This window comes from Roseateles sp. FW305-36, from assembly GCF_058787015.1.
This window is the reverse complement of sequence record NZ_JBYSZK010000003.1, coordinates 333,608-427,448: the sequence shown is the minus strand read 5'-3', so window position 1 is coordinate 427,448 and position 93,841 is coordinate 333,608. Positions and strand designations below refer to the sequence as shown.

The window sequence follows — 93,841 nt, the reverse complement described above, 5'->3', positions numbered from 1 at the left end:
TCCGCATCACGGCATTGACCTCAAGCCGCCCATGTCACGTCTCTCGCTATCTCGAAAGAACGTGTTGACTCTTCACATCTAGTCCTGCATGTCGGGGGACGCGAAAGGGAACTTTCGCGCACCGGCCAGCCACGTCGCAGCCGCCTGCTGCTGCCCAACGTCGAACAGATGGCCGCCGGCGGTCACGCGGGTTTGCAAACCATCGGCGCGCCCCCAGGCCAGCTCCAACCGTCGCCACGCCTGCTGCACCGCATCCCAGGGAAACAGCTTGTCCTGCGGCGACCCGAACAGCAGCAGCGGCCGTGGCGCGATCAGTGCCGCCACGTCCGGGTGGTCCAGCTCCGCGGCCAGTCCCGGGTGGGCCATGCTGAAGGCGGACTGCCCCACCAGCGTGTGCTCGCCCGGTCGCAGCAGGCCGTCGCGCGTGCACATCCAGTGCGCGGCCACGCAGGCCGACACCTCGTCGCAGACGGCCGCGAGCTGCCAGGCGCGAAAGGCGCCCATGGAAAAGCCGAGCACCGCCACGCGGCTGGGATCGACTTCGGGCCGTTCGCGCAGCCAACGGTGGGATCTGAGGTCGTCGCTGGCAATGACCCCGGCCCAGCTGTGGCCGAGCTGCAGCAGGTGGTTGGCCAGGGCCTGCTGGTCGTCCCTGGCAAAGCCCGGCCGGCTGCGCTCGCCCCAACCCAGGGCATCGATGGCCAGCACGGCGAAACCGGCCTCCACCAGCGTGTCGCCGACGAACCGGCCGCCGAAATAGCGCTGTGCCCAGGCCTCGGCCGCCGGGTTGGGGGCCAGCGGCCGGATCAGCTTTTCCTTGCCGATGTCGAAGCGCGCGCCGTGGTCGTGCAGCAGCAAGACAGCGGGATGAGGCCCGGTGCCCTTGGGCTGCAGATACAGGGCCGGCACGCGGTCGCCAAGGGCGCCGCGCAGCGTCAGCGACAGCACCACATGGTTGCCGCGATCGGCTTCGGCGACCCTTTCGGTGGCCAGGCTGCTGCCGTCGTCGCCGGGCAGCAGGATGAGTCGGCGCGCCATGGCCAGGGCCTCGTGGCGCCATGCGGTGTCGGGCCGCCAGGCCAGGCGGGGGCGCCAGGACCGCTGCAGCCGAGCCAGGGTGTCGTCCAGGCTGGCGGCTTGGCCGAGCCAGGGCCACAGGGCCAGGCCGGCGAGGAGGCGGCGACTGACGGCGGCTCTCATGGTCTGACTGGAGTTCCGCGGCGTCGGGGCTGTGCCAGAGTCGGAAGGCGCCATTGCCCGGCGCAAGAACCATGTTGCGCCGCCGTCATGCCTTTCTGCTGCCCCTGGCCCTGCCGGGTGCGATGGCCTGGGCCGAGGACAGCAGGCCGCCGCTGCGCATAGGCTGGAGCGACTACCCCCCCTTCCAGCGCTCCGGGCCCGGTGGCAGCCCGCAGGGGCTGGACGTGGAGCTGCTGGAATTGCTGGCGACCGCTGCGGGCGAGCGACTGCAGTGGCTGCGCCGACCCTGGGCGCGGCAGATGGCGGACGCGGCCCAGGGCGAACTGGATCTCATTCCCTCGGCCACGCCGACGCCGGAGCGCCTGGGCTTTGCCGAGTTCACCCAGGCCTATCGCAATGAACGCGTGGCCCTGTTCGGCCTGGCGGGAACGGCGCCGCTGCACCGACTGGCCGAGCTGAAGGGGCGGGCGGTCAGGATCGGCTTCATCCGTGGCGTGGCCTTCCCGGTGGCGGTGCGGCGCGAACTCGAAGACCCCGAGCTGCAGCGCCTGCTGCAACCGCTCTATGCCAACGACCTGACGCTGTCGGCCCTGCGCGGACGCCGCGTGGACTACGTCATCGACGACCCGGCGACGCTGCTCTACCGCGCCGTTCGCGAGCCGGGCGAGGCGCCGGAGATGGTGCTGGAACTGGCCGTGGCGCCGGTGCATCTGCTGGTATCGCGGCATGCCCTCGAGCAGCGGCCCGACCTGCTGACCCGGCTCAACCAGGGCCTGCAGCGGGCGCGCCAGCAGCCCGAATGGGCGCAGGCCCTGGCTCGCTACCCGGGCCTTTAGGACCCCATCCATGTCGGCAACGCCATCGACAGCGCCGGGATGTAGGTGGCCGCCAGCAGCGTGACCAGCAGGGCGCCGTAGAAGGGCGCGATGGAGCGCATGACCTGGCCGACGCTGACGCCGCCGATCGCGCAACCGACGAACTGCGTGCTGCCCACCGGCGGGGTGTTCAGGCCCAGGGCGCAGTTCAGCAGCATGATGACGCCGAACTGCGTCGGGTCCATGCCGGCCTTCATGCAGATGGGCAGGAAGATGGGCGTGCAGATCAGGATGGTGGCCGCCATGTCCAGGAAGGTGCCCAGCACGAAGAGCAGCACGTTGACCCACAGGAAGATCAACCAGGGCTGGTTGCCGCTCATCTGCTCCAGCCAGTCGCCGGTCTTCTGCGGCACCTCGTACAGGGCCATGAAATAGCCGAAGGCGGCCGAGATGCCGATCAGCAGCAGCACCACGCCGGTGGTCTTGCAGGCCTTGGCGCAGGCTTCCAGAAAACCGCGCCAGCTCAGCGACCTGTAGGCGATGGCGGTGACGACGAGCGCCCAGCACACCGCCGTGGCGGCCGACTCGGTGGCCGTGAACACGCCGCTCAGGATGCCGCCCAGGATGATGACGATGACCAGCAGGCCGGGCAGGGCGGCGACGAAGGCCGAGAACACCGCCGCCCAGCCGGGGAAGGCACCATGCGTGGGATAGCCGCGCTTGCGGGCGACGGCATAGGCCGCGACGAGGTTGGACAGGGTCAGCAGCACCGCCGGGATCAGGCAGGCCAGGATGAGGTTGAAGACGCTGACCGCCGCGATGCCGGCCGTGGCCAGCACATAGATGATGAGGTTGTGCGAGGTCGGCATCAGCGCGCCGACCAGGGCCGCGTGCGTCGTCACGTTGACCGCGTAGTCGGCGTCGTAGCCCTCTCGCTTCATCAGCGGGATCATCACCGAACCCATGGCCGACACATCGGCCAGCGGCGAGCCGGCCACGCCGCCGAACAGCGTGCAGCCCAGCACATTGCTCATGCCTAAGCCGCCGCGCACATGGCCCACCAGGCGGTTGGCGAAGTTGACGATGCGCTCGGCGATGCCGCCGTGCAGCATCAGCTCGCCGGCGAAGATGAAGAAGGGAATGGCCAGGAAGGAGAAGACCTGCATGCCGCCCACCGTCTTCTGGAAGACGATGGCCATGGGCAGGTCGGCGGCCATGGCGGTGGCGATGGACGACAGCCCGATGGCGAAGGCCACCGGCACGCCCAGCAGCAGCAGCAGCACGAAGCTGCCGCACATGATCCAGAGTTCCATGCCTTCCATCTCAGACTCCCGCCTCTTCGACGGACTGGCCCTGCCATAGCGCGATCAGATGCTCGATGCAGAACAGCACGATGAGGACGCCGGAGATGATCAGCGGCAGATAGTCCATCCCCTCGGGCACGCCCAGCATGGGTTTGGGCTCGTCCCATTTCAGCGTCAGCCATTCCCATCCGGCCACGGCCATCAGCACGGCGAAGGCGATCACGCAGACATGGATCAGGGCTTCGGCCACGCGCTGCGCCGCCTTGGGCAGCAGCACGACGATGGATTCCATCCCGAGGTGGCCCGCGTCGCGCACGCCGACGGCAACGGCCAGGGCCGTGATGTAGAGCACCAGCAGCAGGGCGAAAGGTTCGGTCCAGGTCGGCGAGTCGTTCAGCAGATAGCGCCCCAGCACCTGCCATTGCACGCAGACGATGAGGACGACGAGGCCGAGCACGGCAGCGCGCAGCGACCAGCGCGACAACCCCGCGCAGAGTTGGGTGTAGGCCCTCATTTCGTGTCTTGAATCGTCTTGACCAGGGCCTGCAGCGCCGGTGTGTTGACGAATTTGGCGATGACGGGCTGCACTGCCTGGCGGAAGGCCTCGCGGTCGGGTTCGACGATCTGGCTGCCCGCGGTCCTGACGGTCGCCAGGGCCTTGGCTTCCTGCGCGTCCCAGCGTTCGCGCTCGACGGTGACCGAGGCCTTGGCGGCCTCGCGCAACTGCTTCTGCTGGTCGGGCGTCAGCTTGTCCCAGATGCGCTTGCTGATGAACAGCCCCTCGGGTGTCATCGAATGCTCGGTGCGGCTGTAGACCTTGGCGGCCTCGAAATGGCGGAAGCCCTCGTAGCTGGGGATGTTGTTCTCGGCCGCGTCGATGAGGCCGGTCTTGAGCCCCGTGTAGACCTCGCCGATGGGCATGGGCGAGGGGTTGGCGCCCAGGGCCGTCATGGCGGCCACCCAGAGGTCGGTCTGCTGCACGCGGATCTTCAGGCCCTTCATGTCGGCCAGCGTCTTGACGGGCTTGCGGGCATAGATGGAGCGGGCGCCGGAGTCGTACAGCGCCAGGCCCACCATGCCCTGATGCTCGCAGGCTTTCAGGATCTCCTCGCCGGCCGGGCCGTCGAAGGCTTTGCGCATATGGGCCGTGTCGCGGAACAGGAAGGGCAGGGAGGGCACCAGGGTCTTGGGGCACATGGCCGCCAGCGGCGCGAGGTTGACGCGCGTCATCGCGAGGGCCCCGAGTTTGACCTGGTCGATGGTCTCCTTCTCGCTGCCGAGAGCCCCCTTGTTGAAGACCTTGACGGTCAGCGCGCCGCCGCTGCTCTTGGCCAGCAGCTGGCCGAGATGCTTGACGGCGACGACCGTGGGGTAGTCGTCGCTGTTGTGCACATCGGCGGATTTCAGCTCAAGGGCCCAGGTGGCGGGGCTGAGCAGCAGGGCCGCCAGCAAGGCAAGGTGCTTCTTCTTCATTTCGAGACCTGCGTGAACAGCGAAGCCCAGCCCGCCTTGGGGCTCATGTCGGCGAGGTTCCAGTCTGCTTCGACGAAGGCCCGCTGCGTCGGCTTGCGTTGGGGCAGGCCTGCGGGGTTGTTCTGGGTCTCGTCGTCGATGAGCATGCCGCGGTCTTCGGCGATGTCGGACAGCTGCTTGAAGTCCAGCGGGTCGCGCGCCCAGGGCCGCGAGCCGACATACAGGGGCAGCAGCTTCTCCAGTTCGCGTGGCGGCAGCCAGCTCAGGCCCGGCGGCAGATAAGGCTGGCGCACCGGGATGATCTCCGCGCTGGTCGTGTAGCGGCCCGTCATCGGCAGCGGCTGTCCCTGGCGGTCGACGGCGAGGTTGTCCTGTTCGTAGAGCTGCACGTCGCCCACGCCGCCGAGCGTGAAAAGCGGCAGGTTGCGTTCGGTGCCGGGACCGGCGCGGTAGACGTTGCCGGCCAGCGTGATCTTGCCGATCTGGTAGGGCCGGCCCACCCATTCGTGGGCGACGAGGTTGTAGTGCACCGCGCGCCAGCCGGGGTTGTAGATCAGGTTGTTGACCATGGCGCCCCACACGCCGCCCTTGAACAGCGCGTTGCGCTCGCGGTTGGAGGCGTAGACATTGCCCAGCAGCAGGATCTGCGTGACGTTGTCGTGGATCAGCGAGCCCTTGCTGTGCTCGCCCTTGATGTGCACGGCCTCGCCCAGGCCCTCGTAGATGAGGTTGTGGCTGTAGGTGAGGGCGTGCGAGGTGTGGGCGCGCCAGTCGTCGGGCGTGGCGCCTTCGAAGCGGTGGCCGCTGGCCGAGAGGTTCTCGTCGGTGGCCCAGGAGAAGCTGCAGTGGTCGACGATGACGCGCTCGGCGCCGTCGGAGGTGGACAGCCCGTCGTGGTCGTTGCCGCTGCGCTTTGGCCGCCCATAGGCACCGGGGCGGATGCTGATGTGCTGCAGGATGACGTCCTTGGCGAACACCTCCAGCTCGCCCTTGACCAGGGTGATGCCCGGATCGGGCGCCGTCTGCCCGGCGATGGTGATCCTGCCCTCTCGCAGCTTCCAGCTCTTGCCGCCCAGGTCGATGACGCCACCGACCTCGAAGACGACGATGCGCGGGCCGGGTGTGTCCAGGGCCGCCTTCAGGCTGCCGGGGCCGTCGCTGGCCAGCGTCGTCACGCGGATGATCTTGCCGCCCTGGCCGCCCGTCGTCTGGGCCCAGCCGGCATGGACGTAAGTGGCGGGATGCAGGGGCGCGGTGTTGGTCTGCGCATGGCAGAGGCCCGTCGTCGTGGCAAGGGCCAGGGTCCAGAGTGCTCGCATCAGCTTCCCATCAGGTCTTGCATGGCTTCGCGCGGGATCAGCGCGCCGGGGTGTTGGATGACGCGGGCCGCCAGCCGGTTGCCGAAGGCCGCGCCCTGTTCCGGCGTGGCGCCGCGCAGCCGCTGGCTGAGATAACCGGCGGCGAAGGAGTCGCCGGCAGCCGTCGTGTCGACGACGCGCGGCACGGCCTCGGTGGCCACGTCCTGCCAGGCCTGGTTGAGGCCGACGCGGGTCGACAGCGCGCCGCGCTTGATGGCGATCTCGGTCACCGGCAAGCCCTGGGCCGAAGCGACGGCGGCATCGAGGTCGACCAGACCGTGCAGTGCCTGGTGGTCATCGGCGGTGATGAGGGCGACGCTGGCCGCGGCGAAGGCGCGGCCATACCAGTAGCGCGCGTCGGCCACCGAGTCCCACAGCCGCGGGCGGTAGTTGTTGTCGAAGGCGACGAGCTTGCCGGCTGCCCGCATGCGCGTCATCAGCGCCAGCGCGCGCTCGCGGCCGGCCGGCGGCAGGATGGCCAGGCTGATGCCCGACAGATAGAGGGCGTCCAGCGCATCGGCCTGTTCTTCCAGCGCCGTGGCTGCGGTGTCGAAATAGGCCCGTGCCGCCGCCTGGCCGCGCCAGTAATGGAAGCGCCGCTCGCCGCCCGCGTCCAGCTCGATCAGGTAGAGGCCTGGCAAGCGGCCGGGCAGGCGCTGCACCAGGCCGGTCTGCACGCCTTCCTCTACCCAGCGCTGCAGCAGGCCCGCGCTCAGCGAGTCGTCGCCCAGGGCCGTCGCGTAGTGCACCCTGAGGCCGGCGCCGCCGCAGCGGGCCAGGTAGACGGCGGTGTTCAGCGTGTCGCCGCCAAAGTGCTGGCGCAGCTGGCCGAAGGCCTGGCCCTGCAGTTCCAGCATGCATTCGCCCAGGGCGGCGATGGACACCGGCCGCGCTGCGGAGGGAGAAAAGGTGTTCAAGATGAAAAATGAAACAACGGTTCAATAAAGATATCTGACTCGGTTCATTTTCATCACATGGTTTACCCCGGCCGCTCAACGACGTGAGCGTTCCGGGACCCCCAGCGCGGCCTGAACCGCGGCGTTGCCTGGCTGGAGCGTCAAGGCAAAACTAGGCCGCGATGCCCCGCCAGGCCGCCTCGGCCAGCAGCCCGGCATAGGCCGTCGGCTTGGCCTTGCGCCGCCCGGCCAGCCAGGCCCGGCAGTAGGACTCGGCGCCGCCCAGCACCAGGGCTGGAATCAGTTCGGCGGGCAGCTCGGTGATGAGGCCGGCGCGCACGCCCTCGGCCAGCCGGACATCGATGGGGCCGTAGCGCGCCTCCAGCCTCTCGTCCAGCTCGTCGCCGTAGGGGCCCTGGGCGACGGTCTCGCGCGCCATGAACAGGAAGGCCGCCAGTTCGGGCAGCTCGGTCACCCAGGCCGCATAGGCCGCCACCAGTTCGACCACCACGCCGTGGGCGTCGGGGGCAGCCGCGGTGCGCTCGGCGATGGTGCGGCTCTGGTCGTCGAAACCGGCGAAGAACAGGGCCGCGGCCACGCCCTCCTTGTTGCGGAAGTGGTGGTAGATGGTGCCCACGCTCTGGCCGCTGCGCTGGCGCAGGTCCTCGATGGTGGCGGCCTCGATGCCGCGGGCGTTGAAGCAGGGCAGGGCATGGGCGAGCACGGCACGCCGGCTGGCGCCACGCTCGCCCGGCGACGCGTGCTCGAGAACCTGATCCAGGCGGCTGGTGGAACCACGTGGCTTGCTCATTAGAACAACATTCTAGAATCGTCCGGCGACAACGCGAAGAGGTGGAGGCGATGCGACTGCCGAATCTGCTGGCATCCCGCAAGGGGCGCATTGCGGCGTTCTTCCTGATGTATCTGACCGAGGGCCTGCCCATCGGCTTCGCGTCGACGGCGGTCGCGACGCAACTGCGCCGCCAGGGCGCAGGCACGGTCGAGATCGGCGCCTTCCTGGGCCTGGTGCTGCTGCCCTGGGCCTTCAAATGGGCCTATGGGCCCTTCATCGACCTGATCGGCTCGCGCCGCCTGGGGCCACGTCGCGGCTGGATCCTGGGTGCCCAGCTGATGATGATGCTGACCCTGCTGGCCCTGCCGGCGCTGGAGCTGCCCGCCCAGCTCGGCCTGTTCACGGCCATCCTGATCGTGCACAACCTGTTCGGCGCGGTGCAGGACGTGGCCGTCGATGCGATGGCCGTCACGACCCTGCACGCGGACGAGCGGGCCTTCGCCAGCGGCATGATGTTCGGCGGCCAGTCCCTCGGTGTGCTGATGGGCGGCGGCGGGGCCCTGCTGCTGTCGGGGCGCATTGGCTTCGGGCCGAGCATCGTTGCGCTGGCCTTGGTGGTGCTGGCGGTCGTGCTGTTCGTCGTGCTGCCGATGCGCGAGGACGCGTCGGCGACACCCGAGCCCCAGCGAGCCGCGCTGTCGGCCGTCGGCCGCGAGGTGCTGGGCTTTCTGCGCACCGCCGTGGGGGCGCTGCTCGGCTCGCGTCAGGCGTTGGCGAGCCTGGCCTTCGGCATCCTGCCCATCGCCGCCATGGCCCTGTCGCTGGCTTTGCAGGCCAATCTGGCCGTCGACCTCGGCTTCGGCAACGACGAGATCGGCTGGCTGGCGGCGGCCTCGCAGGCGACCACCGCCGTGACCTGCATCCTTGGCGGCTGGCTGTCCGACCGCATCGACCGCCGCAAGGCGCTGGCCGTCTATGTGCTGCTGCTGAGCCTGCCGGGCCTGTACCTGATGACGGAGCTGCGGCGCCATGGCTGGGCGCCGGGCCACGCGGCGCCGGTGGAACTGGTCAGGAGTTTCTGGATCGCCGCCGTCGCCTACCACCTGCTGTTCGGCTTCATCTACGGCGCGCGCTGCGCCATCTTCATCGACCTCACCCAGCCTGCCGTCGCCGCCACCCAGTTTGCGGCCTATATGGCGCTGACCAATCTGTCCATCTCCTACAGCGCCGTCTGGCAAGGCTATGCCGCCCATCATTGGGGCTATGCCACGACGCTGGGCGTGGATTCCCTCGTCGGCCTGGCCGGCCTTCTTCTGCTGCCGCTGTTGCGACCCAAGTCCAAATGAACCTCGTCATCAATGCCCTGGGCGTCCTCGACAACCCCAACATCGCCATCGAACCCAGCGGCGGCGACCGCAGCGCCATGGCCTACACCAGCACGGGCCAGAACGTCGACAGCCGCTCGCTGGCCGATGCCCGCGCGGCCGGGCTCAACGCCGTCAACATCACCCTGGGCCATGTAGCCGGCAGCGCCGAGCCCTTCGAGGCCACGGTGGCCGACATCGCCGGCTGGGACGCGTTCATCCGTGCCCGCCCGACGCTGCTGCGCAAGGTACACGAGGCGGCCGACATCGACGCGGCCCGCCAGGCCGGCCAGATCGGTGTCATCTACGGCTTCCAGAACACCGAGATGCTGGGCGGCAAGGCCGATCGCGTCGCGCTGTTCTCCGACCTGGGCGTGCGCATCATTCAGCTGACCTACAACGGCCGCAACGCCGTCGGCTGCGGCGCGACGGTGCCCGACGACACCGGCCTGACGGACTTTGGCGCCGAGGTCGTCGAGCGGCTGCAGGCTTCAGCACTGCTGGTCGACCTCAGCCACAGCAGCGAGAAGACCTGCCTGGACACGCTGCGCCTGGCACGCCGGCCGCTGGCCATCACCCACACCGGTTGCCGCGCCGTGGCCGACCACCCGCGCAACAAGGGCGATGCCGAGCTGCGCCTCCTGGCCGACCAGGGCGGCGTCGTCGGCCTCTACTTCATGCCCTATCTGCGTCTGTCCGGCCAGCCCCTGGCCGCCGACCTCATCGCCCACCTGGAACACGCCCTCGACGTCTGCGGCGAAGACCATGTGGGCCTGGGCACCGACGGCGGCACGACGGCCATCGACGACATGGCCGCCTACCGTGCCATGCTGGCCGCCGAGACCGAACTCAGGCGCAGCATGGGCATAGGCGCGCCGGGCGAGACGCCCGACGTCAGCCTCTTCCTGCCCGATCTTTGCGGGCCGACGCAGTTCGCTGGACTGGCCGACCAACTGGCCGCGCGCGGCCACCCGGCTTCGCGTATTGACAAGATACTCGGGGGCAATTTCCGCCGCTTGATGGGGGAGGCCTGGCAATGAAGCATCTCGTTCTGATGCTGGCCCTGGCGGTGGGCATCGCGCAGGCCCGCGACGACCAGGTCCAGATCCACGGCAACGCCGCCGGCACGCAGACGCTGTCGACGCCCGAGCCCGGCGTGACGGCGGCCGACTACCGCTTCAACGACCGCGGCCGCGGCGACGTCGTCCAGGCGCGCTGGCGGCTCGATGCGCGCGGCCTGCCCGTCAGCTACGAGGCCCAGGGCAACGACTACTGGAAGGCCGAGTTCAGCGAGAGCTTCAGTCGCGATGCTTCCGGCCTGGCGCGCTGGAAGAACCGCATCGAGAGCGGCGAGACCCGCGCAACCGGCTTCTACCTGCCGGCCAACCCGCCGCCGGAGTTCATGGGCGTGCTGGCCCGCGCGCTGCTGAAGGCGCCGGGACGGCGGCTCGCGTTGCTGCCCGCCGGCGAGGCCTGGCTGGACAGCGGGGCCGACGTCGACGCGGCCGGCCGCAAGCTGACGCTGTACCGCATCAGCGGCATCGAGTTCACGCCGGTGCCTGTCTGGCTGGATGACCGCAGCGAGACGGCCGGCGTCATCGACGACTGGTTCGAGGTGCTGGAGGCGCCGCTGCTGCCGGCTTTGGCTGAATTGCAGCGCGCCCAGCAGGCCGCCGACCAGGCCTGGCACGCCAGGCTGGCGCAGCAGCACACCCACCGACCCAAGGGCGCGCTGCTGATCCGCAACGCCCGGCTGTTCGATCCCGTCTCGCTGGCCACGCGCCCGGGCACCAGCGTGCTGATCCGCGGCGAGCGCATCGTGCGGGTCGCGCCGGACGCCGATGTCGACGCGCCGGCCGATGCCGAGGTGATGGACGCCGCCGGGCGCTTCCTGATGCCGGGCCTGTGGGATGTGCACCAGCATTTCGCCGACGTGTACGGCGTTTTCGACCTGATCGCCGGCGTGACCAGTGCGCGCGACATGGCCAACGACAACCTGCCCATGCTGGCCCGCGTGAAGCGCTTCGACGCCGGCAGCGAACTGGGCCCGCGCGTGACGCTGGCCGGCATCATCGAAGGCATAGGTCCTCTGGCCGGCCCGACCGACGTGAAGGTCGACACGGCCGAGAAGGCTCGCGCGGCGGTGGACTGGTATGCCGACCGCGGCTATGCCCAGGTCAAGATCTATTCCTCCTTCAGCCCGGCCCTGGTGGCCACCGTGGCCGACCGGGCCCACGAGCGCGGCCTGCGCGTCAGCGGCCATGTGCCGGCCTTCACCTATGCACGCGCCTTCGTCGAGGCCGGGGCCGACGAGATCCAGCACCTCAACTTCATCCTGCTGAATTTCTTCCCCGACGTGAAGGACACGCGCACGCGCGACCGCTACACCGTGCTGGCCGACCGGCTGGCGCAATTCGACTTCAGCGATGGGCGCTTCGCAGACTTTGTCACCTTCCTGCGTGAACACCAGACGGTACTGGACCCGACCCTGGTGGTGATGGAAGGCCTGTTCTCCGGCGAGCCCGCTCGCGCCGCGCCGGCGTTGCGGCCGGTGGTGCAGCGCTTGCCCGTCGTGGTGAAGCGCCGCCTGTTGTCAGGCGCCGTCGCCGTGCCTACGGGCAAGGAGGCCGTCTATGCCCAGGCCTTGCCCGGCCTGATGCGCATGCTCAAGCGCCTGCACGAGGGCGGCGTGACGATCATGCCGGGCAGCGATGGTTTCTCCGGCTACAGCCTGCACCGCGAGCTGGAGCTGTATGCCCAGGCCGGCATTCCCAAGGCCGAGGTGCTGCGCATGGCCACCCTCACGCCGGCCCGCGTGCTCGGCGTCGAGAAGGACCGCGGCAACATCGCGCCGGGCAAGCTGGCCGACATGATCCTGGTCGACGGTGACCCGCTGAAGGACATGAGCGACATCCGCCGCGTCTGGCGCACCCTCAAGGGCGGCCAGGTCTATGACCCCGCCGCCCTGGAGCAAGCGCTGGGAATGACAGCGCGATGAAGATCGAACGATTCAACAGCGGCCAGGTCGTGCCGCCCACCGTGCCCTTTCCCGAAGGCGTGCGCTTCGGCCACGTGCTCTACCTGTCCGGCCAGCTCGGCAATGTGCCGGGCCAGCTCAAGCTCGTCGAAGGCGGCCTGCGCGCCGAGGCCCGCCAGACGCTCGAGAACATCCGCACCGTGCTGCGCGGCCAGGGCCTGGACCTCCAGCACCTGGTGCGCTGCACCGTGATGCTGGCCGACATGGCCGACTGGCCGGCCTTCAACGAGGTCTATCGCGAGTTCTTCGGCGCCACGCCGCTGCCGGCGCGCAGCGCCCTCGGTTGCAATGGCCTGGCCCTGGGCGCTCGCGTCGAGATCGAGTGCATTGCTGCGGTCGAGGGGTGACGAGCTAGGGACTCGTCCTCAAGTTTGGTGTTGGAAGACGGCGCCGTCAGGTCCATGCTGGCGTGATCGTCACGCCACCTGGAGGCCTCCCATGGCAAGCACCTCGAAGAAGCAGAAGCAGCCCGCCGCCCGCCCTGGCCCCAAGCCGCTGTGCAGCACGCCGCCGCGCATCAAGCCCAGCCTGCCGGCCGTCGTCGCCAACGACCCGCGCCGCGCCCGTGCCATATTGAACACCCAGGGCAAGTGGCTGAACGGCACGGTGCTGCACTATTGCTTCTTCAAGGCCGGCCATTTCGCCGTGGCCAAGAAGCAGGCCGACGCCATCCGTGCCGCCTTCGCCGAATGGAAGGCCGTGGGCATCGGCCTGGTGTTCCAGGAGGTCACGCAGATGAGCGAGGCCGAGGTGCGCATCGGCTATTCCGAGCCCGACGGCAGCTCGGCCTCCGCCGTGGGCCGCGATGTGCTGCATGTGCCCACAACCGAGCCCACCACCGTCTATGGCTGGGACCTGACGACGCCCTATGGCCGCGGCACGGCCCTGCACGAGCTGGGCCATGTGCTGGGCATGGAGCACGAGCACCAGAATCCCTTCGCCGGCATCAAATGGCATGAGGAGGCCGTCTACACCTCGCTGGGCAAGCCGCCCAACAGCTGGACGCGCGAGACCACCTTCCACAACATCCTCGAGAAGCTCGACCCCAGCCAGGTGCAGGGTTCGAGCTGGGACCCCGACTCCATCATGGAGTACGAGTTCGAGCCCGGCCTCATCGACGAGCCCGAGCAGTACGACGTCGACGGCCTCACGCCGCCCGGCAAGCTGTCCAAGGCCGACAAGGATTGGGTGTTGAAGTGGTACCCGGCCCTGGCGGCGCAGCCGCCGGTGCTGGAGGCGCGCAAGGCGGTGTCGGTCGCCCTGGCCGCCGGCCAGCAGATGGACTACCTCTTCAAGCCGACCGAATCGCGCAAGTACACGGTCGCGACGACGGGCGCCACCGACACCCTGCTGGGCCTGTTCGAGGAGGTCGACGGCGTGGCCCGCCACCTGGCGGCCGACGACGACAGCGGCGAGGACCGCAACGCCAGCATCACCTACAAGCTGTTTGCCGGTCGGCGCTACCACGTGCGCCTGCGCCTCTACAACCCGGGGCAGACGGGCATCACGTCGCTGATGGTCAGCTGAGGCCCTCGCGCACCGCCGCTGCCTCGAACTGCTGCGTCAGCTGCTCCAGTTCGCCGCTGTCGCGCATGCGGCGGATGACGTCGGCCAGGCGCGGCGCGACGTCCTTGTGGCGCATGCTCAGGTAGTGGTGCAGCTCGAAGCGGGCGAGGTCGGGCGAAGCGTCCAGCTCCTTGATGCCCGTGCCGATGGCGGCCATGGCGGCCTGGGCTGCCAGCGTCGTGCACAGGGCGAGATCCAGCCGGCCCGCCAGCAGCATGCGGAAGAGCTGTTGCGGGTTCTGCGTCAGCGTCAGCGCCGGGTGGTTCTCGGTCAGGTCCTGCACATAGGCCATGCCGCGTATCGAGCCGAGCGAATAGTGTTTGCGGTCGTCGCGCGACTGCACACTGGCGCTGCGCGAGGGCAGGGAATAGGCGCGCACGCTGATGCGGTAGAAGGCCGGGTCCAGGCGCAGCAGCTGGGGGTAGCTCTGGCCATAGCTGGCGATGCGGACCAGCTCGCCGTCGGCCTTGTCGCTCAGGGCCACCAGGCTGGCGCGCGAGGCTGGCAGCCGTCGACCTGCAGGTTGAGGCCGGCGCGGCGGTAGATCTCGGCCAGCAGCCTGGCGGCCACGCCACTGCCGCCGCTGCGGCTGACGGCGGTGACGACGAGGGTATCCAGCGCCAGCGCGTCACGTGAAGCGGCCAGGCCAAGCAAGGCAGCGGCCGCCAGCAGGCGTCGCCGGGTGACGCAGTCGTGAACATCTGTACGAGCCGAAGCCATGCCTCACCTGGGTGGCGCGATTGCGCTCTGTCGCGAAGGTAGCGCATACCGTGCTGACGGCGCAACAAGACGGTGTTGCGTAGTGTCAGCTCGCTGAACCGTCGTCCCTTTGTGGCGTGTCCAGGCGCCAGGGGGCGCTCCAGCGGCTGGGAGCGGCCGGCTGGTCGGCCGAGGCCACCGGCGTATCCAGCGCCCGCAGCGCCAGTTCCAGCCCGGGCCAGAACTGCGGGCCGCAGGCGAGCCGGGTGCCGTTGTCCAGCAGCAGCGTCGCGCCGTGCTTGTCGTGAGGCAGTGCCTCCAGCACATGAGCCGGCGCCACCGCGACGCGGTTCTGGCAGCGCAGCATGCTGCCGGGCGGCAGGTCGTCCAGCAGCCCGCCGAGGCGGCGATGCAGCACATGCTGCTCGCCGAAGGCATGCAAAAGCAGCGGGGCGGGGTGGCGGGCATCGGGCAGTTCCAGCCACAGGATGTCGGCCAGGTCCACCGTCGTGAAGCGTCCATGCGCCAGCACGATGAGCTGGCGCACTTCCACGCCCAGGCGACGCCGCGGCAGGCGCTTCAGCAGGGCGTTGACGCGCAGCGGGCCCTCGACGGCCAGGCAGCGCCTCACCACGTCATGGGTGAGCCAGACGATCTGCGGCGCGGGGTCGTGCAGCGAGGCCGTCAGCTCGGCCGCACCTACCGGCTTGAGGCCCGGGTCCAGCAGCATCAGCTCGGGCTGCAGGGCCAGCGCCATCGCCAGCGCCTCGGTGGCCGTGTGGGCATGGTCCAGCACCGTCAGCGCGGCGCTGTCGATGAGGCGCCGGGCCATGGTGCAGGCGGGGCTGTCCGAGCGAGCGACGACCAGCGTGCGCATGGCGGTCAGCGGCGCCGCCTGCAGTCGGCGTGGCGCAAGGCAGAGGGGGCTTGCATGGCCCGAGATCATGGGCTCGGAGCCCGCCTCTGCCGTTGGTCATGAGAGCCCCCTTGCCGGCCTTCGTGGCGCAAGGTATCAACGTTGACAGGCGCCGGAGGCCGCGCCCTGCGGCGGATCAGGTTTCCAGCTCGACCGCCAGGCAGCGCACATAGGCCAGATCGCGCGAGATCGTGCCGGGGTGGGCGATGAAGAGCGGCCCCCAGGCGGCATTGGCATCGTGCATGGTCTTCAGCACGGCGATGGTGCGGCGGAACAGATTGCCGACCGTGCCGGCGCCGGCCAGGGCGGCCGTCGACGCCGCAGCGACGACATGCGCGGCGAAGACGCCGCTGGCCCGGTCCGGCCGGATGGGCGTCGTGGTCAGCAGCGAGGTCTGCAGCTCCCGGCAGATCGCCTCGTCTTCGTCACGCCAGTTCTGCATCTCGATCAGGGCATGGCCGTCGAGGGCGTCCATGGGGGTGGCGGCGATGATCTTGGCGACGATGTCGCAGGAGCGCCTGGCGCGGTCCAGCGAGATGGGCACGCCGGCGATGCGGATCTGGGTGACGTCCTTCATCGTCTCGGCCTCGATGGCTTGCGCCCAGGCCGTGGCTCCCTGAAAGCTCAGCTGTCGCACGGTCGCTGCGGCCAGGAAGCCGCGCAGGATGTCCAGGGGGTGAGGGTCGCTGCCCGAGTCCTCGTTGCGCAGCGTGGCCGTGTTGCTGAAGGCGGCATTCAGCCCGCGGAAATAGACCACCAGGCCGATGCCTGCCGACGGCCCCATGTTCAGGATGCCCATGACGTCGGACGAGGTCTCGTCGATGCGCTGGGACCAGTAGGTGGCGAGGCTGGCCGTGCTGCTGTCGGCAAGAAGGGCCGCGCGCACGCGCTGCGCCATCTCGGCCTGCAGGCCGGGGATGGCGCGCAGGATGTCGTGGCCGGCTGTCTCGTGGCCCAGGGTGGTCCACGCGAACAGGCCGCCGCGGGCATTGGCGGGCGGCAGGCTGACGACGGCCGCCGCGCATTTGAAGGCCCGCGTCGCGTCGATGGGCCAGGTGTAGGGGCCGGAGTCCGGGTTGCCCCATTTGACGAGGGGGGCGAGCACCGTGTCGTCGGGGACCTTCAGGCCGGTCAGGCCTTCGGCACCCAGAAAGCCGTCATAGAGGTCGCTGACGACTTCCTCGAAGGCGTCGGTGGCGACGCTCTCGAAGCCTTCACCGTTCTGCAGGATGGCGTGCGCGGTGTCGAGCATCAGGCCGGCCAGGCGTTCCCGGCGCGGGTCCTTGACCAGGATCTGTGTGAAGCCCTGTGGGCCGATGCGCAGCAGCTCGGCCTTGAACGGCAGCGCGAAGCGCTCGCGATACAGCGGCGGCAGCTTCGGCGTCGCGGCCTCCAGGCGCTGCAGCAGGTCGGCGAAATCCAGCGGGTCCGCCGGCCCGGTCGCCGAGTCCAGCCCGGCGTCACGGGCATCGATGACGCAGGCGGCAAGGTTGGAAAGATTGGGCCCGTCGAGCAAGGTGGACTTGCCGGCGGCGAGCTTGGCCGCGTCGTCCAGCGACCGCCGCGTCGTCAGGCCCGCCTGGCGGGCGGTGCGGCGCTCGTTGCCGTCGTCACCGACGTAGACACAGCTGGCGAGGTTGGCGGCCGCGCCGGCCTTCTCGGCGGCAAGCAGGAAGATCTTGGTCGTCGACTTGTCGAGATTGACCTCGCCCGACAGCAGCACGAGCTTGGCGTCGAAGAGCTCCAGCAGCCCGAGCTCCGTCAGTGCCTTGCGCACCGCCGCGGGCGGGATGTCGCCCGTGTTCGAGATGACTCCCAGTCGGCACTTGGCGGCCAACGCCGTCAGCGGCTTGTGGATGCCGGCCATCTCGGTGAAGCCGAGGAACTTGCCCTGGGGGCTGAACTTGGGATCGACCAGGGTGCCGCCCAGGTCGAGGAAGACGGCGTTGACGGGTTTGGCTGTGGCCATTTCGAGCACCTCCGCAATGGAAGGTGCCGAGCCTAGGCAGGCAGGGGCTGGCGCCCAACCTCAGAATTGATGGGTCCTGCGCGTTCGGTCCATGTCATGCGGGCAAGGCGACGATGAGGGGCGCCTTGCCGCTGGCGCCGCGCGGCAGCTCGGCCACCCAGCGCAGGTCCAGGCGCTGCGGGGCGGCGCCACGGCTCTTCAGCAACTCGTAGAGGCCCTGTCGCAGCGCGCCGGCGTCGCGGTCACTGGGCGTCCCCGTCAGCAGCACCGCCAGGGCCCCGGTCGACTCCTGGCGCAGTTGCCAGCCCGTGGCGGGCACGCGTTCCAGCAGCTGGTGCACGAGGTTGGGATGGATGGCGATGGCGGCGCCGCCGTCGGCCGCCGGCAGATGCAGGGCCTCCTCAACACGGCCTTCGATGCGCGCCAACCGCCTGAACGGCCGGCCGCAGCGGCAGGCACCCGGCAGCTCGCGCAGGCCGTCGCTGATCTCGTAGCGGATCAGCGGCTGGGTGCGGCGGTCCAGCACCGTGACGAGCAGGCGCGCGCCCGATTCGCCCGGCGGCACGGCGCGGCCGTCGGCGTCGACGATCTCGAAGACGGCGCGGTCTTCCAGCAGGTGCAGGCTGCCCTCGCGGCATTCGGTCGCGATGGGGGCGTATTCGGTGGCGCCATAGGTGTTGAAGACGGGAATGCCCCAGGCCGCGCGCACTTGCTCACGCGTCGCGTCCGGCAGCAGTTCGGCGCTGGTTCCGACATGGCGCAGCGGGATATTGAGCCGCCCGGCAAGCTGCTCGCCGGCCAGCTGTCGCAGGATGGACGGGTAGACCGCCATCGACACCGGCTGCCAGTCGTTCAGGCGCGCCACCAGCTCCGTCAAAGGCAGGCCGGCGTCCAGCTTCAGCCCGCGCAGCAGCGGTGTGGACAGCGAGGCGCCGACGCGGGCCGAGTAGTGCCAGGCTGCGCCCGAGGCAATCAGCGCCGTGCGCGGGCGCGCCAGCGGCGACGGGGCGCCCGACCACATCAGCGGCCGCATGATGGCCGCCAGGCTTGCCCGCCATTCGTCGCGGTCGAACAGGAAGACGCCGCGTCGGCCCGTCGAGCCCGAGGTCGACAGTGCGGTGTAGCGGCCCAGATAGGGCCGGCCCGGATCGGGCGAAGCCAGGTGCGCTTCGACATCGGCCAGGCGGATCGCCGGGTCAATCACGACGCGGTCGAACTCAGCCATCAGCGTGGCCTTGTCGAGGATGGGCAGGGCCTGCAGCGGTGCCTCGTCCAGCCCATGGTGAAAGCGCCGGTAAAAGGGCGAGCGTTCGCGCGCATGGCGGCGCAGCGTGGCCAGGCACTGCTGCTGCTGGCTTTGGAGGTGTTGGGCGGTCCAGCGCGAGCTGGCGTCCTGGCGGGCGCGTTGCAGGCCGACGCGCAGCAGCTGACCGAGTTGACTCATGCCCTTGCTACGCGGGCCGCCGTCGCCTGGATTCAGTTCAGCGACAGGCCGAAGTCGTCAGCCAGATGGCGAGTTGCGGCGTCCACTCGTCCACCGCCTGGGCCAGGGCTCGCACGGCGCCGGGGGCGTCGGGGGCCGCTGCACGTTCGATGCGCCAGTGCTGCTGCAATGGACTGCCAGCGCCGGCTGCCGGCCATAGCGTGGCGTGCAGTCGCAGCACGGCCTGGCTGTTGCCGGGACTGGAGAACACCTGCTCGAACTCGTCCAGATTGACGGTCAGCAGCGCAGCGGGCTGGCCGTTGCAGCCGGGTGCGCCGGCCAGCTGCTCGCGCAGCCTTTGCGTCAGCAGGGCGGCGGGCGGCGCGGCCCAGAGGCTGTCGCGGTAATGCTCCAGGCGCTGGGCCTGCTGGAAGGCCAGGCGGTAGGCGATGCCCTCGCTTGAGAGCTGGGGCGGGGCGGTCACGTCGGCGATGCGCCAGGCCAGGGCGCCGCCGGCCGAGGTGGCGGTGGACGACGGACCGAGGTCGTAGACAGCCTTGGGCGGCACCGTCGGGGCCAGGGAGCAGGCGCTGAGGGTCAGCGCTGCGGCAAACAAGATGAACGTGGTCTTCATTTTTTGAGACGTTCAGTGAAACCGGCCTCGCCGGGGCCGGGCGGCTGGGCGCCGCGGCCGAAGATCAGGCTTTGCGGCTGATCGCCCAGGGCGTCGGCGGCGCGTTCGACGCTGCGGCTGGCGGCCGAGACGTCGGCCAGCACGGGGCGGGTGCGCGGCGAGGTCTCGCCCACCAGGGCGAGTTCGAGATTGCGGCTGGTGGCCTGCACCTGCACGGCGGCGGCCTGCAAGTCGTCCAGGGCCTTGGCGCGTGCCTTGAGGTCCAGGGCCAGCGACTGGCCGTCGACGGCCAGGGCCTCGATGCGGGTCAGGGCGGCCTGGGCCCGGCGGGCGGTCGCGTCGGCGTCCTTCAGCAGCACGGGCAGTTCGCGCGCGCCGGGCTGCAGGGCCGCCATCAGCTTGCCGGTGTCATTGGCGGCCTGCTGCAGTTCGGCCAGGGTCTTGCTGAGCTGGGCGCGGTTGTCGTCGCTGAGCAAGGCATTCAGGCGTACGGCCGTCTCGGCAAAGCCGGCGACGAGGCCGGGGCCGCTTTCGGCCAGGCGGTCCAGCAGGGTCGGGCGCAAGGCCAGCCGGGCGCCGGGCTGAGCGCGTAGCAGTGCGCCTTGGCTGTTGGCTTCCTCCAGACCGACGAAGGACAGGCCGGTGACACCCTGCAGGCCAAGCTGGGCATAGGTCTGGGTGGACACCGGTGCGGCAGCGTCGACGGCGATGCCGACGAGGATCTGGCGCGGGTCTTCGGGGTCGAAGCGGATGGTCTCGACAAAGCCGACCTCGACGCCGCGCAGCTTGACCGGCGCCTTCAGGTTCAGGCCCGGCACGCCCGTGCGCGCGACGACGGTGTAGTGGACGCGCTCGGTGCGGTCACCCTGGAACCAGGAGACGCTGGCGGCCAGGGCGAGGCCGAGCAGCAGCAGAAAGAGGCCTGCGGCCAGGGCGTGGGCTTTGTTTTCCATAGGTCCTATACGTTGGAGTCTTCGCGCAGCAGGGCCGGTACACCGCCCTCGTCGCTGGTGTCGTCCAGGCTGAGGCGAAAGCGCTTCACATCCTCCTCGGCACAGCGCTCCACATGGCCGAGGAAGAAGTTGCGTACGAAATGGTGGGGCAGGCGCGCCACCTCCGACAGCGGGCCGCTGGCGATGATGTGCTGGTCGGCCAGCACGGCGACGCGGTCGACGACGGCGAACAGGGTGTCGACGTCGTGGGTGACCATGACGACGGTCAGGCCCAGTTCCTGGCGCAGCCGGCGCAGCAGCTTGACGAACTGCTTGGCGCTGTCGGGGTCCAGGCCGGCCGTGGGCTCGTCCAGGAACAGCAATTGCGGGTCGAGGATGAGGGCCCGCGCCAGCGACACGCGCTTGACCATGCCGCCCGACAGCTCCGCCGGCCGCTTCAGCGCGTCCTCGGGCTTGAGCCCCACCTGGGCCAGCTTGAGCATGACGAGAGGCTTGACCAGGTCGGGCGGCACGCTCTTGAGCTCGCGCAGCGGCAGGGCGATGTTGTCGTAGACGTTCAGGGCCGAGAACAGCGCACCGGCCTGGAAGAGCACGCCCCAGCGGTAGCGCACGCGCTCCAGGTCGCGCACCGCGCAGGCACCCAGCGGGTGGCCGAAGATCTTCACCGTGCCGGCCTTGGGCACTTCCAGGCCGAGCAGCAGGCGCAGCAGCGTCGTCTTGCCCGAGCCCGAGCCGCCGATCAGCGCGACCACCTCGCCGCGGTGCACGGTCAGATTGAGGTTGCGATGGATGACGTGGCCGCCATAGGCCGTCGTCACGTTGTCGACTTCGATGATGGCTTCGGTGTCGGCCACTCAGACTCCGATGTTCGAGAAGAGGACAGCGAAGATCGCGTCCACCACGATGACCAAGGTGATCGCGGTGACAACCGACTGCGTGACGCTCTGGCCCAGGCTCTCGGTGTTGGGCTTGACGCGCAGCCCGAAATGGCAGGCCAGCAGGGCGATGAGGCCGCCGAACAGCACCGACTTGGCCCAGCCCAGCCACAGGTTGACCGGCTCGACGACGCTGGGCAGGGTGTGGAAGAACTGCATGGGGTCGAGCTTGAGCTGGGCGCTGGCCGCGGCCATGCCGCCCAGCAGCATCATCCCGCTGGTCCACAGCGCCACCAGCGGCAGCGAGACGGCCAGGGCCACGACCTTGGGAGCCACCAGGCGCACCGTGTGCGAGATGCCCATGACGGACAGCGCATCCAGCTCCTGGGTCACGCGCATGACGCCGATCTGGGCCGTCATGGCCGAGCCCGAGCGGCCGGCCACGATGATGGCGGCCAGCAGCGGGCCCAGTTCGCGCAGCACCGCGAGGCCGAGGATGTTGATGACGAAGATATCGGCGCCGTACGTCTTGAGCTGCTTGGAGATCAGATAGGACAGGGTCAGCCCCACGAGGAAGCCGACCAGGGCCGTGATGGGCAGGGCCTGGGCCCCGGTGCGGTAGACATTGGCCGAGATCTCGCGCCAGCCGATCAGCGAGGGCTGGCGCAGCATCTGCACGCTGTCCAGCAGCAGGCGGCCGACCAGGGCGACCAGGTCGACGGCGTGATGGGTGAAGTTCAGCAGCCTGAGATTGGCCAGCTCCAGCCCGGGCTTGAGGCTGCGCTTGCGCCGCGGCAGGGCGCCGGGCTGCATGAACTGCGAGAACAGCGTCACATGCTCGGGCAGCCACAGCAGCCGCGGCGGCGGCTTCAGGCCCCAGCCCTGCCACAGCGTCAGCGCACCGGCCGTGTCCAGCCGGCCCAGGGCCCGCAGGTCCCACAGGGCGTCGGGCGTTTCCTTCATGGCGGTGGCCACGCGCAGGCGGAACTCCTCGTAGCGTTCGCGCAGGGCCAGCACCGTCCAGTCGCCGCTGACATGCCACTCGCGCGTATGGCCCACCGCACCGCCGCCGGACTGCAGCCGCGGTTCGGCGTCGGTGGCCTCACGGGCCCAGACTTCGGTCGGGTTGTCCAGGGGCAGGGCGCCGGCTTCGCTCATGGCGCAACGATAGCGCCTCCCGGCGCTTGATGATGCGGTGTGTTCTGGGGCTTGATAGCGTCCTGCCGCCCGCGCCCACGCTTTCCGGAGACTCCATGGGCCGTTTCATCCGCCGCGCCGCCCCCCCCAACCCTCAGCGTGCGCGACCTGCTGGAGGCGCGCGACCGGTAGCACGTCCACATCGCCAACCTGCCCACCGTCATCGGCACGGCCATCGGCCGCTATCGCATCCGGCTCAGCGACCCAACTACGCCGACGAACAGCCAGTCTGTCCTGAGGGACTCTGCCCCGTTTCGGGGCGCTCGCTACCATCGCTTTGAACCTCCGGGCGCCGAGCCGGGACTCAAGTGCATTGGAAACCCGCAGGCAAGCATGTTGAAGTGGCCCAGCATCAGGAAGAAACGTGACGACGCCGCCGTGGCGCCCGCCCGTGGGCCCGCCGCGGAGGCGCTGGAACTGGCCCTGCTGGAGGGTGTCAAGCGCGGCAGGCGGGCTGATTTCGACACCCTCTACCGCCTCTACCATCCCCGGCTGTGGCGTTTCCTGTCGCATCTGATGCGCCAGGCCGACGCCATCGAGGAGGCGCTGAACGACACCATGATGGTGGTCTGGCAGCGCGCCGAGGGCTTCGACGGGCGCAGCAAGCTTTCCACCTGGATCTTCGGCATCGCCTACCGCAAGGCGCTCAAGGCCCTGAGCCGCCAGGACCTGCCGGTGGACGGCGACGAGATGGAAGAAGCTTCCGACCCGGGGCCGGGGCCGGAGCAGCAGCTGGGCCTCGCCCAGCTGCGGGGACGGCTGCGCGGCGCCATGGCCGAGCTGTCGCCCGAGCACCGCGCCGTCGTCGAGCTGTGCTATTTCCATGACATGGCCTATGCCGAGATTGCCGAGGTGGTCGGCTGTCCCGCCGAGACCGTCAAGACGCGGATGTTTTACGCGCGGCGCCGGCTGAGGCTCCTGCTCGACGATCTCGCCGGGCTGGAGCAAGGAGAACAACGATGAGTGTGGTGATTCCCATGGACCATGACGAGCATGCCGCCATGCAGGCCTTGCTGCCCTGGTATGCCCGTGGCCAGCTGGACGAGGGCGAAAGGCAGCAGGTGCAGCAGCATCTGCTGGGCTGCCTGGCCTGTCGCAACGAGCTGGCGGCCGAGCAGCCCATGCAGACCCTGCTGAGCGTGGCCGGGGCCTCGGTGGCGGGCGGCGATGTCGAAGCCGGCCTCGCGAAGATGCATGCCTTGATGCAGCCGGTTCGCCCCAAGGCGGCCGCCCCGCGCTGGATGCCCTGGGCACTGGGCCTGCAGGGCGTGGCCTGCGCGCTGCTGCTGGGCCTGTGGCTGCACGACCGCCAGGCCGAACCAGTCTACGAAGGCCTGTCGGCCGCCGGCACGGCGCCGGTGGTGGCCGACGCCCTGGTCATGTTCAAGCCCGGCACCAGCGAGCAGGCGGTGCGCGAGCTGCTGCAGGCCCACGGTGCCGGTGTCGTCGCCGGGCCGACCGAGACGGGTGCCTGGCTGCTGCACGTCGATGCCCGCGGCCTGGCCGAGTTGCGCACGGCGCCCATCGTCGCGGTGGCGGAGTCCCTGCAGCCGGGGCCGGCGCGATGAAACTCTGGCTGAGCCTGTTCGCGCTGCTGCTGAGCTGCTTCGCCAGCCCGGCTCAGGCCCAGGCCGAGGAGGCCCAGCGCCAGGTCCTCGTCATGCTGCAACTGCCCAAGGCCCATTACCGGCCCGACGGCAGCTATGCCGGCACCTATGGCGAAGGCGTGGGGCGGCAGTCGCGCCAGCAGGTGGCCCAGGCCCTGGCCCAGGCGCATGGCCTGGAGATGCGCAGCGAATGGGCCATGCCGCTGGCCGGCGTCGACTGCTTCGTCATGCGCCTGCCCGAGGGCGACACGCGCAGCCCTGCCAAGGTCGCCGAGGCGGTGGCCGAGGACAGGCGTGTCGCCTGGGCCCAGCCGGTCAGCCTCTACCGGGCCCAGGGCAGCGAGCAGGAGCCGCTCTACCAGGCCCAGCCCGCGGCGCGCCAATGGCATCTGGCCGAGCTTCACCAGCTCGCCACCGGCAAGGGCGTGCGGGTGGCCGTGGTGGACAGCGGCGTGGAGGCCGGCCATCCCGACCTCGTCGGCCAGCTGGCCCTCAACGAAAACTTCGTCGACGACAAGGCACCGCCGGCCGAGGGCCATGGCACGGCCATCGCCGGCATCATCGCGGCGCGCAACGACAACGGCGTGGGCATTGCCGGCATCGCGCCTCAGGCCCGGCTGCTGGCCCTGCGCGCCTGCTGGCAGGCGGCCGGCACCCAGACCCTGTGCACCAGCCTCGGCCTGGCCAAGGCCTTGTATTCGGCCATCCAGCAGGGCGCCGACATCATCAACATGAGCCTGGGCGGGCCGGACGACCGCCTGCTGGCCCTGCTGATCGACCAGGCCCAGGCGCGCGGCGCCACGGTGGTGGCCGCCATGCCGGGCGAGAACGGGCCCTTTCCGGCCAACCATCCCGGCGTCCTCGTCGTCGGCAGCGCGCCGCCGTTGCCGGCCGGCGTCGTCATTGCACCGGGGCGGGACGTGCCGAGCACGGCAGTCGGTGGCGGCTGGTCGCTGGTGTCGGGCTCCTCCTTCGCCGCCGCCCATGCCGCCGGCCTGCTGGCCCTGGTGCGCGAACTCGACGGGCCGCACACCGCTCTGGCCGTGAAGACTGCATTCGTCACGGTGGACCAAGGCCGTATCGACAGCTGCGCGACGCTGGCCCGCCATGCGGGCGCGCGCGGCCCCACCTGCAAGACGATGCAAGGGCAAACTCCGAACTGATGCCCCCCGCGCACCCGGCCCGACTGACGACGCTGGTCGCCGCGCTGCTGGCCTGCGCGGGCGGAGCCTGGGCGGACATCGGCGGCACGCTGTCGCTGCAGACAGACGCGCGTGACCGGGGCATGTCCTACAGCCGCAACCGACCCAGCGCCCAGCTCGGCCTGGCCTGGGACGGCCGCGACGGCTGGTATGCGGGCGCCCAGCTCGCGCAGGCCCGCTTCTCGCAAAGACGCGGCGCCGCCCTGCAGCTCTATGGCGGCCGCGTCTTCGACCTCGCGCCGGGCCTGGACGGCGAGGCGGGCATCGCCGCCCACGCCTACGAGAACGTCTCCAATTACGACTACCAGGAGGTCTATGTCGGTCTGCTGGGCGAGCGCTGGAGCCTGCGCGCCTATGCCTCGCCCGACTACTACGGCATCGGCCAGCGCACGGTCTACACCGAGTTCAACTGGCGTTGGCCCTTGGCGCCGGGCGTCGCTGCGCTGGGACATGTCGGCCTGCTGCATGGCTTCGGGGGTCAGAGCTTGCCCTATCTGGAGTCGCGCAGCGCCACGCGGGCCGATCTGCGCCTGGGCGCGTCCTGGCAGCTGGGCGCCAGCAGCGAGTTGCAGCTGGCCTGGATGGCCGCCGGCCGTGGCGGGCCCTACACCTGGACCGATGCGACACGCCGCCGCACGGCGGTGCTCAGCCTGACGACGGCTTTCTGATTGACCGGGCCGCGCGGCTGGCATGGAATCACCGGCCCTGGGGAGCAAGACATGGCGCACATCGAACGCGACGGCTATCGCATCGCCTATGAAGTTCACGGCAGCGGCCGGCCCGTGCTGCTGTTGCATGGCGTGACGGTCAGTTTCGCCGGCAACTATGGCGCCTGGGGCTGGGTGGAGCGGCTGACGCGCGCCGGCTGCCAGGTCATCGGCATGGACTTCCGCGGCCACGGCCGCAGCGACAAGCCTCACGACCCCGCGGCCTATGGCACCGAGGCCCTGATGGGTGATGCGCTGGCCTTGCTCGATCATCTGGGTCACCACCGCGCCTCGGTCATCGGCTATTCGCTGGGCAGCCATATCGCCCTCGAACTGCTGCGCCGTGCGCCTGAACGTTGGGATCCCAGCGTGTTGATCGCGACGGGCGACGGGCTCATCGGCCTGCCGCCCTACACCCTTGAAGCCGTCGGCGGGCAGATCCACGAGGCGCTGGCGCGCGAGAGCTTCCCGGCCGACCTGCCGGTGCACGTGTCCACCTACTGGACCTTTGCCGTCAAGGTCGGTGGCGACCGCCTCGCGGCCCTGGCGGCGCTGCAAGGGGTGTATCCGCCTTGCCCGCCCGAGGCGCTGCGGGCGGTCGACGTGCCCGTGCTGGTCGTCAGCGGCGAAGTCGACCCCGTGCTGGGCCGCGGTCCGCGCCTCGCGCAGGCGCTGCCGGCGGGGCGTTATGTCGAGATCCCGGGCGCCAACCACTTCGAGCTTTGCAACCACCCGGCTGCCCTGGCCAAGATCGAGAACTTCCTGCGATCTCCCTAGCTTCATCGTCGCTTGAACCCGCGCCGAGCGGGCTGGCACTCACGGCGCAGTGAGTACCAGGAGAGATCGACGATGAGGATGTCAAGAATGCTTGGGGCCGCGCTGTGCGCCACGGTCGCGTTCATCGCGGGCTGCGGCGGCGGCAGCGGCGCGGGGCTCGATGCCAACGGCCGCCCGCTCGGCGAAGGCGATGACCCGGGCGGGCCGATGACGGCGACCTACAGCTCCATCCAGTCCCATGTCTTCACGCCCATCTGCACGGCCTGCCATGCCGGCGGCGCGGCACCGCAGGGCCTGAGGCTGGATGCGGCCAACAGCTTCACGATGCTGGTGGGTGCGTCGAGCGCCGAGGTGCCCGCGCTGAAGCGCGTGGCCCCCGGAGATTCGGCCAACAGCTACATCATCCACAAGCTCGAAGGCCACCAGGCCGTCGGCGCGCGCATGCCTTTCGGCGGGCCCTACCTCGACGCCAACACCATTGGGCTCATTCGGCAATGGATCGACAACGGAGCCCAGAAATGAAGGCCGTGCGCATCGTTCTCGGCCTGGCTTTGCTGGCCCTGATGTCGTTGGCCAAAGCGGAGCCTTACATCGCCATCCGTAGCGGCTTGAAATGCGTGGCCTGCCATGTGAACCCCACGGGCGGCGGGCTGCGCAATGCGGTGGGCAACACATTCGCGCAGAACGTCATCCCGAGCAACGGCCTGCCCGAGGTCCTGCAGGGCTGGAACGGCGCCCTCTTCGACGACCGCCTGCGCCTGGGCGGCGACCTGCGCACCGCGACGACGCGCACCTCGGTTTCGGGCCAGCCCACCCGCAGCGTCGGCGGCACCGAGCAGACGCGCCTCTATGCCGATGTGCAGCTGATCAAGGACTATCTCGGCGCCTACCTCGACCAGCAGGTCGCGCCCGGCAAGTCCGAGCGACAGGAGGCCTATGTGCGCCTGTCGACGCCGGGCCTCTCCTGGTATGCCAAGGCCGGTCAGTTCTATCTGCCCTTCGGCTGGCGGCTGCAGGACAGCCTGGCCTTTGTGCGCCAGTTGAGCGGCGTCAGCATGACGGTGCCCGACAAGGGCCTGGAGCTGGGCCGCGAGAGCGATGAATGGTCCATCCAGCTCGTGCGCAGCAACGGCCCCGGCAACAAGGGCGGCACGACCGGCCACCAGACCACGGCCCAGGCCATCTGGATGCAGCCCTGGGGCCGCGTCGGTGCGGCGACGGCCCAGGTCAAGTCGTCGGCCGGTGATCGCCAGGCCTATGGTCTCTTCGCCGGCACGACGACGGGGCCGGTGGCCTGGCTGGCCGAGTTCGACATGGTCAGCGACGCCGGCTACCCCGAGGGCAAGCGCAGGCAGGTCGCGACGCTGCTGGAGGCCAACTGGCTGGTGCAGCAGGGCCACAACCTGAAGCTCACCAGCGAAGTCCTCGACCCCGACCGGCGCGTGGCCCATGACAACAAGGTGCGCTACAGCCTGGTCTACGAGTACACGCCCATCGCCTTCGTGCAGTTGCGCGCGGGCTGGCGCAAGTTCGGCGGCATTCCGCAGAACGCCATCGACAACCGGCGGCAGAGCTTTGTCGAGCTGCATGGACTGTTCTAGCGTCATCGTCGAGCGGCCCCGCGCGCTGGCAGCGCCTGTCACGCGCCTGCCGCTGGCGACCCTCTACCTGACCGAGCGCTGCAACTCGCGCTGCATCAGCTGCGACTACTGGCGCCATGGCCGGCGCGACATCGACGTCGAGACCGTGAAGTCTCTGCTGCCGGGTCTGCGCGAGCTTGGCACGCAGACCGTGCTCGTCTCCGGTGGCGAGCCGCTGTTGCATCCGCAATGGGCCGAGATCGCGACCCTGCTGCGCAGCGAGGGCCACAAGCTCTGGCTGCTGACGGCGGGTCTGGCCCTGGACAAGCAGGCGGCCGAAGTGGCGCGGCTGTTCGAGCAGGTGACGGTGTCGCTGGATGGCAGCACCGCCGCCAGCTATGCGGCCATCCGCGGGCTGGATGCTTTCGAGCCCGTCTGCGCCGGCATCCGCGCGGCGGTGCGGCAGGGCATGGAAGTCGGCCTGCGCGTCACCGTGCAGCGCGGCAATGCGGGCGAACTGGCCGCGTTGGTGGCGCTCGCCCACAGGCTGGGCGTGGCAAGCATCTCCTTCCTCGCGGCCGACGTCAGCCACGCCGAGGCCTTTGGCCGTCATGGCGAGCCGATCGACGGCATTGCGCTGCGGGCCGAGGATCTGCCGGTGCTTGCCCGCAGCCTGGATGCGCTCGATCCGGCGGACTTCACCAGCGGCTTCATCGTCGAGTCCTTGCCCAAGCTGCGCCGCATCGAAGCCCACTACCGTGCCCGCCTCGGCCTGGGCGAGGCGCCGCCGGTGCGCTGCAATGCGCCCGAGCACTCGGCCGTCATCGAGGCCGACGGCAGCGTGCGGCCCTGCTTCTTCATCGCGGGCACCGGTCGGCTGGACGAAGCAGGCCTGGTCGACGTACTGAACTCGACGCCGCAGCGCCGCCTGCGCGCCAGCATCCGCGCCGGTGAGCGGCCCGAGTGCGCGCATTGCGTCTGCTCGAAGTGGTTTGCGTCATGAGACCCGCACGGCCGCCCGAAGGGTCTCAGCTCCCGCTTGGCGGGACAGCGCGAGGCGCGAAGGGTGCACCATTGCGCCAGTGGGCCAACGAAGCCGCCTACGACCTCTGGGCCGAGGCCTATCCACCGCTGCCCCACAACCCGCTGATGCGTGCCGAGCAGGCCGCCGTGCTGGCCCTGCTGCCCGATGTGGCCGGCCGGTGCGCGCTGGACCTGGCCTGCGGCAGCGGGCGCTATGGCCTGCTGTTGCAGGAGCAGGGTGCGGGTCTCGTTGTCGGCAGCGACCTGTCCGCCGGCATGCTGGCCCGTGCGCCGCTGGCTCATCGCGTGCGGGCCGACATGTCCTGCCTGCCGTTTGCGACGGCCAGCTTCGATCTCGTCGTCAGCGGCCTCGCTGTCGGCCACGCGCCCGGCCTCGATGCCTGGATGGCCGAGGTCGCCCGCGTGCTCGCGCCGGGCGGCGTGCTGGTCTATTCCGACTTCCATCCAGACGCCGCGCGCGCGGGCATGACGCGCAGCTTCACGGATGCCAGCGGCCAGCGCCATGAACTGCTGCATGCGCTGCATGACCCGGATGCGCATCTCGCAGCCGCCTGGCGCGCGGGCCTGGTGCTGGAGGCACAACGCGAGGTGCGTGTCGGCCAGGAACTGAGAGAAGCCTTCACGGGCTCCGAGGCTTTCTATGCGCGCTGGAACGGCCTGGCCGTCGTGCTGGCGCTGAGGCTGGTCAAGCCATGAGTTCTCTCTGTTTCTTCAACGCGGCAGGTGGCGTGAGCTTGAGCACCGAGGGCGATCGCATCGTCGCCGGCTCCGGCGGCCAGCGTATCGACCTGCGCGGCGCCCGGCTGCTGCCCGGGCTCATCAATGGCCACGACCACCTCCAGCTCAACGGCGCACTGCCGCGCTTGAAGTTTCGTGATGAGGGCTATCGCAATGCCGGCGAGTGGATCGCCGACATCACGCCCAGGCTGTCGAAGGATGCGGACCTGCTGGCGCATCGTGCTCAGCCGCGGGCGCAGCGCCTGCTGGCGGGTGGCCTGAAGAATCTGCTGAGCGGCGTGACGACGGTGCTGCATCACGATCCGCGCGACCCCGTGTTGGACGAGGCGGACTTCCCCGTCGATGTGCCCGAGCCCGGCGGCTGGTCCCACTCTCTGGCGCTGGATGGCGAAGAGCAAGTGCGTGCCTCGCGTCAGGCGACACCGGCGGGTCAGCCATGGATCATCCACGCGGCTGAAGGGACGGACAACGCGGCGGCGCTGGAGTTCGACCGCCTCGAAGCCCTGGGCTGCATGGCGCCGGGCACGCTGCTCGTCCATGGCCTGGGCCTGAGCGCCGCGCAGCAGCGGCGCCTCGTCGATGCCGGTGCCGGCGTCGTCTGGTGCCCGGCCTCCAACCTCCATCTCTTCGGCCGCACGCTGGACTCCGGCTGGCTGTTCGATCAAGGCCGCCTGGTCCTGGGCAGCGACTCCCGCATCAGCGGCAGCCGCGACTTGCTTGCCGAACTGGCGCTGGTACGAGAACTGACCGGCTGGTGCGACGAGCGTCTGGAGACCTGGGTCACGGAGGGCGCCGCCCGAATACTTGGACTGACGGACCGGGGTGGACTGGCCCCGGGCCTGCGCGCCGACCTGATTGCGCTGCCACCCGGGCTGCCGCTGCCCCGCGCGACACGTGCCGACTTGCGCCTGGTCGTCGTCGCCGGCCGACCTCTATATGCCGACGCCGATCTCGGCGAAGCGCTGGGTCTGGTGCCGGTGCGCATCGATGGCCGGGTCAAGGCCATCGCGCCGCACCTGGTCATTGCCGAGCCGGGTCTGGAAGCCATTTCTGAAGAGGCCCTGGCATGAACCGCGTGCTGCTGATCAACCCGCGCATCACCTCCAACGCGCGCTTCCCGCTGGCCGTCATGCATCTGGCCGCGGCGCTCGAGGGCCGTTACGAGACGCGCATCCTCGACGGCAATCTGGATCGGCATCTGCCCGAGACGGCAGCGGCCGCGGTGAAGGAGGGCGGCTACACGGCTGTCGGCCTGTCCGTCATGGGCGGCCCGCAGCTGCCGGCCGCGCTGGCCGTGTCGCGCGCCATCCGTGCCGTGGCGCCCGGGCTGCCCATTGTCTGGGGCGGCTATTTCCCGACGCTGTGCACGGACGCAGCCCTGAACAGTGATTGCGTGGACTACGCGCTGCGAGGGCAGGGCGAGCAGGGCTTCACGGAGCTGCTGGACGCGCTGGCCGGCGACAAGCCGCTGGCCGACGTTGCCGGCCTGTCCTGGCGCCGTGAGGGTCGGGAAGTCGTCCACAACGCCGACCGCGCCTTCTCGACCGCCCCGCTGCAGATGAACGTCACTTACGAAGAGGTCGACGATCCCCAGCGCTACCTCGGCCCCACTTATCTCGGCCGCCGCACCACCGGCTACCAGGCGGCCCTGGGCTGCCGCTACCGCTGCAGCTTCTGCGGCGTGGCCGCCATGTTCCGCGGCAAGACGGCCCTGCCTGACGCCGAGCGGCTGGAGCGCGACCTGCGCGGCCTGCAGACCCGCTTCGGTGCGGACTCGGTGCAGTTCTACGACCACAATTTTTTCGACCGCGAGGTCGACATGCAGCCCCTGCTCGAGGTGCTGGCGCGGCTGCAGATGCCCTGGTGGTGCTATGCCCGCGCCGATGCGCTGCTCGGCCTGTCGGATGCGTCCTGGAAGCTGGTGCGTCGCAGCCGGCTGCGCATGGCCTACATCGGCGCCGAGTCGCCCAACGACAGCCTGCTGCGCGACATGCGCAAGGGCACGCGCTCCGACCAGACCCTGGCCGTCGTCGAGGCCTGTCGCGCCAACGGTGTCGTGCCCGAGCTGTCCTTCATGCTCGCGCCACCGCAGGACCCCGAGGGGGAGACGGAGCGCACCTTCGACTTCATCCGCCAGGTCAAGCGCCTGCATCCCGGCGCCGAGATCATGCTGCACATCCACACGCCGCTGCCGCCGCGGCGCCTCGGGGGTTCGGGGGAAGGCCGCTGGACGCCGCGCGATCCGGCCCTGCCCAAGGGCTTCGTCTTCCCCGACAGTGCCGATGCCTGGGCGCAGCAGGAATGGGTGGACTACTGGTGCCACAAGGATGCGCCCTGGCTCAGCCCGGCCCTGCGCCAGCGCATCCACGACTTCCGCACCGTGCTGGGTTGCCGCTTCCCGACGCTGACCGACATCCGCGCGCCGGGCTGGCAGAAAGCCGCCCTGCGCGCCGCCTCCGCCTGGCGCTATCGGCTGGCCCGCTATGACCAGCCGCGCGAGCTGCGCTGGCTGGAGCGCGCCGTGAAGCTCTGGGACCCGCAGCTGAATGCACTCTGAGCCATGCTCCGCATCGCCCAGATCAATCCCTTCCTCGACCCGCTGGGCCGACCACCCGAGCAGTTGCTGAGCGACTGGCCGACGCTGGGGCAATGTGCCCGCGCGGCTGCACAAGCGGGTGCGCGGGTCGATGTCCTGCAGTGCAGTGCGACGGAAGGCTTCATCCGACGGGACGGCGTGAATTACCACTTCCTGCCCTTCGATGCTGGCGGTGGTCAGCCTTCCGCGCGGCTGGAAAAGTTGTTGGGTCGACTGCAGCCGGAGCTGATGCACCTGCAGGGCCTGGGCTTTGCGCGCGAGGTCCGCTGGCTGACGATGCTCGCACCCAACGCGCCGCTGTTGCTGCAGGACCATGCCGACCAGCCACCGCGCCGGCCCCTGGCCTGGCTGCGCTGGCGGCGCGCCTTTGGCCGGGCGCGCGGTTTGATGTTCCACGCCCGCGAGCAGGCCTTGCCCTTTGTGCGGCGCGGGCTCGTCACCGCCCGTACGCGCATCTACGAGGTGCCCGAGTCGAGCTGCGACTTCCAGCCGCGCGACCGCGACGAGGCGCGGCGGGAGACGGGACTGTCGGGTGATCCCTGCCTGCTGTGGGTCGCGCATCTGGACGCCAACAAGGACCCGCTGACGGTGCTCGACGGTGTCGCGCTCGCCGTGTCGCGACTGCCGGGCCTCAAGCTCTGGATGTGCTTTGGCAAGGCACCGCTCTACGACGCCGTGCGCGAGCGCCTGCGCGACCCGCTGCTGGCGGGCCGGGTCGAGCTGCTCGGGGCCGTGCCCCATGCGCAGGTCGAGATGCTGATGGCGGCCGCCGATGTCTTCGTGCAGGGCAGCCACCGCGAGGGCTCGGGCTACAGCGCCATCGAGGCCCTGGCCTGTGGCCTCAGCCCGGCCGTGACCGACATCGCGTCTTACCGCAGCCTGCTGGGACCCTTGCCCGCGGCACGGTTGTGGCCGACGGGCGACGCGGCAGCGCTGGCCGATGCGCTGGTGGCCCTGGCTGGCACGACCGCGGCCGAGCGCCGCGCCGTCGTGCGGGCCCGCTTCGACGCGCATTGCTCACCTGCGGCGTTCAGCCGCAGTCTCGCGGCCGCCTATGCGGACGCGCTGGCCGCATGACCACGTTGCCGCTGCCCCTGGCGCACACCGATGTCCGGCGCGCCTTCCTCGGCAACCTGGCCGCGTCCAGCGGCGAGACGGCGCTGCGCTTCCTGCTCGGCCTGGCGCTGGCGCGGCTGCTGCAGCCGGCCGACCTCGGCCTGTTCGCGATGGCGACGGCCGTGTTCGGCATCATCCAGCTGCTGCGCGACTTCGGCGTTTCGGCCTATCTGCAGCGCGAGCCGAGGCTGACGCCGCAGCGTTTCTCGGCCTGCCTGGGCCTGCTCATCTGCACGACGCTGGCGGCGCTGCTGGCCCTGCTGCTGCTGGTCGAGCCCTTGTCCGAACTGCTGGGTCAGCCGGGCCTGGCGCCGCTGCTGCGCGTACTGGCCCTGGGCCTGCCGGTCTCGGCCTTCGGCAGCGTGATGGCGGCGCTGCAGTTGCGCGAGCTGGCGGCGGCGCGCATCGCCAAGGTGTCGTGGCTGGGCGTGGCCAGCCAGGCCATCGTGGCCCTGACCCTGTCTGCCGAAGGTGCCGGTGCCCTGGGCCTGGCCTGGGCCCAGGTCGCCGCGGCTCTCGCCTGCGGGTTGGCCTATGCCGGCTGGCGTCCGGCCCATCTGCGCTGGCGGCCGGCGTGGCAGGGTTGGGGCGAGGTGCTGCGCTTTGGCGGCGCGTCACTGTTCGCCGGGGGCCTGGCTGGGTTGCATGCCGCCGTGCCGGACCTGCTGCTGGGGCGACTGTCCGCGCCTCACCAGCTCGGCCTGCTGGGCCGCGCGCAGGCGACGGTCAATCTGCTGCAGGTCGTTGCGGGTCAGGCCCTGAACTTCGGCGCGCTGCCGCTGCTGTCCAGTCGTCACGCGCGCGGCGACGCGCTGGCTCCCGTGTTGCGCCGCGCGACGGCCCTGCTCACCGGCCTGGGCTGGCCGCTGTTGGCGCTGACGGTCGTGTATCGAGAACCGCTGGTGCGTCTGCTCTACGGTCCGGCCTGGCTCGATTGCCTGCCGGCGGTGTTGCCGCTGGCCCTGGTCGCGGCGCTGGCCCTGGCCTTCACGCAATTCGGCGCCGCATTGGCGGCCGTCGGCCGGCCTGAGCTGGCAGCCTGGCCGACGGCCGTGAGCCTGATGGCGCGCATCGGCTTTGGCTGGCTGCTGTTCGACGGCAGCCTGGCGTCTTTCGCCTGGGCGCTTTGCGCGGCAGCCGTGGTGACCTTGCCGGTGCAGCTCGGCATCGCCGCGCGGTATCTTGGCCAGCCGCCGCGGGAGCTGCTGGCCGCGGTCGGCGGCAGCGCCCTCGCGGCCCTGGTCGTCCTGGCGGTGCCCTGGACGCTGGCGCCGCTGGCCTGGGTGGCAGCCCTGCGTTGGAGCCACCATCCGCTGCTGGACGAAATCCTTCAGCTGCTGGCGCGGCGGCGCATGACGAGCAGGAAATGATCGCCCAGCCGATTGATCAGCGGCCAGCCGGCCACGCGCCGGTCCAGGGCCCACAGGCGCTCATGCCAGCGCGGATGGCGTTCGGCCAGCCAGGTCAGATAGGGCGGCGGCACGAAGACGCAGAGGCCGCGCTGCACCTCCAGCTCGAAGTGCTCGGCGAAAGGCGAAAAGAATTCCGTGGGCGTGTAGTAGCGCGTCCAGATGGTGCGGCCGTTCATGCCGACGGCGACGGTGCCCTTCGCGAAGCGGATGCCGGCGCGGGCCCAGCGGCGCTGCCGCACATAGTGGGCCAGCTCCCAGGGGCAGTAGCGGCCGATGACGGTGAAGACCAGGCGGCCGCCGGGCTTGATGAGGCGGGCGCATTCGGAGGCGACGGCGCCGAGGTCGGGCACGCAGTTCAGCGGGCCGAGATTGGAGTAGGCGCCGTCGAAGGCGGCGTCGCCCTCGAGGCGCTGCAACTCGTGGGCGCCGACGGCGCGGGCGTCCACTTCGAGGCCGGCGTCGCGGGCGCGGTCGCGGGTGCGCTCGACCATGCGCTCGGACCAGTCCGTCGCCGTCACGTGATGGCCCTGGCCGGCCAGGTGCACGGCATCCAGCCCCGTGCCGCAGCCCAGGTCGATCAGCCGGCTGGCGGGCGCGAAGCTCTTGTCCAGCCAGCGCCACATCTCGTCGCGCATGTCCTGGATGGCGATGTTGTTGCCGCGCGGGCCGTCGTAGTCGGCGGCGACGCTGTCGAAGGCTTGCTGGGTGTCGAGCAGACGGGTGTCGGTGTTCATGCGGAGGTCGTGGTTTGATGAAGATCGCGGTCGTCGTGCCCGGCGGCGTGGACCGTTCGGGCGAGGTGAAGGTGGTGCCGGCCCTGCTGGCCCTGCTCAAGCGCCTGGCCGCGCGGCATGAGGTGCATGTGTTCGCGCTGCGGCAGGAGACCGAGCCTGGCGAGTGGTGGCTGTGCGGGGCGCGCGTGCACAACATCGGCGGCCGTGCGACCGTGCCACGCGCCGTGCGCGCCATCGTGCGCGAGCATGGCCGCGGTCGCTTCGACCTGATTCAGTCCATCTGGTCGGGCGGCTGCGGCGTGGTGGCCGTGGCGGCGGCGAAGTGGCTGGGCCTGCGCAGTGCTGTGCATGTGGCGGGGGGCGAACTGGTGGCCCTGCACGACATCGGCTATGGCGGCCGACAGGGCTGGCGTGGGCGTTTGCGTGAAGGCCTGGTATTGCGCGGCGCCGATGCGCTGACGGCGGCCAGCCGTCCCGTGCTCGATCAACTGGCCGCGCTGGGCTGCGCGGGGCAGCGCCTGCCGCTGGGTGTCGACCTTCAGGCCTGGCCGGCGCGCGAGCCGTGCCGCCGCGAGTCGAATGAGCCGCTGCGTCTCATCCAGGTTGCCAGCCTCAACCGCGTCAAGGACCAGGCCTGTTTGTTGGAAGCTCTTGCACGGGTTGCGACGGCCGAACTCGATCTCGTCGGCGAGGACACGCTGCATGGCGCAGTGCAGGCCCTGGCCGAACGGCTGGGTGTCGGCGAGCGCGTGCGCTTCCACGGGTTCAAGACCCAGACCGAGCTGCAGCCCCTGCTGGCCCGCGCTCATCTGCATGTCATCACCTCGCGCCATGAGGCCGGCCCGCTGGCCGTACTGGAGGCGGCCGTGCTGGGCGTGCCCAGCGTCGGCACGGCGGTCGGGCATCTGACCGAGTGGGCACCGCGCGCGGCCCTGGTTGTCCAGCCCGGCGATGCCGCGGGTCTGGCGAACCTGATCGCCCGGCTGGAAGGCGACGAGGCGCTGCGGCTGCAAATGGCGCGCGAGGGCCAGCGTCTCGCCCTGGCCGAGGACGCGGATTTCAGTTGTGCGCAGTTCGAGCAGCTTCATGCCGAACTCGTCGGACGGTAGGCGAGGGCGCGATGCAAGGAATACAGCGTCTGCGCCCGCGGTGGCGCACCCAGCAGAAAGCTCAATGCCTTGAGCCAGGGCGAGCGGCGCGTCCAGGCCGAGCTGGCCAACGAGTGCTGACGCTGGACGATCTGGGCGGTGACGGCCTGCTCCTCGGGGTGCAGGCGCTGCCAGGCCAGGCCCAGCATTTCGGCGGGGCCGCGTGTCCAGGCGATGCCGGGCAGCAGCGGAATGCCGAGATGGGACAGCGACAGATCGGCCAAGCCCTGGCTGGCACTGGCGCGGCTCAGCTTGCGTGGGCAGGCAGCCAGCACTGCGGCCGGGATGGCGGGGAGTTGACCGGGGAAGAGTCGCTGCGCCAGCCGCAGCGGCGGCACGGCCCACCAGGCGGGGTGACCATCGGAGGCGGGCGCAAGAGCCTGCGCCCAGTCGGTCGCGCTCAGTCGCGAACCCAGGGCCACGATGTCATGCAGCTGGATCAGCCTGACGCTGCGGCTGCAGAGATTGCCGGCCGTGTGCAGCAGCAGGTGGCGCATCAGCGCGGCCGGGCTGGCATAGGGAGTCAGGCCCGGGCCGGCATCAGCCGCCATCAGGCCGGCCGTGATGTCGATCTGGCGCAGCGGCAGCGGTTCGGCAATGGCCTGGTGCAGCTCGATCTTGATCGGGTTGTCTTCGTGCTCGCCAAAGGCGCGGTCGGCGGGCTGCTGCAGAGGCTCGTAGGCGATATGGCGGTGCTTGGATGTGCCCGGCCCGTAGCCCAGGCTGGTGATGAGCTTGTCGGCCGCCTCCATGTCCTCGGCACGAGCCAGCAGGTCGATGTCGCTCATCGGCCGCCCGCCCGGCGCATAGACGTCGAGGGCCAGCAGCGCCGAGCCCTTGAGGCCCAGCAAGGGCATGCCGGCCGCGCCATGCAGACGCTGCAGCAATTCGCGCACCCGGGCCTCGCGCCGGCGACCTTGCTCGGCCTGCTCGGCCAGGAAGGCCTGCCAGTGCGGCGGCCCGGCCCAGAGCAGTCGACGGGCAAGCAGGCCGCTGATGCCGTGCATGACGGACACGGCCATGGCGGCTCGCCATTCGAACTCGTTCCAGGCCGGTGCGATGGGCAAGGGACTGGCCAGCTCGGCGGCCAGCCGGTCCGTCGTCGACCTCAGTGCAGCTTGCAACACTGCGGCCTTGGGCAGGGCCGTCTCACTCACTTGAACAGGCTTTCATGACCACCACGACCTGGCAGGCCGATCCCCGGCAGATCGCTGACCCCTTTGGCGAGCGCGCGCCGCTGGCGCTGAGCCGCAACCACAGCCTGCTGGGCACTCGTGTCGAGTTCCGTAGCGACAGCGAAGCACTGCTGGCGCTGGCCGACGAGGCCTATCTGGGCCTGCCTCAAACGGATGGTCCGGCGCTGCGCATCGAGCTGGGGCTGGTGGACGGCGACGGCAGCTTCGGTGAAGAGCCCCCCGTGGCACGCATGCTGGGCGGCGCCGGCCTGCTCGGCGCGGCCATGGATGCGGACAACCTCGCCCTCGTGAACGTCGAGGCCGGTCGCGCACTCGTGCAGGTCTCGCGCGTATTGCTGCGCTTTCCCTACCACCTGCGCTACGAGCTCATCGAGTTCGCGGCCTACACCCTGGCCTGCCGCACCCGTCGCCTGGTGCCTCTGCATGCGGGCTGTGTCGGCAGCCGGGGCATGGGCGCCTTGCTGGTGGGCGCGAGCGGCGCCGGCAAGTCGACGCTGGCCCTGCATGCGATGGCACAGGGGCTGGATTTCCTGACCGAGGACGCCAGCTTTGTCGACCCGCTGACGCTGCAAGCCACCGGCGTCGCCAACTATCTGCATCTGCGCTTCGACGCGCTGCGCTGGATAGCCGACGCGACGCTGCGGGAGCGCATCGCCAGGGCGCCCGTGATCCGCCGCCGCAGTGGTGTCGAGAAGCACGAGCTCGATTTGCGTGGCGGCTGGGCGCCCTTGGCGACCGAGCCGCTGCGTCTCGAACATCTCGTCTTCGCCTCTTCGGAGACTGCATCCGATGAAGAACTGCTGCGCCCCCTGAATGCGGACGAGCTGATCGAACGCCTGCACGTCAGCCAGCCCTATGCCGCCGGCCAGCCAGGCTGGTCGACTTTCATCGAAGCCTGCGGCGCGCTTCATGGCTGGGAGCTGCGCCGCGGCAGCCACCCGACGGTCGGCGCGCTGGCGCTGAAGGGCTTGTTCATGACGTGAGGGCGGGAGCGGGGCTCAGGTTGGCGATGAGCTGGGTCCAGCGCTGCTTCAGCTCGTCGCCGGCGCGGCGGCGCGCGCTTGTGTCGAGGCGGCCGAGATCGACCTGGGCGTGCAGCAGGTCGCGCACGGCGCGGTAGACCTCGCTGCCGAAAGTGCCGCGGAACATCATGGCCAGGTCGCCGCTGTCGTCCCAATGCGTCTTGGCGCCGAGCTGGGCCTTGACCTGCTCGTGGAAGCGCGTGCCCGGCAGCGGGTAGGAGACGCTGACACCGATGTCGTCGGGCCGGGCCTCCTCGATGAGCCGGCGGGTCTGCAGCAGGTCGTCCAGGCCTTCACCGAGATAGCCGAGCTGGATGAAGAAGCCCACGCGCACGCCGACGGCCTGCAGGCGCTCTCGGGCCTGGTGGATTTCCTCGACCGTCGTGCCCTTGTTCATGGCGTCCAGCACCTGCTGGCTGCCGCTCTCGGCGCCGATCCAGGCCTCGCGGCAGCCGGCATCGGCGAGGGCCCGGGCCATGGCCTCGCTGACGAGGTCGGCGCGGGTCTGGATGGTGAAGGGCAGGCCGCCGCCGCGGGCGTCGAGTTCGGCGGCGAAGCGCTGTACCCAGTCGGCGCGAAAGCCGAAGATGTCGTCGGCGAACCAGACATGGTCGGGCGCGAAGCGGGCCTTGAGCTCGGCCATCTCGGCCGCCACGGCCGCGGCGCCGCGCTGCTGGTAGCGCTGACCCCAGATGGGCTTGGCGCACCAGGCGCAGCGGAAGGAGCAGCCTTTGGACGCCGCCATATTGAGGCTGAAGTAGCCGTGGGCGGCGGTCCACATCGAGCGGTAGCGTTCGGTGTCGACGAGATCCCAGGCGGCGGGGGCCTCCAGCTCGGCGTGATCACCGCGCGGCTGCAGCGTGACGGGCTGGTCCAGGCCGGCGAGGAGTTCATTGCCGGGCAAGCCGGGCTGGGCTTCGAGGCGGCGCAGCAGCGCGGGCAGCGCGTCCAGGCCTTCGCCGCGCAGGGCCACATCGGCGCCGGCGCGCAGATAGATGTCCGGTGCGTCGCTGGCATCCGAGCCTGCCACGATGACCCGAGCACCAGAACGCCGTGCGCTGGCGATCATGGCGCAGGCGGCCTCGCGCATCTTGGCCAGGCACATCTTGCTGAGGTAGTTGTAGTTGTCCTCGTAAAGCAGCACGACGCGCGGCTGCACGGCGGCGAGCTGGCGGTCGAAGTCCTGGGTGCCGGCCGCCAGCATGGCGTCGAAGAGGGCGACCTGATGGCCCTGGCGGCGCAGCAGTTCGGCGACCTGCAGGGTCGCGAGTGGGGGATAGGGCTTGGCGCGGTCGAACTGTTTGGCGTCGAAGCGCAGAAAGAAGCTGTGGCCGACCAGGATGGAGAGCACGCCTTCTCCTCGAGTTGGAGTTCAGCGTGGGTGCCGGCTCGAGGCCGGCAGGTTCAAGGACTATCCCTAGGAACGTTCCAGCGCCGCGGCCAGCTTCTGCACGCCGCCGCGGATGCTGACCTCGGAGAAGGCCGCGAAGCCGAAGCGCAGGCCGGCCGGCGACGGATGCTGCAGGCGGTAAGCTGTCAGCGGCGCCACCGTCACACCAGCGGCCGCGGCACGGCCGGCCATGTCGGCATCGCGCACCGAGACGGGCAGCCAGGCGGTCAGGTTCAGGCCGCGACGCGCGGGAGCGAGCTGCAGCCAGCGACCGAAATGCTTGTCCAGCCCATGGCGCAGGGCATCGGCGCGGGCGCCATAGACGCTGCGCAGCGCGCGCAGATGCCGGGCCCAGTGGCCATCGGCAATGAAGTCGTGCAGCACCGCCTGGTCCAGCAGCGCGGGCTGGGACTGGGTCAGGGCCAGGGTCGTGCAGACCGGCTCGACGAGGCGGCGCGGCAGCACCAGATAGGCCAGGCGCAGGCAGGGCGCCAGGCTGAAGGCCAGGCTGCCGAGGTGGATGACGCAGTCGCCTTCGTCGTCAGCCTTCAGCGCGCTGACACTGCTGCCGTCGAACACGAAGTCGCCGTCGCGGTCATCGTCGATGACATAGGCGCAGCTGGCGCGCGCCCAGGCGAGCAGGGCCTGGCGGCGCGCGGTCGACATGGGGTGGCCCAGCGGCATCTGGGCGGCGGCCGTGGCGTAGGTCAGGCGCGCGCGCGGCGCGGTGCGCAGCGCGGCGTCGACGTCGAGACCTTCTTCATCTACCGGGACAGGAACCACACGCGCGCCGGCCGCCGTCAGCAGGGCCTGCACGGCGGGCGAGCCGGGGTCTTCCACCCAGGCTTCCTCGCCAGGGTTGAGCAGTAGGCGGGCCAGCAGGTCCAGGGCCAGGCGGGTGCCGGGCACGATGACGATCTGGTCGGCGTCGCAGCGGATGCCGCGGGTCAGCAGCAGTTGCTGGGCCAGCAGCTCGCGCAGCGGGGCCAGGCCTTGCCATTCGACGCCCTGGAGGATGCGGCCCTCGTACCAGCGCACGCGCTTGGCCGCAAGCTTGGACCAGACGGCGGCGGGGAAGAGGGTGGCATCGACGCGGTCGGCCTCGAAGGTGCGGGGCAGGGGGCCGTTGCGGCTCATCACGCCAGCGCCCGCCTCGCTCATCTGGCGGCCGCGGCGTGACAACGCTGGCGCAAGGCTGGGGCCCGCTTCTGGTGCAGACGCCGTGGGACTTTGCGGCGCGACAAAGCTGCCGCGCCCCACATGGGCTGAGATGTAACCGTCAGCAAGAAGTCGCTCAAAGACGGCGGTGACGGTGGACCGCGAGAGGCCGTGGTCGCGGGCCAGGCTGCGGCTGGTGGGCAGGCGGCTGCCCGGTGCCAGGCGGCCGTCGCGTATCGCTTCACAAAGGGCGGCATGCAGCCATTGCTGCAGCGTGACGCCGACCGGGCGAGGGCCGAGGACCAGGGAATGTTCAGCGGCGCGACGCAAGCGGACTCGAATTGGTTTGGTGTGTGACAGCTGAATTGGCCCGCGACCGCTCACGGCCGGCTGGGCAGCATGCGCGCCATTCACGGACCGTTCGGCCGGCGATGACGTCGATGTCATCTTAGGCGGGTCATCTCACGCACGATGAAGAGGGATCAATGAAGCCACAAGGTTTACGCAATCTTTCAAGCCTCGGCCTGCCGTTCGCGGTCAGCCTGCTGGTCTCGGCCTGCGGCGGCGGTTCCGGTGGCTCGGGCGACATGGCCCAGCCCGCGGCGCAGAACAGCGAAGCAGCCGGCCCGACGGCGCGCGCGCTTGCTGCAAGCGCGGGTGAGAGCGAAGCCGCGCTGACGCCGGTCAATGCGACAGCCAGCGCCTCCGAGCGCGCCGACCTCGGCCCGGCCAAGGCCATCGACCATGACGACAACTCGCGCTGGAGCAGCGGTTTCAGCGACGACCAGTTCCTGGTGCTGGACTACGGCCGCACGGTGACCATCAACCGCGTGCACATCGACTGGGAGCGCGCCCACGCCAACCAGTACGAGCTGCAGGTGTCCAGCGACGGCAGCAACTGGACGACGATCAAGTCCGTGCCCAACAGCCAGGGCGGCAGCGAGGACTGGACCGGCCTGTCGGCCCAAGGCCGCTATCTGCGCATGAAGGGCATCCAGCGTTCTTCGGGCTATGGCTATTCCATCTTCGAGATCCAGGCCTTCTCGGGCGTCGCGCCCGCGCCGGCACCGTCGCCGGCTCCCGCACCGGCGCCTGCTCCCAGCCCGGCGCCAGCACCGGCCCCCGCGCCGAATCCGGGTCAGCCGGGTGTCGCCGTCAAGCCGGTGACGGCCACGTCGTCCGCTGTCGAAAACCAGGGCAACAACGCCCTGCAGGCCATCGACGGCAAGCCCGGCACGCGCTGGGCCAGCACCTTCGAGGACGGCGCCTGGATCCAGTTCGACTTCGGCGCCAAGACGCCGGTCGGCTACATGAAGCTGGTCTGGGAGAACGCCTACGGCAAGGCCTATTCGCTGCGTGTCTCCGACGACGGCCAGAACTGGACCGAACTGCGCAACGTCAGCAACGGCCGTGGCGGCACCGAGGAGTTCTTCAACCTGAATGCCAATGCGCGCTACATCCGCCTGCAGGGCGTCGCGCGCGCAACGCAATACGGCTACTCGCTGTTCGAGGTCGAGTTCAAGTCGCCGGGCAGTGACAACACCATCGCCGACGTCGCCACCTCGGCCATCAAGTTCCCGGCCAGCGGCACCGGCATGGTGCCGCTGCCGACCAGCGCCGAGCCGCTGGAGTCGCTGCAGTTCACGCTGCCCGACGGCACCCTGGTCACGCGCTTCGGCGTGCGCGGCCTGGCCCGCCATGGCCGCGAGCGTGGCGAGGATTGGAACGAGATCGGCTACGGCCCCAACGACACCGTCGACGCCCTGGGCAATCCGGTCGACAAGGGCCCGGGCAACTTCCTCACCTTCGTACCCCAGTACTTCAAGAACCGCACCTGGGGGTTCGAGATCGTCGACAACAGCCGCGTGGCCGGCGTGACCAAGCCGACGCTGCGCGTCAACCAATACTTCACCCAGCAGCAACTGCCCGGCGGTGTGGCCTGGTTCCGTGCCTTCGACCGACCCGGCGTCACCGGCTATGGCTGGATGAACCCCGGCCAATTGGCCGACCAGAACATCACCATCTGCCCGCCGGTGGCCTACCCGCCCAACGGCAGGCTGCTTAATCCCACCACTGTGCTGAACAACGGCTGCAGCCTGACGGTGAAGGAGTACCCGGGCCACGGCGACCTCGGCGCCGACGGCTTCCCCAACGGCAAGGACGTGCCCGCGCGGCCGCTGCTGGTGGGCGACGTCATCGAGGTCTCGCCATCCTTCTTCTCGACGACCCAGGTCATGCAGGCCATCGGCGACAACGGCGGCATCCGCTACTACGCCGGCGAGTGGACCTATGTGGTCGGCGTGGGCCTGCGCCCGTCCTATGGCGTGCAGCCGCGGCTGATGAACGCGCCGCTGCCGGTGGCGACGCTGTCGGGGGGTGACGGCTCGGTGTCGTACAACTACTCCGACAACGGCCTCTTCATGTTCCAGCAGCCGCACAACCACGCCGGCATGCAGAACATCCAGCGCTTCGTCGAAGGCCGCCGCCTTGTGCACACCAACTTCACCACGGGTGACCACAACGAGCCCGGCAACGACCGCTACTTGGGCGCAGTGGGTCTGCAGGGTACGCGCTTCAATCAGTCGGCCTGTATCGCCTGCCACACCAACAATGGCCGCAGCCCGGCACCGATGGCCGTGAACCAGCGGCTTGACATGATGTCGGTGCGCGCCGCCATGCTGGACGCCAATGGCCAGCAGGTGCCGCACTCGCGCTACGGTGCTGCCATCCAGATGAATGCGCAGTCGCCCACCGGCGCGCCGCAGGACTGGGGCAATGGCGTGCGCGTGGCCGGCTTCGAGACCCGCAGCGTGAAGCTGGCCGACGGCACGACGGTGGAACTGCGCAAGCCGCAGCTCGCCTTCGATGGCCCGGTGCCGGCTATCTTCTCGCTGCGCGCCGCCCAACCCATGATCGGCACCGGCCTGCTCGAAGCCGTGCCCGAGGCCGACATCCTGGCCCTGGCGCGTGCCACGCCCGATGCCGACGGCGTCAAGGGTGTGCCCAACTATGTCTTCGACCCCGAGACCGGCGCCGTGCGCCTGGGCCGCTTCGGCTGGAAGGCGTCCAAGGTCTCGCTGCGCCACCAGGCCGCCGCCGCCCTGCTGCAGGACATGGCCGTCACCTCGCCGGTCTACCCGAGCCGTGCGTGCAACAACGGCCCGGCCGCCTGCGCTTCAGGCACGGCGCAACCCGGCATCTCCGAGGCCGATCTGCAGCAGGTGTCGCGCTATCTGGCCCTGCTGGCCGTGCCGGCCCAGCGCAGCCTGGCCAGCGGCTTCCCCAAGGGTGTGGCGCCGCTGGACGAGCATCGTGTGGACACGCTGCAGGTGGCCAATGGCAACCGCCTGTTCGACCAGGCCCGCTGCACGGCCTGCCACACGACGACGCTGAAGACCGGCCCGGGCCATCTGCTGGCTGAACTGCGCAACCAGACCATCAAGCCCTACAGCGACCTGCTGTTGCACGACATGGGCACGGGCCTGGCCGACAACTATGTCGAAGGCCAGGCCAAGGGCGGCCTGTGGCGCACCGCGCCGCTCTGGGGCATCGGCTACACCGACAAGGTCATGGGCAACAGTGCCAAGGTCGGCTATCTGCACGACGGCCGCGCCCGCAACCTGACCGAGGCCATCATGTGGCACGCCGGGGAAGGGGAGAAGTCGCGGCAGCGGTTCGAGGCGATGAACAAGGCGGATCGGGATGCGGTGCTGGCGTTCCTGAAGTCGCTCTGACGCTCGGCGCCTGAACTCGAAATGCCTGGCCATGCCCGGCGTCCTCGTTGGGGGGAATGACAGCGCACTTCCAGTTTCTAGGGATGCTTCCCGCTTCTGAAGCCGTTATGGTTGGCATCCGGCGGCCGTCAGGGGACTACCGCTGACTGATCCAGGGGGCTGAAGAATGACAAGGCGACTTGCTTGGTGCCTGCTGGCACTGCTGACGGCATGCGGTGGTGGCGGCTCCTCGGGAGGCGGCGAGCCGCCGGTCGAGTCCCCCAGCTATTCGCTCATCGGCAAGGCACAGAAGGGTCCGTTCGCGATCGGCTCCCAGGTGCAGGCGAACGAGTTGAACGCCAATCTGAGCGCCACCGGAAAGTCCTACCAGGCCCAGACCTCCGACAGCCTGGGCAACTTCAGCTTCTCGTCCAAGCTGGGCACCAAGCTGGTCGACATCCAGGCCAATGGCTACTACGTGGACGAGATCACCGGCCGCCTGTCGACCTCGGTGATCAATCTGCAGGCGACGGTCGACCTCAGCGTCATGGCGACGCCCACGGTCAACGTGCTGACGTCGCTGCAGGCGCCCAGGCTCAAGACGCTGATGAACCAGGGCGCCAGCTTCAGCGCGGCCTACACCCAGTCCCAGAACGAGGTGCTGTCGGCCTTTGGCATCGATGCTTCGAAGGTCACTGGCCTGACGACGCTGGACGCCATGCGCATCGATGGCAACAAGGATGCCGATTCGGTGTTGCTGGCGGTTTCCGCCACGCTGGCCCAGATGGCCGCGGACACCGCGAGGACCAACGGCAGCACCCAGGCCGCGGAACTGTCCAATCTCGTCAACACCCTGGCGGCGCAGATCGGCAGCGGCGGCTCCGTCACCAGCCCGGCCCTCGTGGCGGCACGCAAGCTGGCCCAGACGGAAATCAATGTCGCGTCGGTGCGCTCCAACCTGGAGACCTACTACGCGAGCCAGTCCACAACGATCGTGGCGCCGAAGTTCGAGGAATGGATAGACGCCAGCGGCTCGGGCGTGCTGCCGCAGCGGCTGTCGCCCGTGACCGGCCTGGTGTTCACCGACGTGGCCGGCACGGCGCCTGGCGCGATCGTGACGAGCAATGCCATCACCGTTGCCGGCCTGGGCGCCGGCACCTCGGCCGCGGCTGCCGTCGACGCCGACTCGATCCTCATCAAGAACAACGCCGTCGTCGACGGCAAGCGCACCATCGTCCAGAACGGCGACACCCTCGCCATCCGCGTCACGGCCCTCGGGTTTGGCCTCACGCATACGTCGACGCTGTCCGTGGGCTCTTCCACGGCCACCTGGCACGTGGCCAGCAAGGCGCTGGGCGGCACGGTCAACGGCTTGCAAGGCAGCGGACTGGTGCTGCAACTCAATTCGTCCGAGACCCTCGCGGTGGCCGCGGGTGGCAGCAGCTTCTCCTTCGCCTCCACCCTGGCCAACGGCGCGGCGTTCACCATCGTCGTGCAGACCCAGCCTGCCGGGCAGATTTGCGCGGTCACCAACGGGACGGGCACCGTGGGCCTGTCCTCGGGTGCGGTGTCGATCGCCTGCTATGCGGCCGGTGCAGCCGCCATCACCAAAGTCAGTGGCGATCAGCAGAACGTCGTTCAGCACCAGGCCTTGCCGGTCATCCCCAAGGTCTTGGTCACCGACAGGCTCAACCAGCCGGTGGTCAACGCCGTGGTGACGTTCCAGGCTTCAAGCGGCTATTACGCGGCCAACCCGATCGCTGTCAGCACCATGGCCGACGGCACTGCACAGGTCTACGTCCCGGTCACGGGCGACCCTGCAACGCCGTATGAGATCTACTTCCATGCCACGGGACCGCAATACGTCACGGCCACATTGCCTGACGGGACCTCGGTGAAATTTGACGTGACCGTCGGTGCATCGACCCATGCCTACGACGGCAAGTACATCTGCACCGATATTCCCGCCGGCTACTTCAACATCGCCGACGGTCAGATCCTGCGGCCGGGGCTGCTGTCCTTCGGGACGCTGAACGAAACCACGGGCGTTCTGGAGATCCTCATCGGCTCCAACTACAAGGCCCACTGGTACGGCCTGATCGCGATCGATGCCGCCGCGCGCGCCACGCTGACCGGGACGTATACGGCCTCCACCTTCGCGGGCCAATCCACCGACCCGATCGGCAACTGGTCCTGCTACCGGCTGTAGCGGGAGCCGGCCTCAGGCCCATGGCGGGTTCGGCTGAGAGCCGGTGATGGAGCGTCGGCCGGTGTGGCCGGCGCTCAGGCCTTCTTCACGAACTCCGACTTCAGCCCCATCGCGCCGATGCCATCGATCTTGCAGTCGATGTCGTGGTCGCCGTCGGTCAGGCGAATGTTCTTGACCTTGGTGCCGACCTTGACGACCAGCGACGAGCCCTTGATCTTCAGATCCTTGATGACGGTGACCGTGTCGCCGTCCTGCAGCACGTTGCCGACGGCGTCCTTGATCACGCGCGTCTCCTCGGAGGCCGGCGCCGTGGCTTGGGCCGACCATTCGTGCCCGCACTCGGGGCAGACGAACTGGGCACCGTCTTCGTAGGTGTAGCTGGACTGGCAGTTGGGGCAGGCGGGCATGGTGCTCATCGATGGGCCTCGGCTGGACAAGAAAAAAGCCCCGCTGCATGCGCAACGAGGCTTTTGATTTGGCTCCCCGACCTGGGCTCGAACCAGGGACCTACGGATTAACAGTCCGGCGCTCTACCGACTGAGCTATCGAGGAATGGATTTGTATGTCGGCACGTCAAGCGGTTGCGACGTGCGTCTTGTCGTCTTTCGACGAGGGTTCTGTGGCTCCCCGACCTGGGCTCGAACCAGGGACCTACGGATTAACAGTCCGGCGCTCTACCGACTGAGCTATCGAGGAACAGAGCCCGTGACTATAGCAGTTTTTTCAAGGGCTTCAGAGTCGGACCTCGAGACTCGTGCGGAAAGTCCGCGGCGCGAGGGGGTAGAGATAGCTGTGTTCGAACTGCCAGGGGGCCTCGCGCCAGGCACGGCGGTTGGTCAGGTTGTCGATGCCGGCGCGCCAGATCCAGGTCTGGTTGCCCACGCCCTGCAGATAGCGCAGGCCGACGTCGGCGACGGTCCAAGCCGGCACCGGGACGCTGTTGTCCGGCGTGGCGAAGCGGCTGCCCTCATGCAGCAGGCCGAGCTGGGCCTGCAGGCCGGGCAGCAGATCCTGGCGCAGCTGGGCCTTGAGCGTTGTCTGCGGCACATTGGGCGGCACGAGGCCATTGAGGCTGACGTCGCTGCTGCCCTCACGACGGGCGCGGAGTTTCGTCGCGCTGGCGAACAGGCCGCCGCCGCTCCACTTCAGGTCGGCGCTGGCCTCGATGCCGCGGTGGCGGGCATAGCCGTCGGCGCGGTGTTCGCAGCTGAGGTCGACATCGCAGCTGCCGATGTCACGCCACAGCGGACGGCGGATGTCGAAGGCGGTCAGCGAGCCCTCGACCCGCTGGCTGCCCGTCTTCAGGCCGATCTCGGTCTGGCGGCTCTTCAGCGCGGGCAGGGCCTGGCCGGCATTGACATAGCGCGGCCGGTTGGGCGTGACTTCGCTTTCGACGCCCTGGCCCCAGCTGGCATAGGCCAGCCAGTCGCTCGTGATGGCATGGCTGAGGGCCAGCCACGGCGTGGTGACAGCCTGGCTGTAGTCGGTGGCGCGCGAGCCGTCGGTGCGCACGCTCTCGCGGTGCAGGCGGGTGTGGCGCAGGCCCAGCCAGGCGCTGGTGTCGGCACCCAGGGCGACGCGATCACGCAGATAGAGCTCGTTGCTGCGCTCGTCGCGGTTGGTGTTCTCGTCGGTCAGGTCGGGGGCTGCGGCCGTGACGGCGCTCCCATCGATGTTGCCGATGCCGGCCCAGTTGTAGGCCTGGCGCTGGAAGCGGCTCTTGAACTGGCTCGTCAGTCCACCGACGGTGAGGTCATGGCGCATGCCGGCCAGTTGCACGGGGCCGCTGGCCGAGACGTCCAGGGACGTCGTGTCGCGGTGCTCGTTCTCGCTGCGGTAGTCGTAGAGGTCGAAGCTGCCGTCCGAGCAATAGCTGGCGTAGTTGTTCTCGGCGGAGCAGCCGAAGCCGAAGGCATTGCGATCGTCGGTGCGCAGGCGCTGGATGCCCAGATGCGCCTGGGCGCGCCATTCGCCGGCCAGCTTCTGCTGCACGCGCAGCGAGGCGTGCGTGTTGTCGAAGACGACGGGCAGGGTCCAGGGCTGGTTGTTGAGGTTGATGTTGGGATCGATGCGCTTCGCGTCGGGCAGGGTGTTGCCGAGCAGGCTGAAGCCGTCCTGGCTGGGCTGGCTCTGGTGGTTGAACTCGACCTCGGCCTCGACGAGGGTGTCGGGGCTCAGGCGCCAGTCGGCGGCCAGCGCGGCGGTGCGCGAGTTGCCCTTGCTGTTGCGCAGCGTCGGGTCCAGGCGGGCCGCGGCGACATTGATGCGCAGGCCGAATTCGCGATTGGTGCCGAAACGTTGCGAGTGATCGACGCTGGCCTCCACGGTGCCGCGCTCGATGGCGCCCAGCACCAGCGTCGTCGCGTCTTCCGCCAGCGGGCGCTTGACGACCATGTTGACGAGGCCGGCCGGTGCGCTGGTGCCGGCCTGCATGCCGGAGCTGCCCTTCAGCACCTCGACGCTCGCCTTGTTGGCCAGGGACAGCGAGGTCTCGCCGTTGACGGGCAGGCCGTCGCGGCGCAGGTTGAAGCGGTTGTCGAGGTCGAAGCCGCGCACCTTGAGCTGCGACCAGTAGCCGACGGCGTTGTAGCTGTCGGAGACGGAGGCGTCGAGCTTGGTGAGGCCGGAGAGCTGGCTGATGCCGCTGTCGGCCAGGCGCTCGGCCGACAGGCTGATGGCCTGCATGGGCAGCCTGGCCGGCGGGTCGCTGAAGCCGGACAGTCCGGGCGCGGCCTCGGTGGCCTTGCCGGTCACGCTGACCTGGGGCAGGGTCTGAGCCGAAGCGAAATGGGCAGCGAGCAGCGCCGAGGCGGCCGCAATGGAGGAGAGGGAAAGGTTTGCCATCGAAATGCAAAGCGATGGCAGGTCGGCATGCGAGAACGCAACGGGCGCTGGAGACGAGAGAAAGAAGGCCCGGCTGATCGGCTGCTTCCCTGCGCGAGGATTACCTCAATCAGGTTCAAAGGGACTGTCTCAGTCGATGGCGCCAAGCCATCAACACCCCTAGCGAAGACGCGCCACACGGGGTGGCGCGTGACGGGATTCTAGGCGATGTGCTTCTCTCTGCTGGAGCCGGCGGTGGCGTTGATGTGCAAGTCATGGCTTGCAAATCGACGGATTTTGAAGAAAATGCAAGCCATGGCTGGCAATATTCGACTCCCTGCTGAGCTTGGCGATCTGCTGCGGCAGCGGCGCGAAGATCTGGGTCTGAGCAAGAAAGCGGCGGCTGAACGGGCGGGGCGGGTGCGCGAGGTGATCTATCGGCTGGAGAACGGCGAAGAGGCTTCCGTGTCGTCGCTGTTCGACCTGCTGCGCGCCCTGAACCTGGTCATGCGACTGGAGCCCGCTGGCCTGCCGACCATGGAAGAGGTGGCCGCCGCCTTCAACAAGGACGATGACGATGCTGCCTGAGCGCATCGCGCAACTCGACGTGTCCATAGGCCCGCGCCTGGGTGCGGGCCAGTTGCTCAAGGCTTCGACCTACGAGTTCCGCTACCTGGAGGCTTCGCCCGATCAGGCTTCGGTGGCGCTGCTGATGCCCGCGGCGGCCCGGCTCACGTGGGCCGACGGCGACCTGTTTCCGCCCATGGATCAGAACCTGCCCGAGGGCGATCTGTTCATGCGCATCCGGGCGCTCTTCCCCAAGCAGCAGACGACGGCCATGCACATGCTCGCCCTTGTCGGCGACAACGGCATCGGGCGGCTGGGCTACCGCATCCCCGGTGCGGACATGCCGCCGGTGGCGGTCCCACTGAGCAAGGAAAGCCTGCTTGGCACGAACTACTCGCCCCAAGTCTTCGACGACCTGGTGGCGGCCTATCTGAGCACGGGCGCAGGCATCGCCGGCATGCAGCCCAAGATCATGGTGCCGGAGGTGCGAATTGCCGTTCCCATTCCGACGCTCATCGTCAAGGCTGCAAGCGAGGCCTATCCCGGCTTGGCCGCCAATGAATTCCTGTGCCTGCGGGCGGCGAACCTCGCAGGCATCCAGACGCCGGTGTTCGATCTGTCGCATGACGGCCAGATGCTGGTGCTGGAGCGCTTCGACACGGTTGCCCAGGCAGACGGGACGGTCGAGCGCCTCGGCTTTGAAGACATCGCCGCGCTGTCTGGTCAGCGCGTGCGCGACACCCTCTCCGACCGCAAATACCACGGCAGCTACGAGCGCATCGCCGGGCTGCTGAAGCAACTGCAGCTGCCTCAGTCCAACCTCGACCGCTTCTTCGAGCAGGTCGCCTTTTCCGTCATGGTGCGCAACGGCGATGCGCACCTGAAGAACTTCGGCCTGCTTTACCGGTCGCCCGGCGACATCTGGTTGGCGCCCATGTTCGACGTCGTGACGACGGCCATCTATCGCTACACGCAGTACGCCGGTGGCCCGGAACTGGAGGACCGCACGCTGGCGCTGAAGCTCTTCGCCGGCAGGCACACGAGCAAGGCCTACCCGACGACGCAGGAGCTGCTCGCGTTCGGCACCAAGGTGTGCAATGTGAAGGCGCCGGCTGCCGTGCTCCACCGCCTGGCCCAGGGCATGCAGCAGGCGCTGAAGGAGGCGGAGTCCGACGACCGCATGCCGCGCGAGTTGCTGTCGCGCATGCGGGAGGTCTGGCAGTCGGGTCTGGCCTACGGCCAGTGAAGGCCGCTCGCCTCAGTCGAACACCGGCGACTCCACGCCGAGCACCTTGTGCAGCTTGGGGCTGGTCGTCGTGTACTGCAGGTGGATGCGCTTGTCCGGGAAGACGTAGGGCGCCGCGCCGAAGGCCGCCAGCGCCGTCTCGTGGAAGCCGGAGAGGATGAGCTTCTTCTTGCCCGGGTAGGTGTTCACATCGCCGACGGCAAAAATGCCCGGCACGCTGGTCTCGAACTTCTCGGTGTCGACGACGATCTGCTTGCGCTCCAGGGCCAGTCCCCATTCGGCGATGGGGCCGAGCTTGGGGCTGAGGCCGAAGAAGGCCAGCACTTCGTCGCAGGGCACGACGCGGGTGATGCCGTCGTTGCCGGTGATCTTGACGCCGGTGAGCCGGCCATCCTGCTCATCGATGCCGGTGGCCTGGCCGACGATGAACTGCATCTCCATGGCGTCGCAGAGCTCGCGCATCTTGGCCACGCTTGCGGGAGCCGCCCTGAACCCATCGCGGCGGTGAACGACGATGACGCTCTCGGCCTTGTGCAGGTTGCCATCGGCATTGCCGGCGCAGAAATTCAGCGCCCAGTCCAGGGCCGAATCGCCACCGCCCATGATGAGGAGGTTCTTGCCGGCGAACTGGGCCGGGCTCCTGACGCGGTAGTGGACCTGGCTGCCCTCGTACTTCTCGACGCCCTCGACCTTCAGCGTGCGCGGCTGGAAGCTGCCGACGCCGCCAGCGATGAAGACCGTGCGGGTGAGGAACTGCGTGCCCTTGCTGGTCTCGACCAGGAAGCGACCATCCTCGAGCTTCTGCACCCCGGTGACTTCCTGGCCCAGGTGGAAGGTCGCGCCGAAGGGCTCGATCTGCTTGAGCAGGTTGTCGGTCAGTTCCTTGCCGGTGCACATGGGCACGGCCGGGATGTCGTAGATGGGCTTGTCGGGATACAGCTCGATGCACTGGCCGCCGGGATAGGCCAGACTGTCGATGATGTGGGCCTTGATCTCGAGCAGACCGAGTTCGAAGACCTGGAAGAGGCCGACCGGGCCGGCGCCGACGATGACGGCGTCGGTCTCGATGGCGTCAGCGCGCGGGGAGGCTTGTTCTTGCATGCGAGGCGGCGCTGGCGCGCCGGGTTCAGCGGATCAACTCAGACAGCTTGCCCGTCTTGTCCTTCCACTCTTCGGCGTCAGGCAGCGCAGGCTTGCGCTTGGTGATACTGGGCCACTTCTTGGCCAGGTCGGCATTGATCTTGATCATGTGGACCTGATCGCCGGGCACATCCTCTTCCGGCAGGATGGCGTTGACCGGGCATTCGGGAATGCAGACGGCGCAGTCGATGCACTCGTCGGGGTCGATGGTCAGGAAGTTCGGGCCTTCGCGGAAGCAGTCGACCGGACAGACATCGACGCAGTCGGTGTACTTGCAGCGGATGCAGGATTCGGTGACGACGTGGGTCATGTTCAGCTCTTGGCAGTGAGGGGCGCCTTCGTCACGGGGATTTCGGGCGAAACAGCGATTTTATTGGAGACCGATCCCACCTGATCCTGATCTCCGACAAGACTTGCGCCTGTCCCCACGGTGACGACGGTGGGGCGGCCGCGATGCAGCAGGGCGGCACGGGCCAGGTCGGCCAGGGCGTGCTCGCTGGTGAGGGCGTCCGCACAGCCGGCACGGCTGACGACCAGGGCGGGGGTTTCCGGCGCCCAGCCGGCGGCCAGCAACTGGCGGCCGAGGGCGGCGAGCTGGCGGCCGGCCATGTAGAAGACTTCGGTGTCGGCCGAGCGCGCGGCGCGCAGTTCCCCGGCTTCGGTCATCGCCGTCGTTAGGCTGACGCTGCGGCCACGGCCTCGGCGGGTCAGCGGGCGCTGGGCCTGGGCAGCGGCAGCGAGGGCGGCGGTGACGCCGGGGACGACTTCGCTGGCGATGCCGGCCTCGGCCAGGGCGATCAGCTCTTCTTCCAGGCGGCCGAAGACGCTGGCGTCACCGCCCTTGAGGCGCACGACGAGGGCGTTTTCCTGGGCCGCCTTGACCAGCAGCGCGTTGATTTCGGTCTGCTTGGACGAATGCTCGAAGCCGCGCTTGCCGACCGAGATCCAGCGGGCATTTGGTGCCAGCTCGCGCAGAGCCGGGTCGGCCAGCGCGTCGGCGAGCACGACGTCGGCCTGCGACAGCGCACGCGCGCCACGCAGCGTGATCAGGTCGGCGGCGCCCGGGCCGGCGCTGACGAAGATCACATAGCCGGCCATTACCAGGCCTCTTCCGCCGGCGCGGCGGCTTGCACGTCCACCAGCAGCGCGCCGCTGGTGCGGTGGCTGGCCGGGTCGACAACGATCAGCGCGCCGCCGACGCGGTTGTCCTTGAAGGGCTCGACCGGCAGCTCGTGCTGCACTTCCATCTGCACGCGGCCTATTGCGTTGACGGGCAGTTCGTGGGCTTCGCGGGGCTGCAGTGTGTTGATGTCCAGCACCGAGTCGATGGCCGAGATGCGCGCCTGCACCCAGCGGTTGCCATGGCGCACCCAGTATTTCCGGCCCGGCTTGGCGGCTTCGGTGTCCAGCCAGGCGAGGGTCGCGGGGAAAGTCTTGGTCTGCGACGCCGAGCCCGGCGTGACGATCCAGTCGCCGCGGCTCACGTCCAACTGACGGTCCAGCACCAGGCCGGCCGAGTCGCCAGCTTCGGCGCTGGCAACGGTCTCGCCGGCCATGCGCACCTCAGAAACGATGGCGGTCTGCTTCGATGGCAGCACCTCGATGGTGTCGCCGGCCTTCACGGCGCCGTGGGCGATGCGGCCCCACAGCACGCGCGGCTGGAAGCCCGTGCCTTCGGACTGGTGGGCGTTCTTCTGCACGTATTGCACCGGCAGGCTCAGCGGCGCGTCGGCGCGCTCGCTCAGCGTGGGCAGGCGCTCCAGCACCTGCAGCAGGCTCTCGCCGTTCCACCAGGGCGCGTCCAGCGGCTGGGTGACGTTGTCGCCACGCAGGGCGCTGACGGGCACGGTGGCGGCCACATTGAGGCCAGCGGCGGCGGCGAACTTGTCCAGCGCCGTCTTGACCTTGGCGAAGCCGGCACCTGCGTCGTCCAGCGCATCGATCTTGTTGATGGCGAAGACGATGCTGGGCACGCGCAGCAACTGGGCCAGCAGCGAGTGGCGGCGGGTCTGCGGCAGCAGCACCACTTCGTCTTGCGTCAGGTCCAGCTTGGTGATGTCCACCAGCACGACGGCGGCATCGGAGCCGGCGGCGGCCGTGACCATGTTGCGGGTGTACTGCTCATGGCCCGGCGCGTCGGCAATGATGAACTTGCGCGTCTTGGTGGCGAAGTAGCGGTAGGCCACGTCGATGGTGATGCCCTGTTCGCGCTCGGCTTCCAGGCCGTCGGTCAACAGGCTCAGGTCGATGGGGCGGCCGGCGGCGCGGCGCTCCAGCGTGTCGAGCTGGTCGGCGAGGATGGCCTGGCCGTCGAACAGCAGGCGGCCGATCAGCGTGGACTTGCCGTCGTCAACGGAGCCCGCCGTGAGGAATCGCAGCGCCTTCATCAGAAATACCCTTCCTTCTTGCGCTTCTCCATGGAAGCTTCACTGGTGCGGTCGTCCATGCGAGTGGCGCCGCGTTCGCTGACGGTGACGGTCAGCGTCTCGGCCACGACCTCGCTGGCGTTGGCGGCAGGGCTCTCGACCGGGCAGGTGCAGGTCATGTCGCCGACGGTGCGAAAACGCACGGTGGCGGTCTCGACGGTCTCGCCTGCTTCAGGCGGCGTCACGTCGGTCAGTGGCACCAGCAGGCCCTTGCGGCGGATGACCTGGCGCTCATGCGCGTAGTACATCTGCGGCAGCGGGATGTTCTCGCGGGCGATGTAGAGCCAGACGTCCAGCTCGGTCCAGTTGCTGATGGGGAAGCAGCGGAAATGTTCGCCCGGACGGATGCGGGTGTTGAACAGCGTCCACAGCTCGGGGCGCTGCTCCTTGGGCTGCCATTGGCCGAAGCTGTCGCGGTGGCTGAAGATGCGCTCCTTGGCGCGCGCCTTCTCCTCGTCGCGGCGGGCGCCGCCGATGAGCGCGTCGAACTTGTGCTCCTCGATGGTCTCCAGCAGCGTCACCGTCTGGTGGCCGTTGCGGCTTTCCAGCGGGTGGCTCAGGCGGATGGTGCCCTTGGCCATGCTGTCTTCCAGATGGCCGACGACGAGGCGCTCGCCCATGTCGGCCACGCGCTGGTCGCGAAAGGTGATGACCTCGGGGAAGTTGTGGCCGGTGTCGATGTGCACCAGGGGGAAGGGCAGCTGGCCCGAGTAGCCACTCGGGTGGGCCGCGTTCTTCATCTTGAAGGCCTTCTCGGCCAGGCGCAGCACGACGCAGCTGTCCTTGCCGCCGGAGAACAGCAGGGCGGGGCGCTCGAAGCTGGCCGCAACCTCGCGCAGGATGAAGATGGCTTCTTCCTCCAGGGCGTCCAGGTGGGCGTGGTCCACGTCAGCGATCAGGTGTTCAGGTTTCACAGCAGCATTCATGATTTGGCGTGCAGTCCGCATTCCTTGGTGGAGTCTTCCCACCACCAGCGGCCGGCTCTGAAGTCTTCACCCACCGCGATGGCACGCGTGCAGGGCGCGCAGCCGATCGAGGGCATGAACTGGTCATGCAGCGGGTTGTACGGAACCTCGTATTTTTCTACATAGGCCCAGACCTCGGCCCAGGTCCAGTCGGCGATGGGGCTGATCTTGCGGCGGTTGTTGCCGTCGTCTTGATCAAACGCAACATCGCCCCGCGCGCCAGACTGCTCGCGGCGCAGGCCGGTGATCCAGGCCGAGCGGCCCTTCAGCATGCGGCCCAGCGGCTCCATCTTGCGCAGGCCGCAGCAGGCCTTGCGCAGCTCGATGCTCTTGTACATCGCCTCCTCGCCCTCCTTGCGGACGAACTGGATGACGGCGTCGGCGACCGGCTTGAAGACCTCGACCTCGAAGCCATAGCGGGCCTTGATCTGCGGGATCAGGCCCAGGGTCTCGGGGTGGAGCTTGCCGGTGTCCAGCGTCGAGAGGGCGATGGGCAGTTGGGTGCGGGCGATCAGGTCGGTGATGACCATGTCTTCCACGCCCAGGCTGCTGCTCTGCACCAGGCCGTCGCCATGCTCGATGCTGGCGTCGCGCAGGCGCTGCAGGGCGGCTTCGATCTTGGCGTCCAGGGCCGGCGTCCACTTGGCGTAGAGGCCAATCGCATTGCCAGCCGCAGGCGCAGCGGCCCAGGGCAGGCTGCTGACTTCCTCGCTCATGCGGCGCTCCTGAGGAACCACGGCCGCGTCTCGGCCACGTCGCCCTGGTAGAAGCCGACCGGTTCGAACAGATCCAGTGCCTTCAGGGCGAAGGCGGGCGACTGGTCGCCGCGCAGGATGACTTCGTCGAAGCCGGTGCGGGCCAGCAGTTGCATCATGTCCACCAGCACTTCGCCGCGGGCGCGGATGGCGCCCTGGAACTTCAGACGGACGCGCAGCAGGTGGGCCTGGCTGTAGGCGCGGCCGTCGGTCCACTTCGGGAACTCGAGCACGACCAGGGCGATGCGGTGCAGGTCGGGCGCCAGCTCGCGGATGTCGACGTCGTTGGGGAACTCGATGGCGACCTTCAGGTCTTGCGGCCAGTGGTCCTTGACGGCATGCCATTGCTCCAGCGTCAGCAGGCGGTTGGGCGCCGGATCGGGATCGGGCTTGGGGCCGTCTTCGCCGACGGCGTGATGCCAGGTGCAGGTGGTGGCGTTGATGAACTTCATGCCGGAGCCTTTGCGGTGGACACGCGGACGGCATTGGCCGCGGTCTTGAACGGGTCGAGGCCGAGACGGCGCACGGCGTCGACGAAGTGCTCCCCGGCCTGACGCTCGCGCTTGAAGGTCTCGATGACGGCGTCGATAGCGTCAGCGATCTCGTCAGCGGCGAAGCTGGGGCCGATGACCTTGCCGGCCACCGTCGTGCCGGACAGCACCGTGCCGTCGCTGCCGCCCAGCGTCAACTGGTACCACTCGGCGCCGTCCTTGTCGACGCCGAGGATGCCGATGTGGCCGCTGTGGTGGTGGCCGCAGGAGTTGATGCAGCCGCTGATGTGCAGGTCGATCTCGCCGAGCTCTTCCAGCTCGTCCTGGTCCTGGTAGCGCTCGGCGATCTCGGCCGCCAGTGGCAGCGAGCGGGCATTGGCCAGGGCGCAGAAGTCGCCGCCGGGGCAGGCGATCTGGTCGGTCAGCAGGCGGGCGTTGGGCGTGGCGAAGCCGGCGGCGCGGGCGGCCTGGAAGAGCTCGGGCAGGTCCGAAGCCTTGACCCAGGGCAGCACCAGGTTTTGGCGGTGGGAGACGCGCAGCTCGCCATGGCTGAACTGATCGGCGAGAGCCGCGGCCGTGTCCATCACGTCGGCGCTGGTGTCGCCAGGGGCGATGCCGACGCGCTTGAGGCTGAGCGTGACAGCGCGGTAGCCGGCGACGCGGTGGCCGTCGACGTTGCGCTGCATCCATCGGGCGAAGGCCGGATCGCTGCTGTCGAGCGCGGGCTCGGCAACGGGCGTGACACCGTCCGGGTCGACAAAGCTCGCCGCCACGCGGTCTAGCTCGGCCTGGGGAATGATCTGCTCGTGGCCGGCCGGGTCGTCGGCCAGGATGCGGGCGAACTCCTCGTTGACGGCGTCGAAGAACTTCTGGCCCTCGGCCTTGACGAGGATCTTGATGCGGGCCTTATAGAGGTTGTCGCGGCGGCCGGCGAGGTTGTAGCAGCGCACGATGGCCTCGATGTAGACGAGGATCTGCTGCCAGGGCACGAAGGCGTTGATCTCGACGCCCGGGATGGGCGTGCGGCCCATGCCGCCACCGACGAAGACCTGGAAGCCGACGTCGCCGGCCGCGTTCTTCTTCAGCTGCAGGCCGATGTCATGCCAGCCGATGGCCGCGCGGTCTTCCTTGGCCCCTGAAACGGCGATCTTGAACTTGCGCGGTAGGTGGGCGAACTCGGGGTGCAGGGTGCTCCACTGGCGCAGGATCTCGGCATAGGGGCGCGCATCGACGACCTCATCCGGCGCGATGCCGACGAAGGCGTCGCTGGTGATGTTGCGGATGCAGTTGCCGCTGGTCTGGATGCCGTGCATGTCGACCTCGGCCAGCAGCTCCATGACCGTGGCACTGTCCTTCAGCGGGATCCAGTTGTATTGCAGGTTCTGGCGCGTCGTGAAGTGGCCATAGCCGCCCTGGCCGGCAAAGGGGCCGTCGGGCTGGCGGTCGTACTCGCGGGCGATCTTGGCCAGCTGGCGCAGCTGGCGGCTGGACAGCTCGCCATACGGCACGGCCACGCGCAGCATGGGCGCATGGCGCTGGATGTACCAGCCGTTCTGCAGGCGCAGGGCGCGGAAGTCGTCGGTGCTGAGCTGGCCGGCCAGGTGGCGTTCGAGCTGGTCGCGGTACTGGGCGGCGCGGGCGTGGACGAAGCGGCGGTCGAAGTCGGTGTAGCGATACATGGTTAGTGGATGACCTTCCAGCCGGCCATCAGAAGAGAGACGCAGAGCAGGCTGCGCACGACGCCGTCCGGCAGGCGGCGGGTCAATTGGGCGCCCAGCCAGATGCCGGGTAAAGAGCCGATGAGCAGGGACACGAGCAGTTCCCAGTTCACGTTGCCGAGGCTGGCGTGGCCGATGCCGGCCACCAGCGTCAACGGAACCGCATGGGCAATGTCGGTGCCCACGATGTCGCGGGCCTTCATGCGGGGATAGATCAGCAGGATCAGCGTCGCGCCGATGGCGCCGGCGCCGATGGACGACAGCGACACCAGCACGCCCAGCAGCAGGCCCAGGGCCACCATCAGCATGGGCTTGCGCGACTCGGGAATCCAGCGCTCCAGCTTCAGGCCCAGGGGCTGCCAGCTCTGCTTGAAGGCGACCACGACGGCCGTCAGCAGCAGGGCGATGCCCAGGGAGAAGGTCAGCGCCGAGGCCCAGCCCTTGGTGACGCCGGTCTGGTGCATCAGCGCGATGGTGGCGATGGAGGCCGGGATGGAGCCCATCAGCATGCGGCGCACGATGGCCCAGTTCACGTGGCCGTGGCGGGCATGGGCCACCGAGCCGCTCATCTTGGTCAGGGAGGCAAACCACAGGTCGGTGCCAATGGCGACCGCCGGGCTCAGCCTGAAGACGGACAGCAGCAGCGGCGTCATCAGCGAGCCGCCGCCCACGCCGGTAATCCCGACGATGAGGCCGACGCCCAATCCGCTCGCAATCGCAATTCCGTCCAGCACACGCACTCCAGGAGCGGCCCCATGCCACCCGAGGGCGCGACTCTAGGGAATGTTGCAGTGCCGCAGAACTATTTAATTCTTAGCGCTATATGCCTGAGGCGAATAAGCAACCTCAGTTTGTGGCCAGAAGCCGCAGGGCGGCGACCTGTTCGGTGATGCGAGGAGGCACCGTTTCGGTGCCATCCAGCATGGCGCGGATCAGGGCGGCGTTCTCGGCCGGCGCGCAGGCGGGCGACAGCGGCCAGTCCAGGTCGGCAGTGTCGGCCGGGTGCAACGGCGCGGCCTGGCCGTCCTGGAAGCCGATCAGATGGGCCTTGCGGCGCAGATGGGCATAGGCCTCGCCCTCGCTGGCGCGCATCAGCAGGGCCCGGCCGCCGCCCGACGTGAGGCCCGGCAGGGCTTGGCCCATGCTGTCCAGGTATTCCGGGTGGGTCACCGCCACCACCCGCACGCCGCGGCCGGCGGGGAAGGGGTCGAGCAGCTTGGCCAGGCTGTGGGCGCTGTTGCGCACGCCCAGGCGGGGGCGCAGGGCCATCAGCGCGTTCAAGCCAGGGTTGAGCATCTGCAAAGGCAGGACGGCGAGTCTGTCGCTTGCCAGCCGCGCTTCGGCATCGGCCAAGGAGGGGCTGGCGGACAGGCCGAGGGCGTCCAGCAGCTCGAAGGGGCTGTGACGGCTGTCGAAGTCGTGCCGCCCAAAGATCAGCACCGGCACACCCTCGCGGGCCAGCAACTGGGCAACGAGCGGCATCAGGTTGGCCTGTTTGCGGGCCCCGTTGAAGCTGGGCAGCAGCACGGTGCGTGGACCGGCGGGCGCGGCCAGGGAGGCGGTACGCGCCTGCATGGCGGCCAGGAAGCCGGCCACTTCGTCGGCGCTCTCGCCCTTCACGCGCAGGGCGATCAGCATGGCGCCCAGCTCCATGTCGGGCACCTGGCCGTCTAGCATCTCGCCGAAGAGTTGTTCGGCCTGCTCGCGGCTCAGGTCGCGCGCTCCCCGGGCGCCGCGGCCCAGTTCCTTGATCAGCGGGGCGTAGTTCATGCCGCGAGTGTAGGAAGGGCCGCCCACGGCGGCCCTCCTCGTTGCGGCAAGGCGGGGTCAGAAGGCCATGCGGGCGCCCAGCGACACCATGCGCACGTTGTGGCGCTCGCCCAGGTAGTGGGCGCGCGTCGTGTCCACGCCTAGCTCGACGCGTGTCGAGGGGTTCAGCGCGTAGTTGACGCCGACGCCGACGATGGGTTGAGTCTTGCTCTCGCTGTCCGAGGCGCCGCCGAGCGTGCCGGCGTCGGCATCGAGCCGGGTGCGTACGCGTGCCACACCCACGCGGCCGACCACACCCCAGTCCGGCGTCAAGTTCGCCGAGTAGGCGCCGCCAAAGTGCAGGGCGTCGGGCCTGGCGCTCAGGCCCAGCGCGCCCCGGGACGCGCGGAACTTGCCGAAGTTGGTGTAGCCGCCTTCCAGCGACAGGCCATTGCCGAAGGCGTAGCCGAACACGGCCTTGCCACCCAGGGCGTTGCGGTCGCAGGCATTCGGTCCCGTGCAATCCGTGTTCAGGTGGCTCTGACCCAGGGACAGCAGGCCGTAGGTGCCGGCGGCGTTGGTGTTGCCGCTCGGTCGTGAGGTTTGGGCCTGGGCGGTGGCGACCAGGGCGAGAGCGGCAAGGCTGATGGCAATCTTTCTCATGGGGAACTTCTCTCTTCCTAGGACTTCAGTCATCGGAGCGCGGCCACCGGGTGGGCGGCTGCGGCGACAGGCGACGGGAGGCGTCGCTGGCGCCATCCTCATGGCCTCGAGAAACCCCACTTGTAGGACTTGGACACCCATTGGCGACGGACCGCCCCGCAGTGACCGGAGCTTGTCGTAACACCGGGCAAGTTCGTCGCGGGACGGTGATACTGGTGCAACGCTGCTGCCTCTGGGACCCATGCCGCTCATCAAACCCAAGACGCTTTACATCACGCTGAGCTTCCTGATGGTGGGCCTGGTGGCCCTGGTGTACGGCGTGCTGCTGCTGTACGAGCGCTCGCGCAGCGATTCGCTGATGCTGCAGCAGGCGGGCGCGGCGGCCAAGCGCATCGGCCGCGAGGCGGCCGCGGCGGTGGAGACCGAGCTGCGGCCTGCGCGGGTCAGCGTGGCCTTGCTGGCGACCGGCGCTCTCGGTCGCGCCGGCACCGAGGCCGAGCGCCTGGCCGCTCTGCCGCAGATGGCCGCGGCCCTGCGCGTCAACACCTCGGTGTCGGCCGTCTATGCCGGCACGACCGGCGGCTCCTTCGTGCTGCTGCGCCGCCTCAGCGACGCCGCGACGCGCAAGCGCATGGATGCACCCGCCGAGGCCGCCTTCGGCCTGCAGAGCGTGAACCGCGATGGCGGCGCCGCGCCGCGGGGCAGCTACCGCTTCTATGACGCCGAGCTGCGCGAGCTGCAGCTGCGCGACCGCGCCGAGTACGACTTCGACCCCCGCACCCGGCCCTGGTTTGCGCTGGCCAGCCAGGCGGGCCAGGGCAAGCTGGTGCAGTCGGCGCCCTATCGCTTCTTCACGACCGGCGAGCCCGGCGTGACCCTGGCCCAGGCGCATGGCGGCGCCATCGTCGGCGCCGACGTCAGCCTGAAGGCCCTGGGCGAGATGCTGAGCAAGCCGCAGATCAGCCGCTCGGCCGAACTGCTGATCGCGACCCAGGACGGCGAGATGCTGGCCGAAGCCCGCCGGGAGCGCGGCCCGGCGCTGAAGGAAGGCCAGGGCCTGCCTCGCGTCGGCGACGCCGCATCGCCGCTGATGCGCGAGCTGTGGCAGCGCCGCGATGACGCGGGTCATCTCACGCCGGTGCAGGCCGTCGCCGGCCGCGAATGGGTCAGCCAGGCACTGCCGCTGGAAGGGGCCGTGGAGGCCGGCGCGCCGCTGGTGCTGCTGATGGCCGCACCCCGCGAGGAGTTGCAGGCCTTCCAGCTCGAGAGTCGCCGCCACAGCTTCTACATCTCGCTGGGGTTGATGGCGTTGCTGCTGCCGCTCGTGCACCTGCTGGCCGACCGCGTGTCGCGGCCGCTGCGCAACCTGGCCCGCCAGGCCGAGGCCATCGAGCGCTTCGAGTTCGACGGCCCCGATCCCAAGCGCAGCCTGATCCGCGAGGTCGACCGCCTGGCCATCGCAATGACCTCGATGAAGCATTCGCTGCGCCGCTTCCTCGACATCAGCGGTGCGCTGAGCGCCGAGCGCGACTTCGACAAGCTGCTGGACCTGATCCTGCGCGAGACCATCGCGGTGACGGGCGCCAGCGGTGGGGCGGTGCATCTGCTGTCCGACGACGGCCGGCTGCTGGAGCCGGCGTCCGCGCGTCTGCTGGGCGAACTCGCGCCCGAAATGGGCCGCAGCTGGGACCTGGACGTGGCCGACAGCCTGGGCGCGCCGGTGCAGGCGCTGCGCGCCGACGATGCCATCGAGGTCGAGCTGGGCTGGGATGACCCCAGCCATCTCGCGGCCTATCAGCCACTGTTCTCCGGCCTGGGGACGGCGCGGCTGCGCCTGCTGTCGCTGCCGCTGAAGAACCGCCGCCACGAGACCATAGGCACGCTGACGCTGAGCTTCCCGCTGCCTGACCACGGCCAGGGCCAGCCCCTGGGTGAGGCCCACGTGGCCTTCGTGCGCGCGCTGTCGGGCACGGCGGCCCTGGCCATCGACAACCAGCTGCTGCTGCGGGCCCGCAAGGAGTTGCTGGAGAGCTTCATCCAGCTGGTGGCCGGCGCCATCGATGCCAAGAGCCCCTACACCGGCGCCCACTGCCAGCGCGTGCCCGAGCTGACCAAGATGCTCGCCGAAGCCGCCTGCGAGGCCAGGCAGGGGCCTTTTGCCGGCTTCACCATGGATGCCGACCAATGGGAGGCCTTGCACATCGCCGCCTGGCTGCACGACTGCGGCAAGGTCACGACGCCGGAATACGTCGTGGACAAGGCCACCAAACTGGAGACCATCTACAACCGCGTCCACGAGATCCGCGCGCGCTTCGAGGTGCTCAAGCGCGACGTGTTGATCGAGAAGCTGGAGGCCGAACTGGGCGAGGCGGGCACGCAGCGTGCGCGGGCTGCGGCCGAAGGCGGGCTGGCGGATCTGGATGCCGACTACGCCTTCGTCGCGGCCAGCAATGTCGGCGGTGAAGCCCTGGATGCCGAGGCCGTGGCGCGGCTGCGGCGCATTGGCGAGAAGCGCTGGTCGCGTACGCTGGACGACAGCCTGGGCCTGTCCATCGAGGAACTGCGCCGCCAGCCCAAGCCGCGCCCGCCGCTGCCGGCGACCGAGCGACTGCTGCAGGACCGGCCCGAGCACATCCTGGCGCGGCCCCCCGAGGAGAAGCTGGGCGGCGACAACCGCTGGGGTTTCAAACTCAGCCAGCCCGAGCATCTCTACCACCGCGGCGAACTGCACAACCTCGCGATCTCGCGCGGCACGCTGACGGAGGAGGAGCGCTACAAGATCAACGACCACATCGTGCAGACGCTGAAGATGCTGCAGGAACTGCCTTTTCCCAAGCATCTGCGCGAGGTGCCCGAGATCGCGGGCGGCCACCACGAGCGCATGGACGGCAAGGGCTACCCACGCGGCCTGACGGGCGAGCAGATGAGCCCGCAGGCCCGCATGATGGCGATTGCCGATGTCTTCGAGGCGCTGACGGCCGACGACCGGCCCTACAAGCCGGGCAAGCGCCTGTCGGAGGCGCTGACCATCATGCGGCGCATGGTGGGCGAGGGCCATCTCGACCCGGCGCTGTTCGAGCTCTTCCTGAGCTCGGGCGTCTGCCGGGCCTATGCCGAGCGCTTCATGCTGCCGCCCATGATCGACGTCGTCGACCTGACGGCCTATCTGCCCTGATCAGGCGGCCTGCAGCTGGCCGCTGAGGTGCAGCTCACCGAACAGGTCCTTGGGGTCGGCCATGTTCGGGATCAGGTCCAGCGGCGAGCCCAGGCCCAGTTGCTGGCTGAGCTCGCGCAGCAGGCGCAGGGCGGAGAAGTCCTCGAGCGCGAAGCCGACCGAGTCGAACACGGTGACCTGGCCCGACGACTCGCGGCCTGCAGCCTCGCCGGCCAGCACGCGCCAGAACTCGGTGACGGGGAAGTCGGCCGGCATCTGCTGCATGTCGCCTTCGATGCGCGATTGCGGCTCGAACTCGCAGATCACGCGGGCCATCTCCAGCACGCCGCGGTGCAGCTCGGTCTTGCCGGGGCAGTCGCCGCCGACGCCGTTGATGTGCATGCCGGGCTCGATCATGTCGGGCGTCAGGATGGTGGCGTTGGTCTTGTCGGCCGTGACGGTGGTGACGATGTCGGCGCCCTTGACCGCTTCGGCGATGCAAGCGCAGACCGTCAGCGTCAGGCCCGGCGTTCGGCTCAGGTGGCGCACCAGCTTGGCCGTGGCGGCGGGGTCGATGTCGTAGAGGCGCAGCTCGCGGATGCCGAGCAGGTGGTGGAAGGCCAGGGCCTGAAACTCGCTCTGGGCGCCGTTGCCGATCAGGGCCATCACGCGACTGTCAGGGCGGGCCAGGCGCTTGGCGACCATGACCGAGGTGGCGGCGGTGCGCATGGCCGTGGTCAGCGTCAACTCGGACAGCAGGGCCGGCGTGCCGGTGGCCACGTCGGCAAGCACGCCAAAAGCCATCACGGTCGGCAGACCGAAGCGATGGTTTTTGGGGTGACCGTTGACGTATTTGAAGCTGTAGAGGCTGGCGTCGGCGATGGGCATCAGCTCGATGACACCGTCGGTCGAATGGGCGGCGACGCGGGGCGTCTTGTCGAATTCGGCCCAGCGCAGATAGTCGGATTCGAGGTTGGCGACAAGGCGTCGCAGTAAATCGGGAAGTCCTACCCGCTGCACGAGGCGGGCGACGTCTTGGGTGGTGAGGACGGTGGTCATGGCGGTCTCCGGAATGTGTTGAAGCGATTCTTCCGAGGCGGCACGCCAAACAGAAGCGCAACTCCTGACCAGTAATGCATGCCTATTTGGCAAAATGGCACAAGAAATTGCCTTTTTGATCAAAATGGATGCTCTCGATCAGCAACTCCTCGCCCTGCTGCGCACTGATGCCCGCGCCAGCGTCGCCACTTTGGCGGCCAAGCTCAAGGTCTCGCGCGGCACCGTCACCAACCGCATCGCCCGGCTGGAGGACAGCGGCGTCATCACCGGCTACACGGTGCGCCTGCGGCCCGACTCGGTGCCCGACGAGATCACGGCCTGGATGAGCATCACGGTGGAAGGCAACCGCACCCGCGAGGTCGTGTCCATGTTGCTCGGCGAACCCGGCATCACCGGCCTCTTCGACACCAACGGCCGCTGGGACCTGCTGGCCGAGATCCGCAGTTCCAGCCTGCAGGAACTCGCCGACGTGCTGGAGCGGGTGCGCCTCATCAAGGGCATTGCCAGCACCGAGACCTCCATCCATCTGCAAAGCTACAAGCTCGGTTGAGCAGCTCAGGTATCGTGCGCCCGCTTCCTTTGCCTGACATGACTCCTGCTCTTCTCCGCCGTGCCGGCCTGGCCGTGCTGGTCTTCGTTCTCGCGGGCTGCTCCGTGTTGCCCACGCTGCCGCCCCAGCCACCGACGGTCGTCGTGACCGCGCCGCCGACCGATCCACAGCCCCCGGTCGTCAAGCCGCCAACCAAACCACCCCGCATCGGCCTGGCTCTGGGCGGCGGTGCCGCACGCGGCTTCGCCCACATCGGCGTCATCCAGGTGTTCGAGGAAAACGGCATCAAGGTCGACCTCGTCGCCGGCACGTCGGCCGGCAGCCTCGTCGCGGCCCTCTACGCCTCGGGCAAGAACGGCAAGGAGATGCAACACCTTGCCGAGACCATGGACGAGGGCGCCATCACCGACTGGTCGTTCCCGCTGCGTGGCCTGATCCGCGGCGAGGCGTTGGCGCGCTTCATCCGCGACAAGACCGCCGGCAAGAACATCGAGCAGATGGGCCTGCCGCTGGGCATCGTCGCCACCGACCTGTCCGACGGCTCGTCCATCCTGTTCCGCAGCGGCGACACCGGCACGGCCGTGCGCGCCTCCAGCGCCGTACCGGCCGTCTTCCAGCCGGTGCGCATCGGCCAGCGCGAGTTCGTCGACGGCGGCCTGGTGTCGCCGGTGCCGGTGCGCTTCGCCAAGGAGATGGGGGCCACCCTCGTCGTGGCGGTGGACATCACTTCGCCGCCCGAGAAGGACCCGCCGGGTGACGCCTTTCGCATGCTGATGCAGACTTTCTCCATCATGGGCCGCAGCATCAATATGTTCGAGCTGAGGGACGCGGATGTCGTCATCCGGCCCAAGCTCGATGGCGTCGGCAGCGCCGACTTCACGGCCCGCCGCCGCGCTGTGCAGGCCGGCCGCGAGGCCGCGCAAGCCATCCTTCCGATCCTGCGGCAGCGCATCGCCGAAAAAACGAAGTAGGTCATGCACGACACCGAGACGCCGCTCTTCCCGCTGCGCTCAGTGCTGTTCCCCGACGGTCACCTGCCGCTGCGCATCTTCGAGCCGCGCTATCTCGACATGGTGCAGCGCTGCCATGCCCAGGGCCTGCCCTTCGGCGTCGTCACGCTGAGCGAGGGCGAGGAGGTCAGGCAGCGCGACGGCGAGGGCTTCAGGACCGAGGCCTTCCACGACGTCGGCACCTTGGCCCGCATGACCGCTTTCAAGCGTGACCAGCCGGGATTGATCGAAATCCGTGCTCTCGGCGCCCAGCGCTTTCGCGTGCTGGAGCGGCGCTGCCTGAGCCATGGCCTGTGGCTCGGCAAGCTGGAACTGCTGGCCGACGATGCAAGCGTCACGGTGCCCGAGGATCTGAGCCTGTGCGCGCGCCAACTGCAGGAGCTGCTCGCCGGCTGGCAGGCCAGGGGGCAGGTCGAGGACCTGCCCATCCAGCCGCCCTATCGCTGGGAAGACGCCGGCTGGTTGTCCAACCGCTGGGCCGAGCTGCTGCCCATGCCGTTGCCCGAACGTCAGCGCTTGATGGCGATGGACAACCCGCTGCTGAGACTGGAGCTGGTCGTGGACCGGCTCGACACCCTCGCGTCGTCGCGCTCGTAGGCGCTGTGCTCGATCCGTGCTCAGCGATTCAGCCAATCGGTAAGCGTCGAGATCACCTGGGCCTTCTCGGGCTCGTTGAAGATCTCGTGGAAGAGTCCGGGCCAGGGCTTGGTCGCGACGACATGCGCGGGGGCCGCGGCCGCAAAGGCCTCGCTGCCGCGCGGCGCCACGCAGCGGTCGGCGTCGGCCCACATCAGCAGCGTCGGCAGCTTCCAGCGCGGCGCGTCGCCGACGGCGCGGGCGCCGCCGTCGACGATGAAGCGCGTCAACCGCGCCGTGATGCGGTCGTGCACCAGCGGGTCGCTTGCATAGGCCTTCACGACGGCCGTGTCGCGGCTGATCCATTCGGGCTTGAGGCCGTTGCTGACGGCCAGGCCCGGGAAGAGGGCGCTGGCCACGGCCAGCAGGGCCTTCTGGAAGCCGGACAGGCCCGGGTCCAGGGCCGGCGAAGACAGCACCAGGGCGTCCAGCGGCCGGCTCCAGGCGGCGGGCTTGCCCGTCAGCGCCTCGGCTGCGAAGCGCGCGGCGATCAGGCCGCCCATGCTGTGGCCCAGCAGCACGAAGCGCTTGCCAGGCTGGCGCACCGCGTCGATGACCCGCGCCGTGTCGCGCAGCAGGGCGTCGTGGTCGGGGATGTCGCCCTTGCGGCCGTCGCTGTGGCCATGACCGCGATGGTCCCAGCCATGCACATCCCAGCCGGCGACATTCAGCGCCGCGGCGACATGAGCGTAGCGCTCGATGTGCTCGCCGAGGCCATGGCAGATCAGAACCTGACCGCGTGACGGCGCGGCGGCGGGCCAGTGGCGGAGATGGAGCTTGAGGCCGTCGTCGGTGGTCGTGGTCGTCATCGCGTCGCTGAGGAGGTGGCGTCGGGGCGCAAGTTTGCCCCAGCCGCCTCGGATTGCCGTCGCGAACCCAACACTCTTGCGTAGGCCCAGGTGAACTCGGCGCCGATCAGCAGGATCTGGGCCGAGAAATACACCCACACCAGCAGGGCCACCACCGAGGCCGCCGCGCCGAAGCCCGAGACGACACCGCTGCGCTGCAGATAGGCGCCGATGCCATAGCGCCCCAGGGCGAACAGGCCGGCCGTGACGAAGGCGCCCAGCAGCACATCGCGCCAGGCCACCTGCACGCGCGGCATCCACTTGAAGATCAGCGCGAACACGGCCACCACCAGGCCCTGGCTGAAGACGGTGTTGGCGAAGGCGGCCACGCGCAGCCAGTCGCCGAACCAGGGCTGCCACCAGGTCTGGGCGGCGGCCATGATGGCGTCCAGCAGCAGCGACACCAGCAGTAGAAAGCTCAGGCCGAAGATGAGGCCGAAGCTCAGCAGCCGCGCGCGCAGCCAGTTCAGCCAGCCCTGCACGGGCCGGGTCGGCACGCGCCAGATGGTGTCCAGCGCGTCCTGCAGTTCGGCGAACATGGTCGTCGCACCCACCAGCATCAGCCCCAGGCCGACGACCGTGCTGAGCCAGCCGCCGGCCGGCCAGGAGACCGCCTTCAGCAGGCTCTCCACCGTCGAGCCGGCGCTGGGGCCTAGCAGCTCGGCGAGCTGGTCGAAGAGCTCGCCGCGCACCGCCTCGCCACCCCAGACCAGGCCGGCCACCGACACGACGATGAGCAGCAGCGGCGCCAGCGAGAACAGCGTGTAGTAGGCCAGGGCCGCGCCCATGCGCGGGCCGCGGTCGGCCAGGAAGCCGGCCAAGGTCAGTTGCAGCACGCGGCCCAGCGGCCGTATCGGATCAAGCCAGCGCATGCGCCGAGTCTGGCGGCAGGCGCTGGCCAGCGCTGTAGGACGCCGCCGGTCAGAACGTCATGCGGGCGCCCACGCGGTACTGGCGGCCCAGCACGTCGAACAGCGCGGGGTTGACGCCGTAGCTGGTGTTGGTGGACGGGGCGGCGGGCGGCGCGACGTCGGTGACGTTGTCGACCTTCACGTACAGGCTGACGTTCTTGTTGAGCTTGTAGGTGCCGCCCAGATCCCAGTAGAGGGCGCCCTTCATCTTGTTGTTGTCGATGGTTTGGTGGATCGAGGTCGAGACCGGGCAGCCGCTCTGGCACTCGATGTATTCATTGCTGTAGACACCGTCGCTGATCCAGCGCTGGCTGATGGAGAAGCTGACGACGTCCGAGTCCCAGGTCTGCGAGAACTGGGTCTTCCACTTCGGCGTGTTGCCGAGGTTGACGCCCGCGCTTTCGGCCGGGATGGTGCCGACGACGCCGGAGTCCGTCAGGAAGCTCTTGGTGTAGGTCGCCAGGCCGCGCAGCGTGAGCTTGCCGGGCAGGTTGATGCCGGCGAGGTTGAAGCGGTAGAGCACCTCCATGTCCACGCCCTTGTTGCGCAGCTTGGCGAGGTTGAAGGCCTGCAGGGTCACGAACTTCGTCGGGCTGACGAGGTCCATGGCGGCGCAGAACACCTGGTTGCCGGCGACGCAGAGATCGACTTCCTGCTGGATAGTGAACGTGGAGATCACGTCCTTGACCTTGATGTCGAAGTAGTCGACGGAGGCGCTGAAGCCAGGCGCCCAGCTGGGCTGGCTCAGCGTCATGCCGACGACCTTGTTGTTGGCCAGTTCCGGGCGCAGGGCGGTGTTGCCCACGGTGCGCTGCTGAGCCGTGAAGGTGCTGCCCTGGTAGTTGACGTTCTGGTTGATGACCACGGGTGCGGCGTAGAGCTCCGAGAGGTTGGGGGCGCGCACGTCGCGCGAGGCGACGGCACGCAGGCGCAGGCCGTCGATGCCGGTCTTCCAGGTCGAGCCGACTTTCCAGCTGTTGATGCCGCCGGCGGTGCTGTACTGGGTGTGGCGGCCGGCGATGTTGAGGTTGGCGTCGCCCAAGCTCGCGGACTTGAACAGCGGGGCGTTCAACTCGACGAAACCTTCCTTGACGTTGTAGGCACCCGAGGCCGCGTGGTAGTTGCCGGCAAACCAGTTGTTGCCCACGGTGGTGTTCAGCACCGGATCGGCTGGGTAGGCGGTGGTGTTGGGCGTGGCGGGGTAGACGCCATTGCCGTAGGGGTCGCCAGTGACCCAATAGCCTTCCTTGCGCGCCTCGGCGCCGAACGCGACGGCCACGGGGCCGGCCCAGTTGGAGAAGGGCTGGCCGTTGACGCTGAAGCTGGCCACCGTCTGGCGCTGGCGCGAGAGCTGGCGCGGGCCGTTGGCGGGGAAGACGTAGGTCAGGGCGGCCGGGTCCTGCTTGACGTCGCCAATGATGTTGAGCGGCACGCAGCCGGACGCCACGGCGGCGGCACTGCGGCAGACGATCTGGCCGGACGAGTTGCGCACTGCGTCGATGGCGGCGTTGTAGCGCGGGTTCAGCATCATGTTGGAGACATCGATCTCGATGTCGTTGATGCCGTGCTCGAAGTAGCCGTCATAGGTCCAGCTGCTGCCGCCGAGGTCGAACTTGCCGTTGCTGCCGATGACGAAGCGCTTCTGCTCGCGCACGGGGTTGACCTCGATGTCCCTTTCCAGATTGCCGTTGGCCGTGCCGTACTTGAAGCTGGTGATGTTGTTGGCAACGCAGGCCTGCTGGATGGATGCCGGCAGGTAGGGGTTGTCGCACTGGATGGTCAGGTTGTCGTTCTTGGCGGCGCCGGGGTTGGGGTTGAAGCGCGCATCGACCCTGGCGAGATTGACGGTGAAATAGACCTCGGCGTTGTCGCTGACGTCGAAGCTGCCGCGCGTGTAGAAGACTTCCCGCTTGAGGTCCATGCCCATGGAGGTGCCGCCGCCAACGGTGCCGGCCAGGTCACCGCCCACGCAGAAGGGCGTGATGCAGCCGGTGACGGCGCCGGTGCCGGTTGGCACACCGTTGGAGCCATAGTTGAACTTGTAGGGCACGCCGTCCTTGCCGAACGCCGTGCCCTGCAGCGGGCCGTTGGTGATCAGGCCGTACTTGGCGTACTGGAACTGCTGGGCATTGCGGATGTCGTAGATCTGGGGCTTGCCGTCGGTCGTGCTGCCGAGGGAGCGCACCTGGAAGGCCGGGTTCTGGAACCAGGTCCGGCCATTGGCGCCGGCGCCACCGAAGCGGGGCGAGGGCACGCCCTTTTCGCGCACGTACTCGGCGCTGACGATCAGGTGGGCGCGGTCGTCGAAGAAGCTGCGGCCCCAGGCTGCCTGCAGGGTGCCGTTCTTGTCGTCGCCGTAGTTGGTCTGGCCGCCTTCGAGATTGGCCTTGAAGCCGGTGAAGCGCTTGTCGGTGATGAAGTTGACGACGCCGCCCACCGCGTCGGAGCCATAGGAGGCACCGGCGCCGCCGGTCACCACGTCCACCTGCGTGATGAGCAGTTGCGGAAACTGGCTCACGTCGGTCACGCCCGTGACGTTGGCGGCCACGACGCGCTGGCCGTCCAGCAGGGTCAGCGTGCGGATGGGGCTGAGGCCGCGCAGGCTCAGGGAGCTGAGGCCCTGCACGCCGCTGCTGGTACTGAAGGTGGAGGTGGTGCGACCCGTGCTGCCTTGCAGCGCGGGCAGCTCGATCAGCGTGTTGAAGAGATTGGGCTGGGCGGACTTCTCCAGGTCGACCGCCGTCAGAGTCGTGGTGGGCGTGGGCTGGGTGAAGCCGCGCTGCGAGATGCGCGAGCCGGTGACGACGACCGTGTTCAACACATTGCTGTCGCTGCTTGCGGGCGCGTTCTGCTGGCCGGCAGCCGGCGGCGTGGTCGCGTCAGCGGCTTGCGCATGGGCTGACAGCGCCAGGCCGGCGCAGGCACCCAGGGCGGCGAGGTGGATCAGGGTCTTGTGGCCGGGCTTGTGCATGAAAGTCTCCTGTTGTTGCAGCGTGATCCGCTGCTTGTCGTCAGACGGCTCTGGTCAGGGCCGGTGGGTGGGTACAACTCAAATCTGGATAGCGCTGTCCAATCGGTCTAAAAAAGGGGGGAGATGGCTCCCCCCAGGACCGTGAGACAACGGGTATCCACCGTTGCTGGTGCCAACAAAGCAGTGGCTGCCTTCATGGGTGGATTGCGCTATCCTAGACGTCGTGAGAAGGGCTTGATATGGGGGATAACATGTAGCCATGCCCAGCGCTAAGCCGACTTCCGAAGAACCCACCCGCCGTCCCCGCGCCACCGGTCGCGTGACCCTGGCGGATGTCGCCCGCGAGGCCGGCGTCAGCCCCATCACGGTGTCCCGCGCCCTGCGCGGCGAGCGCGCCGTGGCGGCCGAGCTTTGCGAACGCGTGCAGGCAGCAGCGACCGCGCTGGGCTATGTGCCCGACCCGGCCGCGCGGGCCCTGGCTTCGGCGCGCAGCTCCCATGTGGCGGTGCTCATTCCCAAGCTCAGCAACACGCTGTTCGTCGAACTGCTGGACGCGCTGCAGCGCCAGTTGATGTTGGCGGGCTTCCAAACCCTGATCGGCGTCACTCACTACGACCCGGCCGAGGAAGAAGCCGTGCTGCGCAGCTTCCTGGCGCATCGCCCGGCGGGGCTCATCGTCACGGGACTGGACCGCAGCCCCGCGGCGGCCGCCCTCATCCACGGCAGCGGCGTGCCGTGCGTGCATGTGATGGAACTGGCCTCGGAGCCCGGCAGCTACAGCGTCGGCTTTTCGCAGCGCGACGCCGGCCGGGCCATCACCCAGCATCTGCTCGACAGCGGTCGGCGCAAGGTGAGCTATGTGGCGGCCCAGCTCGACCCGCGCACCCTGCAGCGCGGCGAGGGCTATGAGCTGGCCATGCAGCAGGCCGGCCTGGGTGCCCAGGTGCACAAGCTGCTGAGTCCCGAGCCGTCGTCCATGGCCCTGGGCGGCGAGCTGCTGGAGAAGCTGCTGAAGGACGCACCGGACACCGACGCCATCTTCTTCTGCAACGACGACCTGGCCCAGGGCGCCTTGCTGGCCGCGCTGCGCCTGGGCGTGGCCGTGCCCGAGCGCGTGGCCGTGGCGGGCTTCAACAACCTGCCCGGCAGCGACCAGATGCTGCCGCCGCTGACCACCGTGGCCACGCCGCGCGTCGAGATCGGCGAGCAGGCTGCCCAGATGCTGATGGCGCTGATGCGCGGCCAGACTGTGGAGCAACCGCATCTGGACCTGGGCTTCCAGATCCTGAAGCGGGCCTCAAGCTAGTTCGACATCCAGCCGGTACTCGCGCCCGGCTTCGATATTGCGCACCAGGCCATCGGCCAGTGGCTGGCCGTCCAGCAGCACGCGGTGCTGGCCGGTGCGGCGCACCTTCAGCAGAAAGCGCGCGCCGCGGAACTCGCGTTCGGCGCTGAGTTCGTTCCAGCCCGAGGGCAGTTGCGGCTTCACTCGCAAGCCCAGTGCATCGCCGCGCAAACCGCACAGGCCCTCGATGACCGAGCGATAGGCCCAGGCCGCCGTGCCGGTGTTGAAGAGCTGGCTGGAGCGACCCGCCGTACGCGGGTATTCGCGATGGGCGCCGCGGTAGTAGTTGGGAATGAAGACCGGCAGCTGGCCGCGCTGCAGATAGTCGCCGCTGTCCGGCCCCGGGATCATGCGGCGCAGCGCGCTGTAGGCGCGATCGCTCTCGCCGGCGTCGTAGAGGGCGTGGACGTAGAAGCTGGCGGCGTGGTTGTAGACAGCGCCGTTCTCGGCCGAGCCCGGGTGCTTCTGCGTCACGCGGCCGACGTCGTCACGCATGCCGGAGTAGGGCGGGTTGAACATCGCCACGCCATGCGGCGTCTCGAGCTGGGCGTCGATGGCGGCGAGCATCTTCCCGCGCTGCACGTCGCTGGCCGCGCCGCTGAGCATGGCCCAGGACTGCGGGTTCAGGTAGATGCGGCCCTCCTTGTCGGCCTTCACACCGAAGACGACACCGTCGTCGGTGATGCCGCGGGCGAACCAGTCGCCGTCCCAGAGGTGGCGGTTGGCGGCGGCGTTGAGTTCTTCGGCAGCGGCCTGCCAGCGCGTGGCCTGCTCGGCGCGGCCGGCGTCGGCGCAGATGCCGCTCCACAGCCGCATGGCGTACGCGGCGGCCACCGTCAGCCAGCCCGACACGCCGCGGCCCTTGTAGCCCACCATATTCATCGGGTCGCACCAGTCGCCCTGGGCGATGAAGCTCAGGCCGCGTGCGTCGCGGTCCTTGTGCAGCCAGACCATGGCGGCGTCGAGGCGCTCGGCCACGGTCATGCCAGCGACCACAACATCCAGCAGCGCGAAGTCTGCCGTCTCATCCAGATAGGCCTGCAGGCAGACCGGCAGCCAGACGCAGTGGTCGGTATGCGGCACCTGGTTGATGTACTTCAGCTCGGCGCCCTCGATGAGCAGGATGCCGTCGGGCATGGAGCCGTTGTCGTGCTGCTGGCCCAGCGCATGCAGCAGCGCGCCGCGCGTGACGGTCGGCGCGATATAGGCCATGCCCAGGTTGTCCTGCAGATAGTTGCGGGTCTGCGGATCGGTGCTGAGGCGGTTGACGTCACCGTGATAGAAGACCTGGCGCGGCAGCCAGTGGTTGATGAAGTTGTCGAAGTCGGCGTCCGGCGTCTTCACGCGCAGACAGCCGCGGCCGCCGTCGATGTAGCGTGCATAGGCCTCGCGGCTGCGGGCGAAGCCGGTTTCGCTCAGATAGGTCGCTCGCATCTGCGCGATCTCGGCGTCGTCCAGCGCCGGGCCGAACATGAAGCGCCAGGTCTGCGTCTCGTGCGACTGCAGCGTGAGGCGGTACTGCACGCAGGCGGCCGGCGTTTCGTAGCGCGCATCGCCACCGGCCAGCTGTTCGGCCTGAAGGGCGCTGGGCTTGTGCAACCCGCCTTCGCCTTCGAAAGCCGACTGGCTGGCTTCCCAGGCGTCCGGCACTCGCTCGCAGAGGAAATAGGTCTTGTCCTTGAGGTGCAGATTCTTGAAGTGGTCCGCCACCTTCTGGTAGGGCGTCACGCTGCTGGCGACGATGCCGCCCAGGTCGGCCCGCCACTGTGCCGACTGGTTCATCCACGACATATTGCCGATGGGGAAGTAGGGCGCGACGCTGATGCGCCGCGCGCGGTCCGCCAGATTGGTGACGCGCAGCTCCCACAGCTCGGCAACGTCATCCGTCGGCAGGCCCAGCACCATCTCCACGCGCAGCCCGAGGTGTTCCACCGTCCAGCCCAGGTCGTGCCTGCCCGCGCGGAAGGAGAAGGACTCGACAGCCGCGCGCACCGGCTCGTAGGGCGCCGAGAACAGCTCGCCGCTGTCCTCGTCCTTCACGTAGACGAAGCGGCCGGGGTGGTGGGCATAGTAGGCCTGCTCCGGCTGCATGAAGGTCTTGGCCTCCAGATTGGGCGCGTGCGCGTACTTGGCCGGTTCGGGCTGCATGAACTGCGCGGTGGCGTAACCGCGGCAGGTCATCTGGATCATCATGCGGCGGTTCCAGAGGAAGCCGCCGGCCTGGGGCAGGGCGGTGGCGCTGGCGAGCTCGTAGCGCTCGCCGTGGTCGATAGGGCCAAGCATGGGATTCAGGCGGGGTTGGGCTTGCGTGCGGCCAGGTCGGCCTGGATGCGCGCCATGGTCGGGTTGTCCAGCGTGTAGAAAACCATGATGACGGCCGCCAACAGCGTGAAGGCGGCGGGGATGACGGACATCAGCCAGACGATGCCGGCCTGGGAGTCGGCCGACTGCGCCGCGTTGGGAACATAGCCCAATGCTGTGAACAGTGCGCCGACAACGCCGACGGCGACGGCCGTCCCCAGCTTCTGCGCAAAGGAACTGGCCGCGAAGGTCATGCCGGTGGCGCGGCGGCCGTTGCGCCATTCGTTGAAGTCGGCGCTGTCGGCCAGCATGGAGAAGGACAGCGGCGACTTCGGGCCCAGGGCCAGGCCGAGCGCGATCTGCAGCGCATACATCAGCACGATCTGGTCGCTGGACACGAAGAGGAAGGCGGCCGACAGCACGGTGGACACCAGCATCAACGCGATCATCAGCTTGCGCTTGTCGATGAAGCGGGTCAGCAGCGGCGTGAAGGCCGTGCCGGCCGCGGCGGCCAGCAGATAGGCCGGCACGAAGGTGGCCAGCAGCTCGGGCCGGTTGACCACGTATTTGAAGTAGTAGGCCGCGCTGGTCATGCGCAGCGTGATGCCGCCCATGATGATCAGCGCCAGGAAGAACAGCAGGATCCAGGGGCGGTTGCTGCGCAGGTCGGCCAGGTCCTGGCGCACGCTGGACGGCTGGGCCTGCGGCGGCTGCACGCGCTCGGTCGTCGCGCTGAAGGTGATGGCGAAGATGACCGCGGCGGCGAGACCCCAGAACACCATGGTCAGCGTCCAGCCCAGGGCGTGGTCGTCGCCGCCCAGCCAGGCCACCAGCCGCGGCGAAGCCGCCGTCACGATCGTGCCGCCCGCGAAGCCGGCGACGAAGCGCGAGGCGTTGATGGCATTGCGCTCGCGTGCGTCGCCCGACAGCACGCCGGACAAGGCGCTGTAGGGCAGGTTGACGCTGGTGTAGAGCGTCATCAACAGCAGGTAAGTCACATAGGCCCAGGCCAGTTTGCCGGTGGGGCCGAGGTCGGGCGTGGAATAGGTCAGCACGCCGATGACGGCCAGCGGCAGCGGCATGAAGAGCAAAAAGGGGCGGAACTTGCCCCAGCGCGTCCGGGTGCGGTCGGCCAGGGCGCCGATCATGGGGTCGGTGAAGGCGTTGAAGATCTTCACGACGAAGAGCATGGTCGCCGCCGCCGCTGCGGTGATGCCGAAGGTGTCGGTGTAGAAGATCAGCAGAAAGGTCGAGATGTTGGTCCAGTAGAAGTTGAACCCCATGTCGCCCAGGCCATAGCCGACGATCTCGCGGCGGGTCAGCGGCTTCGTGGTCATGACCCCAGCCAATCGCAGACCTGGGCCTGCAGCGCTTCCAGCGGCGCCAGCGCATCCAGGCGCAGCACGCCCGCCTCGCCGACCGGCGACTCCAGCGTGTCGAACTGGCTGTCCATCAGGCTGGCCGAGAAGAAGTGGCCGCCGCGCGTCTGTACCCGGCGGCGGGCCTCGTCCTTGCCGATGTCCAGAAAGGCGAAGCGCAGGCCCGGCGAGGCCTGGCGCAGTTGGTCGCGGTAGATGCGCTTCAGGGCCGAACAGGCCGCCATGGCGCCCTGCGGCGGGTGGCGCAGCTGCTCGCAAAGGGCGGCGAGCCAGGCGGCGCGGTCGGCATCGGTCAGCGGCTGGCCCTCGGCCATCTTGCGGCGGTTGGCCTCGCCGTGGAAATCGTCGCCCTCCAGCCAGACTCGGCCCAGGCGCGCGGCGACAGCGGCTCCCAGCGTGGATTTGCCGCTCCCGGCGACGCCCATGAAGACGAGGGATGCGGGCGCTAATGAAGTCATGGGGACGCGAGCGAGAGCCGGGTTGAAAGATGTTGGATAGCGCTATCCTACTCTGGCGAAGCCTGCCCGAACTCCGTGTTTTCCCGCCGCAGCCTGCGCCGGGTGCGTCAGAGCACGGCGCGCAGCTTGTCGTAGCCGCTGCGGCTGACGGGAATGCGCTTGCCGTTCTTCATGCGCGCGACGTGGGCGTCGCTGTCGGTCTTCTCCAGGCCTTGCAGCGAGCCCAGGTTGATGATGAAGCTGCGGTGCACGCGCACGAAGCGCGTCGGGTCCAGCCTCTCCTCCAGCTCGGAGATGCGCTGGGCCTTCAGGTGGTCACGGCCGCCGCTGTGGAAGGCGACGTTGTCGGCCTGGGCCTCGATGTAGTCGATGGTCTCGACGGCCAGCACCTGCATGCCGCCTTCGCGCTCCGCGTCCTTCACCAGCACGCGGGCCAGGGGCTGGGGTGAGATCAGCGTCTCTAGCCCCGGCTGTGGCTGGCCGCGCAGCAGGCGGGCGCGTTCCAGCGCGGCGTCGAAGCGGGCCTGGGTGAAGGGCTTGAGCAGATAGTCCACGGCATGCAGTTCGAAGGCGCGCATGGCGTGCTGGTCATGCGCCGTCGTGAAGACGACGCCGTCGCGGCGGCCGGTCAGCTCCAGCACTTCCAGGCCGGTCAGGCGCGGCATCTGGATGTCGAGGAAGACGAGGTCGGGCCTGAGCTCGGTGATGGCACGGGCCGCGTCCATGCCGTTGTCGGCCTCGGCGGCTACTGTGATGTCGGTGTGCGGTTTGAGGAACTCGCGCACCAGGCGGCGGGCCAGGGGCTCGTCGTCGGCGATCAGGACTTGCAGCGTCATGGGGTCTGGCTTTCGAAGGGCAGGCTGATCTCGACCGCAAAGCCCTCGGGCGTCGCGCCCCAGCTGACGCGGGCGCGGTCGTGGTACCGGGCGGCCAGGCGCTCGCGCAGATGGCGCAGGCCCTGGCCGAGGCCAGGTTCGTTGGTGGGCTCGGCCGGCACGGGGTTGCGCACGGCCAGGTGAAGCCAGCCGTCGCGCACCAGGGCCTGGATCTGTACCAGGCCGCCCTCGCTCAGCGCGCGCAAACCGTGCTTGAGGGCGTTCTCCACCAGGGGCTGCAGCGTCAGCGGCGGCAGCAGGGCGGCCAGGGTCTCGGGCGGTGCGGCTATGGCCGTGCGGAGCTTGTCACCCAGGCGCTGACGCTCGATGGCGGTGTAGTGCTCGACTAGCGCCAACTCGTCTTCCAGCCGGATGCGCTCCTGGCCGGCCAGCGCCAGGGTCTGGCGGAAGAAGTAGGCCAGATCGATGGCCATCTGCCGCGCGGCGGCCGGGTCGAAGCTGGTCAGCGCGCTGATGGAGTTCAGGCTGTTGAACAGGAAATGCGGGTCGATCTGCAGACGCAGCAGCTGCAGCTCCATGTCGCGGGCCAGCAGCCGCGCCTCGGCCTCGCGCGTGGCTGCGGCCTGAACGGATTCGACGGCCAGCAGCAGATCATGCGCCAGAACCGACAGCGTCAACAGCGCGAGGCTGGACAGCAGGAACAGGCCCCAGCCTGTGGGCGACATCGCCACCAGGCCGGCATGGCGGCCGAAGGCGAGGCCGGCGGCGTTCCAGCCGGCCGCGAGTGCAAGCGCTGCCCCGCCGAGCAGCAGCACGGCCGCGGTGCGCGCGGTCAAGGCTCGCGGCCAGCGGCCCGTACCGAAGGGCTGGCTGCGGCAGAGGTGATACAGCGACAGGGCGACGAAGCTCAGCACCGTGCTCAGCGGCAACGCCCAGACCAGGGCCCAGGCGAAGTCGGACAGGCCCTGCAAGGCCAGCAACGCGGCCAGCGCCGTGCCTGCCAGCGCGGCGGCCAGCAGGCAGGCGACCAGGCCGCGCCGGTGGGTCAGCAGCGGGTGCACTAGTTCTTGATCTCGACGCCGCCGAACACCGCGTCGCCGCGCAGCACCAGGCGCTGGGTCGGGTTCATGGGCGGCACGGTCTTGTCATCGACGCCGCCCAGGGTCGGTGCGATGTCGACGACGACCTGCCATTCGCGCGGCACCCTCAGCTCGATGCCGCTGAAGCGGGCCGAGACCTCGAGCACGGCCTCAGGGCCGTCCATGACCGCCTGGCGCAGGTCCAGTTCCACGCCGCCAAAGCTCACGTCGATACGGCCGCCCTTGAAGGCGCGGGAATCGTTCTGCTGGTTGACGGCGCTGAAGCTGGCGTCGATGTTGATGCGGTCGCCATGCTCCAGCGTCGACGGCGTGTCGACGCAGGCCTCGCGCCGGTAGCGAGGGAACAGGCCGCGCAGCAGGATGGACGCGCCGGCCAGGATGATGAAGACCGGCCACCAGTCGCGCAGCCTGATGCTGACGAGGTCGAGGTTCTGCGCCGTCATGACGCTGCCGACGATGACGAGGGCCAGCCCGAACAGCCAGCTGCCGCCGTGGCGCGGCCAGACGATGCGGCTCAGGCCGAACAGCACCAGGGCCAGCGGCCAGAAGGTGCGCAGCAGCGGGATGCCGAAGACATTCAGGTTGTCCAGCAAGGCCAGGGTGCCGATGCCGATGACGCCCAGGCCGAAGATGACGCGGCGGGCCGGGTGCCCGGAGTGGCGGTGGTGGCGGATGCGATGGGATCTCATGGGCTCTTCTCGACTTGCGATGGCGTGAGTAGACACGGCCGGCGCGGGCCACGGGGCGGTGAGTCGGCGAATCGACGCCAGCCGCCGACGAATCGACAGGGCCGTTCGCGAACGAGTGAGCCGCAAATAGAAAAAGCCCGGTGCGGGTGCACCGGGCTTTCGGGAGGCAGGAGCCTGTGGCTTAGGCGGCGCGCTTGGCGCGGGTCGCGGTCTGCGTGGCCTTGACGGCTTGCGTGGTGGCGGCCTGGAAGTTGGACTCGGCCACTTCGACGGCTTGCTTGGTGGCCTTCTGGACCGACTCGAAAGCGTTGTTCGCGGCAGCGACGGCCGACTTCACCAGGGCGACGGCGTTCTCGGTGCCGGCCGGGGCGTTCTTGGCGGCGTTGTCGACGACGGCGGTGAAGGCCTTCTGCACGTCGGCGAACTGGGCTTCAGCGGCCTTGGCGACTTCGGCGCCGGTGCTGGAGGCGATGTCGTAGATGTGGCGGCTGTAGGAAGCGGCCTTCTCGGCGGTCGGCTGCAGCAGGGCGGCTTGCAGCGACAGCAGCTCTTGCGCGTCCTTGACGGACAGGGCGGCTGCGGTGGTGTCGGCGGCTTCGCTCAGGGCGGTCTTGGCGACTTGCAGGTTCAGCTCGACGAGCTTTTCGACGCCTTCGAAAGCCTTGTTGGTCAGGCCGAAGAGGGTTTCGACATTGGCCTTGTGAGCGGCGAGGACTTGTTCAGCGGTCAGCATGGTGGTACTCCGATTTCAGGTGGTTGAACCGTTTGCTGTGCTTCTTTTGCTGCACTGCAACATGACTCAATGATAGAGGTCATTCGCAGGATTGCAAGAACTTTTTGTGCGGTGCAGCAAATTAGGGGGTGAGACTGGTGACAAACCGCAGATTCATCACCCGGACACGTCCCGGGATGCGGGTTCAACGACTGAAGATCACCCGGCCGCCGCGCAGCGTGCACTTCACATTGGCGAACTGCTTCGCCGACTGGGCCGGGTCGCCCTGCAGCACGACGATGTCCGCCTCCATGCCGGAAGCGAGCCGGCCGCGGCGCGAGGTCTCGTTCCAGCGCTCGGCCGGCGTCGTCGTGAGGGAGGCGAGGATCTGCATGGGGCTGAGGCCGGCCTGGGCCAGCAACTCGTATTCCTCGGTGGGGTCGCTGTCGGCCATGTAGTCGACGTCGGTGCCGAAAAGCACCTTGCCGCCGGCGGCCGCGAAACGGCCGAATTCGCGCACCGTGTCCTGCAGGATGGGCTCGCCGACCTGTGGCGGCACCTTCTCCTTGGCCAACTCGTAGCGCAGCAGCTTGAGGGTGGGGATCATGTAGACGCCCGCGGCGCGGATCTTGTCCATCAGTTCCGCGGGCCAGGGGCCGGGGACGCCGAGCGGGGGATGGGCCAGGATGTCGACCTTGGCGTTCAGCGCGGCTCGCAAGCCGTCCAGGTCGGTCGGATGCGCGAACACGAGGTGGCTGCGGCGATGGGTTTCCGCCGCGGCGGCCTCCGCGATGTCAGCGGCCATGCGCTTGGGCGGGCGAGGGCCTTGCGGCGTGACCAGGAAGAGCTTGGTCGCCTGGGCGCCGGCATCGAGGTTCTGCTTCACCGTGGTCAGCGCCGCAGCGACGGACTCGGGCTGAGGCAACTTGGCCAGGAAGGCCGGGTCGAAATGATCCAGGTAGATCGGCAGGCCCTGGTGCGGGAACAGCGGCAGGCCCGCCGTCAGGAGGCGAGGCCCCTTGAATTCACCTTGCTCCAGGCGTCTGCGCAGGGCCAGCGTGTTGTCGCGGTCGGAGGCGATGTCGAAGCCGGTGGTGAAGCCGTAGCGCGTGAGCAGGGCGGCGAGGCCGCCTTCGAGCGTGGCGGCTTGTGCCGTCGCGGCCTTCGCAAAGGCCGGGCCGTTGAGGTGGACGTGGCTGTTCTGGAAGCCGGCCATCAGCACGCCGCCGTCGCAATCCGGTGCCAAAGCAGGGATGCTGGCCTGGGCAGCATCGTCGCGCTTGGCGACGCCGACGATGCGGCCGTCCTGCACCAGGACCACCCCGTTCTCGATGGGCGGCACGTCCGGTGCGGGATACACCTTCACGCCGCGCAGCGCGCGGACGGCGGGTTCGGCGGCCTGTGCCACCGGGGCCGCCATGAGGCAGCCCAGCAGGGTGGCGGTGATGCGGGCGAAGGGGCGGTGGGTGCAGCGCATGCGGTCCAGCGTATCAAACGTCAAGCTATCGTTGCCAGTCCATGCTGGCCTTCCATTCCGACGCCCACAGCCTGGCGCTGCCACCGGGCCATCGCTTCCCGCAGTCCAAGTACCGGCTGCTGCGCGAACATTTCGAGCGCGACCCGGGGTTGTTGCGCATGCAGCCGGCGCCGCCTGCCAGCGAGGGCGAACTGGTCCTGGCCCACACGCCGGACTATGTGGATGCGGTACTGCAGGGCCACCTCAGCGCGGCCCAGCAGCGCGAGATCGGTTTTCCCTGGTCGGAATCCATGGCCGAGCGTTCGCGACGTTCCGTCGGTGCCACCATCGCCGCGGCCCGGGCCGCCCTGGCCGAGGGCGTGGCGGCCAACATGGCCGGCGGCACCCACCATGCCTATGCCGACAAGGGCTCGGGCTACTGCGTCTTCAACGACGTGGCCGTGGCCGCTCGGTTGATGCAGGCCGAATGGGCGCGCGGGCATCGCAGCCTGCTGCGCATCCTCGTCGTCGACCTGGACGTGCACCAGGGCAATGGCACGGCGGCCATCTTCAGCGACGACGACACCGTGTTCACCTTCTCCATGCATGGCGCTCGCAACTTCCCCTTCCGCAAGGAGGCCAGCGACCTGGACGTGGATCTGCCAGACGGCTGCGGCGACGCCGACTACCTGGCTGCGCTGGAGAACGCCCTGGACGAGGTCTGGTGCCGCGTCCGGCCCGATCTGGCCTTCTATCTGGCCGGCGCCGACCCTCACGAGGGCGACCGCCTGGGCCGGCTCAAGCTCAGCTACGAAGGCCTGGCCGAGCGCGACCGCCGCGTGCTGAGCGCATTGCGCGAGCGCCGGGTCCCGGTCGCCCTGAGCATGGCCGGCGGCTACGGCCACGACTTGGCGACTACCGTGGCGGTCCAGGTGGCCACGCTGACCTTGGCCGCCGAGTCCTGGCAGGCCTGGCAGCGCATGAAAGAATCAGCCGCATGACCACCCGACCCCAGCCCGACGGCCGCGACGCCTACCCCCGCTTCGTGCCCCTGACGACCCGGTGGATGGACAACGACGTCTATGGCCACCTGAACAACGTCGTCTACTACAGCCTCTTCGACACGGCCGTGAACAGCCTGCTGATCGAGGCCGGCGCCCTCGATATCCATCGTGGCGAAGTCATCGGCCTGGTGGTCGAGACGCATTGCAACTTCTTCGAGTCGCTGGCCTTCCCGCAGCACATCGAAGCCGGCGTGCGCGTGGCCCAGCAGGGGCGCTCCAGCGTGCGCTACGAGATCGGCTTGTTCGCCGCAGGCGCCGAACTCTGCGCCGCACGGGGTCATTTCGTGCACGTCTATGTCGACCGCGACAGCCGCCGACTGGTCGCCGCGCTGCCCGACGCCTATCTGAAAACCCTGAAGACCCTGACGCCATGAGCCGTTTCGCCATCCCCACTCCCGAGCAGACCGCCGCGGTCGATGCCGCCATCAAGACCCGGCACTCGCTGCGCGCCTTCCTGCCGACGCCGGTACCGCGCCAGACCCTCGAGGACATCCTCGAGGTCGCGTCCTGGGCGCCCTCGGGCACCAACACCCAGCCCTGGCAGGTGCATGTACTGACGGGCGAGGCCCTGAAGCGCACGGCCGGCCGCATCCAGGCCACCTACCTCGACGCCGAGCAGAACGCCGCCCACAAGGAGGAGTACGCCTACTACCCCACCGAATGGCGCAGCCCCTACATCGACCGTCGCCGCAAGGTGGGCTGGGACCTCTACGGGCTGCTCGGCATCGCCAAGACCGACAAGGCACGCATGCAGCACCAGCATGGCCGCAACTTCATCTTCTTCGACGCGCCGGTGGGCCTGTTCTTCACCATCGACCGCGTCATGCAGCAGGGCTCGTGGCTGGACTACGGCATGTTCCTGCAGAACATCATGGTGGCGGCGCGTGCCCGCGGCCTGCACACCTGCCCGCAGGCGGCCTTCACGCAGTTCCACCGCGTCATCGCCGAGGAACTGCAATTGGGGCCTGAGCAGATGCTGGTCTGCGGCATGTCGATGGGCTTTGCCGACCCGGCGGCCGTCGAGAACAGCCTCGTCACCGAGCGCACGCCGGTGGCCGAGTTCGCACGTTTCCTCAGCGAATGACCTTCTCCGGTGCCGAACTGGGCCTGGCCTGGGCTGCGCCCTTCGCCGGGCTGCTGCTGTCCATCGCCGTCATGCCGCTGGCGGCGCCGACGTTCTGGCATCACCACTTCGGCAAGATCGCCGCGGCCTGGACCGCGGTCCTGCTGCTGCCCTTTGCCTTCAATTTCGGTGCAGCGGCCACGGGCGGGGTGCTCCTGCACACGCTGGTGGAGGAGTACCTGCCCTTCACCATCCTGCTCGGTGCGCTGTACACGGCGGCGGGCGGCATCTACATCCGCGGCAATCTGCATGGCAGCCCGGCGCTCAACGCCGGCCTGATGCTGCTCGGCGCGGCACTGGCGAGCTTCATGGGCACGACGGGTGCCTCCATGCTGCTGATCCGGCCACTGATCCGCGCCAACGACAACCGACGCCACAACGCCCACGTCGTCGTCTTCTTCATCTTCATCGTCAGCAATGTCGGCGGAGCGTTGACGCCGCTGGGCGATCCGCCTCTCTTCCTCGGCTTCCTGCAGGGCGTCAGCTTCTTCTGGACCGCCGCTCATCTGTGGCCCGAGACGCTGTTCCTGCTCGCGGCGCTGCTGGCGGTGTTCTGGATCATCGACGCCTGGTTCTATCGCAAGGAGGGTGTCAAGCCGGTCGACCCGACGCCCGATGCGCCCCGTCTCGGCATCGAAGGCGGCATCAACCTGCTGCCGCTGGCGGCGGCTGTCGGCCTGGTGCTGCTGAGCGGCACCTGGAAGCCCGGCATCGTCTTCGACCTTTGGGGCACGCCGCTGCCGCTGCAGGCCCTGGTGCGCGACCTGGGCCTGGTCGGCGTGATGGTCGCGTCGCTGTGGATCACCCCCGCCGGCGTGCGCGAGAAAAACCAGTTCAGCTGGGCGCCGATGCAGGAGGTGGCCAAGCTCTTCATCGCCATCTTCCTGACCATGGTGCCCGTCATCGCCATGCTCAAGGCCGGCCCGGCCGGCGTGTTCGCGCCGCTGGCCGCCCTGCTCGATTCGCCCACCGCCTATTTCTGGCTGACCGGCGGCCTGTCGTCGGTGCTGGACAACGCGCCCACCTATCTTGCCTTCTTCAACCTCGCCGGCGGCAGTGCCCAGCAATTGATGGGTGAGGGCGCCGCGGTGCTGGCCGCCATCTCGGGTGGCGCCGTCTTCATGGGCGCCATGACGTATATCGGCAATGCCCCCAATTTCATGGTGAAAGCCATCGCCGAGGAGCGTGGTGTCAAGATGCCGAGCTTTGGCGGCTATCTGCTCTGGTCCGGTGCGGTGCTGCTGCCTCTACTTTTCCTGATGGCCTGGCTATGGATGCGTTGAAAGTCCTGATCGCCCGACGGGCGCCCGCCGATGTGGTGCAAAAACTGTCGGCTCATTTCGAGGTCGACTACCACGACGGCGCATCGCCCTTGGGCGCCGACGAGCTGCGTGCCCGCCTGCAAGGCAAGGTCGGCGCCTACATCACCGGCACCGAGCGCATCACGGCGCAGCTGCTGGACGCCTGCCCGGGGCTCAAGGCCGTCTGCACCATGAGCGTGGGCTACAACCACATCGACCTGGCCGCCTGCACGGCGCGCGGCGTGCTGGTCACCAACACGCCCGACGTGCTGACCGAGACGACGGCCGACTTCGGCTTCGCCCTGCTGATGGCCACGGCCCGGCGCATGAGCGAGGGCGAACGCCTGCTGCGCGACGGCGGCTGGAAGAGCTGGGCCTGGGACTTCCTGGCCGGCTCCGACGTCTACAACTCGACCCTGGGCATCCTCGGCATGGGCCGCATCGGCCAGGCCATCGCGCGCCGCGGCCGCTTCGGCTTCGGCATGCAGGTCGTCTATCACAACCGGTCCCGGCTGGCCGCCGACGTCGAGGCCGAATTGGGTGCGCGCTACGTCGGCAAGGACGAGCTGCTGCGCCAGGCCGACCATCTCATCCTGGTGCTGCCCTATTCGGCGGAGTCCCACCACTGCATTGCCGCCGCCGAGATCGCGCGGATGAAGCCGACGGCGACGCTGATCAACATCGCCCGCGGCGGCATCGTCGACGAGGATGCGCTGGCTGCCGCCCTGCGCGAGAACCGCATCGCCGCGGCGGGCCTGGACGTCTTCGAAGGCGAGCCCAAGGTCAACCCGGCCCTGCTGACCCTGCCCAACGTCGTGCTGACGCCCCATATCGCCAGCGCCACTTTGCCGACGCGCAATGCGATGGCGATGCTGGCCGCCGACAATCTCGTCGCCGCGCTGACCGGCGCCCCGCCGCCAACGCCGCTGAACCCCCAAGTCCTTTCCGCATGAACCGTCGCCTGCTCTGCCTGCTTGCCCTGCTGCCCGTGCTCGCCTTTGGGCAGTCGCTGAAGAACAAGGCCCCGCCGCCGCCCGAGCCCGTCGCCGACGATCAGACCCCGCGCGACCCCAAGAAATTCGCTGCCCTGTCCCTGCTCGGCGACAACGTGCAGCTCATCAACCTGACGCCGGCGCGCGGCGACACCGTGCAGTCGGGTGAATGGACGTCCTCGCCCGCCGGCGGCCTGGACAACGCGGTGCTGCAGTCGCTGGATGCAGCCGTCAAGGCCCTCGGCAAGGATCGCGAGATCAAGCTCTACACCTCGACCACGCGCAGTCTCTTCGGCGACCCGGCCAACCTCTTCGTCAACGGCAAGCTCAACCTGCCCGGCAAGCTCGGCGAAGCGGTGCGCCAGAGCGGCGCGGCCAAGCTGCTGCTCGTCACGCGCAGCCGCCAGGAGCCGGCCCTCGCGGCGACGCTGCCTGCGCGCATCCTCGCCACGCTGGAAGGCCCGGGCTTCGTGCTGGATCAGCGTCCCAGCGCCCAGATCGGCTTCGACGGCCAGCCGGGCCTGCCGGTGTTCGCGCCGTATGTGTCCATCCGCGTCGCCCTGGTCGACCTGAGCGACCTCAAGCTCAAGCGCGAGCAGTCGCTGGCGGTGGCGGCACGCCTGCCCGTGAGCGCCGAGGCCGCGGCCAACCCCTGGGCCGCGACGACGACCGAGCAGCGCGTCAAGGCGCTCGAGGCTCTCATTGAGGCCGAGCTGCCGCGCGCGGTGGCGCCGCTGGTCTCGAACTAGGTCGCCAGATCGGGCAAGGCCTTGAACACCCCGGCCGGGTCCCAGGTCTGCTTGACCTGACGCAGCTTGGCCAGGTTGCTGCCGTAGTAGGCCTCGGACGGCCTGGCGAGCAGGCCGTCCAGGTAGTTCACATAGGCGCCGCCGCTGCTCCAGGCCTGCAGGGTGGTGCGCATGCCGTGGGCCCAGGCAGCGCCCTCGTCCAGCGTCGCGGTCGGTGTGCCGACCTGGAATTCGGCCAGGTATTGCGCGCTGAAGAGGGCGCGGCGGTGCGCGAAGGCCGTGGCGTCGGGCGCGACGCGGGCGATGGCGCCACCCATCAGGTTCAGCAGCACGGTGCCGACGCGGCCGCTGTCGCGGCGCTGTGTCATGGCCGTGCCCAGTGCAGCGACGCCGGCGGCGTCCAGTGCGGCGTCGAAATAGTCCGAGCTCGCCGCCATCGCCACACGGCCGAGCTGGCCGCTGGCGTTCTGGCTGGGCAGGTGGCATTGGGCGCGGCTGAAGGCCATGCAGCTGCCCAGCATGACGTCGCGGTAGCTGCGCGGCGCCAGGAAGGTGTCGGGCGGCGTGCGGCCGATGCGGGCCAGCAGGCCGTTCCAGTGCGGCTGCACGGCGGCCGCGTCGCCGCTGGCGATGCCCCAGAGATAGGCGCCCTGACCGGACAGTGCGAGCTGCGACCAGACCGTGTCGGGCAAGGTCTGCGGCCAGGCCTGCCAGGCCGCCATGACGGCGGGCAGCTCGGCGAGGCTGAAACTGGCGCCGAACTGCACCAACGGCGCGACGGCATGGGTCTGGAAGCTCAGCGAGGTGACGAGGGCGACCTGGCCGCCACCACCGCCGCGCAGGGCCCAGAAGAGGTCGGACCGCTGCGTGGCGCTGCATTCCAGCTGTTGGCCGTCGGCTGTGACGACGCGGGCCGACAGCAGCGCGTCGCAGCTCAGGCCGTAGGCCCGGTCCAGCACGCCGATGCCGCCGCCGAGCGTGATGCCGGTGATGCCCACGGTCACGCAGCTGCCTGAGGGGATGCAGCGGCCGGCCGTGATCAGCGCGTCGTAGACATCGGCCAGCTTGGCGCCGGCGCCGACGGTGGCGAGCTCGCCATCGAGCTGCACGCCGTCCATGCCACCCACGTCGATGAGCAGGCTGCTGCCGCTGCTGGCGCCGAGATAGCTGTGACCGCCGCTGCGGGTGGTGAAGGCGAGCTTCTGCTGCTGCGCAAACGCGAACGCCGCGGCGACGTCGGCCGCGCCCGCGCAGCGCGCGATGGCCTGGGGCAGCAAGGCGTCGTAGCGTGCATTCGCGCCGTGGGCCGCGCGGTCGAAATCGGCCTGGCCGGGCTTGAGCAGCGAGCCCTGCAGCTGCCGGGACAGAGCGTCCCAATCCGGCCCGCTGGGCGCCGGTGCGGGAGCGGGGGCAGGCGAGGGGGCGGGAGCCGGTGCAGGGCTGTCACCGCCACCACCGCCGCAGCCGCTCAAGGCCGCAGCGCCCCCCAGGCCGAGCACAAAACGCCGTCTCTCCATCGTCGCCTCGCAATGCCAATGAAATACCAGATGGGCTACTGTAAGTGATACCAAAAAGATACCAATAAAAGAGATTGCGCGTCGGGCGACAATGGTTCGCATGAGCCTGTTCGACGTGTTGCTGCTGGGTCTGATGGCCCTGGTTTTGGTGCTGCTGGTGTTGATCTGGGCTCGCCAGAAGCCGCAATCCACCGGGGTCGCACCGGAGCTGCTGCAGAGCAACGAAAGGCTGGAACGCGAGCTGCGCGACGAACTCGGCCGCAGCGCCAGTGGCACCAGCCAGCAGCTGGTGCAGGGCCTGGCCCAGTTCCAGCAGGTGCTGACCCAGGGCCTGCAGGGCAGCAACAACGCCCTCGCTCAACAGGCCCTGGCCGCACGCGAAGCCCAGGATGCCGCGGCCCTGCGCAGTGCCCAGGCGCAGGCCGAATCCATGCAGCGCCTCAACGACGCGATGCGCGAGCAGCTGCAGCTGCTGTCCAAGACCAATGACCAGCGCCTGGCCGAACTGCGCCTGACGGTGGAGCAGCGCCTCACCGCCATCCAGCAGGACAACGAGAAGAAGCTCGAGCAGATGCGCGCCACCGTCGACGAGAAGCTGCATGCGACGCTGGAGCAGCGCCTGGGCGAGAGCTTCAAGCAGGTGGCCGAGCGCCTGGAGCAGGTCCACAAGGGCCTGGGCGAGATGCAGAACCTGGCGCGCGACGTCGGCTCGCTGAATCGCGTACTGACCAATGTGAAGACGCGCGGCGTCTTCGGCGAGGTCCAACTGGCGGGCCTGCTGGACCAGGTCTTCACGGCCGAGCAGTACGCCGCGAACGTGGCCGTGCTGCCGGGTTCCAACGAGCGGGTCGAGTTCGCCATCTCGCTGCCTGGCCAGCGCAACGACGGCCAGCCGCTGTGGCTGCCCATCGACGCCAAGTTCCCGCGCGAGGACTACGAGCGCCTGCTCGACGCCCAGGAGCGCGCCGACGCGCCTGCTGCCGACGCCGCCGGCAAGGCCATCGAGAACCGGCTGCGGCTGGAAGCCCGCACCATCCGCGAGAAGTACATCGGTCCGCCCCACACAACGGACTTCGGCATCCTCTTCGTGCCGACCGAAGGCCTCTATGCCGAGGCCCTGCGCCGCCCCGGCCTGTTGGAGAGCCTGCAGCGCGAACACAAGGTCATGCTCTGCGGCCCCACCACGCTGCTGGCCACCTTGACCAGCCTGCAGATGGGCTTCCGCACGCTGGCGCTGGAGAAGCGCAGCGCCGAGGTCTGGGAAGTGCTGGGCGCCGTCAAGACCGAGTTCGGCAAGTTCGGCGACGTGCTGGCCAAGGCCAAGAAGAAGCTCGAGGAAGCCGGCAACACGCTGGATGCCGCCGAGGTGCGCACGCGCGCCATGACGCGCAAGCTCAAGGGCGTGGAAGCCCTGCCGGATGACGCGGCCCAGCAGTTGCTCCAGCTCAGTCTCGGCGAGGACGCCGAGTGAGTCCAGGCAGCGAGGGCGCGCCCAATCCCAAGAGCCTGCGCCACGCCTTCGTGTGGCTGATCGCCACGCTGATCTGCGTGCATGCCTGCATGGCCGTCACGCGCGTGACGGCCAGCCTGTGGGTACTCAACCGCGGCTACGGCGAGGCCTCGGTGGGCTTGCTGCTCAGCCTCTTCGCCGTCGCGCCCATCGGCCTGTCGCTGTGGGCCGGGCGCCTGGCGGACCGGCATGGCTTTCACCGTCCGGTCGGCATGGGCGTCATCATGGCCGGCGTCGGCGCCTTGCTGGCGCTGACGGTGCAGCAGCTCTGGGCGATCGCCATCGGCTGCCTGCTGTGCGGAGGCGCCGTCGCGGTGGCCGCGGTGGCCATGCAGCGCGAGGCCGGGCTGATGGCCGACGAGCCGGGCGAACTCAAGCGCATCTTCAGCTGGATGGCCCTGGGGCCGGCCCTGTCCAACGCGCTCGCCCCCGTCATTGCCGGCCTGTTGATCGACCATTTCGGCATGACGGCCGCCTTCGGTTTCGCGACGCTGTTGCCGCTGCTGGCCTGGGGCCTGGCCCAGAAGGTGCCGCGCCACCTGCCGGAGCCGCTGACCAAGAGCTTTCGCGAGCGCGCCGCCTGGCAGCTGTTCAGGCTGCCGGCCTTTCGCCGGCTGATCCTCGTCAACCTGGTGCTATCGGCCTGCTGGGATGCGCACAGCTTCGTCGTGCCGGTGGTGGGCCATGCGCGCGGCCTGTCGGCGGTCAGCATCGGCATCGTGCTGGGCAGCTTCGCGGCCGCTGCGACCTGCGTGCGCCTGGCCATCGTGCGCTTTGCCGACAATCTCGACGAGGTCAAGGCCCTGCGTACGGCCATGGTCGTCGCGATGCTGACCTTCATGGCCTATGCCTGGCTGCCCGGCACGGTTGGCCTGATGTGCGGCTCGGCGGTGCTGGGCATCGCGCTGGGCTCGGTGCAGCCCATGATCCTGGCCATGCTGCACCATGTCACGCCACCCGAGCGCCATGGCCAGGCCCTGGGCCTGCGCATGCTGACCGTCAACGGCGCCACGGTGGCCATGCCGGCCGGCTTCGGCATCCTCGCCGCCGCCACGGCCCTGGTCGCACCGATGTGGCTGATGGCCTCGCTGCTGTTGCTGGCGCAATGGCCGGCGCGCAAGCTGCATCCTCACGCCGACCTGGGTTAGGCCAGGCGGCTGCGTCAGCGTCATGCTGCCGTCAGCACTTTGCCGAAACAAAAGAAACCGCCAGGGCCTGGGGTTGAAGCGCCATTGAAACCCGGCCTGCCGAGACTGCCGGCATCGCTTCAACCCAGTCCAGGACGGCAGCCATGAACCTTCGCCACATCGCCCTTGCGGCGCTCGCCCTCGTTGTCGGCACAGCCCAGGCGGGCCTGGTCGGCCGTGATCTGGACGGCAACCTCGCCAACGGTGCCGAAGCCTATTACGACAGCGCGCTGAACATCACCTGGCTGGCCGACGCCGACTATGCCAAGACCTCGGGCTACGACGCCGACGGCCTGATGCACTTCACCGAAGCCAAGGCCTGGGCCGCACAGCTGAACCTGGGCGGCGTCAGCGGCTGGCGCCTGCCCAAGATCAGCGACCCGACGCTGCCTTGCGCAAACAAGTGGTCGACGCCCAACTGCGGCTACAACCCTGAAGCGGGCAGCAGCGAAATGGCCTCGATGTTCTTCGACACCCTGGGCAATATCGGCGCGCGGGACGGCGTCGGTGGCTGGCGCCCAGGCACATCCGGCATCGACTTCGGCATGGTCGACACCGGGCCCTTCAAGAATCTGCACAACGACAGCTACTGGTTCGACACGCCTTACCAGTTCGAGTA

General features: G+C 69.1%; 85 protein-coding genes, 2 tRNA genes and 1 riboswitch (1 of these 88 only partly in view). Of the genes, 39 read left to right on the top strand and 48 right to left on the bottom strand.

Going from position 1 to position 93,841, the window contains the following annotated elements; translation table 11 throughout:
- Positions 1-78: 78 nt before the first annotated feature.
- Positions 79-1,200: a dienelactone hydrolase family protein gene (locus AC3WOE_RS08650; protein ID WP_492689732.1), complete on the bottom strand. Its 1,122-nt coding sequence runs from the start codon at positions 1,198-1,200 to the stop codon at positions 79-81.
- Between the two features lie 71 nt (positions 1,201-1,271).
- Here AC3WOE_RS08650 and AC3WOE_RS08645 point away from each other — a divergent pair, with 71 nt between their 5' ends.
- Complete coding sequence (locus AC3WOE_RS08645; RefSeq protein ID WP_492689730.1) at positions 1,272-2,036, top strand: substrate-binding periplasmic protein; 765 nt, start codon at positions 1,272-1,274, stop codon at positions 2,034-2,036.
- Here the strand turns inward: AC3WOE_RS08645 and AC3WOE_RS08640 are convergent.
- The 6 genes from AC3WOE_RS08640 to AC3WOE_RS08615 all read right to left on the bottom strand — a co-directional run bounded on the left by AC3WOE_RS08640 (position 2,033) and on the right by AC3WOE_RS08615 (position 7,857).
- Positions 2,033-3,328 (bottom strand): TRAP transporter large permease, encoded by a 1,296-nt coding sequence (locus AC3WOE_RS08640; protein ID WP_492689729.1) that lies wholly within the window; start codon positions 3,326-3,328, stop codon positions 2,033-2,035. The two genes, AC3WOE_RS08645 and AC3WOE_RS08640, sit on opposite strands and share 4 nt — an antisense overlap.
- Positions 3,329-3,338: 10 nt before the next feature.
- A complete protein-coding gene (locus AC3WOE_RS08635) occupies positions 3,339-3,833 on the bottom strand; it encodes a TRAP transporter small permease (RefSeq protein ID WP_492689727.1) in 495 nt (164 codons plus the stop codon).
- Positions 3,830-4,792, bottom strand: coding sequence for a TRAP transporter substrate-binding protein (locus AC3WOE_RS08630; RefSeq protein ID WP_492689726.1), 963 nt, complete (start codon positions 4,790-4,792; stop codon positions 3,830-3,832). Before AC3WOE_RS08630 ends, AC3WOE_RS08635 begins: the two co-directional genes overlap by 4 nt.
- Positions 4,789-6,111 (bottom strand): pectate lyase family protein, encoded by a 1,323-nt coding sequence (locus tag AC3WOE_RS08625; protein ID WP_492689725.1) that lies wholly within the window; start codon positions 6,109-6,111, stop codon positions 4,789-4,791. Before AC3WOE_RS08625 ends, AC3WOE_RS08630 begins: the two co-directional genes overlap by 4 nt.
- Positions 6,111-7,067, bottom strand: coding sequence for a sugar kinase (locus AC3WOE_RS08620; RefSeq protein ID WP_492689723.1), 957 nt, complete (start codon positions 7,065-7,067; stop codon positions 6,111-6,113). Before AC3WOE_RS08620 ends, AC3WOE_RS08625 begins: the two co-directional genes overlap by 1 nt.
- A 151-nt stretch (positions 7,068-7,218) precedes the next feature.
- Positions 7,219-7,857 (bottom strand): TetR/AcrR family transcriptional regulator, encoded by a 639-nt coding sequence (locus tag AC3WOE_RS08615; protein WP_492689722.1) that lies wholly within the window; start codon positions 7,855-7,857, stop codon positions 7,219-7,221.
- Positions 7,858-7,907: 50 nt separating this feature from the next.
- Between AC3WOE_RS08615 and AC3WOE_RS08610 the strand changes: the two genes are divergently transcribed.
- From AC3WOE_RS08610 to AC3WOE_RS08590, 5 genes are all read left to right on the top strand, one after another.
- Entirely contained in the window at positions 7,908-9,185 is a 1,278-nt protein-coding gene (locus AC3WOE_RS08610) for an MFS transporter (RefSeq protein WP_492689721.1), read from the top strand.
- A complete protein-coding gene (locus AC3WOE_RS08605; RefSeq protein ID WP_492689719.1) occupies positions 9,182-10,243 on the top strand; it encodes a dipeptidase in 1,062 nt (353 codons plus the stop codon). The genes AC3WOE_RS08610 and AC3WOE_RS08605 overlap by 4 nt, the downstream gene beginning before the upstream one ends.
- Positions 10,240-12,201: an amidohydrolase family protein gene (locus tag AC3WOE_RS08600; RefSeq protein WP_492689717.1), complete on the top strand. Its 1,962-nt coding sequence runs from the start codon at positions 10,240-10,242 to the stop codon at positions 12,199-12,201. The genes AC3WOE_RS08605 and AC3WOE_RS08600 overlap by 4 nt, the downstream gene beginning before the upstream one ends.
- Positions 12,198-12,587 (top strand): RidA family protein, encoded by a 390-nt coding sequence (locus AC3WOE_RS08595; RefSeq protein WP_492689716.1) that lies wholly within the window; start codon positions 12,198-12,200, stop codon positions 12,585-12,587. Before AC3WOE_RS08600 ends, AC3WOE_RS08595 begins: the two co-directional genes overlap by 4 nt.
- A gap of 91 nt (positions 12,588-12,678) precedes the next feature.
- A complete protein-coding gene (locus AC3WOE_RS08590) occupies positions 12,679-13,767 on the top strand; it encodes a zinc metalloprotease (RefSeq protein ID WP_492689715.1) in 1,089 nt (362 codons plus the stop codon).
- On the opposite strand, the gene AC3WOE_RS08585 is transcribed toward AC3WOE_RS08590, so the two are convergent.
- The 9 genes from AC3WOE_RS08585 to AC3WOE_RS08545 form a co-directional block, all read right to left on the bottom strand.
- Positions 13,760-14,290, bottom strand: coding sequence for a hypothetical protein (locus AC3WOE_RS08585; RefSeq protein WP_492689713.1), 531 nt, complete (start codon positions 14,288-14,290; stop codon positions 13,760-13,762). The genes AC3WOE_RS08590 and AC3WOE_RS08585 overlap by 8 nt on opposite strands.
- Entirely contained in the window at positions 14,281-14,526 is a 246-nt protein-coding gene (locus AC3WOE_RS08580; RefSeq protein WP_492689711.1) for a hypothetical protein, read from the bottom strand. The genes AC3WOE_RS08585 and AC3WOE_RS08580 overlap by 10 nt, the downstream gene beginning before the upstream one ends.
- A gap of 85 nt (positions 14,527-14,611) precedes the next feature.
- Positions 14,612-15,382 carry a hypothetical protein gene (locus tag AC3WOE_RS08575; RefSeq protein WP_492689710.1) on the bottom strand — a complete coding sequence of 257 codons (771 nt, stop codon included), beginning with the start codon at positions 15,380-15,382 and terminating at the stop codon, positions 14,612-14,614.
- Between the two features lie 175 nt (positions 15,383-15,557).
- A complete protein-coding gene (locus AC3WOE_RS08570; protein WP_492689709.1) occupies positions 15,558-17,390 on the bottom strand; it encodes an HAD family hydrolase in 1,833 nt (610 codons plus the stop codon).
- A gap of 94 nt (positions 17,391-17,484) precedes the next feature.
- Complete coding sequence (locus tag AC3WOE_RS08565) at positions 17,485-18,834, bottom strand: phenylacetate--CoA ligase family protein (protein ID WP_492689708.1); 1,350 nt, start codon at positions 18,832-18,834, stop codon at positions 17,485-17,487.
- A 37-nt stretch (positions 18,835-18,871) separates the two neighbouring features.
- Entirely contained in the window at positions 18,872-19,447 is a 576-nt protein-coding gene (locus AC3WOE_RS08560) for an ABC-type transport auxiliary lipoprotein family protein (protein ID WP_492689706.1), read from the bottom strand.
- Positions 19,444-20,400 (bottom strand): MlaD family protein, encoded by a 957-nt coding sequence (locus tag AC3WOE_RS08555; RefSeq protein WP_492689705.1) that lies wholly within the window; start codon positions 20,398-20,400, stop codon positions 19,444-19,446. The genes AC3WOE_RS08560 and AC3WOE_RS08555 overlap by 4 nt, the downstream gene beginning before the upstream one ends.
- A gap of 5 nt (positions 20,401-20,405) precedes the next feature.
- Positions 20,406-21,254 carry an ABC transporter ATP-binding protein gene (locus AC3WOE_RS08550; protein WP_492689703.1) on the bottom strand — a complete coding sequence of 283 codons (849 nt, stop codon included), beginning with the start codon at positions 21,252-21,254 and terminating at the stop codon, positions 20,406-20,408.
- Positions 21,255-22,433 carry an MlaE family ABC transporter permease gene (locus AC3WOE_RS08545; RefSeq protein WP_492689702.1) on the bottom strand — a complete coding sequence of 393 codons (1,179 nt, stop codon included), beginning with the start codon at positions 22,431-22,433 and terminating at the stop codon, positions 21,255-21,257.
- Between the two features lie 372 nt (positions 22,434-22,805).
- Here AC3WOE_RS08545 and AC3WOE_RS08540 point away from each other — a divergent pair, with 372 nt between their 5' ends.
- The 13 genes from AC3WOE_RS08540 to AC3WOE_RS08480 all read left to right on the top strand — a co-directional run bounded on the left by AC3WOE_RS08540 (position 22,806) and on the right by AC3WOE_RS08480 (position 35,209).
- Positions 22,806-23,435, top strand: coding sequence for an RNA polymerase sigma factor (locus tag AC3WOE_RS08540; protein ID WP_492689700.1), 630 nt, complete (start codon positions 22,806-22,808; stop codon positions 23,433-23,435).
- Positions 23,432-24,040, top strand: coding sequence for a zf-HC2 domain-containing protein (locus tag AC3WOE_RS08535; protein WP_492689699.1), 609 nt, complete (start codon positions 23,432-23,434; stop codon positions 24,038-24,040). Before AC3WOE_RS08540 ends, AC3WOE_RS08535 begins: the two co-directional genes overlap by 4 nt.
- Entirely contained in the window at positions 24,037-25,242 is a 1,206-nt protein-coding gene (locus AC3WOE_RS08530; protein ID WP_492689698.1) for a S8 family peptidase, read from the top strand. Before AC3WOE_RS08535 ends, AC3WOE_RS08530 begins: the two co-directional genes overlap by 4 nt.
- Positions 25,242-25,949 carry a TorF family putative porin gene (locus AC3WOE_RS08525; protein WP_492689697.1) on the top strand — a complete coding sequence of 236 codons (708 nt, stop codon included), beginning with the start codon at positions 25,242-25,244 and terminating at the stop codon, positions 25,947-25,949. Before AC3WOE_RS08530 ends, AC3WOE_RS08525 begins: the two co-directional genes overlap by 1 nt.
- Before the next feature lie 51 nt (positions 25,950-26,000).
- Positions 26,001-26,765: an alpha/beta fold hydrolase gene (locus AC3WOE_RS08520; protein ID WP_492689695.1), complete on the top strand. Its 765-nt coding sequence runs from the start codon at positions 26,001-26,003 to the stop codon at positions 26,763-26,765.
- A gap of 72 nt (positions 26,766-26,837) precedes the next feature.
- On the top strand, positions 26,838-27,287 hold the full coding sequence (locus AC3WOE_RS08515) for a hypothetical protein (RefSeq protein ID WP_492689694.1): 450 nt from the start codon (positions 26,838-26,840) through the stop codon (positions 27,285-27,287).
- Positions 27,284-28,366 carry a hypothetical protein gene (locus AC3WOE_RS08510; protein WP_492689692.1) on the top strand — a complete coding sequence of 361 codons (1,083 nt, stop codon included), beginning with the start codon at positions 27,284-27,286 and terminating at the stop codon, positions 28,364-28,366. The genes AC3WOE_RS08515 and AC3WOE_RS08510 overlap by 4 nt, the downstream gene beginning before the upstream one ends.
- Positions 28,353-29,348 (top strand): radical SAM protein, encoded by a 996-nt coding sequence (locus tag AC3WOE_RS08505; protein WP_492689691.1) that lies wholly within the window; start codon positions 28,353-28,355, stop codon positions 29,346-29,348. Before AC3WOE_RS08510 ends, AC3WOE_RS08505 begins: the two co-directional genes overlap by 14 nt.
- 71 nt (positions 29,349-29,419) lie before the next feature.
- A complete protein-coding gene (locus AC3WOE_RS08500; protein WP_492689690.1) occupies positions 29,420-30,085 on the top strand; it encodes a class I SAM-dependent methyltransferase in 666 nt (221 codons plus the stop codon).
- Positions 30,082-31,197, top strand: coding sequence for an amidohydrolase family protein (locus AC3WOE_RS08495; protein ID WP_492689689.1), 1,116 nt, complete (start codon positions 30,082-30,084; stop codon positions 31,195-31,197). The genes AC3WOE_RS08500 and AC3WOE_RS08495 overlap by 4 nt, the downstream gene beginning before the upstream one ends.
- On the top strand, positions 31,194-32,684 hold the full coding sequence (locus AC3WOE_RS08490; RefSeq protein WP_492689688.1) for a B12-binding domain-containing radical SAM protein: 1,491 nt from the start codon (positions 31,194-31,196) through the stop codon (positions 32,682-32,684). The genes AC3WOE_RS08495 and AC3WOE_RS08490 overlap by 4 nt, the downstream gene beginning before the upstream one ends.
- Positions 32,685-32,687: 3 nt before the next feature.
- On the top strand, positions 32,688-33,800 hold the full coding sequence (locus tag AC3WOE_RS08485; RefSeq protein WP_492689687.1) for a glycosyltransferase family 4 protein: 1,113 nt from the start codon (positions 32,688-32,690) through the stop codon (positions 33,798-33,800).
- Positions 33,797-35,209 (top strand): oligosaccharide flippase family protein, encoded by a 1,413-nt coding sequence (locus AC3WOE_RS08480; protein ID WP_492689686.1) that lies wholly within the window; start codon positions 33,797-33,799, stop codon positions 35,207-35,209. The genes AC3WOE_RS08485 and AC3WOE_RS08480 overlap by 4 nt, the downstream gene beginning before the upstream one ends.
- Here AC3WOE_RS08480 and AC3WOE_RS08475 read toward each other — a convergent pair.
- Positions 35,170-35,985, bottom strand: a complete 816-nt coding sequence (locus tag AC3WOE_RS08475; protein ID WP_492689684.1) for a class I SAM-dependent methyltransferase — start codon at positions 35,983-35,985, stop codon at positions 35,170-35,172. The genes AC3WOE_RS08480 and AC3WOE_RS08475 overlap by 40 nt on opposite strands.
- Positions 35,986-36,002: 17 nt before the next feature.
- Here AC3WOE_RS08475 and AC3WOE_RS08470 point away from each other — a divergent pair, with 17 nt between their 5' ends.
- Positions 36,003-37,094 carry a glycosyltransferase family 4 protein gene (locus AC3WOE_RS08470; protein WP_492689682.1) on the top strand — a complete coding sequence of 364 codons (1,092 nt, stop codon included), beginning with the start codon at positions 36,003-36,005 and terminating at the stop codon, positions 37,092-37,094.
- On the opposite strand, the gene AC3WOE_RS08465 is transcribed toward AC3WOE_RS08470, so the two are convergent.
- Complete coding sequence (locus AC3WOE_RS08465) at positions 37,070-38,290, bottom strand: nucleotidyltransferase family protein (protein WP_492689681.1); 1,221 nt, start codon at positions 38,288-38,290, stop codon at positions 37,070-37,072. The genes AC3WOE_RS08470 and AC3WOE_RS08465 overlap by 25 nt on opposite strands.
- Positions 38,291-38,304: 14 nt before the next feature.
- Between AC3WOE_RS08465 and AC3WOE_RS08460 the strand changes: the two genes are divergently transcribed.
- On the top strand, positions 38,305-39,312 hold the full coding sequence (locus AC3WOE_RS08460) for a phosphoenolpyruvate carboxykinase (ATP) (protein WP_492689680.1): 1,008 nt from the start codon (positions 38,305-38,307) through the stop codon (positions 39,310-39,312).
- Here the strand turns inward: AC3WOE_RS08460 and AC3WOE_RS08455 are convergent.
- Together AC3WOE_RS08455 and pdxR are read right to left on the bottom strand one after the other, a co-directional pair.
- Positions 39,302-40,702 carry a B12-binding domain-containing radical SAM protein gene (locus tag AC3WOE_RS08455; protein WP_492689678.1) on the bottom strand — a complete coding sequence of 467 codons (1,401 nt, stop codon included), beginning with the start codon at positions 40,700-40,702 and terminating at the stop codon, positions 39,302-39,304. The two genes, AC3WOE_RS08460 and AC3WOE_RS08455, sit on opposite strands and share 11 nt — an antisense overlap.
- 66 nt (positions 40,703-40,768) lie before the next feature.
- Complete coding sequence (gene pdxR, locus AC3WOE_RS08450; protein WP_492689677.1) at positions 40,769-42,229, bottom strand: MocR-like pyridoxine biosynthesis transcription factor PdxR; 1,461 nt, start codon at positions 42,227-42,229, stop codon at positions 40,769-40,771.
- Positions 42,230-42,384: 155 nt separating this feature from the next.
- Here pdxR and AC3WOE_RS08445 point away from each other — a divergent pair, with 155 nt between their 5' ends.
- Both AC3WOE_RS08445 and AC3WOE_RS08440 read left to right on the top strand, forming a co-directional pair.
- Entirely contained in the window at positions 42,385-45,633 is a 3,249-nt protein-coding gene (locus tag AC3WOE_RS08445) for a di-heme oxidoredictase family protein (RefSeq protein ID WP_492689676.1), read from the top strand.
- Between the two features lie 166 nt (positions 45,634-45,799).
- Positions 45,800-47,821: a hypothetical protein gene (locus AC3WOE_RS08440; protein ID WP_492689674.1), complete on the top strand. Its 2,022-nt coding sequence runs from the start codon at positions 45,800-45,802 to the stop codon at positions 47,819-47,821.
- Between the two features lie 74 nt (positions 47,822-47,895).
- Here AC3WOE_RS08440 and AC3WOE_RS08435 read toward each other — a convergent pair whose 3' ends face one another.
- The 4 genes from AC3WOE_RS08435 to AC3WOE_RS08420 form a co-directional block, all read right to left on the bottom strand.
- The gene (locus tag AC3WOE_RS08435) at positions 47,896-48,237 is read right to left on the bottom strand and encodes a zinc ribbon domain-containing protein YjdM (protein ID WP_492689672.1); all 342 of its coding nucleotides are present in this window, start codon (positions 48,235-48,237) and stop codon (positions 47,896-47,898) included.
- 60 nt (positions 48,238-48,297) lie between these two features.
- Positions 48,298-48,373 (bottom strand) — tRNA-Asn (locus AC3WOE_RS08430).
- Positions 48,374-48,441: 68 nt separating this feature from the next.
- Positions 48,442-48,517: transfer RNA gene (locus AC3WOE_RS08425), tRNA-Asn, on the bottom strand.
- A 36-nt stretch (positions 48,518-48,553) separates the two neighbouring features.
- Positions 48,554-50,665 carry a TonB-dependent siderophore receptor gene (locus AC3WOE_RS08420; RefSeq protein ID WP_492689671.1) on the bottom strand — a complete coding sequence of 704 codons (2,112 nt, stop codon included), beginning with the start codon at positions 50,663-50,665 and terminating at the stop codon, positions 48,554-48,556.
- A gap of 69 nt (positions 50,666-50,734) precedes the next feature.
- Positions 50,735-50,836, bottom strand: a riboswitch (TPP riboswitch).
- 36 nt (positions 50,837-50,872) lie between these two features.
- Between AC3WOE_RS08420 and AC3WOE_RS08415 the strand changes: the two genes are divergently transcribed.
- Together AC3WOE_RS08415 and AC3WOE_RS08410 are read left to right on the top strand one after the other, a co-directional pair.
- The gene (locus tag AC3WOE_RS08415) at positions 50,873-51,232 is read left to right on the top strand and encodes a helix-turn-helix domain-containing protein (RefSeq protein ID WP_492689669.1); all 360 of its coding nucleotides are present in this window, start codon (positions 50,873-50,875) and stop codon (positions 51,230-51,232) included.
- A complete protein-coding gene (locus tag AC3WOE_RS08410; protein ID WP_492689668.1) occupies positions 51,216-52,457 on the top strand; it encodes a type II toxin-antitoxin system HipA family toxin in 1,242 nt (413 codons plus the stop codon). Before AC3WOE_RS08415 ends, AC3WOE_RS08410 begins: the two co-directional genes overlap by 17 nt.
- A gap of 12 nt (positions 52,458-52,469) precedes the next feature.
- On the opposite strand, the gene AC3WOE_RS08405 is transcribed toward AC3WOE_RS08410, so the two are convergent.
- From AC3WOE_RS08405 to AC3WOE_RS08355, 11 genes are all read right to left on the bottom strand, one after another.
- The gene (locus AC3WOE_RS08405; protein ID WP_492689666.1) at positions 52,470-53,558 is read right to left on the bottom strand and encodes an NAD(P)/FAD-dependent oxidoreductase; all 1,089 of its coding nucleotides are present in this window, start codon (positions 53,556-53,558) and stop codon (positions 52,470-52,472) included.
- Between the two features lie 25 nt (positions 53,559-53,583).
- Positions 53,584-53,907, bottom strand: a complete 324-nt coding sequence (gene fdxA, locus AC3WOE_RS08400; RefSeq protein WP_492689665.1) for a ferredoxin FdxA — start codon at positions 53,905-53,907, stop codon at positions 53,584-53,586.
- Positions 53,908-53,909: 2 nt separating this feature from the next.
- Positions 53,910-54,695 (bottom strand): uroporphyrinogen-III C-methyltransferase, encoded by a 786-nt coding sequence (cobA, locus tag AC3WOE_RS08395; RefSeq protein ID WP_492689664.1) that lies wholly within the window; start codon positions 54,693-54,695, stop codon positions 53,910-53,912.
- Positions 54,695-55,984 carry a sulfate adenylyltransferase subunit 1 gene (locus AC3WOE_RS08390; RefSeq protein WP_492689662.1) on the bottom strand — a complete coding sequence of 430 codons (1,290 nt, stop codon included), beginning with the start codon at positions 55,982-55,984 and terminating at the stop codon, positions 54,695-54,697. Before AC3WOE_RS08390 ends, cobA begins: the two co-directional genes overlap by 1 nt.
- Positions 55,984-56,949, bottom strand: a complete 966-nt coding sequence (cysD, locus tag AC3WOE_RS08385) for a sulfate adenylyltransferase subunit CysD (protein WP_492689661.1) — start codon at positions 56,947-56,949, stop codon at positions 55,984-55,986. The genes AC3WOE_RS08390 and cysD overlap by 1 nt, the downstream gene beginning before the upstream one ends.
- On the bottom strand, positions 56,946-57,704 hold the full coding sequence (locus tag AC3WOE_RS08380; RefSeq protein ID WP_492689660.1) for a phosphoadenylyl-sulfate reductase: 759 nt from the start codon (positions 57,702-57,704) through the stop codon (positions 56,946-56,948). Before AC3WOE_RS08380 ends, cysD begins: the two co-directional genes overlap by 4 nt.
- Positions 57,701-58,195: a DUF934 domain-containing protein gene (locus AC3WOE_RS08375; protein ID WP_492689658.1), complete on the bottom strand. Its 495-nt coding sequence runs from the start codon at positions 58,193-58,195 to the stop codon at positions 57,701-57,703. Before AC3WOE_RS08375 ends, AC3WOE_RS08380 begins: the two co-directional genes overlap by 4 nt.
- Positions 58,192-59,913 (bottom strand): nitrite/sulfite reductase, encoded by a 1,722-nt coding sequence (locus AC3WOE_RS08370; protein WP_492689657.1) that lies wholly within the window; start codon positions 59,911-59,913, stop codon positions 58,192-58,194. Before AC3WOE_RS08370 ends, AC3WOE_RS08375 begins: the two co-directional genes overlap by 4 nt.
- Positions 59,914-59,915: 2 nt before the next feature.
- Positions 59,916-60,683, bottom strand: coding sequence for a sulfite exporter TauE/SafE family protein (locus tag AC3WOE_RS08365; RefSeq protein ID WP_492689741.1), 768 nt, complete (start codon positions 60,681-60,683; stop codon positions 59,916-59,918).
- Positions 60,684-60,798: 115 nt separating this feature from the next.
- Positions 60,799-61,722, bottom strand: a complete 924-nt coding sequence (ybiB, locus tag AC3WOE_RS08360; protein ID WP_492689655.1) for a DNA-binding protein YbiB — start codon at positions 61,720-61,722, stop codon at positions 60,799-60,801.
- Between the two features lie 57 nt (positions 61,723-61,779).
- Positions 61,780-62,364 (bottom strand): outer membrane beta-barrel protein, encoded by a 585-nt coding sequence (locus AC3WOE_RS08355; protein ID WP_492689654.1) that lies wholly within the window; start codon positions 62,362-62,364, stop codon positions 61,780-61,782.
- Between the two features lie 241 nt (positions 62,365-62,605).
- Here AC3WOE_RS08355 and AC3WOE_RS08350 point away from each other — a divergent pair, with 241 nt between their 5' ends.
- The gene (locus AC3WOE_RS08350; RefSeq protein ID WP_492689652.1) at positions 62,606-65,539 is read left to right on the top strand and encodes an HD domain-containing phosphohydrolase; all 2,934 of its coding nucleotides are present in this window, start codon (positions 62,606-62,608) and stop codon (positions 65,537-65,539) included.
- Here the strand turns inward: AC3WOE_RS08350 and ocd are convergent, their stop codons facing one another.
- Entirely contained in the window at positions 65,540-66,577 is a 1,038-nt protein-coding gene (gene ocd / locus AC3WOE_RS08345; protein ID WP_492689650.1) for an ornithine cyclodeaminase, read from the bottom strand. It abuts the gene before it with no gap.
- A gap of 124 nt (positions 66,578-66,701) precedes the next feature.
- On the opposite strand from ocd, the gene AC3WOE_RS08340 reads away from it, so the two are divergent.
- From AC3WOE_RS08340 to AC3WOE_RS08330, 3 genes are read left to right on the top strand one after another with little or no spacing between them, the layout of a single operon-like run.
- Entirely contained in the window at positions 66,702-67,127 is a 426-nt protein-coding gene (locus AC3WOE_RS08340; RefSeq protein ID WP_492689649.1) for an Lrp/AsnC family transcriptional regulator, read from the top strand.
- Between the two features lie 38 nt (positions 67,128-67,165).
- Complete coding sequence (locus AC3WOE_RS08335; protein ID WP_492689648.1) at positions 67,166-68,098, top strand: patatin-like phospholipase family protein; 933 nt, start codon at positions 67,166-67,168, stop codon at positions 68,096-68,098.
- Between the two features lie 3 nt (positions 68,099-68,101).
- Positions 68,102-68,734 carry an LON peptidase substrate-binding domain-containing protein gene (locus AC3WOE_RS08330; protein WP_492689646.1) on the top strand — a complete coding sequence of 211 codons (633 nt, stop codon included), beginning with the start codon at positions 68,102-68,104 and terminating at the stop codon, positions 68,732-68,734.
- A 20-nt stretch (positions 68,735-68,754) separates the two neighbouring features.
- On the opposite strand, the gene AC3WOE_RS08325 is transcribed toward AC3WOE_RS08330, so the two are convergent.
- Genes AC3WOE_RS08325 through AC3WOE_RS08315 form a run of 3 tightly spaced genes read right to left on the bottom strand, consistent with a single transcriptional unit; the run spans position 68,755 to position 73,503 of the window.
- Positions 68,755-69,582, bottom strand: a complete 828-nt coding sequence (locus tag AC3WOE_RS08325; RefSeq protein ID WP_492689644.1) for an alpha/beta hydrolase — start codon at positions 69,580-69,582, stop codon at positions 68,755-68,757.
- Positions 69,579-70,493 (bottom strand): YihY/virulence factor BrkB family protein, encoded by a 915-nt coding sequence (locus AC3WOE_RS08320; RefSeq protein ID WP_492689642.1) that lies wholly within the window; start codon positions 70,491-70,493, stop codon positions 69,579-69,581. The genes AC3WOE_RS08325 and AC3WOE_RS08320 overlap by 4 nt, the downstream gene beginning before the upstream one ends.
- Before the next feature lie 49 nt (positions 70,494-70,542).
- Positions 70,543-73,503: a TonB-dependent receptor domain-containing protein gene (locus tag AC3WOE_RS08315; RefSeq protein ID WP_492689640.1), complete on the bottom strand. Its 2,961-nt coding sequence runs from the start codon at positions 73,501-73,503 to the stop codon at positions 70,543-70,545.
- Between the two features lie 259 nt (positions 73,504-73,762).
- Here AC3WOE_RS08315 and gntR point away from each other — a divergent pair, with 259 nt between their 5' ends.
- The gene (gene gntR, locus AC3WOE_RS08310; RefSeq protein WP_492689638.1) at positions 73,763-74,809 is read left to right on the top strand and encodes an HTH-type transcriptional regulator GntR; all 1,047 of its coding nucleotides are present in this window, start codon (positions 73,763-73,765) and stop codon (positions 74,807-74,809) included.
- Here the strand turns inward: gntR and AC3WOE_RS08305 are convergent.
- From AC3WOE_RS08305 to AC3WOE_RS08270, 8 genes are all read right to left on the bottom strand, one after another.
- Complete coding sequence (locus tag AC3WOE_RS08305) at positions 74,801-77,131, bottom strand: GH36-type glycosyl hydrolase domain-containing protein (protein WP_492689636.1); 2,331 nt, start codon at positions 77,129-77,131, stop codon at positions 74,801-74,803. The two genes, gntR and AC3WOE_RS08305, sit on opposite strands and share 9 nt — an antisense overlap.
- A gap of 5 nt (positions 77,132-77,136) precedes the next feature.
- Positions 77,137-78,486, bottom strand: a complete 1,350-nt coding sequence (locus AC3WOE_RS08300) for an MFS transporter (RefSeq protein ID WP_492689635.1) — start codon at positions 78,484-78,486, stop codon at positions 77,137-77,139.
- On the bottom strand, positions 78,483-78,986 hold the full coding sequence (locus AC3WOE_RS08295; protein WP_492689633.1) for a gluconokinase: 504 nt from the start codon (positions 78,984-78,986) through the stop codon (positions 78,483-78,485). Before AC3WOE_RS08295 ends, AC3WOE_RS08300 begins: the two co-directional genes overlap by 4 nt.
- A 107-nt stretch (positions 78,987-79,093) precedes the next feature.
- On the bottom strand, positions 79,094-79,822 hold the full coding sequence (locus AC3WOE_RS08290) for a LytR/AlgR family response regulator transcription factor (RefSeq protein WP_492689631.1): 729 nt from the start codon (positions 79,820-79,822) through the stop codon (positions 79,094-79,096).
- Entirely contained in the window at positions 79,819-80,883 is a 1,065-nt protein-coding gene (locus AC3WOE_RS08285) for a sensor histidine kinase (RefSeq protein WP_492689630.1), read from the bottom strand. The genes AC3WOE_RS08290 and AC3WOE_RS08285 overlap by 4 nt, the downstream gene beginning before the upstream one ends.
- Complete coding sequence (locus AC3WOE_RS08280) at positions 80,883-81,611, bottom strand: LiaI-LiaF-like domain-containing protein (RefSeq protein ID WP_492689628.1); 729 nt, start codon at positions 81,609-81,611, stop codon at positions 80,883-80,885. Before AC3WOE_RS08280 ends, AC3WOE_RS08285 begins: the two co-directional genes overlap by 1 nt.
- 181 nt (positions 81,612-81,792) lie before the next feature.
- Positions 81,793-82,344, bottom strand: a complete 552-nt coding sequence (locus AC3WOE_RS08275; RefSeq protein WP_492689627.1) for a phasin family protein — start codon at positions 82,342-82,344, stop codon at positions 81,793-81,795.
- A 184-nt stretch (positions 82,345-82,528) separates the two neighbouring features.
- Positions 82,529-83,824, bottom strand: a complete 1,296-nt coding sequence (locus AC3WOE_RS08270; RefSeq protein ID WP_492689626.1) for an amidohydrolase family protein — start codon at positions 83,822-83,824, stop codon at positions 82,529-82,531.
- A 17-nt stretch (positions 83,825-83,841) separates the two neighbouring features.
- Between AC3WOE_RS08270 and AC3WOE_RS08265 the strand changes: the two genes are divergently transcribed.
- From AC3WOE_RS08265 to AC3WOE_RS08240, 6 genes are read left to right on the top strand one after another with little or no spacing between them, the layout of a single operon-like run.
- Entirely contained in the window at positions 83,842-84,780 is a 939-nt protein-coding gene (locus AC3WOE_RS08265; protein WP_492689625.1) for a histone deacetylase family protein, read from the top strand.
- Positions 84,777-85,217: an acyl-CoA thioesterase gene (locus AC3WOE_RS08260; protein WP_492689623.1), complete on the top strand. Its 441-nt coding sequence runs from the start codon at positions 84,777-84,779 to the stop codon at positions 85,215-85,217. Before AC3WOE_RS08265 ends, AC3WOE_RS08260 begins: the two co-directional genes overlap by 4 nt.
- Positions 85,214-85,927 carry a nitroreductase gene (locus tag AC3WOE_RS08255; protein WP_492689622.1) on the top strand — a complete coding sequence of 238 codons (714 nt, stop codon included), beginning with the start codon at positions 85,214-85,216 and terminating at the stop codon, positions 85,925-85,927. Before AC3WOE_RS08260 ends, AC3WOE_RS08255 begins: the two co-directional genes overlap by 4 nt.
- The gene (locus tag AC3WOE_RS08250) at positions 85,924-87,249 is read left to right on the top strand and encodes a sodium:proton antiporter (RefSeq protein WP_492689620.1); all 1,326 of its coding nucleotides are present in this window, start codon (positions 85,924-85,926) and stop codon (positions 87,247-87,249) included. The genes AC3WOE_RS08255 and AC3WOE_RS08250 overlap by 4 nt, the downstream gene beginning before the upstream one ends.
- On the top strand, positions 87,237-88,220 hold the full coding sequence (locus tag AC3WOE_RS08245) for a 2-hydroxyacid dehydrogenase (RefSeq protein ID WP_492689618.1): 984 nt from the start codon (positions 87,237-87,239) through the stop codon (positions 88,218-88,220). Before AC3WOE_RS08250 ends, AC3WOE_RS08245 begins: the two co-directional genes overlap by 13 nt.
- Positions 88,217-89,008 carry a hypothetical protein gene (locus AC3WOE_RS08240; protein WP_492689617.1) on the top strand — a complete coding sequence of 264 codons (792 nt, stop codon included), beginning with the start codon at positions 88,217-88,219 and terminating at the stop codon, positions 89,006-89,008. The genes AC3WOE_RS08245 and AC3WOE_RS08240 overlap by 4 nt, the downstream gene beginning before the upstream one ends.
- Here AC3WOE_RS08240 and AC3WOE_RS08235 read toward each other — a convergent pair.
- Positions 89,005-90,525 carry an FAD-binding oxidoreductase gene (locus tag AC3WOE_RS08235; RefSeq protein WP_492689615.1) on the bottom strand — a complete coding sequence of 507 codons (1,521 nt, stop codon included), beginning with the start codon at positions 90,523-90,525 and terminating at the stop codon, positions 89,005-89,007. The genes AC3WOE_RS08240 and AC3WOE_RS08235 overlap by 4 nt on opposite strands.
- Positions 90,526-90,625: 100 nt before the next feature.
- On the opposite strand from AC3WOE_RS08235, the gene AC3WOE_RS08230 reads away from it, so the two are divergent.
- The 3 genes from AC3WOE_RS08230 to AC3WOE_RS08220 all read left to right on the top strand — a co-directional run.
- Positions 90,626-91,996 (top strand): DNA recombination protein RmuC, encoded by a 1,371-nt coding sequence (locus AC3WOE_RS08230; protein ID WP_492689614.1) that lies wholly within the window; start codon positions 90,626-90,628, stop codon positions 91,994-91,996.
- Positions 91,993-93,183 carry an MFS transporter gene (locus AC3WOE_RS08225; RefSeq protein WP_492689613.1) on the top strand — a complete coding sequence of 397 codons (1,191 nt, stop codon included), beginning with the start codon at positions 91,993-91,995 and terminating at the stop codon, positions 93,181-93,183. The genes AC3WOE_RS08230 and AC3WOE_RS08225 overlap by 4 nt, the downstream gene beginning before the upstream one ends.
- A gap of 143 nt (positions 93,184-93,326) precedes the next feature.
- Positions 93,327-93,841, top strand: partial view of an Lcl C-terminal domain-containing protein gene (locus AC3WOE_RS08220; RefSeq protein WP_492689611.1) — the 5' portion only. 271 nt of this gene lie beyond the right edge of the window; the window shows 515 of its 786 coding nt (coding positions 1-515); its start codon is at positions 93,327-93,329; the stop codon falls past the right edge of the window.

Bases quoted from the DNA above. Each gene is read 5' to 3' on its own strand.
- AC3WOE_RS08515 (WP_492689694.1), top strand. From the start codon at position 26,838: ATGAGGATGTCAAGAATGCTTGGGGCCGCGCTGTGCGCCACGGTCGCG.
- AC3WOE_RS08290 (WP_492689631.1), bottom strand. From the start codon at position 79,822: ATGACGCTGCAAGTCCTGATCGCCGACGACGAGCCCCTGGCCCGCCGC.
- AC3WOE_RS08295 (WP_492689633.1), bottom strand. From the start codon at position 78,986: ATGACTTCATTAGCGCCCGCATCCCTCGTCTTCATGGGCGTCGCCGGG.
- AC3WOE_RS08300 (WP_492689635.1), bottom strand. From the start codon at position 78,486: ATGACCACGAAGCCGCTGACCCGCCGCGAGATCGTCGGCTATGGCCTG.
- AC3WOE_RS08260 (WP_492689623.1), top strand. From the start codon at position 84,777: ATGACCACCCGACCCCAGCCCGACGGCCGCGACGCCTACCCCCGCTTC.
- AC3WOE_RS08370 (WP_492689657.1), bottom strand. From the start codon at position 59,913: ATGTATCGCTACACCGACTTCGACCGCCGCTTCGTCCACGCCCGCGCC.
- AC3WOE_RS08340 (WP_492689649.1), top strand. From the start codon at position 66,702: ATGGATGCTCTCGATCAGCAACTCCTCGCCCTGCTGCGCACTGATGCC.
- AC3WOE_RS08250 (WP_492689620.1), top strand. From the start codon at position 85,924: ATGACCTTCTCCGGTGCCGAACTGGGCCTGGCCTGGGCTGCGCCCTTC.
- AC3WOE_RS08475 (WP_492689684.1), bottom strand. From the start codon at position 35,985: ATGAACACCGACACCCGTCTGCTCGACACCCAGCAAGCCTTCGACAGC.
- AC3WOE_RS08440 (WP_492689674.1), top strand. From the start codon at position 45,800: ATGACAAGGCGACTTGCTTGGTGCCTGCTGGCACTGCTGACGGCATGC.
- gntR (WP_492689638.1), top strand. From the start codon at position 73,763: ATGCCCAGCGCTAAGCCGACTTCCGAAGAACCCACCCGCCGTCCCCGC.
- AC3WOE_RS08275 (WP_492689627.1), bottom strand. From the start codon at position 82,344: ATGCTGACCGCTGAACAAGTCCTCGCCGCTCACAAGGCCAATGTCGAA.
- AC3WOE_RS08375 (WP_492689658.1), bottom strand. From the start codon at position 58,195: ATGAAGTTCATCAACGCCACCACCTGCACCTGGCATCACGCCGTCGGC.
- AC3WOE_RS08635 (WP_492689727.1), bottom strand. From the start codon at position 3,833: ATGAGGGCCTACACCCAACTCTGCGCGGGGTTGTCGCGCTGGTCGCTG.
- cysD (WP_492689661.1), bottom strand. From the start codon at position 56,949: ATGAATGCTGCTGTGAAACCTGAACACCTGATCGCTGACGTGGACCAC.
- AC3WOE_RS08240 (WP_492689617.1), top strand. From the start codon at position 88,217: ATGAACCGTCGCCTGCTCTGCCTGCTTGCCCTGCTGCCCGTGCTCGCC.
- AC3WOE_RS08410 (WP_492689668.1), top strand. From the start codon at position 51,216: ATGACGATGCTGCCTGAGCGCATCGCGCAACTCGACGTGTCCATAGGC.
- AC3WOE_RS08320 (WP_492689642.1), bottom strand. From the start codon at position 70,493: ATGCGCTGGCTTGATCCGATACGGCCGCTGGGCCGCGTGCTGCAACTG.
- AC3WOE_RS08650 (WP_492689732.1), bottom strand. From the start codon at position 1,200: ATGAGAGCCGCCGTCAGTCGCCGCCTCCTCGCCGGCCTGGCCCTGTGG.
- AC3WOE_RS08625 (WP_492689725.1), bottom strand. From the start codon at position 6,111: ATGCGAGCACTCTGGACCCTGGCCCTTGCCACGACGACGGGCCTCTGC.
- cobA (WP_492689664.1), bottom strand. From the start codon at position 54,695: ATGGCCGGCTATGTGATCTTCGTCAGCGCCGGCCCGGGCGCCGCCGAC.
- AC3WOE_RS08315 (WP_492689640.1), bottom strand. From the start codon at position 73,503: ATGCACAAGCCCGGCCACAAGACCCTGATCCACCTCGCCGCCCTGGGT.
- AC3WOE_RS08380 (WP_492689660.1), bottom strand. From the start codon at position 57,704: ATGAGCGAGGAAGTCAGCAGCCTGCCCTGGGCCGCTGCGCCTGCGGCT.
- AC3WOE_RS08560 (WP_492689706.1), bottom strand. From the start codon at position 19,447: ATGAAGACCACGTTCATCTTGTTTGCCGCAGCGCTGACCCTCAGCGCC.
- AC3WOE_RS08595 (WP_492689716.1), top strand. From the start codon at position 12,198: ATGAAGATCGAACGATTCAACAGCGGCCAGGTCGTGCCGCCCACCGTG.
- AC3WOE_RS08495 (WP_492689689.1), top strand. From the start codon at position 30,082: ATGAGTTCTCTCTGTTTCTTCAACGCGGCAGGTGGCGTGAGCTTGAGC.
- AC3WOE_RS08235 (WP_492689615.1), bottom strand. From the start codon at position 90,525: ATGGAGAGACGGCGTTTTGTGCTCGGCCTGGGGGGCGCTGCGGCCTTG.
- fdxA (WP_492689665.1), bottom strand. From the start codon at position 53,907: ATGACCCACGTCGTCACCGAATCCTGCATCCGCTGCAAGTACACCGAC.
- AC3WOE_RS08630 (WP_492689726.1), bottom strand. From the start codon at position 4,792: ATGAAGAAGAAGCACCTTGCCTTGCTGGCGGCCCTGCTGCTCAGCCCC.
- AC3WOE_RS08565 (WP_492689708.1), bottom strand. From the start codon at position 18,834: ATGAGTCAACTCGGTCAGCTGCTGCGCGTCGGCCTGCAACGCGCCCGC.
- AC3WOE_RS08460 (WP_492689680.1), top strand. From the start codon at position 38,305: ATGACCACCACGACCTGGCAGGCCGATCCCCGGCAGATCGCTGACCCC.
- AC3WOE_RS08265 (WP_492689625.1), top strand. From the start codon at position 83,842: ATGCTGGCCTTCCATTCCGACGCCCACAGCCTGGCGCTGCCACCGGGC.
- AC3WOE_RS08645 (WP_492689730.1), top strand. From the start codon at position 1,272: ATGTTGCGCCGCCGTCATGCCTTTCTGCTGCCCCTGGCCCTGCCGGGT.
- AC3WOE_RS08255 (WP_492689622.1), top strand. From the start codon at position 85,214: ATGAGCCGTTTCGCCATCCCCACTCCCGAGCAGACCGCCGCGGTCGAT.
- AC3WOE_RS08525 (WP_492689697.1), top strand. From the start codon at position 25,242: ATGCCCCCCGCGCACCCGGCCCGACTGACGACGCTGGTCGCCGCGCTG.
- AC3WOE_RS08520 (WP_492689695.1), top strand. From the start codon at position 26,001: ATGGCGCACATCGAACGCGACGGCTATCGCATCGCCTATGAAGTTCAC.
- AC3WOE_RS08390 (WP_492689662.1), bottom strand. From the start codon at position 55,984: ATGAAGGCGCTGCGATTCCTCACGGCGGGCTCCGTTGACGACGGCAAG.
- AC3WOE_RS08600 (WP_492689717.1), top strand. From the start codon at position 10,240: ATGAAGCATCTCGTTCTGATGCTGGCCCTGGCGGTGGGCATCGCGCAG.
- AC3WOE_RS08350 (WP_492689652.1), top strand. From the start codon at position 62,606: ATGCCGCTCATCAAACCCAAGACGCTTTACATCACGCTGAGCTTCCTG.
- AC3WOE_RS08435 (WP_492689672.1), bottom strand. From the start codon at position 48,237: ATGAGCACCATGCCCGCCTGCCCCAACTGCCAGTCCAGCTACACCTAC.
- AC3WOE_RS08470 (WP_492689682.1), top strand. From the start codon at position 36,003: ATGAAGATCGCGGTCGTCGTGCCCGGCGGCGTGGACCGTTCGGGCGAG.
- ybiB (WP_492689655.1), bottom strand. From the start codon at position 61,722: ATGAACTACGCCCCGCTGATCAAGGAACTGGGCCGCGGCGCCCGGGGA.
- AC3WOE_RS08580 (WP_492689711.1), bottom strand. From the start codon at position 14,526: ATGGCTTCGGCTCGTACAGATGTTCACGACTGCGTCACCCGGCGACGC.
- AC3WOE_RS08445 (WP_492689676.1), top strand. From the start codon at position 42,385: ATGAAGCCACAAGGTTTACGCAATCTTTCAAGCCTCGGCCTGCCGTTC.
- AC3WOE_RS08530 (WP_492689698.1), top strand. From the start codon at position 24,037: ATGAAACTCTGGCTGAGCCTGTTCGCGCTGCTGCTGAGCTGCTTCGCC.
- AC3WOE_RS08510 (WP_492689692.1), top strand. From the start codon at position 27,284: ATGAAGGCCGTGCGCATCGTTCTCGGCCTGGCTTTGCTGGCCCTGATG.
- AC3WOE_RS08490 (WP_492689688.1), top strand. From the start codon at position 31,194: ATGAACCGCGTGCTGCTGATCAACCCGCGCATCACCTCCAACGCGCGC.
- AC3WOE_RS08280 (WP_492689628.1), bottom strand. From the start codon at position 81,611: ATGAGATCCCATCGCATCCGCCACCACCGCCACTCCGGGCACCCGGCC.
- AC3WOE_RS08535 (WP_492689699.1), top strand. From the start codon at position 23,432: ATGAGTGTGGTGATTCCCATGGACCATGACGAGCATGCCGCCATGCAG.
- ocd (WP_492689650.1), bottom strand. From the start codon at position 66,577: ATGACCACCGTCCTCACCACCCAAGACGTCGCCCGCCTCGTGCAGCGG.
- AC3WOE_RS08330 (WP_492689646.1), top strand. From the start codon at position 68,102: ATGCACGACACCGAGACGCCGCTCTTCCCGCTGCGCTCAGTGCTGTTC.
- AC3WOE_RS08575 (WP_492689710.1), bottom strand. From the start codon at position 15,382: ATGCGCACGCTGGTCGTCGCTCGCTCGGACAGCCCCGCCTGCACCATG.
- AC3WOE_RS08355 (WP_492689654.1), bottom strand. From the start codon at position 62,364: ATGAGAAAGATTGCCATCAGCCTTGCCGCTCTCGCCCTGGTCGCCACC.
- AC3WOE_RS08570 (WP_492689709.1), bottom strand. From the start codon at position 17,390: ATGGCCACAGCCAAACCCGTCAACGCCGTCTTCCTCGACCTGGGCGGC.
- AC3WOE_RS08415 (WP_492689669.1), top strand. From the start codon at position 50,873: ATGTGCTTCTCTCTGCTGGAGCCGGCGGTGGCGTTGATGTGCAAGTCA.
- AC3WOE_RS08305 (WP_492689636.1), bottom strand. From the start codon at position 77,131: ATGCTTGGCCCTATCGACCACGGCGAGCGCTACGAGCTCGCCAGCGCC.
- AC3WOE_RS08605 (WP_492689719.1), top strand. From the start codon at position 9,182: ATGAACCTCGTCATCAATGCCCTGGGCGTCCTCGACAACCCCAACATC.
- AC3WOE_RS08615 (WP_492689722.1), bottom strand. From the start codon at position 7,857: ATGAGCAAGCCACGTGGTTCCACCAGCCGCCTGGATCAGGTTCTCGAG.
- AC3WOE_RS08335 (WP_492689648.1), top strand. From the start codon at position 67,166: ATGACTCCTGCTCTTCTCCGCCGTGCCGGCCTGGCCGTGCTGGTCTTC.
- AC3WOE_RS08545 (WP_492689702.1), bottom strand. From the start codon at position 22,433: ATGAGCGAAGCCGGCGCCCTGCCCCTGGACAACCCGACCGAAGTCTGG.
- AC3WOE_RS08640 (WP_492689729.1), bottom strand. From the start codon at position 3,328: ATGGAACTCTGGATCATGTGCGGCAGCTTCGTGCTGCTGCTGCTGCTG.
- AC3WOE_RS08485 (WP_492689687.1), top strand. From the start codon at position 32,688: ATGCTCCGCATCGCCCAGATCAATCCCTTCCTCGACCCGCTGGGCCGA.
- AC3WOE_RS08230 (WP_492689614.1), top strand. From the start codon at position 90,626: ATGAGCCTGTTCGACGTGTTGCTGCTGGGTCTGATGGCCCTGGTTTTG.
- AC3WOE_RS08590 (WP_492689715.1), top strand. From the start codon at position 12,679: ATGGCAAGCACCTCGAAGAAGCAGAAGCAGCCCGCCGCCCGCCCTGGC.
- AC3WOE_RS08610 (WP_492689721.1), top strand. From the start codon at position 7,908: ATGCGACTGCCGAATCTGCTGGCATCCCGCAAGGGGCGCATTGCGGCG.
- AC3WOE_RS08540 (WP_492689700.1), top strand. From the start codon at position 22,806: ATGTTGAAGTGGCCCAGCATCAGGAAGAAACGTGACGACGCCGCCGTG.
- AC3WOE_RS08505 (WP_492689691.1), top strand. From the start codon at position 28,353: ATGGACTGTTCTAGCGTCATCGTCGAGCGGCCCCGCGCGCTGGCAGCG.
- AC3WOE_RS08420 (WP_492689671.1), bottom strand. From the start codon at position 50,665: ATGGCAAACCTTTCCCTCTCCTCCATTGCGGCCGCCTCGGCGCTGCTC.
- AC3WOE_RS08325 (WP_492689644.1), bottom strand. From the start codon at position 69,582: ATGACGACCACGACCACCGACGACGGCCTCAAGCTCCATCTCCGCCAC.
- AC3WOE_RS08245 (WP_492689618.1), top strand. From the start codon at position 87,237: ATGGATGCGTTGAAAGTCCTGATCGCCCGACGGGCGCCCGCCGATGTG.
- AC3WOE_RS08555 (WP_492689705.1), bottom strand. From the start codon at position 20,400: ATGGAAAACAAAGCCCACGCCCTGGCCGCAGGCCTCTTTCTGCTGCTG.
- AC3WOE_RS08480 (WP_492689686.1), top strand. From the start codon at position 33,797: ATGACCACGTTGCCGCTGCCCCTGGCGCACACCGATGTCCGGCGCGCC.
- AC3WOE_RS08405 (WP_492689666.1), bottom strand. From the start codon at position 53,558: ATGCAAGAACAAGCCTCCCCGCGCGCTGACGCCATCGAGACCGACGCC.